The organism is Rossellomorea marisflavi (assembly GCF_009806575.1).
Taxonomy (GTDB): domain Bacteria; phylum Bacillota; class Bacilli; order Bacillales; family Bacillaceae_B; genus Rossellomorea; species Rossellomorea marisflavi_A.
The window spans coordinates 4253081-4368423 of the sequence record NZ_CP047095.1; the positions used below are offsets into that span (position 1 = coordinate 4253081).

Sequence of the window (115343 nt, forward strand, 5' to 3'; positions counted from 1 at the left end):
CTTTTAACTCTGACATCAAAACCCCTCCTGTATTGTCGACAATTTGTAATACTCTTTTATTGTACGCCTAAAAATGCAAATTGTCGACAATTTAACTCCGCCAAATTTACTATATTTTTGCAGGAAGCCTTTTTAACCACACTCTTCATCACAACACAAAGAAGCAGGCTACCTACCTGCTTCCCATTCCATATTGATTGTGCCCAGTCATCAGATCACTCCCTGATCAAGGGTCACCTTCACTGCTTTCTTCGCATCATCGAACTTCCCTTCAACCAAGGATGACGTAAACACGTTCAGCTCCCGATTGAAGTTCTTCATCGTCTCCCGGGTCCACTTAACCTGGGCAAAGACCATCAGGATATGGTTGGCTTCTTTGTAAAAGCGCATCAACGCTTTATTATCTGAAACAATGAACACGTGGGTAATCAGCTGTTCCACTCTCGATTGATACAACTGCACGTCTTCCAGCCTGCAAGCCTCGTCGGCCTCGTCTCCTAAAACCTGAAGCCTGTGGCGGTTGGTGTCATCCCATTTGGGCTGTGACTGTTCGATGGCCGATTGAAGCAGTCCGATCACGGCGTCGTTGTATTCGATGATTTCCTTATCACTGAAATCCTTTACGATCGTCCCGATCCTGGGGATACGCTCGGCGATGCCGTCTACCTTCAATAGGTAAAGCGCCTCCCTGACAGGAGCCCTGCTCGTACCAAGATCCCTGGCGACATCCTCTTCTATGATTTTCTCGCCTGCTTTGATGACGCCGTTCAAAATTTGTTGAAGCAGATGATGATACACCTTCTCAGGCAATGATTCTTTCCCGTGATTGACTCTATTCATGCTACACCCCTGATAATTATGCTATTGGGAAAATGCTATCCTACCTTTGTGGGAAAAACAAGGTGGACGATTCCCACAATACCACTAAAAGTAGTAAAAATGATTGTTTTCTGTTTCATCTCTTCATGGCAAAATAAAAGATGTAGATATTTCCAAAACCGGCAGCCTCACTGTTCAACACCAAGAATCCCGGAATAGTACATACCCATAGGAGGACAATCATGATCATCAGACAAGCAACAGAATCAGATGCAGAGGCAATCATCGCCATCCGCCGCAACACGATTTCAGAGCAGGAATATTTTCTGACCACAGATGAGGAGTTCAGCCTCGATCACGCGGGACAGGTAAAGGAGATGGCCGACCGGGCCGAAGCTGGCGGAATGACCTTCGTAGCGGAAGCCGAAGGGAAGGTCGTGGCCTTTCTGTTCTTCAACCGCAGCCGGATGAAGCGCATGAGGCATAACGGGTCATTCGGTATCGGCATCCTGCCCGATTACCGCGACCGGGGACTCGGTTCACGCATGCTTCAGCATCTTATCAGTTGGGCGAGGGATCAGGAGGAGATCGAAAAGATCTGTCTCGGTGTCTTCGCTACCAATGAACGGGCCATCGCCTCCTACAAAAAAGCCGGATTTGTGGAAGAAGGCCGGGAAATCAGACAGTATAAGTTCGACGACGGCCGGTATGTGGATAATGTACTAATGGGCATCCAGCTTTAAACGTAAAAAACAACACGCACCGGATGAGTGCGTGTTGCTTCGTTTACTCTTCTGTTTCTCCCAAGTGATCGATCTTCACATTTTCAAACGTGGCGCTTCCACCTTCGACAAATAAGGAAATCCCTTGATCATCGGGGCGTGGGAATACTAGATTCGTATGCACGGTCCTGCCATTGTCCATGAAGAGTTCGACACTCGTCTTATCCACAAGGATCGTCATATGGACTTTTTGGTCAAAGGGCTTGTAGGGCGCCTTGCTCTCAAGGAAATCCCCTTCTTCATCCGGTTGATCGGTCTTTGAGCGGTTGACGAATGAATAGCCATCCCGAGGGGAGAAGCCGACGTCGACATGGCGTTCATCGTCCTCCGATTCTCTGACACGCATTCCGATACGCTCCGCTTCTTCCCAGGAAATATCGGCTTCAAGACGGTACGTATCGCCGAGTGCGTCAAGCGATTCTCTTCCGTCCTCCACTGTCACATCCCCGACTTCGTCTGTAGATGTGACCAGATCATCCAGAGCCGGAACAGGGTTGGACACAAGGGTATAACCCTCTTCTTCATCTCCTTCAAGGCGAATTTCCCTGACGATGGAGTCCGTTCCGTTGAAATCATCATGCTCAATGGTAGGAGTGTTGTTCGCGTACGACCATTTGTTCATCCACGCAAGTGCGTATCGCTTCTCCATCTTGTCCTCTGCTTCACCGTCTTCGAATGTCACGGCCCCATACCAATCGAATCCGTAATCAAGCCACTTCGGTTCTTCCTCGTCGGCTTCGAATGTATCACCATTGAATTCACCGGACCAGTAAGCGTATGTGTTCGGTTTACCGACGGACTCCCCGTTAGCACTGACTCCGAGGACCCATTTCTCCGTTCCATCTTCCGTACGCATACGGAAGAGATCGGGACACTCAAGGACGCCTAGGTCGTCTGTTTGGAAATCACCGGTGAATGACCAGTCCTTCAGGTTTTCGGATTCATAGAATCCTACCTTTGCTCCTTCCGCCATGAGCATCACCCATTTATCCCGCTCATCATCCCATACGACCTTCGGATCGCGAAAATCCTCTACGCCCGGGTTCTCAAGGACGGGGTCTTCACTGTGATTCTTGAACGTTTTCCCTCCGTCCGTGCTGTACCAGAGATACTGCTCCTGCGCTCCGGTTTCTTTGGACGGCTGGGTCACGATGGCGATGAAGGCATCTTTCCCGAAACCAGCTTTATTCTCACGGTCTATGACTACAGAACCGGACCAAGGATCACCGTTGTCGTTGGTATATTTCGGTATCGCTACCCCTTCATCCTTCCAATGGACCAGGTCCTTGGAGACGGCATGACGCCATTCGGTGCCGTTGCCATCAGGGTAGTCTTTGTTATAGAGATAGTAATAGTGGTATTCACCCTTATAATAAATCGGTTTTTGAGGATCGTTTTTCCATTTGTCAGGGGTGGTGAAATGATAGGAAGAACGGTAGGAGACCTCATTTCCGTCTTTTCCCGTCTCTTTCTTTTCCACGTCTTCCTTTGCATTTACCCACAGGACGACGCCGCCGATGACAAGGATCAGTATGGCAGCCATCACCCATATCCCCTTCTTTCCTATAGATTTCATCTTATTCTTCACCACCTGTTTGTAGTTGTTGTATCACTGTATACGCGATTTCGAGCGAACATCTCCGCCTCGCTGCGGGGCCTCACTCACTGCACAGGCTCCTTCGTGTACATAAGGAGAGGGGAAGCCTACACCTGTTAGGAGATACGGGCGTAAGACGTTCAACTAGGTGCTGTGTAGTAACTCACTGTTGTTGATGGAAGGAATTTGACCTGTGCATGACCTTGAGGCCCCCAGCGCAGCGGGGAAGCGCTGCGTGCTAATAGAAAAAAGAAATGCCACTAGCTGACATTTCTTTTTTCTTTTTCAAAGGTTATTGCCCATCATACGTGATTTGACCTTGCTCAAGCGTTCCATCTTTCACGACAGAAGATTTCTTGTTCTTGATATCAAGCAAGAAGGATGGAGCAAAGGTTGATTTGTGATCGGCAAAGTATCCGCGGTTCGTCATGTAGCTGGTCACAACGAATTTGTCAGACTCTTCCTGAGGGATCACGTAGTGTGCGTACGTCCAAGTGATGTCGTTAGGGTCAAGATCCTGGTGAAGGACGATTCCCGTTTTGTTCATAGGTTTGAACGGACCATCCAGGGAATTTGACACATATCCAAGCATGTAGATGTCTTCATCATCGATTCCATCAATGGTCATTTTTGATCCACGTGTGCTTGTGAATAAGTAGAACTTGCCGTCTTTCTTGAAGATGTTCGGGCGCTCGATTTCATCCGTTACGGTATTTGACACAAGAAGAGGCTTCTTCTCTTTTTTGAATGTGTAGTCATCGTTGATCTCGATGATTCCCATTGCACCGTTCGCAAGTTCAGCTGTTTCTTTCTTAGGGCTGTTTTGAAGGTTCTTAAGCTCGTCGCGGAAGAACTTCATGCTTTTGCCGTAGTATGCACGGTTGTAAAGATTATCTTCACCTGAGTATCCGTATTCTGTACCGGTGTTGGCTTCGAATACAAGGTACTTGCGGCCTTTGTCTTCAATGTAGTGCGGGTCACGGAAGGTATGATTATTGTTGAAGTTGCGATCTTCGAAGGCTTTCTCTACGTTTTCGTAGGTTTTGCCGTCTCCGCCGTTGAAGATGGACTTGTGATCTTCGATTCCATCAACCTGCAAATCTTTGTCTCCTTTTTCAGAAACGTTGACTTGGGCAGTTGTCAATGTTTGGCGTCCGAAGAGCTCCTTGCTCTCATCGAAATCTCCACGGTTTGTGTAGAACAAGCGGATTTCACCGTCATCTGTGAACAGGGCAGAACCTGACCATTCTTCCACTTGACCTTTAAGATATTTGTCGTTTGCTTTGTTTTTGTCTTCGTCATCGAAGACACGTCCAGCGTTTTTCCATGCGTCGATGGAGTCATCGCCTGCTTTTTTATAGAACATATAGATGAATGTGTCGTTAGGGTTTTTCGGGTCACCTGCAAGACCGAAGACGATATGGTAGCCTTTGTATTCAGCTACAGTACCATCAGCGTTTTGCAGTGGCCATGTATCCCATACATCCATTTTGATTTTATTGCCATTCTCATCGGTTTTCGTTGCGGATTCTACATTCTTGATTGTGGAAGCATCAAAGGATGGGACAGTGAACTTGTCATCACCGTGCTGGTTGATCATATCCTTCATATCCTGACGTGTGATCTGTGACGTGCCGTATGTTTCTTTGTATCCCTTTTCGTCAGCCCCGCCCTTGGCAGATGCAGATGTGAAGCTGCCTCCGAACAAGATGGCTGCACTTAAAGAAACTGCTGCAAATTGACGAACGTTCATTAAGTACTCCTCCTAAGTGTTGATTATGATATGAATTCGGTAAGGGCGGGGCGAATGCTCCGATGCCTTACAACTGAATTATAGGAGGACGGGGAGCCGGTGGATATGGCATGGATTGATATAGATTTCGTCTTAAATTGATATGTGGGTCTATAGTAGCCTGAAAGATGGGGGCATTCTTTACGAAGGGGGATTTAATAGGTAGTCCGTTCCTTTCCACTGCAGGGATTTGCTTTCCGCGGGGAGCATGTCGAGCCTGCTGATGCCTGTAGGATGTTGATTATCTTGATCCTAATTATAGTTGATGGCTAAATAGTTCTAAGTGAAGTGCCAGTTGTAAAATGAGTCCGTTTCTTTCCGCTTCAGGGATTTGCTTTCCGTGGGGAGCATGTCGAGCCTCCTCGTTCCTGCGGGGTCTCGATCATCCCCCTTTTCCGCAGGAGTCAAATCCCTTCCGCTCCAATCCACTCAGTGGTATTGGACTAGGGGAGGTAATCGTTTGTTAATAAGGATAGAAAGTCATGCTAAAAACGAAACAAGGATGGGGATGTCCTGTTTCTCCTGCGCACAAAGTACAATGAACGGAAAAAGCTCGCCTTCAGCACATAATCATTGCAAAAAACAGGATGGCGATATCATGTTTCCAATCAGCACATCCCCTCTCATATCCACAGAGTGAAGTGCAGCGAAGGCATCCCGACTCCTATGGGAATAGCGGGCTGGGGGAGACCCTGCAGGCGCGCCGAAGCGGCTCACCGCACGCCCCATGGAAAGCGGGTGGCCGCAGCGGAACGAAACGGTCTCCTCTCCACCACATATTTATTACAAAACAGGATGGCGATACCCATGTTTCCAATCATCACATCCCCTCTCCTACGCACAGAGTGCAGTGTAACGGAGGCCTCCCGACTCCTATGGGAATAGCGGGCTGGGTGAGACCTTGCAGGCGTGTGCACTGGACCCAAATTATTGGACACCCACTTTTTGATTCATTCGTTGTGTGTACAGTCGGTATTCTACCGGGCTCTTTTTACCGAGCGTAGACTTAATTCGCAAGTGGTTGTAGTAATCCATGTATTCTTCTAATTTTCGGTTGAACTCCTTGAGGTTCCGAAAAGTTTCTCTGTAGAGAAACTCTGATTTCATGATGCCGAAGAAATTCTCCATCACGGCGTTGTCATAACAGTTTCCCTTCCGAGACATACTCTGAGTGATGTGATGGTCCTTGAGTATCCTTCGGTACTTAGGCATGCGATAGTGCCAGCCCTGATCAGAGTGAAGAAGAAGGTCATCGCCTTCACGTAGACGTTCGACTCCTTGAAGTAACATCGTTTCTACTAAATCAAAGCTAGGTTTCGTGTGAAGCGTGTACGTAATGATTTCTCGATTAAACAGGTCTAACATCGCGGACAAGTACAGTTTCTGTCCGGCAATCTTGAATTCCGTCACATCGGTTACCCATTTTTGGTTCGGTTTCGATGCCATGAATTTTCGGTCGAGGGTGTTGGGCGCCGCTTTTCCAACTTCCCCTTCATAAGACCGGTATTTCTTCTTTCTTACCAGGCACTGGAGCCCTAGGGCTTTCATAATGCGAAGGACTTTCTTTTTATTGATGTCATACCCTTTTGCCTGGAGTACATCCGTAATCCGACGGTAACCATAACGGCCTGAATGACGGCGGAAGATCAAGGTAATTCTTCTTTTCCACTTCCGATCAGGATCGGGTTGGTCCCACTGTTTTTTGATGAAGTAATAGGTGCTTCTAGGGAGGTTCGCTACTTTGATGAGCTGAATCACCGGGAACGCATTCCTTAGTTCAAATACTACTTTCGCTTTGATCTGTTTGGTGATGATTCCTCCTGAACTAAGGCTCTCAGCTTTTTTAAATAAGCATTCTCCATCTCTAAATAGGCGGCGTGTGCTCGTAGCTCTTCGGGAGTCATGTCTTCTAATTTCTTATGTTGATTGGGTGGTTTAGGAGTCATCGTCAAGGCCCTCATTTCCTTTGAATCGAAGGCATCTCGTCCCCTTTTCTCCCACTTTCTCAACCACCTGCGCACAATACAGGGATCGGGAAGGTGGAAATAGGCAGATGCCTCTCGAATGGAGTAATTCTTGTCCGTAATATAGTGAAGTACCTTTAGTTTAAAGGCAGGAGAATACGTTGTATAGGGAAAAGAAAAGGCTTGATCACCATGATGGCGAACCAACTTGACCCAATAGCCCAGCGCAGCAGCATCCACGCCTTCTTGTGAAGCTAAATCTCGAAAACTAACCGTTTCATCCTCCAAGTAACGTTTGGCCAGTTGAAGTTTAAACGTACGGGTGTGCTTGTTCATTTATAACCCCTCCTTTTAGGATTGGGGTGTCTAGTAATAAGGGGGCAGCACAACGCCGAAGCGGCTCACCGCACGCCCCATGGAAAGCGGGTGGCCGCAGCGGAACGGAACGGTCCACTCTCAACCTCAGGATGGCAACCCTCTAGCCAATTCCTCTCCCAAGCCTGTAATGCATGGTAGTAGAACGATCCATCTATCCTCGCAAAAAAAAAGCACGGCTGGAATGCCATGCTATCAAGGGGAAGGAGCCGCACAAGCCCCTTCAGTCCAGGCTTCATCAAAGCCTTTGAGTGCCTGCTGCCTCGTACTCTCTTTATTGATATATGCTTTCATGATTTCACCGAATCGCTTCTTGATGCAAGGAGAGAAGGAAGACCAATTGAACGTCCTGTTTTCACTGATCAATGAAGACGTCTCTTTTCCCAGGGAACCGAGATCGTTCACAGGCACATTCTTGAACGCCGGAATGAACCGGAAACGCTCCGTCATATACTCCTGCCCCTTTTCAGAAGACACCATCCACCGGAGGAAGCGTTTTGCTTCTCTCTTTTTCGGTTCCGACGATTGTTTATTGATCACCCAGTAGCTCGGGACTCCGGCAATCATCTTGGCGTCTCCCCGGTCATTGAGGGGTAGGGGGAAGATTCCCGTGGGTGCCTCACCCAACAACGGCTCCACCCAGTTTCCTTGAAGGATCATCGCAGCCTTTCCTTCTTTGAAAAGGTCGACCTCCGTGTAGTAATCCGTCGTCGCAGGGGCCGTATTTCCGTATCGGACCGTCAAATCGATAAGTGAAAATAGACGGTTGAATTCTTCACTGTCGGTAAAATGGATGTCCTTTTCATGAAGGGCTTTCACAAACCCGGGACCTTCTTCGGCGAAGGCCACGCTCGTCAAGTGATGGCCGAGCTTCCAATCTTCATAATACCCGTTGGCAAAGGGCGTGATTCCTTTAGATGACAGCCTGCGGGCAACTGCTTCCAGTTCCGAGAACGTTTGCGGAGGTTCGGTGATGCCCGCTTTCTTGAAGAGGTCGCGGTTATAGACGACCCCAAAGCCTTCAATGCTCATGGGCTCCCCGTATACTTTCCCGTCAAGGGTGATTCCATCCAGCGTATGAGGGGAGGCATCGGCCACCCAAGGTTCATCCGATAAGTCTTCTAGATATCGAATCCATTCCTTCATCGCTTCATTGCCTATATTCGTGAAAATATCGGGTCCTTTTCCCGCAGTCAGCTTAGCGGTAATATCCGAGTAATCATCCGAAGCACCACCCACGGTCTCGACTTTGATCCTGACCCCTGGATGGGCTTCTTCATATTCTTTGGCCATCTGTTCGAATTCATTCGCTATCTCCACCTTCGGATTCCGGACCGTGAGGGTGACAGGTTTCTTCTCCCTTTGTGCCTCCTGTTGTTCATCACGCCCCTCGCATGCAGACAGGGCGATGGAGCTTACAATCAGTGTCGATAGCAGGACCAATATCGGTTTTTTCATTCTGTCACCCCGCTGTTCCCGGAGCGGAACTCATATGGAGTAAAACCGGTCATTTTTTTAAACAGCTTTGAGAAATACTTCTCATCCTGATAGCCGAGCATGGTCGCAATCGAATAGATCGTCTCCTCTGAATCGGTCAGCCAGACTTTCGCCTGTTCGATCCGGAGTTTTGCCACGAATTTGGAAAGAGGAAGCCCCGTTTCTTTCTTGAACGTCCTTGAGATATGTTCCCTTGTGAGGAAGAACATTTTCGAGAGGCGGTCAAGGGAGATATCCTCCATATAGTAGGTTTCCACATATGATACGATCTCTTGGATCCGTCTTGCAGACTCGAGTTCATCTAGGCTGCGGATGCTCCGGTAGTGGTTCTGTTGGAGCTCATCCTGCAGTTTGCTAAATGCAGATGGCAACTCAACCAGATCGGGTAGTTCCCCCTGGACAAGACGGATGGGCAGATCGATATGACTGCTCACCCATTCTTCTACGTAGACCCATTGACCCTTCACCGTCAGGACTGCGTACAGGTTTTCTTCTTCGAGAAAGGCAAACACATTCCCGATACCCTTCTCCTGAAGCTCACCCCTCAGTGCATCCATATGCGGTTCGGGCAGATGGGTGTGGTAGAAGGAGAGAAGGGACACCTCCAGCTCCTCATCCACAGGAAGGAAAGCTGCCAGCTCTTCTGTTCCTCCGCCGCTGCACGCAGATGTAAAGATCTGATTGCTGCGGAGACGCCTCGCTTCTTCAACAATCTCCCCGTCTTCCAACGCTTCCTCCCCGATTGCCGTCACGACCCTGTTCAAAACCGCATCGAACGCATCGGCATCAATGGGTTTCAGCAGATAGTCAAAACTGTTGAGCTGGATCGCCTTTCTCATGAATGTATAATCGTCATAGCCCGTGATCAGGATGATCTTCCCGGTGTACCCGAGCTTATTCAGCTCTTCAATGAGCTCCAGTCCTGTCATCCTCGGCATTTTGATGTCTGTAAAAATGATATCGGGGTTTTCAGTGCGGACGATGTCGAGGGCCTCGTGGCCATTTGACGCTTCCAGCAGCATGGTGATGCCGGACACATCCCAGTCCCCAAGCTGGCGGATGACGTTCCGTACATTGCGTTCATCATCGACGATCAGTGCTTTCATCGCTGTTTCCCCCTTCTTGCTTATCTTCCATGAAAGGCAGCTTCATGATAATCCTGAAGCCCCTACCTTCCAATGTATCCAGCTGAAAAGATGCGTTCTCTTTAAAATTCAATCGCAGGCGGTCATAGATATTTTTCAAGCCGATTCCGCCGTCCTGCCCCGATGGGCCCCCGTAGACGGCGGACCGTATCCGCCCGAGGTCTTCTTCTGTTATGGATGCCCCGGTATTCTGCACGGTAAAGAGGATGGATCCTCCAACCCTTTCACCCGTTATCGAGAGTGTCGCTTCGTCATACCCTTCTTCATAGCTATGCTTGAAGTAGTTCTCGACCAGAGGCTGAAGCAGCATGCTCGGAATGGAAGCAGCACGAACCTCTTCATCCACCTGGATATCAGCCTGCACTCCTGCACCGAATCGCTCACGCTGCAGGGAGAGATACGTCTCGATATAGTCGAGCTCCTCCTGTACGATCACCCATTGATCGGCATGGAGGGAGTACCTCATCATCTTAGAAAGGGACGTGATGAGTTTGTATACATCCTTCGCCCCCGACCTCAAGGCCACAGCACCGATCGTTTGCAGGGCATTGAATAAAAAGTGCGGGTTCACCTGGGATCTGAGAGCGCGGAATTGATTCTTCCTGCTCTCGATCTCAAGTTTGTATTCACGGTCGATATGTTGGTTAATGCGGTCCATCATCTCGTCCATATGATCTTCAAGATGACCAAGCTCGTCCTTCCGGGAGGTGGTAAAGTCCACATCCATATTCTCCCCACCGATGCTCCTGACCTTCTCACTTAAGTTCTCTATGGGCTTGGTGATGATATGGGATATGACCACTACCATGATGATGCCCAGAAGCACAACGCCGATTCCCAATAAGATATTCGTCGTGGCCGCTTGATTTACGTCTCTAAAGAGAACATCGCGGTCGATCACCTTGACGAGCCTCCACCCTTCGAGATTGCCTTTCAGCTTCTCTTCGAGGACCAGCTTATCCCCCTCATCCCCGGATTCGCCGTCATTGATGCGCTGACTCGAATACATGATGCGATCCTCCCCATCGAGAAGAGTCAAGCGGCTCTCACCACCGTCAGAGAGGTTGAGGATCAGGGATGAATAGGCATTGACGTCGATATCCATGGAAATGAAGCCAAGGAATTCACCTGACAAAACATTGGAGACTTTATGATGGATCGTCAACACCCGGGTGCGGTCGGACTCAGGCAGGATCGCCGCATTGTTCGCATTTTCTATCACATGCGGCCTCTCGATGAAGAAATTGTCATCGGACTCATACAGGGTTCGAAAGGGAGCCTGGTTCACATAGTCCTCCTGCTTTTTCGGCGCACTGAACTTCGACTGATACACACTCAAAGCAGAAGAATCCTTTTCAAAATAGATCCTCATCTGCCTGACTTCAGGACGGCTGATCGAGAAGATTTTCATGCTCCGTTCAAACGGTTTTCTCTGCTCATCATTCAGTCCGTTTTCAAACACACTGAGCACATCCGGGTCATTATAGAGGGAGTAGGAGAGCTCGATCATCTCGTCAAAGTACCGCTGAAGAGCACGGCTGCCTTCTTCCAGCTCTTCCCGGCTCTTCTCGATCTCATGCTCCTCGACCGATGATCTCGTATTGTCATAAATAATAAAAACAGATAGGAAATAGGGCAAAATAATAAAGATCACCAGCATCCCGAATAACCTGGACCGTACACTCCGCATCACGTCACCTCCCTTTCCACAACCATACCAATTATTCAGCAAACCTAAACTATAACAGAGAACTGTATGGGGTCAATGCATCAGAAGTAGTATGACCGCACATACTGTCATGGATATTATGTGATAGGACCATTGGTATTATCATGATTGAAGTGATGACTTTCAAACGACGAACTCATCTATCTTACCCTTCCTATCAACCGCCTCATCAACAGGCAATGAAGAAAGCCCCTTGCTGATCCGCAAGGGGCTTTCTGTTTATCACGTTATGAACGTGCTTTTTCTTTTTCCTTATGAGGTTTAAACGGCCACCACACGCCCTTGCCGAATGACACGGTCATGGCTGGGATGAGAAGCGGCAGGACGATCAGTCCATACAGGAGGAGACCGGTGATGACGATGGTCGCAATCTGTACGAGGCTGAGGACGCCGGATGGCATCATGGCAGCGAAGGTTCCGGCCAGGATGATGGCGGCGGTGATGATGACGGTCCCCATCTTGGACATGGAGATCTTGATGGCATCTGTCACGGTCATTCCTCCGGCTGCTTCTTCGCGGAAGCGGTCGAGGAGGAAGATGGAATAATCGACCCCGAGGGCTACGAGCATGACGAATCCGAAGAATGGAACGGCCCAGCTGATGCCGTCGTATCCGAATCCGTTCATGAAGATCAGTTCAGCCACGGCAACAGACGTAAAGTACGTCAGAAGCAGGGAACCGATCATATAGAGCGGCATGATGAATGAGCGGAAAAGGATCGCCAGTACGACGAACAGACTGATGAGCATGATTGTCACCGTCTGGGTGAAGTCGCTCGTCGAGATATCATTCAGATCGCGGTTGATGCTGGACACACCGCCGAAGGCGACTTCTGCCTTTTCAAGGGGTGTATCTTTGATGACGCGCTGCGTTGCCTCATCGATTTTTTCAACGGTATCGATCGCTTCCGGAGAATACGGATTGTCCTCCAGGATGACTTCAAGCTGCGTACCCTTTTTGTCATCGAAGGCATAGCGGTCGAGCACTTGTTTGAACTCATCCTGCTCCAAGGTTCCTTCAGGGACGAAGGTGCCTGTATCACGGATCGCCTTGCTGTCAGCCATTTGATTCAGCTGATTGCTTGCCTGGTCGAGGCCGTCTTTGATTTGATCAAGTCCTTCAACCGGATTTGGCTGTTGACCAGACTGGGCAGCCTGCGCCTGTACTTCTGGTGGGAGTGACATGGACTGCTTGATGCCGTCTGCTGTCTGGCCGACACCATCAGAAGCCTGATCGATCCCTTCTGCAATCTTGCCAAGCTGGTAATCTGCATAGAACTCATTGATGACTTCTCCCGTCGGACGTGTCACGGAGCGGACGCTCTTCACGCCATCGACTTTTTCGAGTTCGCTGCTCAGCTTCTCTACATAAGGGACGATGTCTTCGGTGACCAATTCCTTATCGCTTGAGAGGAGCACTTGCACCGGCAGGGAATCCCCTTGCCCAAAACCATCTTCAATGGCATGCAAACCTTTGACAGAGTCATAGTTATCCCCGATTTCATCTACTGTATTGAATGAAAGGGCATCGTCATAGGTCAACAAAAGCGGGACCGTGATGACAGCCACGACAAGCATGGAAAGAATCGGACGGTTGACGGACAGCTTGCTCATCCAACCCCACAGCTTACTATCGTTATGGGATACGGATTTTTTTGACGGCCAGAACAGTTTCTCTTTCAGGGTAGCCATGAAGAACGGCATGACCGTGCTCAGAACGAGTAGGAGAACCGCAATCCCGACTGCGACGGCCACGGCCGATTTGAAGATCGGGAAGTCGGCAAACCCGATGGCAAAGAATCCGATGAATACGGCAAGTCCGCTGATATAAAGGGTACGGCCCGCCGTCTTATACGTACGGATGATGGCATCCTTGACAGGCTTCCCTGCACCGAGTTCTTCCTTGAAGCGGCTGAGGAGCAGGATGCAGTAATCCGTCCCGATCCCGAACAGGATCGCCACAAGGAAGATCTGCGTATAGTTTGATACCGGGAATCCGAACCAGTCGATGAAGAACGCCACGATCGACTGACTGAGAAGATAGGTGATCCCCACGGAAATCAGCGGAATGAATGGGGTGACGATGGAACGGAAAACAGCGAGCAGGAGGGCGAAGATCAAGACGACGGTGATGATCTCCGTTTTCTTCAACCCTTCCTGGGCGCTCAGGTTCACATCATTATTGATCAATGCCTCCCCGGTCAGGTAGACATCTTTCTTCCCATCGATGATATCCGATTGAATGGAATCGGCGAGATCGACGACTTCTTCCTGGGAGCCATCTACGGTGATGGGAACAAGAACGGTCTTCCCATCCTCCGATACAAGCTGTGATTCTGTATCTTTGCTTTCAAACGGATCGAGGATCGATTTCAAGGGATCCCCTAGATCCTTCAACTGATCGACATCTGCCTGGATGTCTTTCCTCGCGGCATCATCCAATTTGCCGTCTAGTGCATACACGAGGGAAATCGTTTCGTCTCCAGCTCCCGCGTCTTCAAGGATTTCAGCGGCACGCTGGGATCCTGCATCCTTTGGAAGCTGGAATGTTCCCGCTTCTTCTGCCTGTTTCGTCAGGTTTGGTGCCAGTACGAATAGCAATACGGTCAGTGCGATCATGCCGATGGTGATCGGCCACTTGAATTTGATGATATTCTTCACTTACGCTCACCCTCCAATTTCAGTATATGTTTTATCTTTTTGAACATCTGGAGGAACTGATCCAACTCTTCATCCTCCACCTGATCGGCAAACAATGCTTCAATATAATCGTACACCGCCTGGTCGGATTCCTTTACAACAGCACGCCCATGCTGAGTCAGGCTGACAAGCTTCGAGCGATGATCACCCTCAGCTTTGACGATCTCGATCAATCCTTTTTCTTCAAGTTTTTTCAGCCGGTTGGAGATTGCACTTCGATGCACACATTGAAGTTCTGCAATGGCACCGGCAGGCAACGGGCCGTTCTTATTCAACAGCTTCAAGACCTGGATTTGTTCCCGGGAATATTCCTGCCATACTTCGGCCTCGACATCCCTGAGCACGCGCTCGGTCCCGAACACCATGACATCCTCGAACAGCTCCACGGCCTCGATCAGACGCTTATCCAAATAGTTGACCCCCTAAACTAAAATGATTACTCCATTAGTTTAGGGGGTCAACTATTTAATGTCAAGAAAGAAGATGCTACACTAGGGAGGAGGGGTTTGTCCCCAACCGACTTCAAATAAAGCAGGTGTTTCCCATTAAAATCGATAAACCAAAACTGCCCCGCCAGCTCACGCAAGGGAACTTCCAAATGATTTTCATGGAGGAGGACCCGTATTTAAGCAACCTTGAGATCGATGGATCCATCTTTGACGAAGAGGAGATCGACCGGGTGCATCTTTCCGGCATGGTGATCAGGAATTCCTCCTTCCAAGGGACCTCATTCCGAAATATTGATCTGACCGATGTCGAGTTCATCAACTGTGACTTTTCCAACGTGGATATGACAGGGGCGAGCATTCACCGCGTCACGTTCCAGGAGTGCAAGCTTATGGGCGTCCAGCTGCCTGAAAGCCGCTTCGGGAATGTCGCCTTCGAAAACTGTCTCATGACCATGTGTAATTTCAGTGATTCCAAATTCGAAAAAGTGATCTTCCAAGAATCCAATATGAAGCGATCCGACTTCTTCAACTGCAAGCTGGCAAAGGTCATCTATGATGTATGCGACCTGGATGACGTGAGCTTTGATGGAACGAAACTGAAGGGGATCGATCTCAGCACCTCGTATTTCGAGTCCATCCTTGTGTCAATGGAAGATTTGAAGGGCTGCATCGTGTCCGAAAAGCAGGCTCTATCCTTTGCTGCGCTTCTTGGCTTGGATATCCGCTGAATGAAAAGACCCCTGAAACCGATTCAGGGGCCCTTCTCATTGATTCAAGCGATGCTGGACTTCCGCTGGCACTTCAAATACCATCTCTACACCACCATACATCAAGAGAACGTATGGTTCCTCCTTGTATGCGGTAATGCGCGCCACTTCCTTCATATCCGTTTGGTCTGCTTGTTCCTCCCCGAACTTCACCGTGTCCGTCCTGTAAAACAGGTAGGTGCTTCCCGCAACCAGATCATCCTTCTGTTTTCCTGTGAGCTTCCATTTTCCCACTTCAAGAGCCTTGCTGAAAGAGTTGATTTCATCGGCATCGCTTACAGTTTGAATGATTTCCCCGCCCTCCGTACGATCGATTTTTTGGACATTCTGGAGGCTGTCGAGGCCTTCCTTTTCGCTTTTCCCAGAAGAGCATCCTGTCAAAATCAGGGTACTCCCTACAGCCAGCAACACGATGCATATCATCAATCGTCTCATCTATCATCCACCCGTTTCCTTTGTTTAACACCAGCATACCAGTACCACCTGGTGATCGGGAACGAGCTTCAGGTCGATTTCCGCTAAGACTTGGGACCGATTGATTTTTCCTTCTTGAACTTTCCCATCAACCGGTATAATATATCAGTTAGATATATCAAAAAGATAGGTGTGAAACAAAATGAAGACGTACAATCATACAACCTACGCCATCTTAGGCATCCTGACAACGAACTGCCGGTCGGGCTATGCAATCAAACAGCTCATCGACCGGAGCCTGAATCACTTCTGGAAAATCAGCTACGGACAGATCTACCCAACATTGAAGCGTATTGTGGATGAAGGACTGGCAGAAGTCAGGGACTCCTCAGGAGAGGGAAAGAGGGATAAGCAGGAATACACCCTCACCTCCAAAGGCATGGAGGTACTCGGGAATTGGCTTTCAGAGCCTGTGGACCAGCCCCCACTTGAGAAGAATGAAATCCTTTTGAAGCTGTTCTTTGGTCGACATCAATCCACCGACCATACCATCAAGCTTTTAACCGACTACAAAGGAAAACTCCAAGAACGACTTGCCACCTATGTGACCATTGAAGAAGGAATCTTGAATCAGGAAGAGCGCTCTGAAGATGTCGACTACTGGCTGTTCACATTGGATTATGGGAAGAGGGGTGCACTGGCTTCAATCGATTGGTGCGACGCGACTCTCGAAAAATTGTACTCTAAGGAGGAGCATGATGGGCAATCAAGTGTTTAACGGCAGATACACGACGGAGAATTCGGAAGAGGTCGTGGTCTTCATCATCGGCATGAGGATCAATAAACGCCTGGCAGTGCACAAATGGTTCCCGGTGTTCAAGGCGATGCCGGGTATGATCAAGGAGTTGTACACGCATAAAGAGGAGCTCGGCTTCCTGTCCATGGAAAGCTACTTCGGCCTCCGGACTACGGTGATGATTCAATATTGGAGATCGACAGATGACCTCATTGCCTATGCACGGAACGAGAAGCACCTGAAAGCTTGGAAGGCATTCAACCAGAAAATCGGTGCAAGCGGCGTGGTGGGAATCTATCACGAAACGTACAGGCTTACCCCCGGGGAATACGAGACGGTTTACGGGAACATGCCTCTTTATGGACTGGGTAAAGCACTGAAGCATGTCCCGATCACCAAAAATAAGGACAGGGCCTCCCAGCGATTGAATGCGTGATGCGTTTTACAGGGAATCGAGGCGTGCGATAAAATGGCATTATCTATTGTGAGGGGGATTCCGCTATGATCATCCGTGAAACGAATAATTCCTTCATCATGATCAAACAGCATGACCATGCCTTCCTGTCAGGAGAGATCGTGAAGCACTTCGACGCCTCCATAGTAAGATCCAACGCTTATTGGGACGAACTTCTGCATGCCTCTTATCAGCATGACAGGAGCTGGATCGGACTGGACACCACACCGGTCTGGAACGATGCCGTGCACCGTCCTTTCACTTTTTCCGATTACCCGCTCATTCCAAAGCTGGTATTCTATACGCGCGGGATCGATGAGATTTCAGAAGTGCATCCATACGCAGGACTTCTATGCAGCCTTCACTTCTCCTCCTTCTTTACCAACACATCAGATCCCGACTGCCTGCGGTTCCTGGAGAAGGAGGCCCTGCGCCAAACAGAACTGCGGAAAAGGCTGCCTCCTCTGGATGAAGATCTCCTTCAAGAGCATTTCACCCTTCTCCAATTCTCAGACGATTTCTCTCTTTATATGTGCCTGAATCGCCCCGGTGTATCGAAGGACGAAGAGCACCCTTGGTTCAAAAATGGATTCAAGCATACGGAAGGCTTTAATCACACCGATGACCCGTTGAAAGGACAGTGGACGGGCCTTCATGACATCGTAATGGCCGGGGCTCCTTTCAAGCATCCCTTCACCGTGGAACTGCTCTATAAAGAAGTGGGCAAATCTTCCATTCTCCATGACGGGATTGTCAAAGCCTATGCCTCTTCAGGGATGTTCTCCCACAGCATCACAATCAGTAGAGCCGGCACTGACCGACTCGTGTGAGAGAATAACAGACAAAAAAAGAGGTTGGGACAAAACTAAAAAGGAACCATTTAATGAACAACAATATGAGTGCAGGTTCCTTATACCGCTCATGATTTCCGTGCAAGACTCCGCTTTCCGCGGGTAGCCCGTGGGCCTCCTAGGCATGCCTGCGGGGTCTCACATCAGCTACTCTTCCCACAAGAGTCTTCGTCTTGCACTCCAATCAGGAGCTTGAAACAATGAAATCGTAATGGTCATGAAACAAAGTAAAAACCCGAATGCATTAGCCTGATCGCAGGCACATGAAGTCGGGTCTTACTTTGACTAAAACACGTTTGTCCCAGCCTCTTCCTTCATTCCAATTCATCTTCCTGCAGCGGCATCATCAGATCCTGGTGATCTTCATACCGGAGATAAGAAGACTGCCCCTGTCCTTCTATGAAGACATCTTCTCCGGAAGAATCGAGGGACCTCCATCCGAATTCAACACGCGCCTCGGACTCATCCACTTCCCCGCGGATAATAGTTCGCCACTCCTCTGGGACCTTGATGGACCCGTATGGATGCTCGGCAAAGGGAAGCTCCCTTTCCATCTGGATCCGGGGTTGATACGCTTCGTTTTGAAAAGACCGCTTCTGGATCAGGTAGAATACCAGACGGTCCACTTTCTCAGCAGGATCGAGACTCCAGACCACGCGGTAGCTTGAAGGGTCTCCGGGACGCACCTTCCAGATCACCGGGTCGCCGTCTGTCGTGGCTGACGATGCTTTCCACTGATGATCCTTCCATACCCAAAGGCTGAAGCCGCGAACACCGGCATCCGTTTCAAAGGGTATGAAGGCATGGCGATCATCGGCTTGCACCGTTTCCAGTATTGATTCCACCTGTAACCCTTCATCCGTCCCCATTTTGTTCAGTAGCCCGTTGATTTCCTTCGCCGCCGCCTTATCATCGGGCAGAGGACCCGCCGGAGCTAGCTTGAACCAATAGACGAAGCCAAAGGCAATCAAGGAGACGGCAAGTACGATGACGATCATCCGTTTCACATTCTTCATTCCGCCCCGCCCCCTTTTATGATTGATTCAGAGAGTTGATAATAGTATTGGGTATCGCCCGATAAAATCAGCAAGCCCTTCCCGTTCCCTTCAACATAGATCAGCGGTGAAAGACCACTTCCCCACTTCGGCTCGACGCCATTGAGGAGATACGGGAAGCGCTCCGGTGCTTTGGACTGATTTTCATCTTCCACCATTGATTCCATGTACCACATCTCCCCGTCAGGCTGTGCCTGCTTCATTCCCTTCAGCTGTTCATGCAGCTTCTGGTGATCGAGCCTCACATCTGATCCTGCGGGATGACTTTGAACAAGGGAGACCTTCTCTGGATTTGATAGATACGTAGCCGGATCATCTGATGGATAAACAATGGAACTGAGCGGAATGGCCGCCAGTGCCATGATCGCCAGAAGAATATTCCCGGCAAACCCGAACCAGGCGAAACGGCGATACCTCTCCCATCTCCCATTTTTCCGCCTCAAGGTCAAATAGAGGATCAAAACGCCCAGTGGAAGGATCGGGATCCTGACCATGATCCCCCTCGGCTCAAATGTGTATGAAATGGTAAATACCCCTACCATGAAAACTAGGAATGCCTTCCAGAATGGAGCTTGGTGCTTCTGTCGTCTTATCATAAAAACCGCACCTATGATCAGTATGCCCCATGCAATTGCGGTCATCAGCCACGTTAGGGACCCCCCATTAACGTAAGTCGCCATGTCCATTCCCCCTATATTTCTCTAAGTTACACATATGTAGAATCTTCATCACAAACCCAATGGTTCCATATTTTATCATATAATAATTTTTCCTTCAGCATGAATACATGGTTTTTTGATTGAATTCTGCGTATTGTTGGTATACTGGTTAAAAAAATGACAGGGGGGCGGGAGCATGTGCGGCCGTTTTTCATTGATTGAGAGTGTACATGAACTTCAACAGCAGTTCGAATTCGACTTATCCGCCGACCTTCAGCCGCGGTTCAATATTGCTCCGAGCCAAGAGGTGTTTTCCATCATTTCGGACGGGAAGAAGCGCCGGGGCGGCATGTTGAGATGGGGGCTAGTTCCCCACTGGGCAAAGGAAGCGAAGATCGGCTATAAGATGATCAACGCCCGTGCTGAAGGGATCAATGAGAAGCCAAGCTTCAGGGAGCCTTTCAGGAAGAAGCGCTGCCTGATCATCGCTGATGGCTTCTACGAATGGAAAAAGGTCGATGACCGCAAGCAACCATACCGCTTCGTCATGAAGGACGGAAAGCCCTTTGCCTTCGCGGGATTGTGGGAAACGTGGAAAAAAGGAGATGCTCCCCTTCATACGTGCACCATCATCACGACGACTCCGAATGCCCTGACAGAAGACGTCCATGACCGCATGCCCGTCATTTTGAAACGTACGGATTACGCCAGGTGGCTGGACCCTTCCAATCAAGCGGTTGACGAGCTGAAATCGCTTCTGGTCCCTTATCCGGCTGAAGAAATGGAGCTCTATGCCGTGAGCGAGCTTGTCAACTCACCGAAGAATGATGTGGCCGACGTCCTGTCTCCGCTGAATAGCTTGTAAATGCGAAGAAGCACGGGAATCCCCGTGCTTCGTTTGCATTATTCGAGTTTCCCCTTACTTGCACCGATCCCGACAAAGAGTTGGATCAGGGTCAGGAGCATGAGCAGGATGAATGGAATCGTCCAATTGGCGAACAGATCATGTAAGTAACCGAAGAACACGGGACCCACTGCCGCCAATAAGTAACCCATGGATTGGGCCATACCAGACAATCCGGCCGCCTGGGCGCTGTCTGTTGTCCTCAGGACGAAGAACATCATGGCGAGGCCGAACATCGTTCCGATGCCGACCCCGATCAGGAGGACAGATAACACGGTCAGGAAGCCTGTGATTAAACCGATTAATCCAAGGAACAGAAGGATGACGGACCCGATCGTCAACCACCTTTGATCACTCATCTTCTCTGCGACGACGGGGATGATGAACGTCATGGGGATGATCGCCATCTGAAGCGTCGACACGACCCAACCTGCCTCATTGAGGGTATACCCTTGGTCATGAAGGATGGCCGGTAGCCAGGTAAGAAGGGTGTAGAACATGAAGGACTGGATACCCATGAAGATCGTGACATGCCAAGCCTTCAGGGAATTCCACATCCGCACCTTCACCGCCGGAGGCTCGATCACCTTTTCTTTTTTGACCGATTTTAATAAGAAGCTCCATAGGATGACCGAGAGCACGGCAAGGAAGGCCCATACCCCGAGTGAAGCGCGCCAGCCAAGGGAGCTTGACTGGGCAAGTGGGACACTGACGCCTGATGCCAGGCTCCCAAAGACGTTCATGGAAATCCCGTAGACTCCCGTGATCAATCCGACCTTCATGGGGAACGACTTTTTCACCAGGGCCGGCATGAGTACGTTACAGATGGCAATGGCGATCCCGACAAGACCGGTCCCGACGAAAAGCCAGCTGCCGTGGGGGAAGACGCGCAGGACCATGCCGGCAAGTAATACGACAAGAGCCGTATAAATGACCGGTTCGAGCCCGAACTTCAGTGAAAGTCTTGGCGCAAACGGTGAAAAAAGGGCAAAGGCGATGAGTGGGATGGTCATGATGCTCCCCGCCACAGCGTTAGAAAAATGGAAGTCCCCTTGGATCAATGGGATGAGCGGTCCGACTGAGGTGATTGGCGCCCTCAGATTCATGGCAATGAAGATCACCCCGATGACGGCTATCCAGCCCGCTTGCTGTTGTTTTGCTTCTTGCATACAATTCACTTCTTTCTGTTATGTTCAATGGCATTGATTTGATCAATAAGCGTCCCAAGGTACTTTTTGACGCATTCGGAAGCTTGGACAGGGTCTTTTGCCTCTATGGCTGAAAGGAGTTCTGTGTGCATCCTGATATCTTCGTGATTCAGATCGTTCAGATCAATAAGGTTATAGACTGATTGATGGACAGAGTCGATGATTGAGTCGTACATCTCCATGAACATGGCATTCCCCGACGCACGAATGACCGATTGATGGAAGGCGATATCCTGCCGGACGAATGCCCCGGAATCGATCTCTTCAGCAGCTTCCTGCCACAAAGCCAGGAGGCTGCGCATTTCCCCAAGCTGTTCGTCCGTCCTTCTCAGGGCTGCCTTTTCAGCTGCCTCCCGTTCGAGGGCCAGCCTCAGCTCAAGGACCTCCACCAAATCGCCTGCTCTCATCCGTTTACGAAGGGCACGGTCAAGGCCGCTGTGACTCTTTACGGTGGTTCCGATTCCCTGTCTCGTTTCCAGATATCCGGCGTGAACAAGGGACCTGATCGCTTCCCGAAGGGTATTGCGGCTGATCCCCAGGGTGTCCATCAGGACCGGTTCCGGCGGAATCTTCTCACCAATCGGCCACTCCCCGCTCTCAAGAAGTTGTTCAAGCTGATTCAGGGCCTGCTCGGTCAATGTTTTTGATTGCACCTTTTCCATAATGATCTGACTCCTTTTAAAGGTAGGATGATTGGTTCATTGGATGAGTATAACATAAAAAGAAGCGCAGGAGCGGTTGAAGAACCGTTCCTGCGCTTCTTTTTGTTATTCTCCTGTACGGGCGAAACGCTCGATGCGTTCACCGATTTCATCCCGCACTCGCTGGAAGAATGCCCATTTTTCTTCTTCAGATCCTGTTGCCTTGGCCGGGTCCTCAAAGCCCCAGTGCTCGCGTTTTACGCCAGGCGGTGTCACAGGACACTTGTCTGCCGCATCACCGCATAGGGTCACGACAAGATCTGCTGAATTCAAGATGGCCGGATCAATGATATCAGATGTTTGATTCGAGATATCGATATCCGCTTCCTTCATCGCCTTTACAGCATTGGGATTCAAGCCATGGGCTTCGATTCCCGCACTGTAGACGTTCCACTCGTCTCCCAGGTGTTTTTTTGCCCAGCCTTCAGCCATCTGGCTGCGGCATGAATTTCCTGTACATAAAAAGTAGATGGTTTTCTTTGACATGGTGCGTCTCTCCTTACAATGAGTAGTGTGATTTTATAGGATCAGTAACCAGAGATACAGTCCGACCAGTGTAATGAACAGGGTCGGGATCGTCAGGATGATACCTGTTTTGAAATACGTTCCCCAAGAGATCTTCACGCCCTTAAGGGACAATACATGAAGCCATAGCAACGTGGCCAGGGAACCGATCGGGGTGATCTTCGGCCCCAGGTCGGAGCCGATGACATTCGCATAAATCAAGGCTTCCCGGATGACCCCCGTCGTATTCGTATCCGATATGGCAATCGCGTCGATCATCACCGTCGGCATATTATTCATGACTGAGGAAAGGATGGCCGCAATGAAGCCCATTCCGATCGTTGCCGCAAACAGCCCTTGGTCCGCCGTAGCCTGGATGGCATCGGATAGGATATCAGTGAGACCTGCGTTGCGAAGTCCATATACCACCACATACATCCCGATCGAGAAGAACACGATGGCCCATGGCGCACCCTTGATGACCGTCTTCGTGTTCACCACGGGACTTCGTTTCGCCATGATCAGGAAAAAGATTGCGACGATCCCCGCTACGATGGAGACCGGGATCCCGATGAATTCGCTGACGAAATAGCCCGCAAGCAAAACAGCTAGGACCACCCACGACAGCTTGAACATTTTCTCATCTTTGATGGCGTCCACCGGTTTTTTCAGCTGGGACACATCATATTTCCCCGGGATGCTCTTTCGGAAGAAGAGATAGAGCACCAGGATGCTTGCTCCAAGGGAGAAGAAGTTCGGGATGATCATGCGTGAAGCATATTCCACGAACCCGATGTTGAAGTAATCTGCCGATACAATGTTGACCAGATTGCTCACCACGAGGGGAAGCGATGTGGTATCCGCAATGAATCCACTCGCCATGATGAAAGGAAATACGAGCTTCTCATTAAAGTTTAGATTCCTTACCATCGCCAAGACGATGGGCGTCAGAATCAATGCCGCTCCGTCATTTGCAAACAGGGCTGCCACCACGGCCCCTAAAAGCGAAACGTAGATGAACATGCGGACCCCGCTACCCTTGGCCGCTTTGGCCATATGAAGGGCTGCCCATTCAAAGAACCCGATTTCATCGAGAATGAGTGATATCAGGATGATGGCAATGAAGGTCAGGGTCGCGTTCCACACGATCGATGTAACATCGATGACGTCACTGAATGTGACCACTCCGACGAGCAGAGCCAGGATTGCTCCGCCGCAGGCTGACCAGCCGATCGACAGGCCCTTCGGCTGCCATATGACCAGCACCAGTGTGATCAGGAAGATCACCGATGCCAATATAACTTCTGTCAACATAATTCCCCCTCTAGCAAGTTGCGTTCTCGCCCCTGCATCTCAATTGTTGAAGTACCTCATCGCTGTCGGAAATTTGTTGAAGGATCAGCTTGATCAATTCATGCTCCGGACACGAGGCATTTAATGAAAAATAGCGCCACTGACCCCTTCGTTCTTCCTTCACATAGTCGGCAATCTTCAGCTTTTTCAAATGCTGGCTGATGGACGGCTGACTCATTTCAAACATATCCACGAACTGACAGACACAATAATCAGCCGAGCTCAACAGCTTCATCATCATCAGGCGCGTCGGGTCACCAAGCGTCTTCATACAAGCCGAAACCCTCTTTGCATCCATAACTGCTATCGTTGTCAACACCAATCCCCTCCCTGCACATTCATTTGTATGTACGGATTATATAACGAATCACTTATATAATCAATAACTTATATAAAAAATAACGCATAGGGGCGGTTCCGATGCGCCATTTTTGTCGCATCGGAACCGCCCCCGTGTTTTAGTGTTCCATCACTCAGCTACAGGAGGTTGATGCACTGCAGGAGGAAGATGTTGTGGTCGGTTTTGAAAAGGTCACACTGCATACGCCGGTTTCAGGCAGTTCCAGCTCCACTTTCGAGGCGGCCTCTTCGTCTTGGCTTATGTGTGCCACCACAGACCGTACTTGCTCATACCCGGTTGCCATGAGGAATGTAGGGGCCCGGCCATAGCTCTTGGCTCCGACAATGTAGAAGTTTTTTTCCGGCTGACTGAGTTCCTTCTCACCATGCGGTCTTACCGTCCCGCAGCTGTGGACGTTCGGATCAATGAGAGGAGCGAGGGCTTTCACACTTTCTGTCGCTTCATCGATCGCCGTCCGCAGTTCGCTGAAAATGGTGCGGTCCGGACGATTGCCCGTATTGACGATCATTTCATCCACTCCTTTGATTTCAGTTGTGGCATTCTTGATGATCAACGTTCCATTTTCAGCAGACATCACTTGCTCGATCTTGAATCCTTCATATACTTGGACGATGCCGGAATCGACGAGGCGATGGATGCGGCTCCCGAGTTCTCCCCTGGCAGCAAGAGCGTCTTTCTCCTCACCACCGTAAGCCTCACTGACGCTTTTCTTACGGATGATCCAGACAATTCCCGTTTCAGGGTATGCTTCTTTCAGTGTTGCCAGTTCAAGGAGGGCATTAATGGCGGAGTGCCCGCTCCCGACAACAGCCACATTTTTTCCGGAATAACGTTCACGATGTTTCCCCGTCACATCCGGCATGCCATAGAATGATCGTTCGTTGGCATGTCGCTCACCGGAAAGCCAGACACCATCTGAATTGGCCGGGTTCGGGTTCCCCCAAGTCCCCGTAGCATCGATGACGGCCTGCGCTTCAACCTTGGAGACTTCCCCGTCACGCTCGACGTAGAGGACAAACGGGACTTCGTCACGGCCTGCCGTCTTCATCTTATCGCGATCTTTCTTGCTGATCGACAAGACCTTTGCATTCAGTTCAAGATGAGGCTTTATTTCAACGGTCTCAGAAAGGGGAATGAGGTAGTCATCGACCAGCTCCCGGCCTGTCGGAAGCGCTTCCAGATCCGGCTCTTGCCATCCTTGGCGTTTCAACAACTCCACTGATTTTTTATCCATGTTATACCTCCAAGGTGAGAAGAGGCGGATATGTTCCCACGTCTTGATATTCGCTCCGACCGCTTCTCCTGCTTCAAATAGGACAAACGGTTGACCGTAACTGATAAGATGAGCGGCAGCTGCCAATCCGACTGGTCCCGCTCCGATGATGGCAATTGGTAATTGAGGTGATTGGTTCATGATTCTCTCTCCTTTTGGTTAGTTGGTAGAATTTTTTCCATGATCATGACATCGACATATGTTCCATCCAGTATTCCTTGATCCTTAAAGATTCCCACTTCCCGGTATCCACGTTTCCTGTAGAGCCCTTGCCCAAGGGTATTAAACGGGAAGGTGAAGAGGACGAGTTTGTGAAACTGATTTTTGGCCGCTTCCTCCTCCAGGTTCCTCAGAAGCTGCCCGCCGATCCCTTGCCCTCTTGCTCCTCGCCTGATATAAACCGACAACTCGCCCACCCCGGCGTAGGCCGCCCGCGGGCTGTACGGTTGAATACTTGCATATCCGTTGATTCCACCCATATCTTCAGAAACCAGTACGATGTATCGCCCCTTATGACTTTGAAACCATTGGTTTATGTAAACTGCGTCTTTTTGATCCGTTTCCAGCGTGGCAATCCGGTCTTCAATCCCCTCGTTGTATATAGACAGGATCGCTGGTAGGTCCTTTTCTGTAGCATGACGAATCACTCCACCACCTCCATTTGAATTGACCATTTATTGACTTTATCAACTATTAGCCCGAAAGCAACACCACTCCCATCAAGTGGCGCAGCTTCCATTTCCTCCGTTCTGGCGCATAGCCGAGAGGAGGAGACTCATACTTTCCATGACCTGATCATGTTTCGCCGGCTCTATGAACTGAAAGATATTCCCGATGTATTGGAGCATCTGACCAGCAATTTCGTCCGCTTTCTCTTCACCTGTATCTGTCAGGGCAAGGAGCACGTAGCGCCGGTCTTTTGGATCGGCTGTCCGGGAGAGGAGCTCCATTTCTACAAGCTTGTTTACTTGTTTGCTTAGCATACCCGTATCCATCACCAGCTTTTGAGCCAGCATTTGAAGGGAGATAGCAGGACTTTTTTGAAGCTCATACACAATATGACTTTGCGTTACCGTGATCCCGCAGCAGTCTGATCCATCTCGCTGCAATAATCCGAAATCCCTGACAAGCTGCTGAAGCATTTCGCGCATCTCACTCTGCTTTTCTTTATTCATAGAATCACTTCCTTATTTACATGATAATACCAATAGTTGATTAAGTCAACTATATTTCTTGTTCTTTTTCTTTTTTTGAAAATAGTCTACTATTTAAGTGAGAAACAATCATATTTCCTAGAAAAGACGGCGGCAATGTCATCACTAACGATTCTTACCAAAGAGAAACTGACTGATTGGATCCACCTGTACATCAACGTATTCAATTCTCCGCCCTGGAACGAAACTTGGACCGTGGAGTCAGCAGAGGAACGGCTGTCCGACCTCCTGAGCACACCAAAGTCCCGCGGTTATACCCTGCACATTGATGGAAAGCCCGCCGGCTTCATTGCAGGTAGTGCCAAAAGGACATCAAAAGGGATGACCTTCTATATCGCAGAGCTTTGCGTCGACCCATCCATACAGGGAAAAGGAATTGGATCCACACTCCTCTCTCACTTGGAAAAGGAACTGAACCGTGAAGGAATTCAGTCGATCTATCTTCTCACCTCGCCGGGATCTCCTGCGGAAGGTTTTTATGAACGGCACTCCTTCACAAAGAATGACAACAGGATTATCATGCATAAATGAAAGCGTTTCACGTGAAACAATAAAGCCTGGGAATGCTTATATTCAAGCATTCCCAGGCAATTTATCAATTCAGCACGTTACCCGTGATATACATCGTGATCAGACCGCCGAAAATAAAGAACAATAAGATCATACCCAAAATGATCCAGAATTTCTTCATGTATAACCAACCCTTCATGGATATTGATACGCCCATTGTAACACAACAGGCTTAAAAACAACCCTCTCCGGATGCGTCCAAATGTGACAGAATCAGGGCTTATTCGTTCAATTCTTCTGTCAGCTTCCGTCCCCCGATGCGGTAGGCAAGTGGGGTGAATAGTAAGATCGTCAGTAACAGCATAGCAGAGACGATTCCCCCTATGATGGTGTAGTTAATAGCCAGAGGCCCTGGATCAATGATATTAATGATGAAGGACACGAAGATCCCGATCATGATTCCTAGGCTCAATCCGATCAAGATGTATAGCAACACCTGAGTGAGAATCACGCTGATGATCCCCTTTCTTGTCAGGGAAAGGGTGCGAAGGACGGCAAACTCCTTCCGCTTGGCATGGATATTGTTCAAAAGGGTGTTGAAGACTCCGACCGCAACGCTCAGGAGCATGACAGCGAGGAAGATGATAAAGATGGACCAGCGCTGTTGGAACATTTCATCCGATTCGTTCACGGACTGCTCATACGAGTGGACCTGCAGTTCCGGAAACTCTGCCTTCAATGATTCCAGTTGCCCGGGGTCCCCTTCACTGACGAACATCCTCGCAAATCCTGCATCACTGAAAGTTTCGTCCTTCCAATCCACCAGGATATCTGTATCAAATAATTCACCTTCGATTGCGGTTACCTTTAGAGGCTTCAACGGGACATAGTCCTCCAAATCATTCGAGAATGTTTCCAATTGAAGACGGTCCCCCGCTTTCAAATTATGCTTCTTAGCAAAAGGTTCAGAGACAATCACACCATTCTCTTCACCGGATGATTCATCGATGAATCCCTGCTTCATCATTCCATCCAAGTCGCCTCTCAGAACCGTCACGTCCAGGGTGGAATCCCCTTCCATAAGGGCGGCCCCTGTATAGGTGCTGATGAAGCTTGCTTCAGAACCAGGCATTTTTTCTTCGACTGATTCCTTCAATTTGAACGGATCAAGGGAGGTCGACTCCAGTCTTGACTGCAACACAACTTCCGTCGGAAACTGGCTCTTCAGATACAGTGCTTCATTGTTCTGGATCGTCTTCAGCATGACGGATCCGAATACGGCAATGATCATCATCATGCTCACCGTCAGGATCACGAATGTATTTTTCTTCACCTGGGGAATGACATTCCGGATTGCGACATAGGAGGCATTTCCGGCTACTCTCCGTATGAAGGGCGCACCCTTCTTCAGGATTGGTGAGAGGTAGAGTGGGAACAGGACGAAAATAGAAAGGGTGAAGATTGTCGCGGCAGCAAGCACACTCAACACCTGATTCCCCTCATCTACCGCTACGAGTTTCCCGAAGACCAGTACGACGATGCTTATGATGAGCAGTCCTCTTCCCAGGAATCTCCTGCCTCTGATGGAGAACGACAGCTCCTCATTCTCCTGCATGACCTTCAACGGAAGGGTCTTCCCGTTCTTCACAGCCGGGATCAGAAGGAACAACTGGATCAGGGCGGCGCATGCCGCGGTCATCCACAGTGCCATACCCATGTGGAAGTCCCCCCGTGCGACAGAGATGCCCATCCAGTCCTGCAAGAACCCCTGGACATAGTGCTGGCTGATATAAGCGAGTCCGACACCAATGAAAGCACCCGTTGCCGTAATGACACTGCTTTGGACGAGGATGATCCCGAAGAGTTGCCTTGCTGTGGCCCCGATCGACCTCATGATGGCAAACTGCTGCTTGTATTTGTACAAGAATGTCTCAAAGTTTGAGATGATCAGGAGTGAGGTCACGATCAGGACAAAGAAGCTAAGAACGTAAATAAAGATTGAAAGAGAGGAGAGATTCGCTGTCAGATACGGATTCTCTTCTGCGAGTTCGACGCGGAGCCCCTCATCGAATCCCTTGATCTGCGTCGCAAGCCCGAGATTGTCTGTTCCTGCTGCCGTCTTCACCAGCACATAGGTGGCTTCGATGTCCCCACCCATGAAGCGCTTCACGTCGTCATGAGAAAGAATCAAGATATCAGGCACCACCCCCGTACCCGTATTGTCCTTGAACGTCTCGATCAGGGAAAAGGTCTTCCCTTCAACCGTCAAATCATCCCCTACTCCCACTCCCAGGGCGTTGGCAAGGGACTCATTGATGATGATCTCGCCTTCCCCCACTTCTTTCTTGAAATGATAGCGGCTCTTGACCAGCTCATCGGTACCGACCCCGAGACTGTACGTGGGGGCTTCCCCTCCGAATGAAGAAAGGGCGAGCTGGGTGATGAGGACATTGGAAGTCTCCTTTACGCCTTCCATCGCGGTCAGCCGGTCAAGGAAATCCTGATCGATGACCCCGTTATCGGCGGTATCATACCCGACAGACAGATCCATCGTCCCGAACATCTCCGTCACTTCATCCTTCACCGACTGCTTGGCATTCATGGCGAACAGCATCATGGTGAGAACGAGGGAGATGGAGAGGCAGACGCTCAGGATCGAAGACAGGGTGATGAACGGATTTGCCCTCAGGAAGCGCATGGAGGTGGCGAAGATCGTCTTCATGCCCCTCATTGATTGCGTAGCTCCATGATTGTCTGAAACTTATTCAGAATTTGTGACAAGTCGCCCTCGCCCGTACATCGATGTTCATCCACGATCAGTCCGTCATGGAAGAAGAGGACCCGGTCCCCATAGGTCGCAACATTCGGATCATGGGTGACAACGATGACACTTTTTTGGAATGTTTCTTTCAGTTCGACTAGCATATGTAGGATATCCCTGCTTGTATTGAAGTCCAGGTTACCCGTCAGTTCATCTGCAAGGATGATGGGTGGTGACGTGATCAGGGCACGGCCGATGGCCACACGCTGCTGTTGCCCACCGGATAGCTCAACCGGCCTGTGCTTACGCCAATCCGTGAGCTGCACGAGACCCAGCATCTCATCTACCTTTTGCTTCACTTCGCTCTTCCCCACGCCTTTCAACACCAAGGGAAGTCCGATGTTTTCTTCGACCGTCAGATCCTTCAGAAGATTGAAGGATTGGAAGATGAATCCGATGTGGTCGCGGCGGTAGATGGTGGCATCCGGTTCCTTGAAGAACCGGGTGGTCTCTTCTCCGTTCAGCATGATGGAACCTCCACTCGGCTCATCCAGTGCCCCGAGGATGTTCAGAAGCGTGCTCTTTCCAGAACCGCTCGTTCCCATGATGGTCAGCATCTCCCCCTCCTCCAGGGAAAATGATACCCCCCTCAGGGCGTTCACCTCGTGTCCCGCACCTTGGTACTGCTTATGTAAATTGCTGATTTCCAATACCGACTGACTCATGAGCCACCTCATTCAACATAATCTATCCATTATTGTTGTAATTTTACAACCAGTGGTCACTTCCTGCAAATTTTAAATAAAAAAAGTCCAGTGGCATCTAAAAGCCACTGGACCTTAAGGGTCATCATTCGATATGCTTTTTCTTTATGATGGTCTCCTGAGCGAGCTGAAATCCATAAATCAGGAGAGACTTCAGAAAGAAAACGGCATACACTTGGTACTCATTCAATCTGACATATGAAAATATCCCCTGTTTCTTCAAGAATTTAGAGAATGGATAAATGAAGAAAAGGTCGGTCACAAAGTTCGTAAGCAGATACTTAATGAAATTGCCGTAAGAGAACTTAAGGATCCAGATCGTCCCGATAAGGAACTGCCCCCATATGAGGGGTGTCTCTCCATTTGCTTTAGGAAATAACCTCTCATAGAACCACCACCATTTCCTCTTCTCGGCCAGGACCCCTTCCAGCCGGATGAACAGGCAGATGAACAGACTCGCCAGTCCGTATCGTTTAACGGTTTCCTTCCCAAGGAATGGAGCCGACAGCCACGGGACCAATAAGATCAACCACAACAAGAGTCTTGGATGCTTCGTCATCAATACACCCTCCTTAATGGATCTTCAAGCGTATTGTCTCCATGGAGCAGGATTAATATGAGAGGCTGCGATTAAAATACTTTTTTCTCATAAATGCGGATCGACAGGACCCACGAGAGCGCGAAGATCGCCAGGACCGCCACACAGACAATCAGATAGGGGCGGTACTTTCCAGGGAGACCAGCGTCCCGACAGATTCCCTTATGATGTCATTCAAATTGGGGATGAACACATTCACGACGGCAAAGTAAGCCGCGAACAGGACAAGTGAGGCAATCATCAGATACTTGGATGCAAACCGGTAAGCAAACGGGAGCATGAAGGAAAGGGACAGGAGGGACAACATCGTCATGAAGACGATCCCTTGCCATTCCATGATCCTGCCGTGAATGAGCAGACTCCCTAAAAATAGCAGGATGGTGATGGCAACCGTATAGATCAGGACGCTGAGATACTTGGAACTGACGATTTCCTTACGGGTGAACGGAAGGGAATTCAAGAAGAGATTGATCGTCGTTTTCTCATCATTCCCAAAGGTCGACATCGACAGGACCAGGATGAAGACAAGCCCTACCCAGATCGGCGGAGCCCCCAGGACGAGATAGATGATCAAGACGCCCAATAGGATGACGAGGATATTCCGGTGGAGCATGAAGTCCTTACGAATCAACTGAAGCATGGAACCGGTCCCCTTTCTTCGTGTAATACATGATATCCTCCAACGTCGGTGCCTCGATAAGGGCGTGGCCACCGAAGAGGTCCTCGGCCTTCACCCGGTCTGCCGTCAGGGCTTCGAAGCCGAATTTCGTCTTCTTGAAGCTGACAAACTCCTTCTCCGTGTCTGCATCCAGCAGTTCAAGCCCGCCCTTGACCAATGCATAATCTTCTTCAATCTTGTAATAAGGCTTCGTGAAAATATGCCGGCCACCATGGATGAACGTGATATAATCGGCCGCGCTTTCCAGATCCGTCGTGATGTGGGTGGAATAAAGGATCGTCTTCTCTCCCTCCTCCATCACGCTGTGCAGGATATCGAGGAGCTCCCTGCGGAAGATAGGGTCAAGACCTGCCGTCGGTTCATCCATCAGGATGAGTTCTGCGTGATGGGAAAATGCGATAGCCAGTGAAGCCTTCATGAGCATTCCTTTCGAGAAGGTCTTAAGCTTTTTCTTCAAGGGGAGGTGGAACATCGTGACATACTGTTCGAACACATCATCATCCCATCTAGAATAGGACCACTTCGCAATTTTCTTCATTTCATGGAGTGTCAGCTGCTCGTAGAAGACATTCTCATCAAATACGAAGCCGATCCGTTCCTTTATTTCCTTTTCATGATTCCTGTAGTCCATACCGAGCACCTTCAGCTCTCCACGGTCCGGCTTCAACAGGTTCAGGATCATCTTGAGCGTTGTGGATTTTCCGACCCCGTTCCCCCCGATCAGTCCTGTAATGAACCCTTTCTTCACTTCGAGTGAAAAATCATTGATCTCAAAGCCGTTGAATCGTTTCTCCACATTCCTCAATTCAATTGCATTCTCCATCAGTCTTCCTCCCTATATAACATATCGAGCAACTCTTGAAGTTCCGAGAGGGGGATCCCCATTTCCTTCCCGCTCCGGATGGCTGAAGAGAGCTGCTCTTCGATCCCCTTCATCTTCTCCTCCTTGATCAGCTCGCTGTTTTGATCCGCAACGAACGATCCCTTCCCTACAACAGAGTAGATGTATCCGTTCTTCTCAAGCTCTTCGTACGCACGCTTCGTCGTAATCAGGCTGACGCTTAGTTCCTTTGCCAGCTGCCTCATGGATGGCAGGCTTTTTCCGGCTGGAAGATGCCCCGACATGATCTGCTCCTTTACCTGTTCGTTGATCTGTTCATAAATCGGTTGCTTGGAGCGATTTGAAATTAGGATTTTCATACCTGAACCTCTCAATTTTTACTTTATATGTAACAATATATACAATATACACAATATATACAATAGGGATTCTCAAAAAAATTGTGATTGACCGATACTCCCTAATGTTTTAATATGTTTAATAGTTTAACTACATAAACTATTAGAGGTGAATAAACTTGAATCAAGCTGCTTATATCAAAGAAGCCGTATCCATCTTCAACTCCATCAACAGCTATCTTCTGAAACATCATTTCGCGAAATTGAACCACGATATCCCTCCTAAGCAGTTCATGATCATGAAATACGTGTACGAAGTGAAGAAGACAAAAATCCAGGACGTAGCGGACCAATTCGACCTTTCCATGAGCTCCGTCAGCCAACTCGTTAAAAAACTTGAATCAGACGGATTTGTGACTCGCTCCATAAATCCAGACAATCGAAGGGAAACATTTTTGACCCTGGGAGATAAGGGAGAAGACTATTTCAAAGAATATGAACGCGTCGATCAATACATCATTGATCACTATTACGCACAATTAAGCATCGAAGAAACGAAGCAGATGCGCGACATCGCGCAGAAGCTCCAGGGAATCGTCATGGATCGTCAAGGGGACGACGAGTGAATTGGCAGCAGCAGACGATCGACCTCTTCATTGCATATGAGTCGATAGCCGTCGTCATCAGCATTGCATTGAACATTGTCATCAGCGTTCTTGGCGTCGTTCCTAGCGTCTTTTTGACTGCTGCAAACCTCGCTGTATTCGGCCTCTGGGGTGGAATCGGCGTGTCCTTCATCGGAGAGGTATTCGGGGCCATCATCGCCTTTTTCCCGTATCGTAAAGGATTCAGGCAGTTGAAGGATCGGAAGGGGTTCACCCATCCTAAAGTTCAGAAGCTGTTAGGTGCCTCAGGGAAAGAATCGTTCATCCTGATCCTTTCCCTGAGGATCATGCCCTTTATCCCATCGGGTTTAGTGACGTTCATCGCAGCCATCGGCAAAACGCCGTGGACGGTATTTGTTGCGGCAAGCTCCCTTGGCAAGATCCCTGCCATTTTAATAGAAGGATTCTCGGTTTATCATGTCATTCAATGGACAGGAACGGGGAAATGGATCCTTGCCGCCCTTGCAGGAATCTCCCTCTTCATCATCATCCAAAGGCTTTATTCACGGCCATCCAGTTGAAACTCCTGCACTATGAATAATGGAAATCATGACTGCCCAGCGGCAGATACTCGAACACTATTTCATGATAGTATGCATATTTATCAGGAAAGCTCTGTTAAAGGTAAATGTTGATACTTGTCCGGATTCTTGACGTATTCCGATGAACAATGAGGACACTGTTCGGTTCGGAAAATATAAGGGTCGGCAACGGCATCAATGTAAATGTTGCGGGCGTCTGTCCAAATTTAACAAATAGGTTTTTCGTTACGTTCGACTAATTTGAAACGAGATGGGAAGTGCAAAATGGAAGATATTTATACGAATGTCTTGAAAAACGACAGATTAGATAAATACCCTTTATTCAAAAAGTTTTGTGTCCTCAAAGAAAAAGGGCTACGGAAGGAATCCTTTAAAGCATTATCCTCATTTATAGATGAAGCAAAGGAATGGGATAATGATAAACAACAGAATTTCGCTTGTTGGCTATTTACTTTATTTGAAGTATCAGACAATATTCACCACTTACTTGTTCATCCTTTAGAAGAAAATTTATTAAAGCCTTTACTTGAGGAATGGATTAAAAAAAATCCTAAAGAACCAAGACCATATAGGTGGTATGGTTTGTTTTTACAAACCGAAAAACAGATTGAATACTTAAACAATGCAATTGAACTTGGTGGCAAAGGCGAACAATTATCATTGTTAAAACTAATTGATATTAATTTTTACTTTCTTTGGTATTCGTTTCACCATATATCTGAAGATTTATATCTGGGCAATATTGAAGAAGATTCTATTCTTATTACCAAGTTACAGGAGTTAAATGATAAGGTAAAATGCCAACAAACCAGGAAGAACAATGATAACAAAATGAATTATTATAGAGAACTTTTGAATGATTGGATGATGTTTAAAAAAGAACAAAAAAAGGACTTTGTTAAATGGTGCAAAAGCAAAGGTAAAAATTACTATTGGACAAATGCTTATTATTACGAATAATAAAGGGCTTTTTATAGCCCTTTTAAAATTGTGATAAATCAACATTAAACTTTAACAAAGCCATCAGGAAAATAAAGTATTTACATTATTTTCTTCCTCTGGTATAGTTGGTAACAATTTAATCAATCGACTCGGCCATGACGAGGATACGAGGCTGGATGAACGGTTTACAGAGAAGGGAGACACGGCTGAAAGCTCCCCAATGCAGCATCCGGTTTTACTCCCTTTGAGCCGCGCTTGGAAACTTGCGCCGTTTTATGCGATGTTACAGCATATTCAATGAGCCACCGCTTGCGGTGGGAATTTGGGTGGAACCACGGGTAATCAACACATGCTCGTCCCTTCTTGGGACGTCATGTGTTTTTTTATTTTTATAGAAAAGGAGACAAAGAAGATGTCAAATCAACACGTTAGGATTCAATTTCCAGATGGTCAACAACAAGAATTCCCACAAGGTGTCACACTGACCGATATCGCTCAGTCGATCAGCCCGGGCTTACGCAAAAAAGCCGTAGCAGGGAGTGTGAATGGAACGACGGTTGATTTGACACGACCGATTCTGGAGGATGCTGACATTTCCATTTACGATGCCGTGTCTCAGGAGGGAATCGGTGTCATACGCCATTCGGCCGCCCATATCCTTGCTCAGGCGATCAGACGACTGTATCCGGACGCCTCTTTCGGAGTGGGGCCGGTGATCGAAAACGGATTCTATTATGATATTGATATAGAAAAAGCTTTAGTCCCGGAGGATCTGGTGGAGATTGAGGACATGATGGGACAGATAGTCCAAGAGGATCTTCTTGTCCTCCGAAAAGAAGTGACAAACGATGAGGCGGAGCACCTCTTCTCTCATGATCCATTGAAACTGGAACTGCTTGAAGATATTCCTGCCGGTGAACCCATAACGGTATACGAACAAGGGGATTTCTATGATCTATGCCGCGGCCCCCATGCGCCATCCACTGGTAAGGTGAAGCACTTCAAGCTTATGAGCGTCTCAGGGGCATACTGGCGCGGGGACAGCGACAATCGTATGCTCCAACGGATCTACGGGGTTGCCTTTGCGTCGAATAAGGAATTGGAAGATCACTTCCTTTTCCTCAAAGAGGCGGAAAAGCGGAATCACCGGAAGCTCGGGAAGGAGCTCGACCTGTTCATGTTCTCTGAAGAAGCTCCGGGGATGCCCTTTTACTTGGCGAACGGACAGTTGATCCGGAATGAGCTGGAATCCTTCCTAAGAGACCTCCAGACATCATACGATTATCAGGAAGTACGCACTCCCCTGATGATGAACCAGCGCCTTTGGGAGCAGTCCGGACACTGGGATCATTATAAAGAGAATATGTACTTTACTCAGGTGGACGATCAATCGTTTGCCCTTAAGCCCATGAATTGTCCGGGACATATGCTGATCTTCAAGAATGGTCTACGCTCCTACAGGGACCTGCCGATCCGCATGGCAGAGTTTGGACAAGTACACCGGCACGAGTTCAGCGGCGCCCTCAATGGCTTGTTGCGCGTCCGCAGCTTCTGTCAGGATGATGCCCATATCTTTGTAACGCCAGAGCAGATCGAGGCAGAAGTGTCCCTTGCCTTGAAGATCATCGACCATGTATACCAGGTATTCGGATTCAGCTACGAAATCGAACTTTCCACCCGTCCGGATGACTACATGGGGGATCCGGATCTGTGGGACCAAGCGGAATCTGCTCTGGAGAACGTATTGAAGAAGATTGGTTTTCCATACAAAATCAATGAAGGAGACGGCGCTTTCTATGGACCGAAGATCGATATCCACATCAGGGATGCCATCAAGCGCAGCCATCAGTGCGCGACCGTCCAGCTCGACTTCCAGCTTCCAGAGAAGTTCGATCTGACATACGTGAATGAAGAAAACGAGAAAGTGCGCCCGGTTGTCATCCATCGTGCCGTCTTCGGTTCCATTGACCGCTTCCTCGGCATCCTGATCGAGCACTTTGGTGGAGCGTTCCCCCTTTGGCTCGCACCTAAGCAGGTCGAGGTCATCCACGTCTCAGACGCGCACACTCCATATGCCGAAAGCGTTCTGCTGAAACTTCGCCAGGCAGGGATACGCGCCTCTTTGAATAATAGGAATGAAAAGCTTGGGAAGAAGATTCGCGAAGGACAAATGCGAAAAGTTCCATATATTCTTGTGCTTGGAGATAAAGAGAAAGAGAGTGGCTCCGTGACCGTCCGGTGCTACGGAAGCGAGAAGCTGGAGGAATACCCCGTAAATGATTTCGTGGAAAAGGTAAGAGATCAAATCTGCGACAAGCAGTGATGGGAATGTCGCCTTGTTGAATGCCAAAAAGTAGCGTATCCTAAAAAGATAAAGCTGCCTCAATCCAACAAGGAAGGTGTCAACATGACCGTTTCTCTTATCATGTTCGGCTTGATCGGGATCCTGATCGGGATCCTCTCAAGTATGTTCGGTTTCGGTGGAGGCTTCGTCGTGGTACCGGTGCTGTATGCATTCCTGCCCGACACGATCCCTCATGAATACCTCATGCACACAGCCATCGGATCATCCCTTGCCGTCATGATCATCAACTCATTCAACTCAACCTATAATCACTCCCGTAAAGGGAACATCAAGTGGTCTGTCTTCAAAAAGCTTGCCGGGTTCATTGCGGCAGGATCACTCATCGGCGGAATCGTGGCCATCTTCATCGATAGCGAGGTTCTGAGGATCCTCTTCATCGCCCTGCTCGGCTATATCCTGATCAGCAATCTCCTGAAGAAGACGTTTACCTCGGATCGGGAGGATGATGACTTCCAGCTTCCGGGGAAGAAGGCTTCGGCTTTCTTCGGGACGGGGATCGGATTCATCTCTACCCTCCTCGGTATCGGTGGGAGCGTCATGACCATCCCGTTCCTCCGGAAGCAAGGGATGCGGATGCTGAATGCCGTCGCATTGGCTACACCCCTCGGTCTGCCCATCGCCATTGTAGGGGCATTCAGCTACTTGGTTTCAGGTTTACAGGTAGACCATATGCCTGCATCCACAATCGGATTCATTTATCTCCCTGCCCTGGTCGGTTTCACGGTAGGGGGGTTCATCGGGGTCCCATTCGGAAGAAAATGGGCACAGAAGCTGCCTGACGGAATCTTTTCAAAAGCCTATCTTGCCATCTTGGCCGTCGTGATCATCATGATGATCGTGGCGTAAATAAAACGGGGACGAATCCAGTGCTGACCTGCACCGGATTCGTCCCCGCTTTTTTATCCTTTATTCAGTTGGAAAAGGCCTGCTTCCTTGGCAGAGCGGATGGCGATATACACAAATGGTCCAAGGATCAGCCCCATGACCCCGAAGAAGACGAACCCGAAGTACATGGTCAAGACGGTCGGCAAGGCAGCAAGGCCGATCGAGTCCCCAAGGATTTTCGGCTCGATGGCACGGCGGACGATGGTGATCACAGCCGCGAGAACAATCAAAGCCAGACCGCCGTTCACGTCTCCGAGTATCATGGCGAGAAGGCCCCATGGCGCAAGCACAAGTGCCGGCCCCACATAAAGGGGAATGATATCGACCAGCCAGATAATGATGCTCATGATGAGAGCAACCTTAGGAGAAATGAACAATAATGAGATATAGGTGATCAGGAATACCCCGATACTCAGGATGAATTGAGCCTTCCAGTACCCCATGAACACTTTGCTCATCTTCTGGAATACGAAGCGGAGTTTACCCGATGTTTCCGGCTTGAAGAAATTGAAGAACATATTCAGAAGCTTCGGGAGATCCAGACTGAAGAGGAAAAAGGTGATGAGATAGATCAATGTGACGAATACCATATTTGGAATCGACTGAAGCGCCGAACCGATGGCATTGATCAGCTGTGAGGTCAGATGCACAGCTGTATCGGTAAGTCCTTGGGACTGTTTCTCGATTTCCTTGACAATCCGATCACCCTGCGGGACTTCATCGATGAATTCATTGAAACGGATCACCTGATCATTGACGAACACCTGAATATCCTTTGCGTAGACCGGAATATTCAATGACCATTCATACAGGGAATTGAACACCCTCGTCACCGTGAAATACAGTCCCCACGCACAAACAAGCATAAACGTGGTGAAGACGATGATGACAGGCAGGAGACGTTTTTCCGACTTGAGGAGTTTCTTCACCCACTTGACGAGCGGTTCCATGACCATGGCTGTCAAAAGGGCAAGGAATATGGGGAGGAACACTGAAAAGTAAATATACACAAACACACAAGCAGCTAGGAGAAGCACAAACATTATAACGCGTTTAACCAGAACTCGATTCAACTATCATTAACCTTCCTTCTAAGAGCCCATTAGCCACGAGCAACCTTCACTATAATATCTCAATTCTAAAGTGAATAGGAAGGAAAGTAAATCTTTAGTAAAAATAGAAATCTCGCGATGAAACTTTTTTGTTGATCCATACGTAAATAAGAGGAAAAGGAGTTGATCAGCATGGCTGCTTGTACAAGCTGTCAGAATAAATGGAGGGGACGAGATATTTGGAAGCTTGGTTTCTCCAAAGAAGGAAAAAGCTGTCCCCACTGTGGTACCACCCAATACATTTCTGCCGAAACGCAGAGGATGATGAGCCTCGGCTTCATCAGTGTGGTGGCCATTCTTCTATTCCCTTTTATCATCAAACTGAGCGGAGAGAAAGAGCCCCTATGGTAAACCTGAAAAGCATCCCGCTCTATAATTCTTCGATGATGGACGAAACAATATGCTTGGAATCCCATTCTCCTCTGGAAAATGACATGATCGGATACTTATTCGGGAAAATGGTCTGTTGAATCTCATTGACCCCAAGACCTTCATGATGAAGGGACGTCACCTTTTCCTTTATTTTTGTTAAGTACTCAAGCTTCAGCTTCATGGCTTTTTTCCCATTCTTTACATACCCTGCATGGCAACAGAACATCTCGTCGAAGTCATACGTAAGAATGTCCCTGATCGACCGGATGATGGCAGGTATGCTCTCTTCCCGCAGTACAATTTTCGTTTTAGGAGAAACGTAGAGATCCCCGAGAATAGTTGCCCGGTTGACTCATTCAGGAATGAAACGTGATCGGCGGCATGTCCCGGAGTGGAGATGACCTTAAACACATCCCGTCCGGAATGGATGACTTCAGGCAGTGTCCCTGATTGGAATGCAGGACGTTTACCCCAGAACATCCGTCTATAAAAGGGGTAGTTTGCTTTTTCCGTACATTCCTTACGAAAAAGAGGGTTCATCAGAACCGGGATTCCTTTGCTGTTGCAATAGGAAGCGTTTCCCGTATGGTCTTCATGATGATGCGTGATCATGACCAATTCCGGATTCACCTCATCGATAAACGGTCGGAAATGGCGACGCAAGGAGTGCGAGCCGGTATCGATCAAGACATCCCCAGCCGCAAACGCATAGCAATTCAACTGAACCCCGAATGCTTCTTGTCTACACTCGAACAATCGAACGCCTGATTGTTCACTCGGGCATGAATTTTGTTTAAAAAGCACGTAGAACCCTCCCCATCATCTCTCTTTTCTCTACTGTACCACATGAATGAATAATCACTCACTTTTTTCAGTGAAAAAGAAGCAGGAATCTTCCCACTTCTTACAGGACCGTCTTACTTGAAATAAAAATGATGAAGGATAAGAGCCACCATTGCCTCGTGATCACGGTTCCTGACTTCCATGGCCGAAACATTACTCACGATATGATTCCGCTTCAATGTGCCGATCGCAGCCTCCCCGAGGTCACCGTTATCGTCGAGGTGACCGTGTTGGCGGCCGTCTGGAGCGTCCGATTTCCAATGTGGAACTCGATCACTTCCTTCAGTTTGGCTATGCGTCTAAGATCCACCAGCGTCCTCGCCTGGCCGATCAACTCACCGTTCCGTACGATTTCCCAGTGTTCCTGCCTCGAAAACCAGCGTTCCCGATACCATTTTACCTGATAGAGGTCCCCATCAACCTTGATCTCCATAGATACGTACCAGTTGGAACTGACCATCTCTCCGATGATAAAACGGCCTTTGCTTTCGTAATATCTCTTAAGATACCCTCTTTTTTGATCGCCTTCGAATAGTGGCTTCGGGACGGCAAAGGACCGTTGAAGGTGATAAAAGCTCCACCCCTTCACATCCTTCGGAACATACGCCTGCTCCTTTTTTTGGAAGTGCTTGGTCAGCACATATAGAACAAGGGCTCCCACGGGAAATAGGAGGGCAGCTCCCAACAGCTCAGGATCAACAGCATCGAACAAAAGATAGCGGAACAAGGCCACGATCATGACCATGACAAAATAAAATAGTAATTGGATCAACGTTTTCCCTACTTTCAGCTTTCATTTCTCAGGAGTTCGGCCAGGACCTCAAGTGCCTTGGCATCGGTGATGATGTACCGGGTCCCTTCTTTCCTGATGTATCCTTTTTTTGTAAAGGATGAGAGCACATGAAGGAGATGTCTGTACGATACGCCAAGGAAATCGCAGACCGTCACATGCTTCTCTTTATAGATGGTGCCGTCCGCTGTCTGGAGGATGAAATCGGCCAATCGATTCTCAAGTGGAAAAGACAGGGTTTGAGAATACTTGGCCGACATGGCCGTCGCCTTCAGCGTAAGGAACCTGGTCAACTCCCTCAAGAACGTGGCATCCTCCAATAGCTGATCTCGGAATGACTCGAGTGGAACAGCATAGCAAACCGTTCTTGTAAGCGCCTGGATCCCTTTGGAATAGTATACTTCGTTCACAAGCTCCATCTCACCGATGAAGTCATGGGCATTCACAAAATTGATCAGGGAGACTTTTCCGTTGGAATACGTCACATAGATTTTCGCCTTTCCCTCAATCACATAATAAAAATAGTCTGGCCTTGTCCCTTCCCTGATCACCCATTCATCCCGCTCGAACAAATGGACCTCCAGATGCCGGTCCATGGGAAAGGAAAAGAAGGACGCTATGGAATTCCGTTTCATGATGTCTTGTCTTTGCGCACCTGTGATTTTCTTCATGGCACTTACCTTCCTTTTCTCCACAATGTATAAAGGAGGAAGGTGATCAGGATCAAAAATACGAGTCCAACTCCCACTAACGTATCAAGTATGAAATCGATTCTTCTCACCTCCAATGATAATATCTAAAATCTACCATAGTCGTATGGGGGTGGAAAGAAGTGTTTTTCTCAGAATGTGAGATTTCTCATATTTTTTTGCCACTCACCTTGGTATGATGCAATCAAATGGAGGAATCGACATGAACACACAACGATGGATGAGTAGACAATTTTTCACTTTTTATCTAACATGGGGAATCTTCCTGCCGTACTGGACGGGGTGGATGATCAACTCGAAGGGGGTATCGGTCGCAGAGGCCAGCTTGATCATGAGTCTCGGGCTCGTCATTCGCGGGCTCTCCACCCTGTTCGCCTTTCCCTATCTTTCTTCTAAATTCAGCAGCAAGATGCTCTTGAACGGCATGGGAATCGGGACCTTCCTGGCCATCCTTCTTTGCATCCCGGCAAGTTCCTACTGGACTCTCATGGCCGTTGTCCTGCTGCTGCACTTCTTCTATCCTACGCTCATGCCCGCACTCGACACAGCGGCCGGTGTCCTTGTGCAGAACAGACAGTTGAAGCATTACGGAAAAAGCCGCTCCTGGGGGTCCCTCGGCTTCGTCATCGGTGGACTGATCCTCACACTTTTCACAAGTAAGCTTGGAGATGGTGTCATCATATGGGCTTTATTGATCGGGTTGTTCCTGTTGATCGCACTCGGGATGCTGAAGGCTCCAGACGTTCTGTCGAATAAACCCAAGCCGTTGCCGGCCGCCCGTGGGGCCATGCTCAAGCTGTTCAAGGTGAAACACTTCGGCCTTGTCCTTGTCATCGTCATCCTGCTGCAAGCGGCCCATGCGTCTTACTACAACTACGGCTACATCTTCCTTCAGGAAATCGATGCACCCAAGTCCTGGATCGGGGCCATCATGAACATCGGAGTCATCGCTGAGATCCTGTTCTTCCTCGTGGCAGACCGCTTATTCCGGAACGTGTCTGTCGGGACGATGCTTGCAACGGCTGCGCTCGGCTCGACCATCCGCTGGCTCCTTGTCTTCGCCTTCCCGAGCGTCGCCGTGTTCTCGGTTTCGCAGCTTCTGCACGCCTGCTCATTTGCCATGGGCCATTATGCGTTCATGCAGTATCTGATCAAGAACATCGCACCGAAGGACGTCCCGAAGGCGCAGGGCATCTATTCCGCCCTCGCCCTCAGCTGGAGCACCGCAGTCTTCACCCTTTTTGGAGGGTTTCTGTATGAGATCGACCCACGCTACGCGTTTTTGGGGATGATCGTCTGCACGATCCCTTCGTTCATCGTCGCACTCGTTTACCGGAAGATACAGAAAAACGACCGGAGTGCCCAGTCGTCCCTGGCAAGTTGACGGAGAGCATTACAAAAAGGAATCCCTGGCCTGAGGAGGCGGGATTCCTTTTTATGTGTGTAATTAACAGCCTAATGGGCCACCGGATGCAGAAGCAGGTACACGGCCGTGACCATGCTCCCGATTCCGATCAATCCTAACAGGGCAATCGTTAGCATCCTGTTGATGCGATGCAACGCAAGCAGGCCATAATAGAGCACGGCTCCTGTAATCAGAAAGAGAAGGAATCCCATCATCTCATGCGAGCCCAATGGATGAAGAAGCAGATTCAAGGCAATTCCCCCGAAGATGAATGCCCCGACTGAAGCCACTATCTTGCGGGGACTGACAAACTGTTCCATGATTTCACCTCCGTCTTAGCCTTCCGTTTGATCAAGTATAACGGATTGATGTTATCCCCATCCACTCGTCTGTACCAGAATCATGTTTGAGATGATCAAAGACGATTCAGAATCATAGAAACCAGTCCATAGAGCATACCGAAGGCAGGAAAGATCACCCACCAGGGCCACATGCTCCTTACACTCCCCGCTTCCCTGATGATGATCCGCTCCTGAAAGCTTTTATCCCCTTTGATCAATTCATCAAGTGATATCTTATACAGATCGCTCAAAAGGATCAGATTATCCAGATCGGGGTAGCATTTGCCCGTTTCCCACTTGGAAATCGATTGCCTTGAGATACTCAACTGCGTAGCCACGTCATCCTGGGACAGCCTGCACTCTTCACGCTTTCGTTTTAAATTCCCGGCCAGTTCCATTCCCATCAACCACCTGTTCATTAGTATGGATTCAGTATAATCCCACGGTCATTCTCTTGGGAGAAGACAGTGGTTGAACGTCCGCAACCTGTGGTTGCATACGAAGCTGCCTTCCTTATCGCTTTATTCTTGTTTCCTCCTCCATATTCCTTCTATTGCGGGATTTTGGGGTAGAATGGAAGAAACGATTTCTATGTAAAGGTGAGGGAATATGAGAAAACGATTGAGGATCGGAGAAATATCCAATCTCTTCAAATTATCAAAACCGACGCTTCGCTATTATGACGAGATTGGTTTATTCAGCCCTAAATATACAGACGAACAAAATCAATACCGCTACTATGGCATCGAACAGTTTGCCACGCTGGATGCCATCATCTTCCTGAGGAAGAACGGGTTTGCCATCAAGGATATCAAGGAACAGCTGGAGAAGCGGTCGCCCGAGGGGACCCTCGACCTCCTTCAACGGAAACTGGAGGAGACCAGGCAGGAGATCCGGGACCTGGAGATCATTTCCCGCAAGATCCAGAACAAGATCACCACCATCGAAGAAGGACTGTCCCTGCTGACGGAGACGGCTGTCACCATCAAGGAGTTCAGTGCCCGGTCCATCACGTATTACTACAATGAAGGACCGGTCGATATGATTGCGAAGATGGATGAGATCCATTTGAGCGATATGGAGAGGATTTCCCAGATGTCCCACGTCTACGATGGATTTTTCACGGGAGACCTCGGTTTTGTCGTCGATTATCCGAGCTTACAGGAAGAGGGACCGGTGAAATACAGCCGCATCTTCGACTTGAATGAAGACCATGCCTCCCCCCACTTCCTGAGAGGAGGTCTATACGCCTGCTATCCCTATAAGGGGCCTTATGAAGACATAAAAGAAGCCCATCTGCACGTACTCGACCATATCCATACTCACGGCTACCTTGTCGACGGGGAGGCAATCGAGCTCTATATCCTCGATGAATCTGTCGTCAAGGATGAGAACGATTACCTGACCATGATCCAGGTTCCCGTGAAAAGAAGGTGATTGACCTTCAAGCTGCTTGAACGTTTACAATGACTTCTATCACCATCAATGGAGGTCAATTCATCATGGAAACGACAGACAGTCTATTTCTAAAGCAACCGGTGAAGAACGTATTCCTGCGGTACTTCTTCCCGTCCATACTCGGCCTGATGGTCATGGCCGTCAATATCCTGATCGACGGTATCTTCATCGGCCACGGCGTCGGTGAGATTGCGCTTGCGGGCGTCAATGTGGCCCTTCCTGTATTCTCCCTCATATTCGCCATCGCACTCTGGATCGGGATGGGGGGCGGGACGCTTTACTCCATGCACCTGGGGCGCTCTGATCATTATGCAGCAAGAAGTTTCTTCAGTCTTTCCGTCACCGCCGTCATCACCCTGCTCGTTCTTCTCGGGTTCATCGGCTATGTGAATATGGAGGCTGTGGGGAGCTTGCTTGGAGCGAATTCGGATACAGCCCCTTTCGCCCATGAATACTTAAGCGTCATGTTCCTTTTCGGTTGGATCATTGCCCTCGAACAGGTGCTGAGCATCTTTGTACGGAATGACGGAAGCCCGGTTCTTTCCATGATCTCACTGGTCGCCATGGCGCTGGTCAATATCGGCATGAACTACCTCACGATTTTCGTCTGGGGACTTGGGGTGACGGGTGCTGCAGTATCCACGGTCACAGGGGGAGCAGTGGGTGTCCTAATCCTCCTGACCCATTTTATGAAAAAAGAAAGCTCTCTGCGGAAGCCGGCATTTGCATGGAGCCTCCAGCGACTTCTTCACATCTTCTCCATCGGGTTTCCGAGCCTGCTGGCTGAGATGGGGATGTTCGTTTTTGTGGCAGGCTACAATGTGACGATCGTCCATCTCCTCGGAACGGAAGGGGTAGCCGCATTCTCCGTCATCAATTATCTTCACAGCTTCATGTTCATCACCTTCTTCGGGATCGAAGCCGCCCTGCAGCCGATGATCAGCTTCTATCACGGAGCCAGGGAAACAGGGCGCATCAAGGACAGCGTGAGGATAGGGGAAAAAGCCGCACTGATTCTTGGAATCGGATTGACTACTATCGGATTAGTGGCAGCGCCACTCCTTGTATCCCTATTCGGCATCGAATCGGAGGAAGTCCGTACCATGGCCACCCAAGGCCTTCGCCTCTTCTTCCTGGGGTACCTCTTCCTCGGATTCAACTTTGTCTATATGACCTACTTCCAGGCAACGGGGCAGATCGGGGCGTCTTCCCTGATCATCCTCTTGAGGGGATTCATTTTCCTTGTCACATTCCTTCTGGTCCTGCCTGCCCTGATGGGATCAACCGGAGTTTGGCTCGCCTTGCCATTTGCAGAACTGACGATGTCTGCCTTGCTTTTCTTCTTCGTCAGAAGGAGAACCCTCTCGGCAACGCATCTGACTGGGAAATTTCCCATCCACGGATGAACCACCACAACAGCCCAAGTCGGAAAGCGACTTGGGCTGTTTTTCATAAAGCGGAAAGGAAGATGTTTGTAATCGGGAAGGTTGTGAAAAAATAAATCCATCTTTCTTTCATTAAAGGCAAGGTTTCATGGTTTACAATTTCAGGTTGCAGGAATATAATGACGTTAAGTTTTACCTAAGGAAACTTTTTAACCTTTAACTAACTATCATGAAGCAGGTGAACATAAATGAAGCAGTCAACAAAAACCACGTCTGCAGCAGAAGCCGTCCTGAGAGGGGATGTAAAAGGGTGGAAGAGGATTCTGCCATTCCTCGGACCCGCCTTCATCGCAGCCGTGGCCTATATCGATCCAGGTAACTTTGCGACCAACATCGCAGCAGGATCCACTTACGGCTATCAGCTGTTGTGGGTCATCGCCTTTTCCAATTTAATGGCCGTACTCATTCAATCTTTATCAGCAAAGCTCGGCATCGCTACAGGACGGAATCTTCCTGAAGTTGCGAGGGACCGGTTCTCCAAGAAAACATCGATCTTCCTCTGGGTCCAGAGCGAACTCGTCATCATCGCCACCGACCTTGCCGAATTCATCGGTGCCGCCCTGGGTCTCCATCTCATCTTTGGGATCGGCATGGTGCCATCGGCCATCATTACGGCCATCGCCTCTTTTGCCATCCTGGAAATGCAACGCAGAGGATACCGGGCGTTCGAGACGACGATCTCCGCCATGGTCATCATGGTCGTCCTTGCATTCGCCCTGCAGACATTTTTCGCCCAGCCGGACTGGGCAGCTGTCGGTATGGGGATCGTCACGCCATCCTTTGAGGGAACAGAGAGCATCATCCTCTCTGCAGGAATCCTTGGGGCTACCGTCATGCCCCACGCGATCTACCTTCATTCCGCTCTGACGAACAAGCGGATCGTCGGACGTTCGGAAAAGGAAAAGAAACAGATCTTCCGCTTTGAATTCATTGATATCGTCATTGCCATGATCGTAGCCGGTGCCATCAATATGAGCATGCTCATCATTGCAGCAGCCCTTTTCTTCGAGAAAGGCATGCGGATCGAGGATCTGACGGTCATGTTCAACGAACTCGGGTCGAACCTTGGTTCATTCGCCGCCATCCTGTTCGGTCTCGGTCTCCTGATTGCCGGACTTTCCAGCTCCTCCGTAGGAACGATGACAGGTGATGTCGTCATGCAGGGCTTCATCCGCAGGCACATCAATCTGTATCTCCGCCGGGCGATCACCATGCTTCCGCCGCTGATCATCATCATCTCCGGCGTCAATGCAACCAAGGCGCTCGTCGTCAGTCAGGTGATCCTGTCATTCGGTATCGCCTTCGCCCTTGTCCCCCTCATCATGTTCACAAGCAACAAGGAGCTCATGGGCGAACTGCGGAATCACAAGGTGACCACCGCCATTGCCTGGATCATTTGCGGAATCGTCATCCTCCTGAACGGGTACTTGATCATCGATACATTCCTTTGACCACGAAAAAAGAGCATTCCACCCGGGATGCTCTTTTTCCTTGATTAAATTGTTCACAAATCTGTCACTTACGAAAGAAGAACCTTCCTTGGTATCCTTAGCTTCATTACAAATGAAGGAATGATCAATATGCCAAGCTCTAAAAAAGAAGGTCTCATATTCGGGGTGATGATGTGCTTCGGAATGGTCATCGTCATGTCACTCTATAACGCTGTCATTAACGGAACCATCCATGACTTCTCGATGTTCTCCGTAGTCGAAATCGCCATAGGACTCGTCATAGCCCTAGTACTTGATATTGCCGTTGTCGGACCCCTGGCCAGGAAGATTGCGTTCAGCCTCCCCATCGACCGTTCGAAAAAAATCAACATGATCCTCGCCATGTCATCCTGCATGGTCATTGGAATGGTTCTCTTCATGTCGCTCTTCGGACTTGTGACAGCCGTCTTCGCTCACGGGTTGGAGGTAGAAAACCTCTTCACAGCCTACCTCATGATTGCCGGGAAGAATGTCATCATGGCCTTGCCGCTACAGCTACTCATCATGGGGCCACTTGTACGGGGATTATTCACAAAAGTAGTGAAACCACGCCTTACATCACCTGCCTGATCCACCGTGATTCCCGCCCTGCAAAGAAATGGGCGGGGACACCTATTAAACAACCTCGAACAATACCGCCAAACCAATTCCTCCCCCGCTTCCGATGGCCGCTAACACGAAGCGGACACCCTTCCGTCTTTGCACCTCATAAAAAAGCCTCGTCACCATGATGCTTCCAGAGGCCCCATATGGATGGCCGATCGTCAAAGCACCGCCCGACACATTCAATTTTTCATAGGGGATGGAGAGCTCCGTGGCACATGCGACAATCTTGGAGGCGAACGCTTCATTGATTTCGACCAAATCGATGTCTTCCATTGTAAGCTGATTCCGCTCGAGGATCCCTTTGATCGCCGGGATCGGCCCTGCACCTGGAAAGTGGGGGTGAACCCCGACGACTTCACTGTCCACAAAACGTAATACGGGTTCTAAGCCCTTCTTTCTCGCAAGAGACTCTTCCATCACAAGGACAGCCGCAGCCCCGTCATGGATTCCGCAGCTATTCGCGACCGTGACGGTGCCTCCCGGTTTGACGAGGGGCCTGGCCCTCTTCAACAACGCAGGAAGATTCCTCTTTTTATTGAGCCCTTCGTCTGTATCCACATCGGGAAGGGGGAGGATTTCCTTATGATTCATGCCATTCTCATGGGCACTCCAGCTCCGCTCAAAACTGAGGAGGGCATACTCATCCTGGGCTTCCTTCGTAATGAAGAATCGCTCGGCCACCAGCTCGGCTGCTTCCGGCATCTCCGGGTCCCCAAGTTCATCCGGTGAAAACCGGGCGCGTCTTGGAAACGGTGAGGTGCTGACGCTTTCGGCCCCGCCCGCTACATACGCATCCCCCGCCCCTCCCTGGATAAGGTGACAAGCATGGCGGATCGACTCCAATCCTGCACTGCACTGGCGGTCAATGGTCATTCCCGGTACAGCAAGGGGGATACCCGCTTCAAGACTTGCCAGCCGCGCCACATTGCCTCCTGGACCAACCACGTTTCCGAGGATGACATCACGAATGGGGACCTTGGCACCTCCGGCGAGATGACGGATAAGGGGAGCCGCCAATTCATGTACCTCCAGCCCCTTCAAGATTCCTCCGGCTTTTCCAATCGGGGTGCGCTTCGCATGAACGATCACTGCCCTTTTCATACGGGAGACTCCAGCTGTCTTCGGAGCTCAGCCCTGGCTACTTTCCCGCTCGTCGTATAAGGGAGGGAAGGGACGAAGAGCCACCGCCTGGGTACTTTGTATCCAGCAAGATGATCCTTGCAGAAACGCTTCAGTTCAAGTTTCTCCGCATGTCCAACTACCACCGCGACGGCGATCTGCCCCCAGTAAGTGTCGGGCATCCCGATGACGGCGACTTCTTCCACCCCCGGATGGCGGGCAAGGACCGTTTCAATCTCTTCCGGAAATAGATTGATGCCCCCGTACATGATCATGTTTTTCTCCCGTCCTTCAATGGTCAGGAACCCGTCCTTATCAATCTTGCCCATATCATGAACCGTTGCCCATCCGTCTTTATCCCTTATCCCTTCAATCGTCCCATCTTCCTCTTCATAGTAGCCATCGATCAGGAATGGACTCCGGACATGAATCTTCCCGACCTCATCAGGAGAGGTGATGACCCCTCCGCTGCGATCACGGATTTCGATTTCCACATGCTGGCACGGCTGTCCGACAGTCGAGGTCTTGGATTGTCCGTCTCGACCAGTTAGAAAGGAGACAAAACTCAGCTCACCTGCTCCATAGAATTCGATCATTTCCATATCGGGGAACATCATCCCGATTTTCGCCTTTGATTCCTCCGTCCATTTTGCCCCTGAGGAAAGAAGCTTGAATGTCCTCTCCACACTCTGCCCTTCTTTCAGGAAGGCTTCGACCATTGTCGGGACTACATAGAGGGCTGTGATGGGACAGGAACCAAGCCACTCCATCGTCTGACTTGGAGAGAATTTATCCAATAGATACACCGTTCCGCCAAGATGAAGCGTACTGATGGCTCCGTAGAGAAAATGGGAGTGGAAAAGGGACCCCGGTATGAGGGCATGGACCGTTTCATCCAGTCCGAAGTCATGGACACTGCACTCGAAGCTCTTCACCCATGAATCATGGGAGCGTACGAAGGCCTTTGGGCTGCCTGTCGTTCCAGAGGTGAAGCCTGTATAGAAGGGAGGATTGTCTCCAGGTGGTGTGATGGTTGTGAAATGCGTATCCGCTATTTCTTGAAGGCAATCACCAACCTTTCTCATCTCCGGGAATACCTCGTTCAAATGATTGAAGGATTTCTCAGTCGCGACAATAATGGAAGGTTTGGAGAGTGCCACCCGCTTCTGCAGTTCAGGCGTCTTCCATTTCATATCATAAGGAACGGCATTCCATCCTGCCATGGCTGCCCCTGCAAAAAACTGCAGGAAGTCGATCCCGTTCGGCAGGAGGATACCGATCGTCCGATTGCCTGAATGCCTGGACTGAAGCCACGCTGCTGTTCGCTCGACTGCTTCTGCCCACTCCCGATAAGTAACCTCTTTATCTTCTGTATGGATGGCTGTCTTTTCAGCTCTGATTTTTGCGTGCTGTGAATACGCCTTGGTGATGGTCGTCATCGTTTCTCTCCTTTTCTATGGTCTGTTTTGACCCTTTCGTGGAATAGATGGCTGATTCCTTCTTTATAAAGCAAAAAAGGACACAAGTGTGTCCTTTCGATTAAGCCGTTTTCGATAGATTGCCTGTCCGTTTCAAGGAGCCCAGTGAGCGCATGATGACAGGATGGGTGCGGAGCTTGTAGACGAGGATCGACCCGACCACTGCCTTGATGATATCACCCGGAATGTAGGCAAGGCTGACCTTGACCGTATCCATCACCGAAATGCCCATGACCATTGCCTGCACCGGGATCCCGATCAAGTAGATAAGGAAGATGCCGACAGTAAGATTGACGAGCAGCACATGGTGGAACCTGACTTTTTTGAAAAGGGACAGGACATAGCCGATGACAAACGCCGTGACAGCCCATGAAATGATGTAGCCTCCGCTCGGACCGACGAAAACGCCTAGTCCGCCACGTCCACCAGATAGGAGTGGTACACCTGCGGCGACAAGTAGGAGGAAGACCGCCTGACTCATAAAGCCCAGTCTAGCCCCCAGGACACCTCCCGACAGGAGCACACCCATCGTCTGAAGAGTAAGGGGAACCGGGGTGAAGCTAAGGGCGATGGACGGGATCAACCCGAATGAGCCCATTACGGCCGCGAAGACCGCCACTAATGTCATTTCTCTGATTTTCATATGATGATCACCTGTTTTATGTCATTTGATAGTTTTATCATAGACACTGGGGTGATTTATGTCAACTTTATTTTATAATAGGTTTACATATAAATAATTTCATCTGATCAGAGAAGCTGCTAAACGAAAAACCACCGGACAGCTCCTGATCAGAAACTGTCCGGTGGCGCACAAACAATCAATTATTTTAATACATCCTCTTTGTAGTCGGACTCGACTTCTCCTACGAGATAATCTCCGTCCACTTTTTCCATGACCCAAATCATGACTTCTTTGCCCTCATCCTCGGATTTCCGACTTACCATGACGACTTCCCAAGGGTTCTCGTATTGTTCATCAAGATCTTCCTCAATCTCTTTAAGCAGATTCTTTTTTTTGATGGTTTCGAAGTTCAACTTCTCGACCCCGCCCATATCACGGACCATTTCTGCAACCATATCGATTGAACCAACAAGATCGCTGTTACCCCCGACAATTTTATTATAGGTTTCTTCGTCGTTTTTAAGTGCGGCCTTATAAAGCACTTCGACTGCCTTATCAGGTGAACTCCCAATGGAACAGGCACTTGTCAGTAAAACTAGACCGGCCATCAGTGCATATAGTAGTTTTTTCATGTTGAATCTCCCATTCTACTCTCTATTTTTAAACCATTGACTAGAATACGACAAAAAGGAATATTATTCAATCTTTTTAGGTATTTAATAGTAGGTATTTATATTCATATGAAATCCAAAAAAGAAGACGGCAGAGTCATCTGCCGTCCGGTAAACATTATAGCTCTTCACCATTCGTTTCAATCACTTTTTGATACCAGGCGAAGGAGTCTTTCTTGGAACGGTTCAGAGTACCATTTCCATCGTCATCTTGATCTACATAGATGAACCCGTAGCGCTTGGACATTTCTGAAGTGGACATGCTCACAAGGTCGATTGGTCCCCAAGCAGTATAGCCCATAAGGTCGACACCGTCCTTCACAGCTTCCTTCATCTGCTCGATATGCTGACGAAGGTAGTCGATGCGGTACGGATCGTGGATGGAACCATCCTCTTCAACCGTATCGTACGCTCCAAGACCATTTTCCACGACGAAGAGCGGTTTGCCGTAGCGGGTTTGGAAATCCTGAAGAGCCACGCGGAGGCCTTTTGGATCGATCTGCCAGCCCCAGTCGGATGATTCGAGGTATTGGTTCTTCACTGCACCCTCTACTAGGTTTCCAGCCGTTGCTTCGAATTCACCGTGGGTTGTCACGGAAATGGACATGTAATAACTGAACGAGATGAAATCTACCGGATACTGCTTCAAGATCTCGTCGTCTCCTCTTTCCTTGATGACTTCAATGCCGTTTTCAGCGAAGTATCGGTTCATGAAGGACGGGTACTCCCCTTTAGCGTGGACGTCGGTGAAGAACAGGTTGAGGTCGTTCATGCGCTGTGCCTTAAGGACATCATCCGGATGATTCGTGACAGGATATGTCTGCATGCGGGCAAGCATACAGCCCACCTGTGAACCCGGGATGATCTCATGGGCAAGCTTCGTCACCAATGCACTCGCCACAAATTGATGGTGGGCAGCCTGGTAAGCAATCTGATCGCTTGTTTTCTCAGGGAGGCGATCGATGAGGACCCCTCCACCGGTGTACGGGCTGTGCGTGATCACGTTGATTTCATTGAACGTCAGCCAGTATTTCACGTAGTCCTTATAGCGGGTGAACACCGTTTCGGCGTAGCGGACGTAGAAGTCGATGACTTCGCGGCTGTACCAGCCGTTGTATTTGCGCGTAAGTTCTAGTGGTGTCTCATAGTGGGACAGGGTCACGAGCGGCTCGATATCATATTTCTTCAGTTCCTTAAAGACGTTCTCATAGAATTGAAGGCCTGCTTCATTCGGCTCGGCATCGTTGCCGTTCGGGAAGATCCTCGCCCAGTTGATGGAGAGGCGGAATACTTTGAAGCCAAGCTCGGCAAACAACGCGATATCTTCTTTATAGCGGTGATAAAAGTCGATTCCGTCACGTTTCGGGAAGCGATCGTCGATTTTGCCCGCAAGGACATCCTCGATGTATTGGGAAGTCACGTCCATTTTCACGTTGAGTCCGCGCTTTTCCTTCGGGATATGAGGGACCATATCAGCTGTCGAAAGACCTTTACCATCAAGATTGTAGGCTCCTTCCACCTGATTCGCAGCTGTCGCTCCGCCCCATAGGAAGTCTGGTTTGAATCCTGTTATTGTTTTCGTCATGTTTCATCGTCCCTTTCTATAATGGAATGCTTTGGAGACTGCTGCTCTGCAGCCTCCAAGCGATACTTACTTCACTAATGTCAGCAGTTGTTCCCCTTCAAAGATCGGGCCGGATTCGTTCAGGGGCAGCACATCGAGATAATCGGCGGTATTGGTGATGATCACCATGGTGACCGCCTCCAGGCCCGCTTCCTTGATGGCATCACGATCAAACTCGACGAGTACCTGTCCGGCTTCGATCCGATCATTCGTAGCGATATGGGCCTTGAAGTGCTCACCCTTCAAGGAAACCGTATCGATCCCGATGTGGATGAGGATTTCTTCCCCGTTGTCCCCCTTGATCCCGATGGCATGCTTGGAGTCGGCAAGGACCATGATCGTCCCGCTGATCGGCGCCACGACACGGTTGGCAGATGGTTCAATCGCAATCCCTTTTCCCATGATTTCTTCAGCAAAGGTTGGATCGGATACGTCCTTCAGTGGAACAATGGTCCCTTCAAGAGGAGACTGGATGCTTCCTTGTTTACCAGTAGCAACCGGTTGTTTCGGCTCACTATCTGCTTTCACAGCCGCACCGTCTTCCGGGATATCCTCAAACCCAAGGATCAGGACAAGGATGAACGGAAGGAGGATCGAGAGGACGAACAGGATGATGGCAATGATGATCGCAGCCGATGCACCGCTCGGATCTGCGAAGACCGGGAGGGAGAATACCCCCACAAGTCCGCCGAGTGCGAAGGCTTTAAAGCCATACCAGCCGGCAAATGCCCCGAGGACGGCACTGGAACCCAGCGCGTACGCAAATGGCTTTTTGAGCTTCATATTGACCCCGTACATGGCAGGCTCGGTGATCCCGATGGTTGCGGATATCCCCGCTGAGATTGCCATCTGCCTGAGTGCCTTATTCTTCGTACGCACGGCCACACCGAACGCGGAGCCGGCCTGTCCAAGGTTGCTGATGAACATCATTGGCTGCAGGACAGCATCATTGCCGTATATGGTCAGGTTTTGGATGGCAATCGGAACGAATGCATAGTGCATACCAGTCATGATGATCAATGGCATCAATCCGGCCATTAACGCACCTGCGACAGGACCTGCATGCGTGAAGAGCCATAGGAAGATATCAGATAAGCCGTTTCCTAGGTTGGTTCCAAGTGGGCCGATCACCCAGAGGGTAAGAGGCATGACAATCAACAAAGTGATCATTGATGAGAACATGAGTGAAATGACAGATGGGATCACTTTTTTCACTAAGTTGTACACGTACTTCAGCAAAATGACGCCGAGGATGATCGGTACGACGCTTGATGCATAGCTCAGTACGGGAATCGAGATGAAATCTGCACCGAACAAGGTAAAGCTTTTCGCGTCGGTAAAACCGTTGGCCGCATTCATAAATGTTGGATACATGAGCGTTCCGGCCACGGCAAGAGCCAGGTATTCATTGGTCTTCAGCTTGCGGGCTGCAGACACGGCCAGGAAGAACGGCATGAAATAAAACACGCTGTCTCCTATGGCATTAAGGACTGCATACGTATCTCCGGTATCCTTCAGCCATCCGACTGTAACAAACAGGGCCAGGAACCCTTTCAGTAACCCCGCACCGGCAAGGGCCGGCAGGATCGGAGTGAAGATACCGGAAATGAAGTCCATGACTGCAGACAACGCACCTTGTTTCTGTCCTTTGCGTTCCGGAGCACCCCCGGATCCGCCCACAAGCGGCTCGACCTCCTCGAAAACATCCGAGACCGTATTCCCGATGATCACCTGGAACTGATCACCTGAGAATTGGGCGCCAAGCACCCCGTCGATTGATTTGATCGTATCGATATTGACCTTTTCTTTGTCATGAAGATTGAAGCGGAGCCGGGTGACACAGTGCCACGCCTGATCGACGTTCCCTCCGCCTCCGATGTTTTCAACTACTTGTTCGGCTAATTCTCTATACTTCTTTGCCATCATTCGTTCCCCCTTTTTGTCCAAAAAAAATACCCAAACGGAATCGGCTCTTTGGCCAAATCCATTTGGGTAATGCCTGATCGAATCAGTAACAATCCACCATGAAACTATTTAGCTGATTGGTTGGTGACGCGCCACACGTGAAGCGTGAGATACAGGATCTCATTCGAGGACAGCGTCCAGCCGTACTGCTTGAGGAGCAGATGGGAGATTTTCTCCACTGCCCTGTAGGCTTTCTCATATTTGTTCTTCACGACCTCAAGTAAGGTGACATCGACTTCTTCGGGGTCGCCCTGTTCCTGTTTGAACTGCCGGATGAAGAAGTAGCGCAGATGGGTGATGAAGCGGGTGTAATTGAGGGAATCCTCATCAAGCTTCACCTGGAAGTGATACTGGACGATCTCGATGATCCGGTTGATCACTTCTGTCATCTTGAGTGTTTCTTCGATATCGGTTTTGCGTTCCTGCTGCCCGTTGACAAAATGATAGGTGATGAAGGTTTCTTCACTCTTCGGAAGCAGCACATCCAGCCTGTCGAACACCTGCCGGATGGCATTTTTCGCCGCTGCGTATTCCTTCGGATAAAGATTCTTCACTTCCCACCGGTTCGTATCGGGATAGTCCACCCGTTCATTCGCCCGTTTGACAGCGAAATTCAGGTGATCGGCGAGGGTGAGGTAAATATTATTATTGAATGTGACCCCAAGCTCCGCCTCTGCATTCTTGATGATTTCCACTGAAACATCGAGGACCTCGGAATCAATTTCATCCAACACCTGCATCAATGGTCTGCGGGTCGATGACTGCTCGGCGACGAATTTGCGCCGGATATTCTCTTCGGGAATGGGATCCCCTTTTTTCCGCTGGAATCCTACGCCCGTCCCCATCACAATCCACTCAGTCCCTGATGGATCTTCTACCAATGCTACGTTGTTATTGAATGCCTTTGAAAATTTCATGGAACGTCCTCCATATCCCCTAAAACAACAAAATCCTATCTTAAAAACACACAGTGAACCTTTGTGCTTTTAACATAGGTAATGCCTGATCGAGTCAGTAACAATCCTGATATGACTTTGTACTCATACTATACTGCTTTGTGAAAACGATGTCAATAGTTTTGAACTGCTATAACAACCTCCATAATCTACCACCCTCACAAAAGCTTGACTTGGAGTCAACTCCAGATTATAGGATGGTTCCCGTGCCACTGAGGTGGCTGACACTGTAAAGGAGTTGTTTCTAAATGAAAAACATAAAAGTCATCAGCATGATTGGAGTCATCAGCATCATTTGGGGGTATTTATGGGTAAGCATGAAGGTGGGACTTCAAGACATCCCTCCGTTCTTCTTTACGACCCTGAGACTGTTCATCGGTGCATTGGTCCTCATCACGGTGTTAATCATAAGAAGGAAACCGATCCTTCCAAAAGGAAATGAGTGGCGCAGATTCTTCGCCCTCGGCATGCTCATGTGCGTAGGCTATTACGCCCTATGCACCTACGGGATCCAATTTGTCGATTCGGGCATTTCTTCCGTCCTCGTCTATACGATGCCGATCATCGTCAGCATACTCGCCCACTTCTTCCTGAATGAGCGCCTGAACTGGCTCAAGGGATTCGGGCTGATCGTCGGTGCAGCAGGACTGGCAACCATCATCGGGCCAAAGCTTCTCCATCTGTCTTGGAATCTTGCCCTGTTTGGCGAGATCGTCATCGTCGTGTCGGTCTTCTTCTGGTCTTCAGCCAATGTGTATACGAAGAAAATCGGGCGTGATCACGATAAGATCAAAATGACCCTATGGCAGCTGATTGACGGGGGAATCATTCTCCTTATCATCTCCCTGCTGAAAGAACACCATGAAATTGCCCATCTGAGTATCCATATGCCTTCCATGCTGGCCCTTTTATATAGCAGCATACTAGGTACGGCCGTCGCATTCGTCGGATGGAACTGGGTTCTTGGGAATATCGAGGCTTCGATCGCCTCCATCTCCCTGATGTCGGTGCCGATCCTCGGACTGATATTCGGATCCATTCAGCTTCATGAAGCGATTACCCGGAATGTCATCATCGGGGCGCTATTCGTCTGCCTCGGTATCCTGTTCACATCCTTGCCCAAAAAGAAACCATTGAAAGGGTGATAGCTATGTATACAATCGGACAAACCTCTGAGAAAACGGGATTCTCCCGGGATACACTGCGCTACTACGAAAAAGTCGGGCTCATCCCGCCGCCGTCAAGACTTGAAAACGGCAGAAGGGTATATACCGACGAAGACATCGAAACGCTTCTCCTCCTCTCAAGCCTGAAGTCCACGGGTCTATCCATAGAGGAGATGACCGATATCGTGAAGGCGAGAAAGATTGCCCTTCCCAATAGGGAGAAAAAAAACGATGAATACCGTAAGTCCGTACAGAAGAAAATTGCGATCCTTCATAGACACATCCATCTCATGGAGTTGCAGAAGCAGGAAATCGAGAAGATCATCCAGGCTAGCGAGGAAAAGATCAGGCACTATGAAGGATTGATAAAATAGTTTCTCTCCCAGATCCGCCACGATCGTTCAGACCACATTCTTAGGTTAATAATGGAAAATGAGCAAAATAGCCTGATAGGATTAGAAGGAATCATGGAAGAAGTGGTAGAATGAATGAAGATAGACCATCCCGCACTCGAAACCAGAGTGAGGACATGGAGAGGAGAGACTGAACCTGTGACGAAGAAAAAAAGTGAATCCCTGGAGTGGATCAAGGCACTGGCCATCGCCATCATCCTGGTGGTCATCGCCCGTTCCTTCCTTATCACCCCGATCGTGGTTGAAGGGGCATCCATGAATACGACCCTTCAGGATAAAGACCGGATGATCGTAACCAAGATCGGGGATCCGAAGCGATTCGATATCGTAGTGTTCCATGCCAATGAGCAGCAGGATTACATCAAGCGCGTCATCGGGCTGCCCGGTGATACGATCGAATTTAAAAATGACACACTTTACGTCAATGGCAAGGCCTATGATGAACCCTACCTCGACGATCAAAAAATGGCCAGGGCAGGCGACCTGACCGAACCGTTCAAGCTTGAAGATACGGCAGTCGGCCAAAAGACCGTCCCGGAAGGCACCGTCTTCGTCATGGGGGACAACCGCCAGAACAGCGAAGACAGCCGCATGATCGGAGCCATCCCGATGGATCAGATCGTGGGGAAAACGAACTTGATCTACTATCCGTTTAAGGATTTTAAGATTATTCATAACTGATGATCGTAGGAACCCTGAAAATCCCCCATGGGACATTCAGGGTTTTTTCTCATTTATCTTTGTGACATTCATACCAATAGCTTAATGGAGGAGATCAACTTGAGTAACCACTATATGATCTTTGATGTCCTATAAGTCGTCCATTTTGAAGTACTAAGATCCCTATAACCAGTGTTTAACTCATTACTATTTATGTTAACCTTATATATAATAATTGACATTACATACATAATGAGGAAACATGAACAGAGTTATACTCCCCCTCTTTTTGTATAGCTCCCATGTCACAAACGGAAGTTGTTAAAGTAGAAGAAATCATGAACCACTTATTTAGTACATATCCCCACATAAAAATAGATACCAAAGAGGAAAAATAGTTCAGGGATCACATTCTACTAAATGGGAGGGCCTAAGAATTGAGAAAAACCTTTGAAAATCCCATTACAAAAAAGAGATTATCCAATCTACAAAAATATGATCCTATTTACAAAACAATCGTTTTCATTGTTGTCCTTCTCGTTATTCCAATTTGTAGTGTAGTGTTTTTTTTAAATGACGATTTCACTGGGAAATTAAGAGCTTTCCTTATTATAGAAGGGATATTCATTCTCTTTATACCAATAATACCCAAGATAGATGGATTTGCTAAATTAAGAGCTTTGAAAAAGAGAGGCGTCACAACGTACCATGTTGAATTAGATTTTAAAAACGACAGAATATTTATCGGAGAAGGCCAAGTGGTATTGGACCCGCGTAATCGAATGCACATTGTCTCGACTGAAGACGAATATTATTTTTATTATGCGCTCGGAACAAACCATTATAAAAAATTTTCTCTTGCTAAGGACACTGAATCAATCGGGGAACTATTATCATTCTTTGACGTTCATTTCAAGCGGCTATCCATAAAGTATAAATGATCCTAACTCATTCGCTTCATACCTCACCGCCCTTCGCTAATGAAATGCTTCTCGACTTGGCAAACGAAAAAAACCGCCTTCCCATTAACGGAAAGGCGGTTTTTCGTATTCATCCATTCTTCAACGTTCGCTTCAAAAACTCCCTCGTACGCTCCTGCTTCGGATGGTTGAAGATCTGTTCCGGCGGGCCTTCTTCGGCGATGACGCCTTTGTCCATGAAGACGACGCGGTCTGATACTTCCTTGGCGAATTCCATTTCGTGCGTCACGATGAGCATGGTGAGGCCGGATCCGGCTAGCTCCTTCATGACCCTTAATACTTCGCCGACCATCTCAGGATCGAGTGCGGATGTCGGCTCATCGAAGAGCATGACATCGGGCTCCATGGAAAGGGCGCGCGCGATGGCGACACGCTGCTTCTGTCCCCCCGAGAGCTGTTTCGGGCTGGCGTTGACATATTGGCTCATGCCAACGACGTCCAAGTATTTCAAAGCAACTTTCTCCGCTTCCTCTTTGGAGCGCTTCAGCACCTTGACTTGGCCAACGACGCAGTTCTTCAAGACGTTGTGGTTGTTGAACAGGTTGAACTGCTGGAATACCATGCCCAGGTTTTGGCGGTATGAGAAGATATCATGCTTGCTGTCGAGGATGTTCTCCCCGTTGTAAATGATCTGGCCGCCGCTCGGCTTTTCCAACAGATTGATGCAGCGGAGAAGGGTGGATTTACCGGAACCGGAGGAACCGATGATGCTCACCACTTCCCCTTTTTTCACTGAAAAGTCGATGTCCTTGAGCACTTCATGGGTGCCGAAGGATTTGTTCAAATGCTGGATGTCTATGACGTTTTCCACAGGGATTCCTCCTTCTCCTTATTTGGCTTTCGCATCTACCATTGTATAGCTCTCCGGTCCGTCGAGCTTCTTCTCGAAGTGACGGAGGATCTTGGTCACGGCGAATGTCATGACGAAGTAAATCATACATGCGACGAAGAATGATTCGAAGTAACGGAAGTTGTTCCCTGCCACGGATTTGGTCAGGAAGTACAGCTCCGATACAGAGATGACATTCAGGACGGATGTATCTTTGATGTTGATGATAAAATGATTCCCCGTTGCCGGCAGGATATTACGGATGACCTGAGGCATGACGACATTCCACATCGTCTGCACATGGTTCATCCCGATGGCCTGGGCAGCCTCGAATTGCCCCTTGTCGATGGAGATGATCCCACCGCGGACGATTTCGGCCATATAGGCACCCGTATTGATGGAGACGACGATGAAAGCCGCCACCATGACGTTCATATCGAATCCGAAGGCCATGGCCGAACCGTAATAGATGACCATTGCCTGTACAATCATCGGCGTGCCCCGGAAGAATTCGATGTAGATGGATAATACGATGTTCACGACTTTGAGGATGACCTTCTTCGGTCCGCGTTCAGGGACAGGGATGGTCCGGATGACGCCTGCCAACAGGCCGATGGCGGCACCGATCACGGTACCGACAAAGGCGATCAACAAGGTCACACCCGCTCCTCGCAAGAACATGGCCCAGTTGTCTGTAATAATTCTGATGATCCACTCTAAGCTCATTGTTCTCCTCCTTCTTCATATTGCCTGACCGGCAACATGATTACTGTTCTGCAGGCTGGTTCTTGATGGCCTGATCCATGATCTCTGTACGTTCATCTTCTGAAATATCCTTCAATGCTTTATTGATTTCTTCCGTGAGGTCGCTTCCTTTTTCCACTCCTACAGCTACGGCCGTATCATCTTCTGATGTTTTGAACCCATCATTGAATTCAACCATGGCGAAATCGTCATTTGCTGTTGAAGCACTCACTGCTTCCGGACGTTCCGATACATATCCATCGATAATGCCTGATTGAAGGGCAACCCTCATGGCAGGGAAGTTATCCATGGCTGTTTCTTTGGAAACCCCTTTGATCTGATCGATCACAGAGTAGTGGAACGTGTTCAGCTGAGCTGTCACTTTTGCCCCTTTGAAGTCCTGGATCGACTTGGCTCCTTCAAATTTTCCGCCTTTTTTCACGACCATCACAAGATCGGATTTGTAGTAGTTATCAGAGAAGTCGATGGCTTTTTTACGCTCAGCTGTTGGGGACATCCCTGCGACAATGGCGTCGATCTTACCTGAGTTCAGGGCAGGAACGAGTCCGTCCCACTCTGTTTTCACAACAACGAGTTCTTTGCCCATTTTATCTGCAAGCTTTTTCGCCATTTCCACGTCATACCCGCCGGCATATTCCTTGCTTCCTTTGATTTTAACCGCTCCATTGGTGTCTGATTTCTGTGACCAGTTGAATGGTGCGTATCCTGCTTCAAGACCTACAGTGAATGTGTCTTTGTCTTCCGAACCTGAAGCCCCGCTTTTCCCGCAGCCTGCCAACATAACCAGTGCCGAAACCAACAATAATGCAAAGATCGTTGCTCTTTTTTTCATTCTTTTCGTCCCCCTATTTTTTGTAAATGCTTTTGGACAAACAAAAAACGGCCTGAGATCAACTCAGGCCGTAGTATACGAAGTCACCCATAAGTCCTCTCTATTCCCCAATGAGATAGCACAACTCAATAAACCGGGACGTTTATTGAGACAGTCCTGCAGCTCTTAACTGCAGACCCAGCAGGTCATACCGAGACATATGAACCCACTTCGGCGACATTTCCTTCTCCCTGACATCGACGCTTCTCGAGCTCCGCCAAGGACTGTTAAATATCGCACCTCTACCTCACTATTCATAGCGAGGTCTTATTAAATTTTCTCTAACAGTCTACAACTAAACCAGGAAACTGTCAATCCATTGAACTAGTTATTTTCCCGATTTCCAAAGATTACACCCGTTACCAAATCGACATCCACTCAGAAAGTCCCAGGTTTGATATACTATACTCAGACCATTTTTCAGTAAGGAGAGTGCCGGATTGGAGATCTATGTCGATTCCACCATCATTACAGCCCTGCTGTTCATCGGCTTCTTATTCACCCTAATCATGATCGGATCTTACGGATTTACCCACAAGCGGGATATGACCCTGAATATGTTCTTCCTGGCCAAATGTTGCCAGATCCTGGCGGTATCCTTAATGGTGTTCCGGGGCGATATTTCCGATGTGCTATCGATATGGTTGGCCAACATCGTTCTTTATACGGGGACATCTTTGGAAGTTGCAGCGCTAGTGAATCTTCAGGGCTATTTACGTCCTAAGATGAGGCTCATCTATATATATGTGACGATCGTCGGGATTATGGGCTTTTCCATCTTATTTATCTTTTACAATACAGAGTCTGTCCGCATCGCCTACTATTCGTTCCTGACGGCCATCCTCCTTTCACCGGTTTGTCTGGTCGGTTTCAGGAGTTCATCCCTTCTGATGAAGGTTGTGAGCCTGCTTTATGGAGTTGGCGTCATCTTCTCCATCGTCCGGGGATTCAGTTCATTTTTCATCCCAATCCAATCCTTTACCCTTTATAATCCCGGGGTCCTTCAATTGATTGTCCTGCTTTCTTTTTATGTTTTATCGAATTTGATGAATCTTGCCTTCCTTCTTCTGATGAAGGAAAAGGTCGACCAGGAACTCGTCATCTTGGCAAACCAGGATGATCTGACAGGAGTACTGAATAGACGGGCATTCACCAGAAGCGCAGAAGATCTTGTTCGTCACAACAAAAAAGGGTTGCAACACTCGTTCCTTCTCTTTGATGTCGATCATTTTAAACAGATCAACGATACATATGGTCACTTGGCAGGGGATCAAGTCCTTCAAGATATGACCACAACGATACAGGGTCAATTAACGGATAAGGACCTGTTTGGACGATATGGTGGAGATGAATTCGCCATCTTGCTTGTTGATAAAGGGATAGAGGCCTCAAATCGTTTTACTGAACAATTGATTTCTTCTCTCCACTCAACCAAGAGCATCGTCCCATATCAAGTCAGTATAGGCATCACCACCTTCGAGACCTCAACCTTGGAAGAGCTTTATGCCTGTTGTGATGAAGCCTTGTATGAAGCAAAAAAAGCGGGCCGTAATCAATTCAAGAGATGGTGACGGGCGGATACCTCCTCGTGACATCAGTCCCCAGGTGTGACATAATAGTGTTTAAATATGCAACAGATTAGGAGTATGTCGGACATGAAAGCTCTCTTAATAGCACCTTATAGCGGAATGGCTGAAGTCAGCAAGCAGCTTGACCTCCCTCCAGACGTGAAGATGGACGTCACTGTCGCCAACCTCGAGGAGGGAGCTGACTTTGCACGTCAAACGATGCTGGAGGAGTACGATATCATCATCAGCCGCGGGGGTACGGCACTTGCAATCGAACAGGTTGCTTCCCTACCGGTGATCCATATTCAAATATCAGGCTACGATATGCTACGCGTCTTTACGCTGATTAAAAACATCGGAAAGAAAGTCGCGCTAGTCGGATTTGCGTCTGTTACACAAGGGGCCGCAACTCTTTGCAATATCCTTGAATACGACATTGAAGTAAAGACCATTGCCAACAGGACGGAAGTGAAGCCACTCCTCGAATCCCTCAAGGAAGCCGGTTATGAATCCATCATAGGGGATGTGGTAACCGTGCAAGCAGCCGAATCCATGGGCCTTCATGGAGTGCTTATCACTTCAGGAAAAGAGGCATTGATCCAAGCAGTTGAGGAAGGAAGACGTACTTTCCAGCTTTCCAAAAAGGTAAGGCATAATTACGATATCTTCCATCAGCTTTTTCATGAATTCCCTTACCCAACTGCCGTAATCGGAAAAGACCTCCTGATTCATGAGCGAAATGCGGCTTACCGTGCGTATCTTGATGACAATGCCTTAACCCAATCAACCATTAAACTCCCACTGGAAGATGTGTTGAGTACAGGAAAGAACCAGTGGTTGAAACTTGAACACGGGAACCATTTTTTAGTGGTTCAACTTTTCAAACTCACGGATACGAAAGCCGGAATGATGTGCTTTGTCAGAGGAAACCCATCCGACAGGAAGCCGATATCGATCGATATTGGACCGAATGCCTCTCCAATAATAGGAGAAAGCCTCTATTCACGGGATCTGGCTAGACAATTGAAACGACTGAGCTCAATGCCACTCTCCATCATCGGTGATAAAGGAACAGGCAAATCGACGGTGGCAGAAAACATTCACCACCAACGATTTGGGCACGCCGCTCCTCTAATCAGCATCGACGCCGCTTTGCTCGATGAACATGCTTTGAGCGAATTGAAACAAATCCTTTTGCCTATCCAGGCAGGGAGCATTGTGGTTCTAAACCAGGATAAAAGCCAGCACGTGGAAGAATTCACGAGTTTGTTGACATCCTATTCTCATCGTGTGCAGGTCATATTTATCCAGGAAGATGCCGGGCAGGATGTAACGATCGAAACGCAAAGTATCCACTTAGCCCCATTATCAAGACGAAAAGAGGACATTCCGGTCTTCGCCCATTATTTCTTAACGGCCTTACATGCTCAAAACGGAAGTGAAACCGTAGGGATAAAGCCTGAAGCCATGACCTTGTTGAAGGAATATGGTTGGCCCGGGAATCTCCATGAACTGAAGCAAGCAATCCATGAATTGGCACAGAAAGCCGACGGATATTATATAGAAAAAGCACAAACAGAAATGTTGCTATCATGCAAAAAAGCATCGATTCATTCCACATCAGTCGACGGGACACTCAGACAAATCGAAAAAAGGATTATAGAAACGGTTTTAGCTGAGGAAAACGGGAATCAATCCCGCGCTTCGAAGCGTCTGGGTATTAATCGATCTACATTGTGGAGAAAACTGAATGAAGAGAATTGAAGAGCCATCGGGGCTCTTCTTTTTTGTTTCACTTTGCAACAATAATGATTAAATAAAAATAAATATATTATTAGTGTTGCAAAATTAGATACAAAGTTCTATTATGTAAATTGTAAGCGGTTTATCGAGAGATTATTCACGACATACACATAAGGGGATGTTAAAATGAAGATCAAATCAACCTTAAACCGAATCCCAGGTGGGTTGATGGTTGTACCTTTGTTGCTTTCTGCAACAATCAACACCATCGCTCCAGATCTGCTGAGGATCGGGAACTTCACACAAGCATTGTTCGTAGACGGTGCCGGTACGCTTATCGCTTTATTTCTATTATGTACCGGCGCACAGATCAACGTCAGGAATGTAGGGGTCAGTCTTGGAAAAGGAGCAGTGCTGTTATCCGTAAAATGGCTAGTAGGGGCGGCAGTTGGATTGCTAGCCTATATGTTTGCTGGTGAGAATGGACTTTGGCTGGGGTTGGCACCTATTGCCGTCATTGCCTCCATGACGAATAGTAACGGTGGACTTTATATGGCGCTTGTTGGCCAATACGGAGATAAGACGGACAGGGCGGCATACTCATTGCTTGCGTTGAATGACGGACCCTTCCTTACAATGGTAGCGCTCTCTATCTTCGGAGCCATGGGCTTTGTGGACGGATTATTCTCTGTCACTGCATTCATTTCGGTCCTGCTTCCCATCATCATCGGAATGATCTTGGGTAATCTCGATGGAGAAATGAGAGATTTCCTTAATACCGGTAGCTCTATGCTGATTCCGTTCTTCGCCTTTGCATTAGGGATGGGAATCAACTTCAAGGCTATTGTCGAAGGCGGATTATCAGGGGTTGCACTCGGGCTCATGACGGTATTCATAACAGGGACTGCAGGGTACTTGGTGTTCAAAGCACTGAAATGGAATCCGATTGCAGGAGCTGCTGAAGGGTCTACTGCGGGTAACGCCGTTGCAACGCCGGCGGCAATAGCAGCCGCCAGTGCAGGATTTGCAGCCAATGTGGAAATCGCGACCGTGCAAGTTGCAGCTTCCGTCGTGACGACAGCTGTCCTCCTGCCACTTTATATAGCGTTCCTAGTGAAACGCCTGGAGAAAAAAGGGGTACGGTTACCGGAGGACTACTCAACAGATGAAAAAGCAGCATCGTAGAAAATGAGATTCAAATGAGGGATTACACTATGGAAAAATGGATCGCAATCGTAGCAGATGATCTGACGGGGGCAAACGACAGCGGGGTTCAGTTGACGGAAAAAGGGGTACCTACCTCCGTCCTGTTTGACCTTCCGGATCATTCTCAAACGCTTGACCAAGGTATTGTCATTGACACGAACGGACGCGCACTTCTTAGAGAAGAAGCCTATAAAAAAACAAAAGAGGCAGCGCAGTTTATTAAAGAAGCAGGTTATCGGACGATCTATAAAAAAATGGATTCTACTTTACGCGGACATATCGGCACCGAATTAAAGGCCATGAAAGACGTCTTTCAACCGGAATTCGTATTCATATCCCCGGCTTTCCCGGCCCTTCACCGTACAACAAAGGATGGAATCCATTACATCAAAGATCAGCGAGTATCAGACACTGAAATCTCACGGGACCCTAAGCATCCCGTGAAAGAATCTTCCATTCCGACATTGATTGAAAACGAGATTGGAGAAAAAGTCGGCCTACTAAAGAAAACAGCGCTAATAAATAGAGAAACGTTTGAACAAATCGTCAGGTCCTTTCAATCTCAAGGGATATGCTACTTGGTTTGTGATGCGGAAACGGAAGAAGACCTCAAACTGTTCTCCAAATGGATGCTGCAGCTATCATCAAAGGTGATCTGGGCAGGTTCAGCAGGACTGGCAGAGGTATTACCAGACGTACTTCAATTACATTCTATACCGGCAGAACGGACGATCACTCCTTCTGAACAAGTGGTCATCGTATGCGGAAGCCTATCGCTCACCACGCAAAAACAGGTGCGGACAGCTGCTGCCAAAGATGATGTGATCGGGGTAGAAGTAGATACACTGAAAATCTTCTCACCTCTTTGGGTGGAGGCTCAACAAGTCTATCTCTATCAGTGCAAGTCGGCCATTGAAGAGGGTAAGCACGTTGCAATCTTTGTGCCTTCGAACGTTGAAATCAGGGAGAAGGTTAAGCAGGCTGGAGAGTCCCTCGGATTTTCGTCCTATCAAATAGGAGAAGAAATCTCCACCGCACTGGCCGAAATCGTCCGGGCCCTTGCAAACGCCTATCACCACCTAAACAGCTTTGTGTTAACTGGAGGGGATACGGCGAAAGAAACTGCTAAACAATTGGGCGGCAATGGAATAAGGCTGATCAAGCAGCTTGAACCCGGAATCCCGGTGGGTCAGTTAATCGGGGCGTCTAGGCCCTTGACTGTCGTAACAAAAGCAGGGGCATTCGGAGATGATGATTCAATCTACCGAGCTGCCTGTGAATTGAAGGGAGATATCGTATATGAGTAAGAAACCAATCGTCGGCATCACAATGGGGGATGGGGCTGGTGTGGGCCCGGAAATCATCATTAAGAGCCTCCAGCACCAACATCTATATGAACAGGCTCACCCCATCGTCATCGGGGATGCTTCAAGACTGGATAAAGCGAATGAAATCCTTGGCAATAAAGTAAAAATCGTACGCTTGGAGGATACAGACGCATTCGATACAACCGAGCACGGAACCGTTCATTGCCTGGATCTGCACCTGCTGCCTGAGGACCTTCCATTCGGAAAAGTGTCGGCTGAAGCCGGAAACGCAGCTTTTCATTATCTTAAGAAAGCAATCGAATTAGCCAATCAGCAGAAAATCAGTGCGATCTGCACGGCACCATTAAATAAAGAAGCTCTCCATAAAGGAGGGCATCAGTATCCTGGCCATACAGAGATTCTGGCAGAGTTGACAGGTACAGCCGATTTCTCCATGATGCTATCGTCACCTAAATTGAAAGTGATCCATGTGACCACTCATGTCGGCCTGTTGGATGCAATCAATATGATCGAACCGGATCGGGTACTGAGGGTTATCAAACTGGCGCACGACACCCTTTCCAAATCAGGAGTGGCAGCTCCGAAGATCGGTGTGTGCGGAATCAACCCTCATGCTGGCGAAAATGGACTATTCGGTTATGGAGAAGAAGAAGAGAAAATCATTCCCGCAATCGAACGTGCCCAAGGAGACGGGATTAACGTAGAAGGCCCTCTCCCAGCGGACACACTTTTCTTCCGTGCCCAAAGGGGCGACTTCGACATCGTCGTCGCCATGTATCATGACCAGGGCCACGGACCGATCAAAGTTCTCGGATTAGAATCAGGTGTCAACATCACCGTCGGACTCCCGATCATCCGGACAAGCGTTGATCACGGAACGGCGTTTGATATTGCCGGCAAAGGAATCGCCGACGAAGGCAGCATGCTGGAAGCCCTTCATCAGGCAATTGAACTTGCACCTAAGTAAACACCATTGTTGGACCTCGACATTCTCGAGGTCCATTTTATTTACAGAGCAGACAGTTTATTCGCTTCATCACCTGAAGTTCGATACAATAAAAAAATCTGAACCAAAGGAGTGGTACCATGCAATCGATTAAAGGAAAAGTAGCGTTGATCACAGGAGCAGGTCGCGGTATCGGCCGCGCGACGGCGGAAGCCTTCGCCAAAGAAGGGGTCCACGTAGGACTTGTGGGACGCACTATTGAGAACCTCGAGAAAGCAGCAGACGAATTGAAGCAGTATGATGTCAATGTGTCCTTTGCGGCTGCTGACGTAGCAGATCTAGATGGCATCACAAAAGCAGTGGAATCGATCCGAGCTGAACTCGGTCCCATTGATATCCTCGTAAACAATGCAGGAATCTCTAAATTCGGCGGCTTCATGGAGCTCACACCGGATGAATGGACGAACATCATCGATGTCAACGTCAAAGGCGTATACTATACGACACGCGCCGTGCTTCCGGAAATGATCGAGCGCAACACCGGAGATATTATCAATATCTCCTCTACAGCAGGTCAAAAAGGGGCACCGGTCACAAGCGCATACTCTGCTTCCAAAGCGGCCGTCATCGGGTTGAGCGAATCCCTCATGATGGAAGTACGCAAAAAGAATATCCGCGTGACGACCCTGACACCTAGCACCGTGGCGACCGATATGGCCGTGGACTTGAAGCTGACTGACGGAAACCCGGATAAGGTCATGCAGGCAGAAGACATGGCGGACCTCATGGTGGCACAGCTCAAACTCCACCCCCGCGTGGTACTGAAGCATGCCGGACTGTGGTCGAATAATCCATAATCGCATTCCCATAGACAAGCAGGACCCGCCGAGCAAAATGGCGGGTCCTTTTTCTATATAACTCCTCAACAACCTTCGATCACCCAACGCTTCCAATAAGAGGATCACCCGTCACAGAAATGTCCCACATCCTTTACAATTGCACAAAAACCCTTAAAACCCCCTCAACATTCCGGTGGTTAAATGAAGCTAAGCTTACATTGGGAGGTAGTCAACCATGAAAAAACGCGTGTCCATCGGCCTATCCATCACACTTCTTGCTTCTGGAGCAACCTCTGCGTTCGCTTCCGAGCATCATGCTCATCCACATCAGAAACAGATCAAGAACGTCGAGTTCCAATCAATGAACGCACCGACCACCATTGAAGACATGGTCAAAACCTATACGGAAGCTTCCGTTAAAGTAACGTATAAAGATGGCAGCGTGGAAGAAACGCCGCTCAATTATAATCAGCTATTCCTATCTAAAGATAAGATCGTGGATAACAAAGGGGAGATGATTGCCGCCGGCACCCCGATCGATGCAAATGGTAACCCGATCATCGACCGGAGCGTACCCGATCAACCGTCACCTTACGTTTCAGACGCACCGGACTCAAATAGTTTCATCACCATCAATGGCAAATCCTATATCATTTCTCACTATGAATATGATTCCGTAGACAATGCAGGGGAAGAGATCTCCGGCTTACCAGCATCGATGACCTTGACCCAAGTGGAGAAAGACGAGAAAACAGGTGAATTGACCGTCAATCATGCAAAGAAAATCGATTTTGCCAACGTGAACGGTCTATGGACACCATGTAATGGCTCCACAACCGAATGGGGAACCCACCTTGGTTCCGAAGAGTATGAGCCTGACGCAAGGGCATTTGAAGAAGATCCTTCATCGGATGCACATAAAGACGTGACAAGCTTCGCTGAGCGCTACTTCGGTGATGCATCGAAAGCCAATCCGTATTTCTATGGATGGATTCCAGAAATTTCCGTGGACGATAACGGTGAAGCCTCGGTCGTGAAGCATTACAGCACGGGTCGCTTCTCTCATGAAATGATGCAGGTCCTTCCTGATAACAAGACCGCCCTCTTCGGAGATGACGGAAACAACACGATGATGTTCATGTATGTCGCAGACAAAGAGAAGGATTTCTCTGCCGGAACGCTGTATGCGGCCAAGTTCAAACAAAAAAGCGGTGAAAATGGCGGCAAGGGCGATCTTCAATGGATCAAGCTCGGCCACTCCACGGATGATGAGGTCAAATCCATCATCGACAAAGGTGTGACGTTCAGCGACATCTTTGAAACATCTGAAGAGCCTAGAGAAGGATTCACAGCCGTGAAGACTGCGGCAAGCAAGAAAGTCGAATACCTGAAAGTGAAACCAGGCATGGAAAAAGCAGCGGCATTCCTTGAGTCCCGCCGTTACGGGGCCATCCTCGGTGCCACCAGCGAGTTCAATAAGATGGAAGGCCTGAGCGTGAACAAGAAGGACAAGAAAGCCTATATGGCCATCTCTTACCAAAACAGTGCCATGCTGAAACAACCGGATGCCGTCCAGGATGACATCCAGCTGCCTCACCTCGAGTCCGGAGTCACGTACCAGCTCAACATGGCTGCCGGTCAAAAAGACCAGTCCAAAGGGAAGATCGACAGTCGCTATGTGCCTGCCAGCATGGAAGGTCTCGTCATCGGTAAAGACCTTGAAAAGGCCGATGCATACGGAAATACGGCGGATTCCGATAAAATCGCCAATCCGGACAACCTGACGTACTCAGAAGATATGAATACCCTCTTCATCGGTGAAGATAGTGACATGCATACGAATAACTTCGTCTGGGCTTACAACGTGAAGACGAAGAAGCTCTCCCGCATCCTATCTGTTCCGGTGGGAGCTGAAGCAACAGGACTGCGTGCCGTCGAAAACATCGAGAACTCCCGCTATTTGCTGAGCAACTACCAGCATCCAGGGGAAAAACTCGGTAAGAAAGACATCACAGCCGTTGATAAAGAAGCACTGGAAAAAGCCATGCGCGACAGCATCGGAATCCAGGAAACAGGTGGCGTCGGCTATGTATCCGGCCTTCCTTCCAATGAAGGACCACAGCATAAGAAACAGTAAACAGAAGAAAATCCGAACGATGATTCAAATCGTTCGGATTTTTTCTCTCTATTACCAATGATAAGCATGACTCTATCCCGTTACCGACAGCGGTAATGATTCAAGGGTTTGTTGCAAGCAAGCATTCTCAATCATCCCTTGCTAATTTTCAAATTGGCCCGGGACCCTTTCGTTTTGCAGATAAGCGGATTCCCAGATTATACAATCGTATCATTAGAAATCCCATGCCGTGTAATGCTAAAATATAAAGGGTCATCCCGTATAAAACCCTTCGATTTAGGCAAAATCAGAAGATGGGGAGATTTTTTCACCGGAAGTGCCACTTTTCCTTTGACAAATAACCCAATGTATATAATAATGAGTATTGAATTAGAATTATTACAATTAACCAAGGAGGAATTTCGATATGTCATTAATCGGAACTGAAGTTCTACCATTTACTGCACAAGCTTATCACAAAGGTGATTTCGTAGAGGTCACTGAAGAAAACTTCAAAGGTAAATGGAGCGTAGTCTGCTTCTACCCTGCAGATTTCACATTCGTATGCCCTACTGAACTTGGCGACCTACAAGATCAATATGCTACGCTTAAAGATTTAGGCGTTGAAGTATACTCCGTTTCTACAGATACACATTTCACTCATAAAGCATGGCATGACCATTCAGATACAATCAACAAAATCGAGTACGTGATGATTGGTGACCCTTCACAAAAAATCTCACGCAACTTCGACGTATTGGACGAAGAAGAAGGACTTGCTGACCGCGGTACATTCATCATCGATCCAGACGGCGTGATTCAAACAGTTGAAATCAATGCCGGCGGTATCGGACGTGACGCAAGCTCACTCGTAAACAAAATCAAAGCAGCACAATATGTGCGTAAAAACCCAGGTGAAGTTTGCCCGGCTAAATGGGAAGAAGGAAGCGAAACCCTTACACCAGGACTTGACCTAGTAGGTAAAATCTAAGGAGTTCGATTACATGTTGGATGCAAATATCAAAGCACAGCTAGAACAGTATCTTCAAATGTTAGAGAGCGATATTTTGCTCAAGGTGAGTGCTGGAGAAGACAAGGTATCGCAAGACATGCTCTCATTGGTGGATCAGCTTGCGACCATGTCTCCCCGCATCAAAGTGGAGAACACTGAACTGGAACGCACACCAAGCTTCAGCGTCAATCGCATAGGCGAAGATACCGGCATCACATTTGCCGGCGTCCCGCTGGGGCACGAGTTCACTTCATTGGTCCTTGCTTTGCTGCAAGTGAGCGGCAGGGCACCGAAAGTCGATCAAACCGTGATCGACCAGATCAAAAATGTGAAGGGTGAATACCACTTCGAGTCGTATATCAGCCTCACATGCCACAACTGCCCTGATGTCGTACAGGCCCTAAACATCATGAGTCTCCTCAATGACGGAATCTCTCATACGATGATTGACGGCGCTGCGTTCAAAGATGAAGTCGAAAGCAAAGAAATCATGGCGGTCCCGACTGTATTCCTGAATGGTGAAGAGTTCGGAAGCGGTCGTATGACCCTTGAAGAAATGCTGAACAAAATGGGTAGCGGCCCTGATGCAGCTGAATTCGCCGATAAAGATCCATATGATGTCCTCGTAGTCGGTGGCGGTCCCGCTGGTGCAAGTGCTGCGATCTACGCGGCGCGTAAAGGTATTCGCACCGGACTTGTAGCCGAGCGCTTTGGTGGACAGGTGATGGACACCCTCGGCATCGAGAACTTCATCAGCATGACCAAGACGGAAGGTCCGAAACTTGTCGCAAGCCTCGAAGAACACGTGAAGGATTACAACATCGACGTGATGAACCTTCAGCGTGCCAAGGGCCTCGAGAAGAAAGACCTCGTCGAATTGGAACTTGAAAACGGTGCGGTCCTCAGGAGTAAGACCGTCATCCTTTCAACAGGTGCCCGCTGGCGTAACGTCGGCGTCCCTGGCGAAGCAGAATTCAAGAACAAAGGGGTAGCTTACTGCCCTCACTGTGACGGACCATTGTTCGAAGGAAAAGATGTAGCGGTCATCGGCGGAGGAAACTCCGGCGTCGAAGCAGCCATCGATCTTGCAGGGATCGTCAAGCATGTGACCGTCCTTGAATTCATGCCTGAGCTGAAAGCCGATGCTGTACTGCAGGAACGCCTCAACAGCCTTCCAAACGTCACGGTCGTGAAAAACGCCCAGACGAAAGAGATCACGGGTACCGACAAGGTGAACGGGATCACGTACATCGATCGTGCGACAGAAGAAGAGCATCACGTGGAACTTGCCGGCGTATTCGTTCAGATCGGTCTTGTACCGAACACGGAATGGCTCGGTGACTCCCTTGAGAAAACACGCATGGGTGAGATCGTTGTCGATAAGCACGGTGCAACCAGCATGCCTGGTGTCTTCGCTGCCGGAGACTGCACGGACAGTGCCTACAAGCAGATCATCATCTCCATGGGATCAGGTGCCACCGCATCACTTGGTGCGTTTGATTACATGATCCGGAACTAACAATAAAAAGGTCACTTGCCTAAGAGCAAGTGACCTTTTTTGTGCGTGTTGAAAGGAATCTTATTTCGCTTCCTTCAACGCTTTGTCCGACACATAGAAGTCCTTTCCGTTATAAACCGTCACTCCATCGAGGGTCTTCGTTTTGGACTTTTTCTTATCCGTCACCGTGACGATATTTTTGTTCGCAGGCATTTCAATTTTCTTCTTATTCTTCTCGGCTACAAATACAGGATTGTTCTCATCCGTCACGTCAATACGGGTTTTGTAGCCTTTTTTCTCAAAGGATTCCCGTGCATTGACGAATAATTTGTCCGTTGTCTTCTCCAGGTTCACACCCATGAAATCAGCCATCTTCTTCGGCAGGTCGGTGTTCTCTACCATTCCGTATGGTCTGGACGGTCCGTAGGCGTACAGGAATACATCCTCACCCGTGTGCCCGCCTGTGGTGAAGCCAAGGTTCGCACGGCTTGCAAGCATTTTGGAAAGGTCTCCGTTCAGGTTCTTCGATGCCTTCAGGGCTTCAATCTCTTCCTTCGTGAGGTTATCCAGCCCATAGAGAGCGGCGACCTGCTTCATATTCGAGCGATCGGCTTTGAGCTTACCTGTCGCACCTTCAAGGGTCATGCTCGCCTTTTTCAACGGATCGATATAGGCTGAAACCGGTGTGCTCGGATAGCTTGCGTTCGTATTGACATTCCCCATCGTGATGCCGCTGTTCCCGTGATCGGATACGGCTATGACCATGGTGTTTCCGTCTTTTTTGGCAAATTCCAGCGCTTCATTGACCGCGTCATCGAATGCAAGCACATCCCCGATCATGCCGATTGGATCATTGGCGTGGGCCGCCCAGTCGACTTTGCTTCCCTCTACGAAGAGGAAGAACCCTTCTTTATTCTTGGACAGGGTATCGATCCCTTTCTTCGTCATCTCGGCAAGTGTTGGTTCGTTTTTGCGCGTCTTCTCACGGTCGATATCATACGCCATGGCAGAAGGGGCAAACGCTCCCCAAAGCTTCTCAGAGTTGGACTTCATGAGGTCTTTGCGTGTTTCTACAACGTCATAACCCCTCGAATCAATCACCTTCAGCAGATCTTCGCCATCCTCTCGGCCCTGCGGTGTCAGGGATTCCTTCCCGCCGCCAAGAACGACATCGATTCCTTGATACACCTGCTGTTCGGCAATGTCATTATAGTTGCTGCGATGTGGGGCGTGGGAGGAGAAGCCGGCCGGAGTCGCATGCTGAATTTCGGAGGTAGAGATGATCCCGGTGGACTTCCCATCAAGTTTGGCTGCTTCGAGTACGTTGGCAACAGGCCGTAATTGGTCTTCCTCTTTGATCTGTTCCACTCCCGGAGAACTGACCACTTTAGGCAGAAGGCCCACGACCTTATCATTGCTTTTATTCCCTGTTGCAAGAGCGGTGGCTGCGGGTGCTGAATCCGTAATCGCCGACTCTGCTGAATAGGTACGGACGCCGCCTATGGCAATCTCATCCATAGCCAAGTCCTCACCCTTGTACCAACGGGCGAGTGATGTTGCCCCGGCACTTGTCCCATCCATGACCATCATGATCACGTTGGTCGGTTCCTTTTTCTTGTCCTTAGCTTCCACCTCTGTTTTCACTGACCCTGCAAAGCCCAGTGATGAAAAGGCCAGAGCTGCGGCCAATGATAGGCCGGTCACCTTTTTCGATCCCATTCGTCCCATTCCAATCTCCTCCTCTATGATCCATCTTCACATTTATACTAGAAGGCATATGTAAAATGGGACAAGTGATAATGTAATTATTTTGTAAATGTGTTTGGTTGCCCAATTGGTCCGCTTATTACCTATGGCACAGATGCAGGCACTTCATTTCATAAAACAGCCCCGCACGCACGTGTACGGGGCTGTTTTTATGATGAAAGTGAAGCTTTCTGCCTGATCCGATAGACTGCAAACAGGATGACGAACCATATCGGTGTCAACAAGAGAGCAGGCCTTGTCTCATCGGCAAACAACATGATGACGAGTATCGCAGCGAATAGTGCCAACACAAGATAATTCACCAGCGGGGTGAACGGTGCTTTGAAGCTCGACTTCTCATGGAGATCAGGACGCTTCCTTCGGTACAAAATATGACAAACGAGAATGATGCCCCACACCCAGATGAAGCAGATGGCACTGATCGTCGTGACGATCCCAAAGGCCTGATCCGGGATGAGCTTGCTGAGCAACGCACCTACCGATACCACCACAGTGGAGACCAATAGCGCATGACTGGGGACATGGTTCCGGTTTAATCTTCCCAATCGGGCCGGCGCCTGTTTTCCCTTACTAAGATTGAAAAGGATCCGGCTCGTAGAGAACATCCCGCTGTTGCAGGCGGAAGCCGCCGATGTGAGAACCACGAAGTTGATGATCCCGGCGGCCAAGGGAACCCCGATCAGACCGAATGTCTTCACAAACGGGCTCTCTGTCGCCGTCAGCTCCATCCAGGGATTGATGCACAGCAGGATGATGATGGCACCTACGTAAAAGAAGAGGATCCTCAGGGGAATCTTATTGATGGCAGACGGAATATTCTTCTGCGGATTGGACGTTTCCGCCGCCGATACCCCGATAAGTTCCACACCGACATAGGCAAAGATCACCATCTGAAGGGAGAGAAGGAAACCACTCATCCCATTGGGGAAGAAACCGCCATTCTCCCATAAGTTCGTCACGGTCACCGGTCCAGCATCCGTATTGAACCCGATGACAAGCAGGACCACGCCCACTGCAATGAGGGCAAGGATCGTAATGACCTTGATCAGGGCGAACCAAAATTCCAGTTCACCGAACAGCTTGACCGTCAGAAGATTGAACCCAAGGAGAATAACAAGACAGATAAGGGCCGGGATCCACTGGGGGATGTCAAACCAATAGTTTACGTATACGCCGACGGCGATCACATCGGCCATTGCCGTCATGATCCAGCAAAACCAATACGTCCAGCCCGTGACAAACGAAGCCCAGGACCCAAGATAGTCCTCCGCTATATCGGTGATGGATTGATACCCTGCTTTCGAAAGCAATAGCTCACCGAGTGCCCTCATGACGAAAAACAGGGCAATCCCAACGAGTAAATACGCAAAGATGATGGAAGGACCCGCCGACTGAATCGCCTTACCGGAACCCAGGAAAAGCCCGGTTCCTATCGTACCCCCGATCGCGATCAGCTGTACATGGCGATTGGAAAGATCCCTCTTTAACTCTTGTTGTGCCAAAACAAACTCCTCCTCAACATGTTCCACGTGAAACGAAAATAAAAAAAGAGATTGGAAGCATCCAATCTCTCAGTCGAAAAGAATATCAAATATAGATTTCCCCTCGTTCGGAAAATCCATACCCGGTACCCTTCTGTCCTTTTGCCTGAGATTGTGAACCCTTCGGCGCCGCTTGAATAGCGGTCTCTCCAGAAGCTGCTCCTGCTGTAGTGTGACCCACAGCGATCGTAGCTTGATATTATTATGTTTGAATAGTTATATATTGTAGACCCGTTGAATGGATTTGTCAAAGGAAGTTCCTCCTTGTGCAGAAGCCACGCAGCTGTTTCCTCCAGATGCTGTCGGTCACTTGGTTGAGCTCTCCAGATCGACCAAATCTTTTTTTATTTATAGTATTGACAGTGATAATCATTCTCATTATTATAAAGCTTAGAAATGCACTCATACCATACGGGGGAATACATATGTTGGATTCGCTTTTTCTTTCATTTCGTGAAGGCCTGGAAGCGGCCTTGATCATCGGCATTATTTTGGCAACGCTCTCACAGCTGAACCGGAAGCATCTTGCCAAGGTTGTCGGATTCGGTACCATTGCAGGCGTGATCGGCAGTTTGATCCTGGGCTGGGGTCTATTCACGTTTGCACAAAGCATCTCCCATGAAGCAGAAGAAATCATGGAGGCCGTCATGCGGATCGCGGCAGCAGGCTTGATTGCCTACTTCATCCTTTGGCTCCACCGCAATCAGCAGGTTGCAGGCAAAATCAAAGGGCAAACGGAGAAGTCTTCTACTTCCAAAATCGGTTTATTCTTATTGGCCTTCCTTTCCGTCATCCGCGAAGGCATGGAGCTCATGGTATTCAACATGACCAAGATCTCAGAAAGCGCCGGTACCGTGGCTCTCGGTAGCATCATCGGAATCGTAGCGGCTGCACTCGTTGCATTCGTGATCTTCAAGACGACAATCAAGCTTAACCTCTCCCTGATCTTCAAAGCATTGGGGCTCATCCTCGTCTTCCTTGGCGGAGAAATGTTTGCAGAAGGCATCGTGGAGCTCTTGGAGACTCACTCTGAAGCAATGGAGATTCTATTCTTGGCCGTCTTCATCGTTCCGGCATTGTTTATCCTCCTGAAGGATGATGTGGCGAGATTCAGACGAACGGCATAACAAAAAGAATCCCATCTCAATCGAGATGGGATCTTTTTATTACTAGACGATCAGTATTCCAACAGAGATCAAGATGGAGCAAGCCCCCATGATGAATGTACCCTGGGTGATCCACGTGGAAAGATTGGATTTGAATGCCTGGAAATCATGATCTTTCTGGATCAGGTCATCAGCCCGCTCCATGGATCGCGACCGCCTGATCATCCGCTCGCCGATGATCTTAAATCCCTCCACGATAGGCGAGAGAAACCCTGTCTTCATGATCATCGCACTGACACCCAGGATCAAAAGGCAGAGACCGATCAGAAAGGCAGAGTCGGCTAAATCAGCCCTGGATCCCAGCTTTAATCCGATAGCAGCCACCCATCCTGAAACGGTGACCATCGCAAGCCCCATCTTCCATTTCATCAAGAATCTCCCCTTCTCATCCTTACGCTCTCCATCCACATCAGGATCAGAGAACAGGCGTTGTTATTCTGATACTTTCTCCGCCCACTTCAAGTACGGATAACGGTTGACCGGATACACGATGTCCTTGAAGTTCTGTGCGGTCATATAGTTATTCGTATAGTGATAGATCGGGTTGAAAGGCAGGTCTTCCATGAGTACTTCTTCTGCCTGATGAAGGAGATCGTAGCGTTTCGCTGTATCCTGCTCCACTTTTGCGTCTGCCATCAGCTTGTCGTACTTGTCATTGACCCAGTTGGTACGGTTGTTCGGGCTGTCCCCGAGGTAGTAGTCAAGGATGACGACCGGATCCACCAGGACCCCGATCCACCCCATGCGGGCCATCTGGAAGTTCTTCTGCTGGGTCGTATCTAGATAGGTCTTCCATTCCTGATTGGAAAGCTTGATATCGACGCCAAGATTCTTCTTGTACATGGACTGGACGGCTTCTGCGATCTTCTTGTGATTCTCGGATGTGTTATACGTGAGGGTCACAGCCGGCAGCTCGCTCCAGCCTTCCTCTTTCATGCCTTCTTCCAAGAGCTTTTTCGCTTCTTCGACATTCGATTCGAAATAGGCTCCTCCCTGCTCACGGAAGTCGCCATCGCCTGTATCAACGCCGCCCGGTACAAAGGCATAAGCAGGTGTTTCACCAGCTTTTGTGACGTTTTTCGTGAGGGACTCGCGGTCGACGGCAAGGGTGAAAGCACGACGGATCTTTTCATTGGTGAACGGTTCCTTGTCCACATTGAACATATACATATACGTTCCGAAGTATGGTACTTCACTATATTCCTTGGAATCCTTCTCCTGGGCTACCACATCAGACGGAAGGGTCTGGATCAAATCCAATTCCTTTGTTTTGAACATCTGATAGTAGGTGGTAGCATCATTGACCATCTTGTAGGTGACTTTATCAAGATTGACGACTTTGTTATCCCAGTATTCCTTATTCTTCTCAATGACCACTTCACTATCATGCATCCAGTTCGTGAGCTTGAACGGCCCGTTGCTCACATATGTGTCTGCGCCTGCCGCCCAGTTTTTATTTTCTTCGACGGTATCCTTCTTCACAGGATAGAACGTCCACATGGTCAATAGTTCATCGAAGTAGCTGAGGGGAGCTTCGAGATCCACAACAAGCGTTTTTTCATCTTTCGCTGTTACGCCTACATCTTCCACTTTCCCTTTACCCTTGTTATAATCCTCGGCACCTTTTAGGTAATAAAGGTAAAATGCGAACGAACTTCCCGTATCAGGGTTCAGCACGCGTTTCCATGCATATTCGAAATCTTCTGCCGTGACATTGCTGCCGTCGGACCATTTGGCATCGTCACGGATCGTGAAGGTATAGGTTTTCCCGTCTTCTGATACATCGGCTTTACTGGCCGTTCCAAGGACCGGCTTCCCTTCTTTGTCCTTCGTATACAGTCCTTCGAATACATGGTCCATCACCCATCCGGATGTAGTGTCGGTGGCAAGGGCCGGGTCGAGATCAGGCGGCTCACTCATGGCATTGACTGTGATTTCCTGTGCGACTTTTCCATCGGCTCCGCTTCCTGACTCCTTGCTGCTGCAACCCGCGGCCACTAGGGCGAGGGATGTGACCAAAAGCAAACTCTGTGTCCATTTTTTCATCGGGGTTCCTCCTTCAACATTTTAATATAGATGACACGCTGTCCAGTGATTCTCTTCAACTTCCTTCCACTCCGGTACCTGCTGCGCGCAAATCTCTGTCGCATGGGGGCAACGGGTCCTGAACCGGCAGCCGCTCGGCGGGTTCACCGGGCTCGGGGGATCCCCTTCAATGACAATCTTTTCTCTTTTCGCTGCAGTTGGATTCGCAACGGGGATGGCTGAAAGCAGAGCCTTTGTATAGGGATGAAGAGGATTGCGAAACAGTTCATCACTGTCTGCAAGCTCCATCATACGGCCGAGATACATGACCCCGATACGGTCGCTGATATGCTTCACCATGCCAAGATCATGGGCAATGAAGAGATAGGTGAGCTCCTCTTCCTGCTTCAGATCCTCCAAGAGGTTGATCACCTGAGCCTGGATGGAGACATCGAGGGCGGAAATCGGTTCATCTGCGACGATGAATTTTGGTTCTACGGCCAGGGCGCGGGCAATGCCGATCCGCTGACGCTGTCCACCACTGAATTCATGAGGGTATCTCTTGGCGTGCTCTGGCTTCAGGCCGACCTTTTCAAGGAGCTCATACACCCTTTCCTGACGGGCTTTTCCCCTTGCCAACCGATGGGCATCAATCCCCTCGGCAATGATATCCCCTACCCTCATGCGGGGATTAAGGGAGGCGTGGGGATCCTGAAAGATCACCTGGATCTCCCGGTTGGCCCGCTTCTTCTCTTTCTTATCGAGCTTGGTCATATCACGACCGTTATAATGAATCGTTCCTGACGTCGGCCCCTCAAGACCTACGATCGTCTTCCCGAGGGTGGACTTCCCGCTTCCACTTTCCCCGACGAGTCCAAACGTTTCACCTTTCTTGATCTGGATGGAGATATCATCGACCGATTTGACGACGGCTCCCTTTCCGATTGGATAATGCTTCTTCAGCTTGTCTACTTCTATGATGTGGGTCATCACTCTTCCCTCCCTGCGCTGACAAGTTCCGTGAGTGCCGGGGTCCTTGGATCGTTCAGCCAGCACTTCGCTTCATGGCCTTCCCCGATGGCAAAAGCCGGGGGCATCTCCTCGACACACACTTCCATGGCATACTTGCAGCGGGGAGCAAACGGACATCCCTTCGGCGGAGAGAATAGGTCAGGCGGTGTACCTTCAATCGGGACAAGCCGCTCCTTTTCTACTGCCTCAATATCCGGGATCGACTCCAGCAGCCCCCATGTGTATGGATGCTTCGGACGATGGAACAGCTCTTCGACAGTGGCCGTCTCCACGATCAGCCCACCGTACATGACGGCTACACGCTCAGCCGTTTCGGCCACGACGCCAAGGTCATGTGTGATGAGGATGATCGATGTACCCATGTCTTCCTTCAATCCTTTCATAAGATCAAGGACCTGGGCCTGGATGGTCACATCAAGGGCCGTGGTCGGTTCATCGGCAATCAGGATTTCAGGATGACAGGCAAGGGCGATGGCAATCATGATCCGCTGCCTCATCCCACCGCTGAATTCGTGGGGATACTGTTCATAGCGTTCTGCAGGGTTCGGAATGCCGACCTTCCTGATCATCTCGACAGCCCGCTTCTTCGCTTCATCCCGTTTGACGCTCTGATGGGTGATGATGCTTTCCTCGATCTGCTTCCCGACCTTCATCGTCGGATTCAGGGACGTCATGGGATCCTGGAAGACCATGCTGATCCGGGATCCTTTGACCTTCTGCATCTCCCGTTTGGAAAGCTTCAGGAGGTCCCTCCCGTCAAACAACACTTCCCCTTGCTTGATCCGTCCCGGGGGAGTGGGGATGAGCCCCATGACGGCCTGCACCGTCACACTCTTCCCGCTTCCACTCTCCCCGACGATGGCGAGGATCTCTCCTTTATTCACATGGAAGGATACGTCCCGCACGGCCTGGACCTCGCCTCCGTATGTTTTAAAACCGACTTCCAGATGGTTGACTTCAAGTAGACGTTCCATCCTGTTCACCTCCTTATTTATTCGATTTAGGGTCAAGTGCGTCCTGAAGACCGTCGCCAAATGCATTGAATGCGAACATGGTGAGGGAAATCATCAAGCCAGGGAAGAATAGACGCCACCACTGACCGCTGAGGATGACACCAAGTGAATCGTTTGCCATTGTCCCCCAGCTTGCGAAAGGAGCCTGGACACCGAGTCCGAGGAAGCTCAGGAACGATTCGGCAAAGATGGCCTGCGGGATCGTGAACGTCAAGTTGACAATGATGATACCGGCTGTGTTCGGGATCAGATGCCGCCAGATGATCTTCGAATGGGAGGTGCCCAGCTTTTCAGCGGCGAGGACATACTCCTGCGACTTCAGCTGGAGGATCTGTCCCCGGATGATCCTCGCCATCCCCACCCAGCCTGTGACGGAAAGGGCGATGATGATGGACGTGATGCCCGGTTCCATGATGACCATGAGGAGGATGACAATGAGCAGGTAAGGTATTCCGTATAAAATCTCCACGATCCGCATCAGGATGCTGTCGATGCGGTCACCGACCTTGCCGCGTCCTGCCATGTAACCGGAGATCCCTCCGATGGTCACCCCGAGGATGATATCGATCGCAGCGGCAATCAGCCCGATCGTAAGGGAGACACGTGCCCCGTACCAGGTTCGAGACCACACATCCCGTCCAAGGTCGTCCGTACCGAACCAGTGATCACCGTTCGGAGCGATATTCGTTTTCTCAAGATCCTGTCCTGCTGGGTCATACGGTACAAGATGGGGCCCGAAGATACCTAATAGAATGATGACGAATAGAAGCGATAGCCCCAATATGGACATCTTGTTCTTGATCACATTCAGGAGCATTTCCTTCCACACGCTCATGCTCGGGCGTTCGGCTGCTTCCTGTTCTGTTTTGTTGGATAATGGACGGAATAGGGAGTCGTCGACTCGTTTGGCTTCCATGTTACTCCCCTCCACTCGTAAGTTTTATTCTCGGATCAATGAAACGGTAAGAAATGTCGATCAAGAACAGGGTGACCACCAAAAGGGTGCTGAAGAAGATCGTCGTCCCCATGATGACGGGATAATCCCTGTTGAAGATGCTGTCAACGAAGTAGCGGCCGATCCCCGGTATGGCAAAGATCTTCTCGATGACGAAGGTACCGGTGATCAAGGCGACAAATAGCGGTCCAATGAAGGAAATCACGGGAAGGATGGCATTCCGGATCCCGTGCCGGACGACAAGCTTGGTCGTCGATAACCCTTTGGCATCGGCGGTCCGGATGTAGTTCTGGTTCAGGACCTCGAGCATGCTCGATCTCATGAAGCGTGCGATGACGGCGAGTGGCGTCGCAGCCAGGGCCAGTGACGGAAGGATGGAGTGCTGCCATGTTCCCCAGGAAGCGACGGGGAAAATGCCCCATTCTACTGCGAAATACTTGATCAGGAGCGGCGCCAGGATGAAGCTCGGAACCGATATCCCGATGATGGCGATGAACATGGACAGATAATCCAGGGCCCGGTTATGGTGGAGCGCCGCAACGATCCCGAGCAGCAGACCGAACGCCAAGGCGATGACAAGCGCCTGCAGTCCTAAGAGGGCCGATGCCGGTGCTCCTTCAGCAATGATCGTATTGACCGAACGCGTCTCCGACTGGATGGAGATGCCGAGGTCAAAGGTGGCCAAGTCCTTCATATATAGAAGATACTGGACGGCAATCGGTTCATCGAGATTGTATTTCGCCCTGATATTCTGCAGCACTTCAGGCGGCAGGACATCGGCATCCGAAGCAAACGGATCCCCCGGGATCATCTTCATGATCAGGAACGTCAGGCTGGCAATGACCCAGATGGTCATCAGCATGGTGAACAATCGTTTAACTATGTACATCCACTCACCTCCAAGGTTTTTTTGTTCTGTGTCAGGCGTTCACACTGCCGAGTACACCATTGGTCGCCGACATGGCGATGATCACGCAGCCCCACATATGCTTGTAGGCCGTGACCATGTCATCACAGGTGAAGCGGATGCTCCGCGGCCCGGTCAGTTCCACTGTCGGAAGCGTCGTGGTCATCATTGCCTGCTGTGATCCCTTCAGCTCAAGCTCAAAGGTGACGGGACCTTCCACTTGAAGTGGTGCGGCCTGTTTGGCTTCTTTCACGGCTTCTTCCGCTTTTTCCCGGATTTCCTTCCGTGCCACTTCAGGATGGAGAAGCTCGGCTGCGAAACGATCAACCGCTCGCTTCGTGACGGCTGCTTTCACCGAAGGCAATGTCTCCTGCACTTCTGCGACGTACGCATCGTCCCCCGAGATGAAGATGGCCGGTACGCCGAAGCTTCCTGCCACGAGAGAATTCATCTCTGTTTCCCCCACAACCTGTCCATTGATCTTCATTTCGTTTACACAAATGCCGGCCAGGGTGTGGCTGATCACGGCCCGTTCCGATCCCGCTTCACGACCGTGATGGCCGACGAACATGATCCCGTCGAAGCTTTCATCCAGTCCCTCGAGCTGACACATGACCCGGTTGTTGCCGGATACGAGGGTGGCGCGGGGATCCAGTTCTTCAATCAATAGATTCGACATATTCCCGTGCCCATCGGCGACGACAACGGCCGTTGCCCCGCCGTTATATGCTCCTTCAATGGCCGCGTTCACATCGGCGGTCATCAAGTGCCGGAAGCGCTGATATTCGGAAGGTGTTTTCAGCTGTTGATTGGTTGCCACCCCGGATATCCCTTCCATGTCTGCAGAGATAAAGATTTTCATAGGAGACCCTCTTTTCGTTTTTTATAAGTATTCAAACGTATTCTTGTAGTTTTCGAGCTGGATGATGGTATTATAGGAAATCACCCCTTCGATCTTATCCATCTTGAAGATGAAGTCCCTGATGTCTTCCTGATTCTGGACGTTGATCTGGATCAGGAGGGGATACTCCCCGGAAGTGATCGTGATATAGCGTACCTCCCTGATCTGGCTGAGGGAGGTTTTCACCTTCTCGATCATCCCTTGTCCCACCTTCAGCTGTATAATCGCGCCCGCCTTTAACCCCAAGGCAATCGGATTGACGACACCAACGACTTCAATGATTTCGTTTTGCACAAGATTTTTATACCTGAGCCGGATGGTCTTTTCCGTTACTTCCAGTTCATTTGCTATTTCAGAAAAGGGAATTCTCCCATCCCTCGATAGCATTTTGATAATCCCACGGTCTAATTCATCGATCTGATAGTCCACTTGCTTCCCTACTCCCCGAACGTATTTCTCAAACTTTTTACCCATATCAGTACATATTGTGTAGTTGACGAACATTTACAATACTAATTTTTTGAATTAATATCGTTATAAGGAAATTTTGAGTATAGAGGGTATTATATAAAATAAATTTTCAGAAAGCAATGATAATTCTGGATAATAGGAGGGAATTTATTTCATGATAGCTTTAACGAATGTAACAGGGGTAGACGGGACAGGAAGGGAACTGAAGGATTCCATCATTCTGATTAAAGAGGGGAAGTTCGTATCGGTGGATGCGGATTCCGTACCGGCAGGATATGAAGTGATTGATGCCGCGGGCAAGTATTTCACACCGGGGCTGATTGACGTGCACACCCACCTCGGGGTCCATGAAGAGGGCCTTGGGAAAGAAGGGCAGGATTTCAACGAAACGAGCTCCGCTACCACCCCGGGCGTCAGGGCGATTGACGGGATCAATCCTAAGGACCGCGGATTTGAAGATGCAAGACGGGCAGGCGTCACGACGGTTCAGGTTATGCCGGGAAGCGCCAATGTAATCGGCGGGGAAATGTGCGTACTGAAGACCGTGGGGGACATCGTCGATGAGATGGTGATCCGGAATCCATCCGGTCTGAAAGCAGCCACTGGAGAAAACCCGAAGCGATTCCACGGGGAAAAGGGGCGGATGCCCACGACGCGAATGGGCGTGGCAGGCCTCCTACGGAAGAAATTCATTGAGGCAGAAAACTATAAGAGGAAATTATCATCAGGGGAAACCGGCCGCGATGCCGAGCTCGAACCCATCGTCAAGGTGCTGGATAAAGAGATCCCACTGCGCGTCCACGCACATCGCGCCGATGATATCGTGACGGTGCTGCGCCTGAAAAGGGAGTTCGGCTTCGATGTAACAATCGAGCACTGTACGGAAGGTCACCAGATCGCTCCGTTCATCGCGAAGCACGATGTTCGCGTGTCCGTCGGACCAACCATGACGCCTCGTTCAAAAGTAGAGCTCTCCGATAAGGGATGGAACACCCTCCTTGCCCTTGCCGAAGCGGATGTACCGTTCTCGATTACGACCGATCACCCTGTGATTGCCATCGAGCACCTCATGACGAGCGTGATCCTGGCGGTGAAATACGGACTGACAGAAGCACAGGCCATGAAGGCCATCACATCCGATGCCGCCAAGCATCTCGGCGTAGATGACCGGGTAGGGACCGTGGAAGCCGGCAAGGATGCGGATTTTGTCCTTTGGAACGGGACGCCTTTCGACCTCAGGAACCCAGTGGAATACACCTATATCAACGGAGTACGGGTTTTCGGTGAATGACCGTACCCATCATTAAAAGGAGGACACCAAGATGACCAAAGGACTTTCATCCAGGGAGCTACTCGACTTTTCATTCATTTCAGACCCACAGATTTCACCCGATGGGAAACGGGCCCTATTTGTCAAAAGGACCGTGCTCAATGACGAACGTTACCGGTCCAATCTGTATCATATCAACCTTGTGACCGGAGAGATTTCCCCCTTCACACACGGAGATGCTTCCGATACGCAGCCGAGATGGTCGCCCGATGGGAAAAGCATCGTATTCGTGTCGGACCGGTCAGGTAAACGCCAGCTTTGGCGCATCGCGGCGGACGGAGGGGAAGCAAGAGAGGTTACCTCATTCAAACATGGCGCCTCCCAGCCAGTCTGGTCGCCTGATGGAAAGAAGATCATCGTCACGGCCCCCTTACGAGAGGAAGAAGGATTAGAGAAAGCGGGAGAAAGCAAGGAAGAATCTACGCTCAAGCCTTTTATCACCACGAGCATGCAATATAAGTCCGATGCCGAAGGGTTTTCCGATGGCACCTATCGCCAGCTTGTCCTTTTAGACCTTGAAACGGGGACGGAAACCGTGCTGACGAGCGGACCGTATGACCATGGAATTCCGGCCTTCTCACCCGACGGATCCACTGTAGCCTATTGTGCCAACCGCTCTGCCGATCCTGAGAGGACTTTCTTCTCTGATGTCCACGAGCTCGACTTGGAAACCCTGAAGGCGGATATCCTCACCAGCGGAAATCTTCGTTTGCGCTTGCCGAACTATTCCCCGGACGGCGAAACCCTGTCCGTCCTCGGAGATAACATGGCATATGCAGGTTCAACGCTCACAAGGGTTTGGACGCTTGATCGAAAGACAAGGGAATTGATCTGTCTCACTGAGGACTCGGACGTGGAATGCAGCGACGTGGCCATCAATGATATGGGGACGGGAACGGCCGGCGGCGCGGTATGGTCAAAGGATGGCCAATCGCTGTACTTCGCTGCGAGCGACCGCGGTGCCACCAACCTTTACCGCATCACATTGGAGCGTGAAATCACCACGATCATCGATGGGAAGCGGCAGGTGTACGGCTACAGCATGGACTCCGCTCAGGACAATATCCTGTTTGCCGTCAGCCAATATGATATTCCGGGAGATCTATTTATCTTGGATTCTAGTGGTGAGAAGAGGCTCTCGTGGGAAAACGAGGATGCCTTGAAGGAGATCGAACTCTCCGTTCCTCAAGAATTCCCGATTCAGGCAGAGGACGGAACGGTTCTTCAAGGATGGATCATGAAGCCTGTTGGCAGCAATGAAACATCCCACCCCCTTGTCGTTGAAATCCACGGTGGTCCCCATGCCATGTACAGCTACGGATTCATGCACGAGTTTCAGGTGCTTGCATCCAAGGGATACGGCGTCCTTTATACAAATCCGAGGGGGAGCCACGGGTACGGTCAGACCTTCGTGGATGCCGTCCGGGGCCGGTACGGGGGAATCGATTATGAAGACATCATGACGACACTGGACCAGGCGCTCGAGACGTTCGACTGGATCGACCCGGATCGCCTCGGTGTCACCGGCGGAAGCTACGGCGGGTTCATGACAAACTGGATCGTAGGTCAGACCGACCGCTTCAAGGCAGCCGCCACCCAGCGCTCGATCAGCAACTGGATCTCCTTCTTCGGCGTCAGCGATATCGGTTATTACTTCACGGAATGGGAGCATAAGACGACCATCCTCGAGGATCCCGATGAGCTGTGGCGCATCTCCCCCTTGCGCTATGTGAAGAACGTAGACACACCGCTCCTGATCCTTCACAGCGAGAACGACCTTCGCTGTCCAATCGAGCAGGCGGAACAGCTGTATATCGCACTGAAGCAACTGAAGAAGGAAACGCGTTTCGTCCGGTTCCCGGAATCCAATCACGAGCTGTCACGAAGCGGCAAACCGGGTCTGAGGCTCATCCGCCTCGATGAAATCACCGATTGGTTCGATCAGTATTTAAGATAAAGGAGAGATGCGAGATGAACGTCTTACTCACTGGATTCGAAGCCTTCCTCGGCATGGAATCCAACCCGACTGAAATCATCGTCCGTGAGCTCGACGGATCGGTCGTGGCCGGGAATACCATCATCGGCAAAGTACTTCCCGTCGACTTCACCCAGTCGGCGGGCATCCTCCTCGAAGCCATCCATGAGCATGAACCTGACGTCGTCCTGTCCCTTGGACTTGCTGCAGGAAGGAACCGCATCACCCCAGAGAGGATTGCCATCAATTGCATGGACGGGGAACCCGACAACGCAGGAAACCGCTATGATGGGCAAAAAATCATCGAAGATGCTCCCGATGCGTATTTCTCGACCCTGCCCATCAAGGAATTTGAAATGGAGCTCCGCAGGCAATCACTGCCCGCCGGCATCTCCAATACGGCCGGGACCTATCTGTGCAACCAGATCATGTACGCCGCCAGGCATCATATCGAAACACATCAGCTGAAGATCCGCTCAGGATTCGTCCATATTCCGGCGCATCACGGACTTGCTTTGGATAATAAAAAGCTTCCATCTTGGTCTGTAGGGGATTTAGTAGAGAGTGTGCGGGTGATGGTCGGTATTTTGTAAAATTCGTTAAACGGAAAGAGCGGGATGCTTATATGCTCCCGCCCTTTTTTATCTCATTCGTTCTTTTTTCGGCCGGCCAAAACCTGAATACATACTCTTCAATTGTTCCGGATTTTGGAGGATATACATGTATCGGTGCAGGTATGTAGCTATGTACGCCATGATCAAGATCAGTACAGAGTAAGCGCCAACCAATACCATCATCTTAAAGGATTTCGACACGGTTAAAGAGAGCAGGAATTGAGCCGCGATGTATCCCATACTTGACGCAGTAATGATCGGGGACAGATTGAAGCTTGAAGGATCCTCATCCAGCCTGTCATAGGTCCCGGAATACAACATCCGGTAATTAAAGATTTGAAAAAATACGAGGGCAGCAACCAGAAGGACGGCACTGATCACAGCATAAAGCGGCCCCTCCACTCCTACATGCACATACATTAATTTTTGGGAAACGATGAAATATAAGTAAGCTACGGCGACACCCAACACACCCATGTATAAGAAATAGGATCTTTCAAACTTAAAGGGTGCCACGAGGTAGACGATCCCCCACATGTTCATGAGTATGACTGGGATCATGCCCGCCCAGAAGAATCCTCTATGAAAAGGGTCACTAAGGAGAGGGATACCCCCGAGAAAGTCCATGAATATTAGTAAGAATACTACTACATTCTGCCGATTTTCCGTAGGGAATTGCATATGAGTCAGGTAAAAGTCGGGTAAATCTTTCTCTTGTTTTTTCGGTTTATTCACTCTAGGGTCACCTCTTATTTTGATAATCTTGTATTATATAAATGCGAATTTCCAATTTTTTAACACCTTTATCATGATTGTATCGTTTTTGGTTTCTTTTTACCAAATATCATTCCTCCCACTTCGCTACTCTCAAATCTCTTCCAAACCTCATAATCTACTCATAAAAAAGAAGCATAGAATCCTATGCTCCTCACTTCAACCCCTGCGGAAACGTAAACACATTGAACGGGTCATATTTTCGATTGATCCGGTTGAGCGCCGGGGCGTTCCCTCCAAAATACTCCCTCTCATAGTTCGGTAGATTGCTAATGGGAAAATTAACAAACGATCCCTTCGTAATGAGTTTGATGGATTGGAAACGTTCCTGGACCCATTCGCGGTTGACCTTGGCAGCACAGTCGTCCGTCCAGACGGATTGTATGCCGAGGATATAGCGGGCGTCACGGAAGAAGAAAGCGGTCTCGCGTTTTCCTACGCTTTCAATGGCACCGCCCATGGCATAGAACGAAACGGCGGCGTAGACGGACCCCTCTGCGGGATGCTGGACAAGGCCAGCGATTTTTGAGAGTTCCTTCCCTGAGTAGGTCCTCTGTACGAATCGACCCGTGGATTTGAATTTCTCTGATGGAGGATAGGTCGCCTCCACCTTCTTCACCGCTTCCAGGAAAGAGGATTCTTCCAGCTCTTCACAGTATCCTTCCACCGCGCTGAACGGCTGGAGGAGTGCACTGGCTTCTGCCGGTGTCCCGTAAAAGAATCCCCGCGCAAATATGCCGAGTCCTTCCCCTTCGGCATTGTAGAAGCTTGCTACGACAGTCATGCGGGGATCGAGGTCTGGCAGCCACTTCTGCCAGATATCCATGACGTTTGCCTGTTTGTCCCTCGTGGTGCCGTCATAGAAAAACTGAACCAATGTAACGGTTGGATTGTTCGGTTCCGGCAGCTGAAACGTCATGCCCACCACGACACCGAAGTTCCCGCTCCCTGCCCCACGGCAAGCCCAGAACAGGTCGGCATTCGTGTCCTTATTCGCCTTGATCAGCTTCCCCTGATCGTTAACCAGTTCCAATTCAAGTAAGCTATCGCAACCCAGTCCGAGAAGCCTGCTCGAGTATCCCCAGCCTCCCCCGAGGGTGAATCCCGACACCCCCACCGTCGGGCATGTCCCACCGGGAAACGCATAACCGTTGGACCCGACAAAATCATACACCGCTGTGTTTTTTGCACCGGCCTCCATCCTGAGGAGATTCTTCTCACGATCAAGCTCGAGCCTGTTCAGACGGCTGATATCGATGACGAGGAGGCAGTTCCCAGTGGAATATCCCTCATAGTGATGCCCGCCCGACCGGATACGGATCGGCACACACCGCTTCCTTGCCCAGCGCACCGCGTTCGCTACATCCTGCTTGTCCCCGCAGTAGACGATGACAAGGGGAAATTTATTGATTGCCCGGTTCCACTCCTGGCGGGATTCTTCATATTCCGGCGTTTTCGGGGTCACGATCTCACCCGTCAGTCCTTCAAAAAACCACGATTCTAACTTCATACCTTTCACCTCTATGAATACTTATATCTACTAGTATCGTATTCATGGCTGGTAGAAAGGTGCGCAGGAGAACAATTCGATTTCCTATTTTTACCTTTATTCACTTTGCATTTGATATACTGAAGAAAACCGAAAAGAGGAATTGGCCTATGACCGATGCAGAAGGAAAAGAACGCCTCATTCTAAAGAGCGAAGAAGCATTTCAGACCCTCATGAACCTCATCACCTCCATTCCACCTAGGAAGAGGAAAGAATCCATCATCACCGATGAAAGAGACAAGAACTTCCGCGATGTCCTCATGCATCTGTACGAATGGCACAGCATGCTTGAGCGCTGGTACCGCGAAGGGATGGACGGGGACGAGCCTTCCATGCCCGCACCCGGATACCAGTGGCGGGATATCGGTGCCCTGAATCAGAAGATCTGGGATGACTATCAGGAGGTTCCCTTGAATAAGGCCATTAAAAAGGTCACGAAAAGCCACACGCGGGTGATGGACCTCATCAACAGGCACTCAACGGAGGAAATCATGACGAAGAAATACGTTAAGTGGACGAAAACGAGTCATCTCTATAGTTATTTTGCAGCGAATACATATAAGCATTATGAGTGGGCGCTCAGGAAGTGTGCAGAAATAAAAGGTGGGTTAATGTCCGATACAATGAGGTGAAAATTACCTTCTTGTCAAGACGGGAACCCTGTGCTATAGTACCTGTAAGCGTTTTAAACAAATACTATTAATTGGCGTGTTACTGGTAAAGCAGGCAAGACCAAAATAATTTGCTCCATTCCATCCGTGGAATCGGTGCACATTGTTTTGGTCTTTTTTTATTGTCCTATCAGGCCGCTTCAAGGGGATGAAAGCATGAATTATTCTAAATTGGGGAAAGAGATCCTGGCATTATCCGGAGGGAAGGATAATGTATCCATGGTCACACACTGTGCTACTAGATTGAGATTCGAATTCTATGATTCTTCAAAGGTGAAAAGAAAAGAAATCGAGGGCCTTCAGGGCGTCATCTCCGTCGTCGATAAAGGCGGACAGTACCAGGTGATCATCGGCAATGAAGTACAGCAGGCCTACCGTGCTATCAAGGAAGAGCTCGGTGAGGGCGTAAACCCTTCAAAAGAGCCTCGCGAAGGGGAAAAAGAAGAGAAAAAAGGATATATCACCCGTCTCATCAGTGTCATCTCGACTACTTTCACTCCATTTATCCCTGCCATCATCGGTGCTGGTATGATCAAGGCCGTTTTGGCTGTACTCGTCTTGACCGGGGTATTGACCGAAGAAAGTCAAACGTACTTTATATTGAATACGGTTGCAGATGCTGCCTTCTTCTTCATGCCGATGCTCCTTGCATACGGGGCATCCATCAAGTTCAAGACCAACCCGGTGCTGTCCATGACCATCGCCGGTGTGCTTCTTCATCCGAATTGGGGAACCTTCCTGACTTCAGGGGATGATTTATTCTTCATGGGCATCCCGGTGCGTCTGACTGATTACGCTGGTTCTGTCCTGCCAATCATCATCACGGTCTGGATTATGTCTTATATAGAGCGATTCGCTGAATGGGTGTCCCCATCGGTCATTAAATTCTTTTTAAAGCCACTGCTTATCCTGATTATCACGGCTCCACTTGCCGTGGTCATCATCGGGCCAATCGGAACATATTTGAACGACCTGGTAGCAGCAGGTGCAGACGGTATCAACAACCACGCAAGCTGGCTGATCCCGATGCTGATGGGTGGATTGCAGCCATTCCTCCTGATCACCGGGACGGCTTGGGCCATGACACCGATTGCCACGACCCAGCTTTCCAATAACGGATCGGAGATGATCAACGGGCCGGGAATGCTGGCATCAAACATTGCACAAGGTGCCGCCACTCTTGCCGTCGCAGTTAAGTCGAAGAACAAGGAATTGAAGCAGCTCGCAGGTTCCGCAGGGTTTACAGCCCTTGTGGGAATTACAGAACCATCTCTATATGGAGTCACACTTAAACTGAAGAAACCTCTCATCGCCGCCATGATTGGAGGCGCCTGCGGGGGGATTTACGCAGGATTATCTGGACTAGTCCGTTATGCATTTGTATCACCGGGACTTGCAGCCATTCCCGCTTTTATCGGGGAGAATCCAATGAATATCGTCCATGCATTCATTACGATCGTGATCGCCTTCACCGTTGCGTTTGCAACTACATGGATCCTCGGCTTTGAAGATCCTGTTGATGGATCCCCTCAAAAAGAAGAGGCGGTCAGCACTCAGGACCATGTAATCAAGAGCCCGCTGGAGGGACAAGCGCTACCCCTGAACGAAGTCAATGATCATGTGTTTTCCAACGAGCTCATCGGCAAAGGGCTGGCCATCCTGCCTTCCAAAGGAGAAGTACGTGCACCCTTCACTGGAGAAATCGTCACACTGATGGCTTCCAAGCATGCCGTTGGACTACGTAGCACCACCGGTATTGAGGTGTTGATCCATGTGGGTATCGACACGGTGAATCTTCAAGGGGAATTCTATGAAACTCATATTCAACAAGGCGACCGCGTTCAAGAAGGGGACCTGCTTATCACATTTGATATCGATGCCATTCAGGCAAAAGGGTATGAAACGGTGACACCTGTCATCATTACCAATCACGCCGACTTCGGTCCGCTCATGACCGATGAAACGACAGCCGTATCCATAGGGGACACACTAATGGAGCTTTCAAAGAAGGAGGAAGAATAATGCATTATAAAACACCAAAAGACTTTCCAGGGAACTTCCTGTGGGGAGCTTCTACATCTGCCTATCAAATAGAAGGGGCGTGGAATGAGGGCGGTAAAGGAATGTCGGTCATTGATGCGATGGATCATCCCGAAGGAACAGCGGGATTCACCGTTGCCAGTGATCATTATCACCGCTATCAAGAGGATATCCGGCTCTTCAGCGAACTCGGTCTCAAGGCTTACCGCTTCTCCATTGCATGGACAAGAATTTTCCCCAATGGAACGGGAGAGGCAAACGAAGAGGGGCTCGCCTTCTATGACCGCCTCATCGATGAATTGATAGCAAACGGCATCGAACCACTGGTGACCATGTACCACTTTGATCTCCCTTATGCTCTTGAGGAACAAGGAGGATGGCTGAACCGTCAAACCGTCGATGCCTTTACCCATTATGCTAAAACCCTGTTTCAACGATACGGGCACAAAGTAAACTATTGGATCACGATCAACGAGCAGAATACGTTGATCCTTCACCCCGGAGCCGTTGGTATTCCCAAAGGGGGAACACTACCGACCAAGAAGGAACTTTACCAGCAAAATCACAACATGATGGTGGCACAAGGCAGGGTCATGGCCCTATGCAAAGAACTCTCCCCTCATGCTCAGATCGGGCCGGCCTTGAATATGACGTCCATGTACCAGGCCACAAGTAAACCTGAGGATGCCATCGCTGCCCACAACTGGGAAACCCTGCGAGGGTACAGCTTCCTTGACCTGGCCGTACACGGACGCTATAACCCATTGTTATGGAGTTACCTCGAAGAACGGGATTGGCTTCCTCGCATAGAGGCAGATGACTTCGAGATAATGCAAATGGGAAGACCCGATTTCATCGCCATGAATTATTACTCTACTGCCACCATTGCAGAGAGTACAGGATCTGCCCAAGATGTCAGCCCCCGTGCAGGTGATCAGCAGATCATGCTTGGAGAAATAGGGGTATACCGTCCGGAAGAAAACCCGTATGTCGATAAAACGAAGTATGGATGGGTGATTGATCCCGTCGGTTTACGCCTGACCTTACGAAAGATCTATGAACGATACGCCCTTCCCATCGTAATCACGGAGAATGGAATCGGTGCTCGAGATGAGTTGACCGAAGACGGAAAAGTCCATGATGACTACCGTGTTCAATTCCTACGCTCTCATATCGAGCAGATCCAATTGGCCATAACCGACGGCGTCAATGTCTTCGGATACTGTCCATGGGCTGCCATGGATGTCGTCAGCACCCACCAGGGATACGGGAAGAGATATGGTTTCATCTATGTGGACCGGGGCGAATTTGATTTAAAAGGAATGGACCGCATCAAAAAAGACAGCTATTATTGGTATCAACGACTCATTTCCACGAATGGGAAAGACATCTAAAGACTGTGACAGAAGATGGTGATGAAAGTGAAAGTAGTGAAAATCTTGAATAACAGCCTCGTTCTTTCAAAAGATGACAACGGACAGGAAATCATCGTGATGGGCAAGGGACTAGGGTTTAAGAGCAAAGAAGGCGATACGATTCCGGAGGCAGCCATCGAAAAGGTCTTCGTCCCCAATGATCGTCATTCGAGACAGGAATATATCCACTTACTCCAAAGCATACCGAAAGAACATCTGGAGGCTATCAATGACTCACTAGAACGCATGAAGGCATACTGGACATACGAACTCGATCAACATGCCACGCTCATGCTTTTCGACCATCTCGCCTTTGCCATCGAGCGTACTGAAAAGGGAATCATCTTACAAAATAAATTACTGAACGAGATTCGCTTGCACTACCCGGAAGAGTTCACCGCCGCAATGGTGCTCCTCTCCGATCTAAATAAGCTGCTACCTTTGGAGCTTCCTGAAGAAGAAGCGGGTAATATCGCCTTTCACCTTGTCAATGCAAGAAATGAAGAGGCTCATTTCGAGAATACGATATTAGCGGTCTCCATGCTCAAGGACATCCAAAATATCGTACGCTATCAGCTGAATATCACGCTGGATCCAACTTCCACACGGTACAACCGGTTCATCACGCACTTGCAGTACTATATCAGGCGGTTGATGGAAGACCAGCAGCTCAATTCAAAGGATGTTCTATTATTCGATCGATATCGAAGCGAATATCCCGATGAATATCAATGTGCCCAGTCCATATCAACGTACGGAGAAAAGATGACCGGGAAACCCAGCACGGATGAAGAAGTCTTTTATCTCCTCATCCACCTCATCCGCTTCACGAATTACCAGGATCAATAGAAGAAAGACCAGCGGTTATCGCTGGTCTTTTTCCATGAAAAAGCCGGCACTCCAATGAGTACCGACTTCCCATCAATCCCGGTCCCTTGCCTGCTGGGTGTCCCGGATATTCTTCTGGATGGTGATGGCTGAAAACAGGCTCAGGACGAAGGCCATGGCATAGAAGCCTTTTTCGCTGAGGATAATGCTTCCCGCGTTGTAAAGGCCGATTCCGACGAGGGCAATGGCGATGATCATCGCTACCCAGCTGAGGCCGTAGTAGATGCCAGAGACGGGAATGTCTTCTTCTTTATCTCGTACCGCTTTTTGCAGGGATACTGCAGAGTACAGGCCGAAGATGAGGACAGCGAAGTAGTATCCTTTCTCATTGAGCTCCATACCGGCGTTGAAAAGCCCGATCAGGTAAGCGCCCAGTCCGATGATGAGGGCTGCCCAGCTCGCGCCTTTAAACGCAGCAGTAGGTTCCCCTTCCTTGCGTTCAACTTTTGGCTTCGGCTTCTTCTCCTCGTTCTGTACAAACGGGTTATCATTCAAGTCTGCCATTCGTTTCTCTCCTTTTATAAAAGCATGATAAATGCGTATTCCAGAACATATTATAGCAAGTATTTTACATAAATTGTTTAAACAGGGGACAATTCGTGACTTTTGATGTGCCCTTATTTAGGATATTCTCTTGCTTCCTTGTTCTAGTACCTTATTTTAGCAATTGGTAAACCTTTACTTGATTCAAAAGTCCCCCTGATTCCGCAATGGGAGTCAGGGGGACTTTTGTGAGAACCTTATAAAATGGTATACAGCGTCGTATTGGCCACCGTGATCAAGGTGATGAGCACGGTATTGAGGAACGCCCCGACATAGACGTTACCGGTCTTGCGGTAGAAGTAGCGATTGAAGATCGATGCCACAAGCAGGACGGGTACGAGTCCGATCACGATGATGGAGGACAGTGATTCAGACGGGTATCCGGCTGTTCCTGTGGTGAACAACAATCCGTATTGATACACAAGGTACAGGATCAAGCCACCGATGAAGTGGAGGGCAGAGATCACATATCCCTTGAATCCATCGTACTTGGTGGTTGCCGTATTCATATTCACCGACAAACCGACGATGAAGTAGTAAATGAAGAAGAGCGGCGCATATTTGAGAAGGGCGAAGAGGTGATGCCCTTCAAACGTCTTCACGGCCACCGTCCAGATACGGAAGTCGACCTTGAAGATCCCATCGATAAGGTAAAGGATCCCGTAGCCGATCCCGACAGCGATGAGGACGGTGACAAGGGAAGCCACGACCGATTTCACACTTGCTCTCACGCCATAGCTTGCGATGGTAGCACCCTCAGGTTTTTTCGAGATATAGTGATACCCGATCATCATCATAAGGGTGATCAGTGCCACATTGATGGCCCAGTAGAGGATCGGATTCACAGTCGGTGCACCGAAGAACTGCGTCGTTTCCGTCAGCTTACCTTGGTAGCGTAGGAAGACGTATTGGATGATGCTCAACACCAGCATGATCGGTGCAAGCACGCCCATGTTGCGATCGGTCTTTTTCATGGCTGAGGCAATGCCCCCGATAGCAGACAGGGCGATGAGGACCATACTGATCTGCCTTAACAGCCTCATACCGGATACATCACCGCTATAGAGCGCCGAGAAGAAGAGGGCCGGGAATAAACCGCCGATCACGACCAGGATCAATCCGGCGATCTTTGCCCCGTTCGCCGTTGGACCAGGCACTGGTTCCGGGAATTTCGTCCTCACATTCTTCAGGAACGGAAGTCGTGAAAGAAGCGAAATGAGCGGCACGAACAATAGGAAGAAACCGACCAGGGCGGTGAAAGAGAACCACTCTTTGTACATCCAGCTTTGCCCTGACGTGTCGTTCAGCGTATCGCTATAGTCTGCGAATGCCTCGCTGTAGAAATCGATGGCATATCCCGTTGAGGTCTTGGAGAAGTGATTCCACGGATGGGTCTCATTCGGTTCATAGATGACCCGTTTCCCACCGTTCACATCGTAGATCTTCCCTGCCTGTGGAGCACTAGGATCACCGACGAAGCTTTTTCCTTCCTCGGTGTTGATATAATCCTTCTTCACTACGGATGCCCCGGCAGCAGTTGCATCGGCATCGAAGAAGAACTCATCATACTTTCCGGCAATCTTCCCTGAGAATCTCGGTCCATATGACTGATTGATGGCCTCAAGGCTGTACTCCATCGTTTTCAGCCACTGATAATCAGACCCCATTGTAAGGGAGCTGAAGATTTTCCTGACTCCTGTCTTCTGGAAGTCGGCTTCATCGAGCATCACGGCATGCGTCGAGGAGAATCCACCCATGGAGTGCCCCGACACGGCGATGATCCCATTGCCTTCATCGTCCTTCAGCACGAAATCCTGATCATACATATATTGCACGGCATCATACATGGAAAACGGCCAGAACGAGAAGAACGGAACCGGCTTTTCCATCGTACCCGTCGAATGCCCGTGATCATATTGATCGAGGGCAAGGACCACATAGCCCCGCTTCGACATTTCAATGGCCTGGGCATCCTGCATCTCGGCAGAGTTCAGGTACCCATGGGTCGCGACGATGGCAGGCCTCGGATTTTCATCCGCCCCGTCAGGCTTATACAGCAGCCCTGACAGTTCTCCCCTTGGCGTGTCAAAGTAGATGCGCGATACATCGACCTTGCCGTTTGAGTTATTGAAGCGGGATGCTCCCACGCTTCCAACGAGAATCAATACCAGTGACACGAGCAACAGAACGACGGTTTTCTTTGATTTTCCCATCTTATCCCCCTGTGAAGTTTTATTTCTATATTTATTCCGATATACGAAATATTAGCCCATACCCAGCGAAAAAAAGACACACCAAGCCCCCTTGAATACGGAATTCAAGGTCCTGAATGTGTCTCACGGTCTCCTCACGGCGTATCAACTTGAAATTAATTCTATACCCGAAAGAAAACGCTGTCAATTAAAATGGTAACTTTTAACCCATTACGTTTTACCTGTAAACCTGTTAAAATGCACACTAACTGGATCCAAATGGAGTCACACAACGGGTCAGAGCGCCCGGTTCCCTTGCACTTTTCCTGTAGAACCATTAAAGTATATACTGGTTGGATTTTGACCATTAGCATGTTACTTTTTAATTTTGGGAAACGCGATTTCCCTCAAGGAAAGGGTTTAACGATACAATGAAAGATAATTTTTGGCATGAGTTACCTCGGCCGTTTTTTATACTGGCACCAATGGAAGCCGTGACAGATGTGGTATTCCGCCACGTCGTAAGTGAAGCGGCACGACCTGATGTATTTTTCACAGAGTTTACGAATACAGAAAGCTACTGCCACCCGAAAGGCAAGGACAGCGTTCGCGGCCGCCTCACGTTCACCGATGACGAGCAGCCGATTGTCGCCCATATCTGGGGAGACAAGCCTGAATACTTCCGTCAGATGAGCATCGGCATGGCGGAAATGGGCTTCCGTGGGATCGACATCAACATGGGATGCCCCGTGCAGAATGTAGCCGCCAATGGAAAAGGCTCCGGCCTCATCCGCCGTCCTGACACGGCTGCCGAGCTGATCCAGGCAGCAAAAGCCGGTGGACTTCCCGTCAGCGTGAAGACCCGCCTCGGCTACACCGAAGTGGACGAATGGTATGACTGGCTCAAGCATCTCCTTGAGCAGGATATCGTCAACCTATCCATCCACCTCAGGACGAAAAAAGAAATGAGCAACGTGGACGCCCACTGGGAACTGATCCCGGAGATCAAGAAGCTGCGCGACGAAATCGCACCAAACACGCTTCTTACAATCAACGGAGACATCCCGGACCGTCAAAAAGGGCTTGAGCTCGCCGAAAAATACGGAGTCGACGGCATCATGATCGGACGAGGAATCTTCCAAAACCCGTTCGCCTTCGAAACTGAGAAGAAAGAGCACAGCAGCCAGGAGCTCCTTGAACTCCTCCGTCTGCAGCTCGACCTTCACGACAAATACAACGACGAACTCGAACCACGCCCATTCAAACCGCTCCGCCGCTTCTTCAAAATCTACGTCCGCGGCTTCAAAGGCGCAAGCGAACTCCGCAACCGCCTCATGGAAACCGAATCGACAGATGAAGTACGTGCGCTGTTGGATGAATATGCAGAGAAAATCGGGATCCAGGAAGAGAAGGGATTCTCGGTTACCTGATTCGATGAAGAAGAGCCCATAGGCTCTTCTTTTTTTGATTGACTTTATCCCCTTTTTTCACTACTATTCCAAATAGTTACATAGATTTGTATGACTTCATTCGGTCATTTAAGGAGGCGGAACAATGGAACTGATCAACCACTTCATCAAAGGATTACACGAGCACCTGCTGCCAGAAGAATTGGAAGAACTCAAAAAGTCTCACGGTGCCAGCCCGGAAGACCTTGAACAGCTTAGACGACTCTACCCAGACTGCCCGGAATCACTCCTGTCCCTGCTTGAAAACATCGACGGGACGTTCTGGAGACAATACGGCGAAGAAAAGATCGCCGTCTGCATCCTCGGTTCCGATGTCGAAGACGGTAGATATCCCTATTACCTCTTGTCCACCCAGCAGATGATCGGCAGCTCAAAAGAAGAAGTAGACACCTCTTATCTTTCTGAGTATGAAGAAGACGACGTCGATCCCAGGATCAATCAAGACGGCCTGTATCCCGGCACGTACATCCACTTCTCCGACTGTATGAATAACGGGGGAACCTCCAATCTATTCATCGATTTCAACCCGACCGACCAAGGCGTTTCCGGACAGATTGTCCGCTTTTTGCATGATCCGGATGAGTTTAAGGTGATCGCCGACAGTTTTAATGAGTATGTGCAGGGGTTGATCGATGGCGGGTTTGTGTTTTTGGAAGAAGAAGAGTGATTCAAATGGTACGCCCTTCAAATCCCTACACCAGTAAAAGGAGACAACAACCATGAGTGATATCCAACAATTAATGAACAAGATCGACCAGTTCCGGGACGACCGAAACTGGAGACCGAACCACAACCCAAAGGATCTCGCCATCTCCATTTCCATTGAAGCCGCCGAGCTGCTCGAGGACTTTCAGTGGGTCACAAGTGAAGAAGCACTGGAGGAAAATACTGAAAATATCCGCGAAGAGATTGCCGATATCCTGATTTATTCCTTTACCCTGTGCTCAGAGCTCGGGTTCGATGTGAAGGAGATCGTGGAAGAGAAGATTGTGAAGAACGGGTTGAAGTACCCCGTGAAATGAATAGAGAACCATATGAAATACCCCTCCTCATAGCGAGAAGGGGTATTTCCGTTATTTTATCCCATTAATCAACGATTCTCGTACCGTGAGCCTCTGTGACGCCTAACGAAGATGTGATGTCCTCCAGATTTCGTGAGGTCACCCCTCCGCCAGGGAGAATCGCAATCCTACCATTTGCATGTTCAACATACGCTTTCAACCGGTCCACATTATCTTCAATCTTCGTATCCGACGAACCGCCATGGGTCAGAATACGATGAACACCATGCTCCACCAGCCAATCGATGGCCTTCAGCTGGGACTCAGCCGTAATCGCATCGAACGCCATATGAAAGACAACTTCAAGACCACTGGCTACTTCAAGTAGCGTGACCATGGCTTCCTCATCAATCCAACCGTCCTGAGTCAGGCAGCCGAAGACGACGCCATCGGTTCCGATCTCTTTCAGATGGATGATATCCCGCTTCATGATCTCGATTTCATCGACAGTGTAGACGAAATCGCCGCCTCTTGGGCGGATCATGCTCATGACCTTCACGTTCCGACTGCGGCAGTAGTCCAGCGTGACCTGTGCCACACCGGGACTGACCGTCGTTCCGCCAACGGCGAGGTTATCGCATAGCTCCACCCGCCGGGCACCTTTTTCGATCGCTTCAGGGACCTTCGTGAAATTCTCGACACAGACTTCCTTCAACATGCTAGTTCTCCTTACTTCTTATTGATAGTTTACAAAAGCCGGTGCAGGGTCCAGTTCCAGGACGTCTTCAGGCGTCATGACCGGTTCATCCTTCTTGTAGAATACTTTGAACCCGCCGTACTGGATCGGCTGATTATGGACGAGCTGATGGTAACCTGCCCGCTTCAATCCAGCAATTCCGTGACCGTCATTATTCAGCACCACTTCCACATTCTCTGTAGGCTGGATCGCGTCTTTATTGTTCAGGATGATATCGGCAAATTGGTGCACAACCACCATTTTGTCTGGCAGGTCGTTCTCCTCAGTCAGTTTGGAAATATACTCAATCGCCTCTTGCACTTCCTCACCATCTACATGCCCCAGATCTTCACCGGGAACCTGTCCGTCTGTCACATGGAATTCAGTATCGATGGCCAAGTGAACATTCGGACGCTTCAAATACTTCTCTACCAGTTTCACTTGATGCATGATCGTGTCTTTCCCCAATTGAATATCCAGGATCAACAGTGCATCATTCTCCTCTGCGAGCTTCGCATACGTCTCGATATCCTCTTCAGATGTCGGAACCATATACAGACCATCATCCCCAGGACTACGCTGCGCCACGGTTGCGATCAATTCAATCGCAGGGATGGCCGGACGATCCGGATCCAGTTCAGAATAGGCCTTCGTCTGTTCCTTCAATTTGGTCATCAACTCATCCGGACTGTACTCACCTAGGATCCCCATGTTCTCAGAACGGGGGGTTCCATAGTAGGAAACAATCCTATTCTCTTTTAAGGGACCATCCGTCTGGTCTTCCTTATCCTTAGCAAGCGTCTGCCCAAGTGGCACACTTCTCGTCGTGTCATCACCATGCGCCTCAGAAGTCGGCATATTCGACTGCTGCTCACTCGTATAATGACTCTCAATCGGCTCGGCACCCTCAGATGGCTTGATCGCTTCATAGCTCGCCACAGGTTCCTTCTTCGCAGGCTCCTCTTTCTTCTTCTCATTCTCTTTCTTTGAGGTCTGCTCCGTCTTCGGCTCTTTCTTCTCAGTACTTGCTTCCTCAGAGCAGCCCGCCAACAGCAAACCCGGGACCACACCAAAGAAAGCTCCTGCCATCACTAGTTTTTTCACATTATCCCACCTGTTTCAACACGTATTTCATATGTATGATGATCCGTCCACACCACAAATGATTTCTTTACCATTTTTACTATAATTCTATCAGAATATCAAATGTATCTAGTTTGTAGAGACCTTACCATTTACCATACCACGTGAAAACAGGAATAATCGTATATTTAAAATGTTTTAACAATTTCAGGTGATCTTCTTGTAATATAGTAAAAAGGGCTTGTGAAATAAGAAAGAGGTGCAAAAGTATGTTTGGCGTCATTCATTTTGAAGTATTTCTTCTAACGGGAATCCTACTGAACCTGATTCCCGGAGCAGACACGATGTATATTGTCGGTCGAAGCATATCACAAGGTCGGACAGCAGGTATTTACTCGGTGCTGGGGATCATTAGCGGTTCCCTAGTCCATACGTTATTCGTGGCGTTTGGTCTATCCTTGATCTTGGTAAAATCCGTTCTCTTATTCAATGTCATCAAGGTCATCGGAGTCGTGTACCTCGTATACCTGGGTATTCGCATGATTCTAGATAAATCGAATCTTGCCTTCCAACAAGCGACAGGCACCACAATGAACAAACGAAAAATCTACATCCAGGGCTTACTGACCAGTCTCACCAATCCCAAAGTATCGCTATTCTTTATCGCATTCATGCCTCAGTTCATAGACCCCAATGTCACAAGTCCCGTCCCATTCTTGATACTAGGACTAACCTTTTTCATAACGGGGTTGCTCTGGTGCCTGTTCGTAGCCTACTTCTCCTCCTACGTCACCAAAACGCTCAGGGGAAACCAAAAGGTTGGACAGGTCTTGAATAAAGTAACCGGAGTGATCTTTATCGGGATGGGGATCAAACTCCTTCAAACAAAAGCTCCGAGCTAAAGTAGATAAAAATCTCCAGATTGCAAACAAGCCGATCAGATTTCGTCTGATCGGCTTTCTTTAGAATTACAATATATTCCCGTTACCTAAAAACATTTTGTGATTCCTTAAAAATATATTAGTATGGAAGATAACAATCGGATTAAAAGAGGTGCTACCATGCGTATTAACAAATATATAAGCGAAGCCGGAAAAGCGTCCAGGCGCGGTGCGGACAGACTCATCGAAGACGGTAGGGTCACCATCAACGGAAAACGCGCCACAATCGGCGACCAGGTGAACCCCGGAGATGACGTCGTCGTAGACGGGAACCCAATCCGGGTCGCACGAAACAACGTATACATTGCCTTGAACAAACCAGTAGGCATCACCAGCACAACAGAAAAAGGCGTAAAAGGAAACATCGTCGACCTCGTCAACCATCCCTTGAGAATCTTCAACATTGGACGACTCGATAAGGACTCCGAGGGACTCATCCTCATGACCAACGACGGTGACATCGTAAACGAAATCCTGCGCTCAGAAAACCAACACGAAAAAGAATACATCGTCTCAGTCGACAAGCCCATTACACCTGAATTCGTCAAGAAAATGTCAGAAGGCGTCAAAATCCTAGGGACCACAACGCTCCCATGTAAAGTCGAGCAACTATCAAAATTCGACTTCCAAATTACACTGACACAGGGATTGAACCGCCAGATCCGCCGTATGTGTGAGGTATTGGGGTATAATGTGTACCGATTGCAGCGGACGCGGATCATGAATATCCAGTTGGGGAAACTGCCTCCTGGCCAGTGGAGGGATCTGTCTAAGAAAGAGAAGACTCAGTTGTTTAGGGAGTTGGATTATGAGGCTCGGGAGTGGTGAGTGGGGGACTAATTTCTTACTCTTGAAAAAGAAGAGCAACGTTCGTTTTATCTTGGAACGTTGCTCTTTTATTTTTTGTTTTTTATTTATGATACGGTTCACAGTGGTTATTTGAGAGGCAAAAAACATATAAAGACGAGAGACAAATCTCTCGTCTATTTTCAATTGCAAATTCTTAAATGTCTATTTATAAGATTAAGTATCCGAAACTTCTTGTCACTTGGTTAATAAACTTATTACTACTAAATATAGCTTCTATTGAGAGTAGGGGCTTAGAAATACCAAGGGTTTTAAGTTATCACCTTGAGTTAGAATACTCCCATAAAGGAATTGTTAATTTAATATTCCTGGATAGTTACTTATTAAATTGATTTATAATTGGTTACAACTTGTATATTGCTTCCAAATTTCCTTTTGACTCTGCATTCAATTTCCGCTCCCATAATATCCATTTGAAATGAAAGTATCTTAGCTAGTCCCCTTGGAACAAAACCAAGTTGCTTATCTTGGTGAAAAATTTGAATTGCAAATGAATCAAATTCATTCTCCTGCTGTCTCTTTAACAATAATTTCTCTCCCACTTTAATAAGTTTCGCTACCTCAATTCTTTCTGCTTCATACGGTATTCCTTTCACATTGAAGGAATAATTAGTCTTATTAAAATTACTTGTGGTTTTGTCATTTAGATTAATTTTTGATATTAAATTAAAGATATTACGTATTCCGTAAGTTGATTTTATCCCACACTTATTAATTTCTTCCACTTGAAGATTCACAAACCAATTTATAAAGGAACGTAAATCTATAGGGCCGTCATAAGACTCTGATAAGAGCAAACAATCTTTTCTAGATATCAAACCCATATCCTTCAACCACAAAGCATAAGTATCGTTCAATCCACTTTTTATTTTTGCTGGGAGACTTAAAATACTCTTACTAAGACTAGTCCAATCGCGCTGTAATATATACGATGCAATGAAGATTACAGATGTAATTCCCCAAGGATATCTATAAGCTAGGCAATCTTCTATGTAAACATTCATTAAATCTGCGTTTTCTTCTCCAACAGAATCTGACCACAACCTTCTAAGCGTTTCTAAATCATCCCCATTTATCCACGAAAGTATAAAAGGTTCGAGCTTGGTATTACCCACGATTGAAACGTTTTTTAAAGTTTCTTTGGGTTGCATTTCTTCACATAATATTAAGCATTTTAGTGCTAGCTTTAAAAATTCCACTTCATTTTCTTCCTCAAATGCCTTACTAAGATTTTGAGTACTTAGTAAAGTTTCTTCAATTTTAATGCATGAATCAAGAGTTAAACCCGTTCTCGCAAATACAACTTTTCTTTCACGTGGTTCAATACTCCAAAAACGATTAGCAGTTTCAAGTAAGATGCTTTTAACATATTGTGAATCTTCATCTATGGATTGTATTTTAAATAAGGTATCTCCTACAAAAGACTCCATTAGTTGTTGATCTGGAGTATCAACTACTTCTTCCACAAGAAAATTCATAAGTGCAGGTTCAGAGTATTCTGCGATAATGTCTTGTAAAGCTTGTTTAGAAATCCTTCCTTCACGATGTAATTCCATTGCAACAGTAAATATACTTCTAACGCGCTCAGAATTCAGTGGATTGGAGTATTCATTATATAAAGCTCTATCCCTTGCAGAATTAATAACAAAAACAACCTGACCTTCTGTCTCTCGCCCTGCTCTACCAGATCTACCAACTATATTCCAAAAATCCCTAACTTTAACTGATAACCGTTCAGAAGGGTTTGGGATAATATCCAAGGAGTAGACCAGTAAAGTTTTTATTGGTAAATTTACTCCTTGACCTAGCGTATGTGTTGCAACAAGTATTTTTAACTTTTTTTGCGCGTATTCTCTTTCGACAGCTTTTCTTACTTCATCTGCTAAATCTCCAAAATGAGGTGCTACTCCCCTGCTTATACATTGTGTTATTATGCTATCCTCTCCATACCACCTAATTGCAGCTTCCAGTGCTTCACTATCATCTACCTTCGGAAAATGTGTTTCAGCATCATAATAATTATCTAAGATATCGATTAATTTCAAGAATGCTTTTAATACGCTATAGACACCTCCCCCACCACCTCGGCCAACTGTAGCACAATATATAAGTACTGATCCTTCCCGGAGATACCGGTACGCTAAAATTGCTGTTGATTCGGACTTGTTGGTAAAATTAGGGAAAATCTTTTCGATAACCCTTTTCTTCTTCTTCCCCTTGGTGATTTTCCATTGTAAAGGGTTTATAAAATTCGGAATGAAAATCTTTTTAGATCTACTACCTATGTCTTGAACATAATTATTAAATTCAACTTGGCCATTAGTTCCAATCCATGAAAAGTAACCTATTAACCTTCTTGTAGGCTGCCATGCGTGACCATCGTATTGTTTAGGTGAATCTATTTTTGATTGTTCATTATTTATTAGCCATTTTGCAAACTCATCACTATCAGCATCAGGCATAACTGCTGAAATAAATAAAAATCTGCTGTGTTTTGGTGTAAACCATCTTTTAAGGCGTGTGAGAAGTAATTCGAATTGTGCTGATCTACTATCTAAATTACCTAAGACATGTCCCTCATCGAATACAAAAAGAGAAATATCATCAAATAACTCAGGCTTTACTCTGATTAAGAAGTCAACCTTTTCAGGCGTAGCAACTAATACATCAGCTTCTCTTAACCAAAATTGATCAAGTTCATTCAACTCATAACTTCCGGATAGGCTAGAAACTACATAGCCTAATTTCGATAAACGACTACTTAAGTTATTTTCCACCTCATTGACAAGTGAACGAAAAGGAGCAATATAAAGGCACTTTTTGTTACTTCCGATCTGTTGTAAAATGGATAATTCAGCAATTAAGGTCTTTCCTGCGCTAGTCGGCATTTGAATAATAAAACCTCTGTTATCTTCTAATACACCTTTATTTATTGCATTAATTTGGGATTTCCAGAACTCTGATTGAGATAATCTCTCTTCAGGAGGTAGCAGTTTATTATCTGAATAAGGACTTGTAGCAAGCAACCTTAAATATGGTTCCCAAATCTCAGATGACTCTTCAATGAATTCCGATAATACTGTCCAAGTTGTACGATGATAAGAAATATGCATTTTAAATTCTAATAATGTTAATATAGTTGTGAGAGTCGCATCTCTTAGATTTAGGGCTAAATCCTTTGCTTCCGCTAAATCTTTGTAAAAATCGCCATTAACTCCAGTTAACTGAAACTTGCTAAATTCACTAATTGCTTTTCTCCAAAAATATTCAATTTCATTATCAGAATCCCCTATAAGTTGCATGTCAGCTGGTTTAATAGCCTGTAGCTGCTTCCTTAATAGCAAAGTCACTAATGAGAATAAATTATTTACACTTATGTCCAATGATTCATTTTCTTCAATTTTATATTCAAGCGAGTTTAATATACACGAAGAATTAGCTTGAAAACCTGATAAGTCATAGCAAAGTGCAGATAAAACCTTAGCATAATCTTTGTCATATTCTTCAGACATTAAAGAAAAAGTTTCAAATAGTTCGGCAGAAACTTTAAGTCCTTGCATACATACTGGACTTTCTTTGTGAGTCAAAACTTTGGCACTTGCTGAACTTAGAAATAATGCATAACCCCATATTGTTGATTCATTATAGGTTGCTTTGAAATTTGCCCCCATTTTTTTTGCGAAAATCTGACCATACTGGTTCCTAAAAAACGAAGAATCTATCAATTCTTCTACTTGTTTTTCTTTTTTATTAATATATTCAAGGAGTTCCATAAACAATTTCCTCCCCAACATCAGGTACTAGTGAAAAACAATGATTTGCTAATTCGTCAAGTTCGTCAATGAGTAAAACATTAAAATTTAGTCCGTGATTTAGTCCTTTGAATTTATCTAGTTCTATTATTATATCTTCATTCCATAAACTCTTTTCATGTACCAAAAAGATATGATGGTCAGTTGGGAAATTGGCCTTTTGTAGCACTATTTCATCAAATTGATCAGAAAGATCATAATTACCTTCATTAAAATAGAGAGTAGACATAAAATCTGCAATTGTAATAATAGAAGATGTATCATTTATATAAAGTGAGTCATGAGCTTTTACACCAATTTGTTTATCGTATGTAATTTTTGTCTTTGTTTCGCATATACAGAGGCTACGGACCTTTCCAGCGCCATCAAGTTGAACACCAAATACATCTATACCAAAAGAGGATTTTTTCCTATTAAGCTTATACCTTAGTTTTATTAATGCAGTTTCTAAATTCATAACATCTCGTAAAAATAAACTTGAAACAATTTCTCCCCAGTCGCCACGTCGAACATTTTTATCTATTACCGTAGATAAGTCAGGGAATACTTCATTCTTCAAATATTCACGTAATTCATCTTTTTTCCTTTTAAGATACCTTCTTTTTAAGTGTTCTGGATTTTTATATGCTATAAGCAGTTCCCCAGCAAGCCATGATGGAAATAACTTTTCTTCTCTCACTTCTGTTTCGGAAACATCTATTATATTAAATTTATATCCATGATTACTTCGCTTCGAATGGTTAAGCCAGTCTCGTATCATATAGAGTCCCCCGTTTTAAAGTAATTCTAATTCAATTTTACCCTAACTAACAAATATATCCAACGTTTAAACTTTTTGGCTCATCACCACAACTTGTGGTTGACTCCCATTTAAAGAATAAATTTACATTTAAGGGTACAAAGAAAGCGAAAACTCCTGTATCGTAATTGTTGACGAGACAAACCACGAGAGGAGTTTTCGCTTTGTGTATCTATCGTAACAAATTTCACCTTTTACTTCCAACCCCTTTTTCTATTTTTTCCACTGAGTATCCAAATACGGTTCGTGTCGTAACGCCAAGGCAATGCATTTTGTGTCCGGTTTGTCATGGCAAAACGGCGTGTCACCAGCGCACCAACCCCTATGTCCGCCACAGCTATTCTTGGCATACAGGAGTCATATGGCTGGAAATGGAGAGTGTTCGCCAACGGTGTGTTTCATGTGATCTAACGTTCACATACGATTTTGAGCTTGGTCTACAACGAGGATCGACGGCTTATTTTCGTGAACAAATCGTAAAGCGTTGCCACGGTCGTCCCCTCACACAGGTCTCAGACGAATATGGCATTCCTTATACTACGCTTGAGCGCTGGTTTTATGACCATACTTCAACCGAAATGGATCATCAAACTCAAACAGCGAAGCACATCTGTATCGACGAGTTTGCCCTCCGAAAAGGACACGATTATGCCATGGCCGCACTCGATGCGGACACCGGTCAGGTCCTTCACCTTGAACCTGGCCGGGACCAGACAGACGTAGAAAAGCTCCTCAGAGTGGTCGGTTCAAAAGCTCACACCATCATCAGTGATTTTGCGCCGGTTATGGCCAAGGCCATGGCATCCATCACACCCTTCGCTTATCATGTGTTGGATCGCTTTCACCTGATCCAGTTTTGTACGGAGGCCCTGAAGAGAAGGCGAAAGTATCTTCAGTCCGCCAAGAAGTCTTTCAAAGCTCGATTCATTGATCGGTGCTTGACGGTTATGCAACGCAGTTAACCAAAGAAGAACACTCCCATGTCGTCTCTTGGCTGGAGGAGGACTGGACGACACGGCAGCTTTACCACCTTCTTCAGCATGTGCGTTATGTCTTGAAATCTCAAGGGACCCACCAATCCAAACGCCGATTGGATGACCTGATCAAGCGTTTTGGCTTTCACGAGTGCGGAGTAGCTGCCTCTATTATGAAAACGATTCAGGCACGATATGAACCGATGATCCAAACCATTTTATCTCCTTATTCCAACGGAATCATGGAAGGGACGAATAACAAAATTAAGTTGATTAAACGTCGCGGATTTGGTTATCGAAATGAAAAGAACCTGTTTCTTCGCATTCGCTCAGAAACAGGTCATTGTTTTCAACCACGACTTTTGGTGAATAACCTTACTTTTGCCTAATTACCTACTATTTGAATAATTATACCAATTTTATCTAATTTTGGGAGTTTTTATTTTATTAAACTTTAGAAAAATACCCCTTCTCTAATATTTCTATACATTTATACCAATAATAATAAGCCTCTGGATCAAACTTCTTTATTCTATTAAAGTTTTTAAAATCTGGAGAATTTATCGTATATAAATTTAGATCGATATCCTTGTGGAATCTTTCTATTTCAATTTCATGTTTTAATAATAAGGAAAGGTAAGCAGCCTTTGATGCACTATTTACAGCCGATTCAATAATATAATTCATTGAAAATATGTAATCTTTAATTGATCGAACACCCTTTTCTAAATCTAAAAAAATATTTCGCTCTATCCCACCACGAGATCCTATTATTTTTGATGTATAAAATATATCATCAAGAACATCTAAATATGTATAGTCTTTCTCCAATCCCCTATATTGAAGTTCTTGTTGTGCCATTGATTTGAACGTCTCTCTTACAGTATCACTGTCACTCATTAAATCAAATAAATTTGCTACATCAAATAATTGCTTTACTATTTCTAATTCTTTATTCTTGCCGTATGGTATACCTGTTGTATTCGGTGCAAATGCTGTTAATTTATCACCCAATATACAATCTATACTAGGAATGTTAACAAACCTCGCAGGCTCTTTATAATTTATAAAATCACAATTAATGTCTTTATGCACTATCTGACTATAATGACTTTTTTCAAATAATATATCTAAAAGTATGTACTTTTCAATTCCATCCAACACTGAAATATAATATATTTTATAATGTGCTTTAGGGATATCTTTATCAGAGTATCTTTTATTTTCTTCATACCTCAGAAATACACCACTATTTTTTATTACTTCATCTAACGCAGAACCTATATTTGTATTTTCCTTAGTATTTTCAATAATTATATCGATATCAATTGAAAATCGATGGATTTGTTGAAATAACAGCAATAAAGATGTTCCACCTTTAAAAATGAAATCTAATCCTGTACACGTTAATGTTTCAAGTAGATGTAGTGCTTTTGTTACTTTTTCTATCAATTCTGGATCGGCCTTTTTTCTCCTATTTCCATATCTTTTGCTTGCTTCCTCAATCCAATCCTTTGTAAACGTAACCTCTCCCAGCAACTATTTCACCTCATATAAATATATATTTTTTATCTATAGATGTTTCCTCTAAAATAAAATCCATTAAACGTTCTTTTACATTCCTTTTTGTTGCGTACCTATTTAAAGTTGACTGATTAATATTAAATGTTTCAAAAATCAATTCATAAAT

At 48.3% G+C, this 115343-nt stretch carries 108 protein-coding genes, 2 pseudogenes and 2 riboswitches (2 of these 112 running past the window's edge); of the genes and pseudogenes, 46 read left to right on the top strand and 64 right to left on the bottom strand.

Annotation, left to right across the window (positions count from 1 at the left end; genetic code table 11):
* Nucleotides 1-16 carry the 5' portion of an SDR family NAD(P)-dependent oxidoreductase gene (locus D5E69_RS21825; protein WP_048004706.1) on the bottom strand. It extends 740 nt beyond the left edge of the window, so the window shows 16 of its 756 coding nt (coding positions 1-16); it begins with the start codon at nt 14-16; its stop codon lies off the left edge, out of view.
* 194 nt (nt 17-210) lie between these two features.
* Nucleotides 211-840 (bottom strand): GntR family transcriptional regulator, encoded by a 630-nt coding sequence (locus D5E69_RS21830; RefSeq protein WP_053072144.1) that lies wholly within the window; start codon nt 838-840, stop codon nt 211-213.
* A gap of 221 nt (nt 841-1061) precedes the next feature.
* On the opposite strand from D5E69_RS21830, the gene D5E69_RS21835 reads away from it, so the two are divergent.
* The gene (locus D5E69_RS21835; protein WP_053072143.1) at nt 1062-1562 is read left to right on the top strand and encodes a GNAT family N-acetyltransferase; all 501 of its coding nucleotides are present in this window, start codon (nt 1062-1064) and stop codon (nt 1560-1562) included.
* A 43-nt stretch (nt 1563-1605) separates the two neighbouring features.
* Here D5E69_RS21835 and D5E69_RS21840 read toward each other — a convergent pair whose 3' ends face one another.
* The 8 genes and pseudogenes from D5E69_RS21840 to D5E69_RS21875 all read right to left on the bottom strand — a co-directional run bounded on the left by D5E69_RS21840 (nt 1606) and on the right by D5E69_RS21875 (nt 14809).
* Nucleotides 1606-3177, bottom strand: coding sequence for a glycoside hydrolase family 32 protein (locus tag D5E69_RS21840; protein WP_414811597.1), 1572 nt, complete (start codon nt 3175-3177; stop codon nt 1606-1608).
* Between the two features lie 313 nt (nt 3178-3490).
* Nucleotides 3491-4951, bottom strand: coding sequence for a glycoside hydrolase family 68 protein (locus D5E69_RS21845; protein WP_048004704.1), 1461 nt, complete (start codon nt 4949-4951; stop codon nt 3491-3493).
* A 966-nt stretch (nt 4952-5917) separates the two neighbouring features.
* Nucleotides 5918-7290, bottom strand: a pseudogene (locus D5E69_RS21850) (IS3 family transposase).
* Nucleotides 7291-7524: 234 nt separating this feature from the next.
* Nucleotides 7525-8787 carry an ABC transporter substrate-binding protein gene (locus D5E69_RS21855; RefSeq protein WP_159130249.1) on the bottom strand — a complete coding sequence of 421 codons (1263 nt, stop codon included), beginning with the start codon at nt 8785-8787 and terminating at the stop codon, nt 7525-7527.
* A complete protein-coding gene (locus D5E69_RS21860) occupies nt 8784-9932 on the bottom strand; it encodes a response regulator transcription factor (protein ID WP_048012127.1) in 1149 nt (382 codons plus the stop codon). Before D5E69_RS21860 ends, D5E69_RS21855 begins: the two co-directional genes overlap by 4 nt.
* Nucleotides 9910-11661, bottom strand: coding sequence for a sensor histidine kinase (locus D5E69_RS21865; RefSeq protein WP_159130250.1), 1752 nt, complete (start codon nt 11659-11661; stop codon nt 9910-9912). Before D5E69_RS21865 ends, D5E69_RS21860 begins: the two co-directional genes overlap by 23 nt.
* Before the next feature lie 266 nt (nt 11662-11927).
* A complete protein-coding gene (locus D5E69_RS21870) occupies nt 11928-14360 on the bottom strand; it encodes an MMPL family transporter (protein WP_159130251.1) in 2433 nt (810 codons plus the stop codon).
* On the bottom strand, nt 14357-14809 hold the full coding sequence (locus D5E69_RS21875) for a MarR family winged helix-turn-helix transcriptional regulator (RefSeq protein ID WP_048004699.1): 453 nt from the start codon (nt 14807-14809) through the stop codon (nt 14357-14359). Before D5E69_RS21875 ends, D5E69_RS21870 begins: the two co-directional genes overlap by 4 nt.
* Nucleotides 14810-14934: 125 nt before the next feature.
* On the opposite strand from D5E69_RS21875, the gene D5E69_RS21880 reads away from it, so the two are divergent.
* Entirely contained in the window at nt 14935-15576 is a 642-nt protein-coding gene (locus D5E69_RS21880; RefSeq protein ID WP_231578988.1) for a pentapeptide repeat-containing protein, read from the top strand.
* Nucleotides 15577-15612: 36 nt separating this feature from the next.
* Here D5E69_RS21880 and D5E69_RS21885 read toward each other — a convergent pair whose 3' ends face one another.
* Nucleotides 15613-16050 (bottom strand): hypothetical protein, encoded by a 438-nt coding sequence (locus D5E69_RS21885; protein ID WP_048004698.1) that lies wholly within the window; start codon nt 16048-16050, stop codon nt 15613-15615.
* Nucleotides 16051-16231: 181 nt separating this feature from the next.
* On the opposite strand from D5E69_RS21885, the gene D5E69_RS21890 reads away from it, so the two are divergent.
* The 3 genes from D5E69_RS21890 (at nt 16232) to D5E69_RS21900 (ending at nt 18109) form a co-directional block, all read left to right on the top strand.
* Entirely contained in the window at nt 16232-16807 is a 576-nt protein-coding gene (locus D5E69_RS21890) for a PadR family transcriptional regulator (protein ID WP_063191878.1), read from the top strand.
* The gene (locus D5E69_RS21895) at nt 16788-17261 is read left to right on the top strand and encodes a DUF4188 domain-containing protein (RefSeq protein ID WP_063191877.1); all 474 of its coding nucleotides are present in this window, start codon (nt 16788-16790) and stop codon (nt 17259-17261) included. Before D5E69_RS21890 ends, D5E69_RS21895 begins: the two co-directional genes overlap by 20 nt.
* A 65-nt stretch (nt 17262-17326) precedes the next feature.
* Entirely contained in the window at nt 17327-18109 is a 783-nt protein-coding gene (locus D5E69_RS21900; protein ID WP_159130252.1) for a DUF3891 family protein, read from the top strand.
* Nucleotides 18110-18444: 335 nt separating this feature from the next.
* Here D5E69_RS21900 and D5E69_RS21905 read toward each other — a convergent pair whose 3' ends face one another.
* Nucleotides 18445-19146 (bottom strand): hypothetical protein, encoded by a 702-nt coding sequence (locus D5E69_RS21905; protein WP_048004694.1) that lies wholly within the window; start codon nt 19144-19146, stop codon nt 18445-18447.
* Nucleotides 19143-19781: a hypothetical protein gene (locus D5E69_RS21910; RefSeq protein ID WP_159130253.1), complete on the bottom strand. Its 639-nt coding sequence runs from the start codon at nt 19779-19781 to the stop codon at nt 19143-19145. Before D5E69_RS21910 ends, D5E69_RS21905 begins: the two co-directional genes overlap by 4 nt.
* A gap of 259 nt (nt 19782-20040) precedes the next feature.
* Between D5E69_RS21910 and D5E69_RS21915 the strand changes: the two genes are divergently transcribed.
* Nucleotides 20041-20709, top strand: coding sequence for an SOS response-associated peptidase (locus tag D5E69_RS21915; RefSeq protein ID WP_048004692.1), 669 nt, complete (start codon nt 20041-20043; stop codon nt 20707-20709).
* Between the two features lie 38 nt (nt 20710-20747).
* Here the strand turns inward: D5E69_RS21915 and D5E69_RS21920 are convergent, their stop codons facing one another.
* The 8 genes from D5E69_RS21920 to D5E69_RS21955 all read right to left on the bottom strand — a co-directional run bounded on the left by D5E69_RS21920 (nt 20748) and on the right by D5E69_RS21955 (nt 27323).
* On the bottom strand, nt 20748-21917 hold the full coding sequence (locus D5E69_RS21920; protein ID WP_048004691.1) for a CynX/NimT family MFS transporter: 1170 nt from the start codon (nt 21915-21917) through the stop codon (nt 20748-20750).
* A 5-nt stretch (nt 21918-21922) separates the two neighbouring features.
* Nucleotides 21923-22618 (bottom strand): FadR/GntR family transcriptional regulator, encoded by a 696-nt coding sequence (locus tag D5E69_RS21925; protein ID WP_053073075.1) that lies wholly within the window; start codon nt 22616-22618, stop codon nt 21923-21925.
* 105 nt (nt 22619-22723) lie between these two features.
* A complete protein-coding gene (gene arsC / locus D5E69_RS21930; RefSeq protein WP_159130254.1) occupies nt 22724-23143 on the bottom strand; it encodes an arsenate reductase (thioredoxin) in 420 nt (139 codons plus the stop codon).
* A 33-nt stretch (nt 23144-23176) separates the two neighbouring features.
* The gene (locus D5E69_RS21935; RefSeq protein WP_048004947.1) at nt 23177-24472 is read right to left on the bottom strand and encodes an arsenical efflux pump membrane protein ArsB; all 1296 of its coding nucleotides are present in this window, start codon (nt 24470-24472) and stop codon (nt 23177-23179) included.
* 13 nt (nt 24473-24485) lie between these two features.
* A complete protein-coding gene (locus tag D5E69_RS21940) occupies nt 24486-24812 on the bottom strand; it encodes an ArsR/SmtB family transcription factor (RefSeq protein ID WP_048013952.1) in 327 nt (108 codons plus the stop codon).
* A 175-nt stretch (nt 24813-24987) separates the two neighbouring features.
* Nucleotides 24988-26289 (bottom strand): NAD(P)-binding domain-containing protein, encoded by a 1302-nt coding sequence (locus D5E69_RS21945; protein WP_048013951.1) that lies wholly within the window; start codon nt 26287-26289, stop codon nt 24988-24990.
* Complete coding sequence (locus D5E69_RS21950) at nt 26286-26795, bottom strand: arsinothricin resistance N-acetyltransferase ArsN1 family A (RefSeq protein ID WP_231578987.1); 510 nt, start codon at nt 26793-26795, stop codon at nt 26286-26288. Before D5E69_RS21950 ends, D5E69_RS21945 begins: the two co-directional genes overlap by 4 nt.
* A gap of 72 nt (nt 26796-26867) precedes the next feature.
* Entirely contained in the window at nt 26868-27323 is a 456-nt protein-coding gene (locus D5E69_RS21955; RefSeq protein WP_159130256.1) for a MarR family winged helix-turn-helix transcriptional regulator, read from the bottom strand.
* A gap of 135 nt (nt 27324-27458) precedes the next feature.
* On the opposite strand from D5E69_RS21955, the gene D5E69_RS21960 reads away from it, so the two are divergent.
* Entirely contained in the window at nt 27459-27893 is a 435-nt protein-coding gene (locus D5E69_RS21960) for a GNAT family N-acetyltransferase (protein WP_159130257.1), read from the top strand.
* A 259-nt stretch (nt 27894-28152) separates the two neighbouring features.
* Here the strand turns inward: D5E69_RS21960 and D5E69_RS21965 are convergent, their stop codons facing one another.
* From D5E69_RS21965 to D5E69_RS21990, 6 genes are all read right to left on the bottom strand, one after another.
* Complete coding sequence (locus tag D5E69_RS21965) at nt 28153-30594, bottom strand: FtsX-like permease family protein (RefSeq protein ID WP_159130258.1); 2442 nt, start codon at nt 30592-30594, stop codon at nt 28153-28155.
* 5 nt (nt 30595-30599) lie between these two features.
* Nucleotides 30600-31358 carry an ABC transporter ATP-binding protein gene (locus tag D5E69_RS21970; protein WP_159130259.1) on the bottom strand — a complete coding sequence of 253 codons (759 nt, stop codon included), beginning with the start codon at nt 31356-31358 and terminating at the stop codon, nt 30600-30602.
* Between the two features lie 124 nt (nt 31359-31482).
* Nucleotides 31483-31956, bottom strand: coding sequence for a hypothetical protein (locus D5E69_RS21975; RefSeq protein ID WP_048004684.1), 474 nt, complete (start codon nt 31954-31956; stop codon nt 31483-31485).
* Nucleotides 31957-32107: 151 nt separating this feature from the next.
* Complete coding sequence (locus D5E69_RS21980) at nt 32108-32635, bottom strand: ABC-2 transporter permease (RefSeq protein WP_159130260.1); 528 nt, start codon at nt 32633-32635, stop codon at nt 32108-32110.
* Nucleotides 32616-33497, bottom strand: a complete 882-nt coding sequence (locus D5E69_RS21985; RefSeq protein WP_063191867.1) for an ABC transporter ATP-binding protein — start codon at nt 33495-33497, stop codon at nt 32616-32618. The genes D5E69_RS21980 and D5E69_RS21985 overlap by 20 nt, the downstream gene beginning before the upstream one ends.
* A complete protein-coding gene (locus D5E69_RS21990) occupies nt 33497-33874 on the bottom strand; it encodes a GntR family transcriptional regulator (RefSeq protein ID WP_048004681.1) in 378 nt (125 codons plus the stop codon). Before D5E69_RS21990 ends, D5E69_RS21985 begins: the two co-directional genes overlap by 1 nt.
* Before the next feature lie 158 nt (nt 33875-34032).
* Here D5E69_RS21990 and D5E69_RS21995 point away from each other — a divergent pair, with 158 nt between their 5' ends.
* From D5E69_RS21995 to D5E69_RS22015, 5 genes are all read left to right on the top strand, one after another.
* Entirely contained in the window at nt 34033-34479 is a 447-nt protein-coding gene (locus D5E69_RS21995; RefSeq protein WP_048004680.1) for a MarR family winged helix-turn-helix transcriptional regulator, read from the top strand.
* Nucleotides 34476-35039 (top strand): TVP38/TMEM64 family protein, encoded by a 564-nt coding sequence (locus tag D5E69_RS22000; protein ID WP_159130261.1) that lies wholly within the window; start codon nt 34476-34478, stop codon nt 35037-35039. Before D5E69_RS21995 ends, D5E69_RS22000 begins: the two co-directional genes overlap by 4 nt.
* A gap of 285 nt (nt 35040-35324) precedes the next feature.
* A complete protein-coding gene (locus tag D5E69_RS22005; RefSeq protein ID WP_159130262.1) occupies nt 35325-36020 on the top strand; it encodes a hypothetical protein in 696 nt (231 codons plus the stop codon).
* A gap of 394 nt (nt 36021-36414) precedes the next feature.
* Nucleotides 36415-38325, top strand: a complete 1911-nt coding sequence (thrS, locus tag D5E69_RS22010; RefSeq protein WP_048004677.1) for a threonine--tRNA ligase — start codon at nt 36415-36417, stop codon at nt 38323-38325.
* A gap of 84 nt (nt 38326-38409) precedes the next feature.
* Nucleotides 38410-39213, top strand: coding sequence for a sulfite exporter TauE/SafE family protein (locus D5E69_RS22015; RefSeq protein WP_159130263.1), 804 nt, complete (start codon nt 38410-38412; stop codon nt 39211-39213).
* Between the two features lie 53 nt (nt 39214-39266).
* On the opposite strand, the gene ytvI is transcribed toward D5E69_RS22015, so the two are convergent.
* Complete coding sequence (ytvI, locus tag D5E69_RS22020) at nt 39267-40295, bottom strand: sporulation integral membrane protein YtvI (RefSeq protein ID WP_053072158.1); 1029 nt, start codon at nt 40293-40295, stop codon at nt 39267-39269.
* A 201-nt stretch (nt 40296-40496) separates the two neighbouring features.
* Between ytvI and D5E69_RS22025 the strand changes: the two genes are divergently transcribed.
* Nucleotides 40497-40715 carry a hypothetical protein gene (locus D5E69_RS22025; RefSeq protein WP_048004674.1) on the top strand — a complete coding sequence of 73 codons (219 nt, stop codon included), beginning with the start codon at nt 40497-40499 and terminating at the stop codon, nt 40713-40715.
* 19 nt (nt 40716-40734) lie between these two features.
* On the opposite strand, the gene D5E69_RS23750 is transcribed toward D5E69_RS22025, so the two are convergent.
* The 4 genes from D5E69_RS23750 to yeiL form a co-directional block, all read right to left on the bottom strand.
* On the bottom strand, nt 40735-40917 hold the full coding sequence (locus tag D5E69_RS23750; RefSeq protein ID WP_249931534.1) for a hypothetical protein: 183 nt from the start codon (nt 40915-40917) through the stop codon (nt 40735-40737).
* Between the two features lie 17 nt (nt 40918-40934).
* On the bottom strand, nt 40935-41540 hold the full coding sequence (locus D5E69_RS22030; RefSeq protein ID WP_249931535.1) for an MBL fold metallo-hydrolase: 606 nt from the start codon (nt 41538-41540) through the stop codon (nt 40935-40937).
* 214 nt (nt 41541-41754) lie between these two features.
* Nucleotides 41755-42351, bottom strand: coding sequence for a hypothetical protein (locus D5E69_RS22035; RefSeq protein ID WP_159130264.1), 597 nt, complete (start codon nt 42349-42351; stop codon nt 41755-41757).
* Nucleotides 42352-42365: 14 nt separating this feature from the next.
* On the bottom strand, nt 42366-43040 hold the full coding sequence (gene yeiL / locus D5E69_RS22040) for a transcriptional regulator YeiL (RefSeq protein WP_063191861.1): 675 nt from the start codon (nt 43038-43040) through the stop codon (nt 42366-42368).
* Nucleotides 43041-43281: 241 nt separating this feature from the next.
* On the opposite strand from yeiL, the gene D5E69_RS22045 reads away from it, so the two are divergent.
* Nucleotides 43282-44463, top strand: a complete 1182-nt coding sequence (locus D5E69_RS22045; protein ID WP_063191860.1) for an MFS transporter — start codon at nt 43282-43284, stop codon at nt 44461-44463.
* Between the two features lie 71 nt (nt 44464-44534).
* Here the strand turns inward: D5E69_RS22045 and D5E69_RS22050 are convergent, their stop codons facing one another.
* Nucleotides 44535-44804 (bottom strand): hypothetical protein, encoded by a 270-nt coding sequence (locus D5E69_RS22050; RefSeq protein WP_063191859.1) that lies wholly within the window; start codon nt 44802-44804, stop codon nt 44535-44537.
* Between the two features lie 95 nt (nt 44805-44899).
* Complete coding sequence (locus D5E69_RS22055; protein ID WP_231579058.1) at nt 44900-45244, bottom strand: helix-turn-helix transcriptional regulator; 345 nt, start codon at nt 45242-45244, stop codon at nt 44900-44902.
* A gap of 190 nt (nt 45245-45434) precedes the next feature.
* On the opposite strand from D5E69_RS22055, the gene D5E69_RS22060 reads away from it, so the two are divergent.
* The 4 genes from D5E69_RS22060 to D5E69_RS22075 all read left to right on the top strand — a co-directional run bounded on the left by D5E69_RS22060 (nt 45435) and on the right by D5E69_RS22075 (nt 49788).
* Entirely contained in the window at nt 45435-46262 is an 828-nt protein-coding gene (locus tag D5E69_RS22060; protein WP_048013934.1) for a MerR family transcriptional regulator, read from the top strand.
* Between the two features lie 29 nt (nt 46263-46291).
* Nucleotides 46292-47689, top strand: coding sequence for an MATE family efflux transporter (locus D5E69_RS22065; protein WP_249931536.1), 1398 nt, complete (start codon nt 46292-46294; stop codon nt 47687-47689).
* 227 nt (nt 47690-47916) lie between these two features.
* Nucleotides 47917-49179 (top strand): Nramp family divalent metal transporter, encoded by a 1263-nt coding sequence (locus tag D5E69_RS22070; RefSeq protein ID WP_159130265.1) that lies wholly within the window; start codon nt 47917-47919, stop codon nt 49177-49179.
* Nucleotides 49180-49308: 129 nt separating this feature from the next.
* Entirely contained in the window at nt 49309-49788 is a 480-nt protein-coding gene (locus D5E69_RS22075) for a DUF2798 domain-containing protein (RefSeq protein WP_063191858.1), read from the top strand.
* A 45-nt stretch (nt 49789-49833) separates the two neighbouring features.
* Here D5E69_RS22075 and D5E69_RS22080 read toward each other — a convergent pair whose 3' ends face one another.
* From D5E69_RS22080 to D5E69_RS22110, 7 genes are all read right to left on the bottom strand, one after another.
* Nucleotides 49834-50925: an acetyl-CoA C-acyltransferase gene (locus D5E69_RS22080; RefSeq protein WP_159130266.1), complete on the bottom strand. Its 1092-nt coding sequence runs from the start codon at nt 50923-50925 to the stop codon at nt 49834-49836.
* Entirely contained in the window at nt 50922-52382 is a 1461-nt protein-coding gene (locus D5E69_RS22085) for an AMP-binding protein (protein ID WP_159130267.1), read from the bottom strand. The genes D5E69_RS22080 and D5E69_RS22085 overlap by 4 nt, the downstream gene beginning before the upstream one ends.
* A 100-nt stretch (nt 52383-52482) precedes the next feature.
* Complete coding sequence (locus tag D5E69_RS22090) at nt 52483-53064, bottom strand: biotin transporter BioY (protein ID WP_048004662.1); 582 nt, start codon at nt 53062-53064, stop codon at nt 52483-52485.
* 182 nt (nt 53065-53246) lie between these two features.
* Entirely contained in the window at nt 53247-53678 is a 432-nt protein-coding gene (locus tag D5E69_RS22095) for a hypothetical protein (RefSeq protein ID WP_048004661.1), read from the bottom strand.
* A gap of 157 nt (nt 53679-53835) precedes the next feature.
* Nucleotides 53836-55302, bottom strand: a complete 1467-nt coding sequence (locus tag D5E69_RS22100; protein ID WP_159130268.1) for a glycoside hydrolase family 1 protein — start codon at nt 55300-55302, stop codon at nt 53836-53838.
* Between the two features lie 66 nt (nt 55303-55368).
* A complete protein-coding gene (locus tag D5E69_RS22105) occupies nt 55369-57267 on the bottom strand; it encodes a beta-glucoside-specific PTS transporter subunit IIABC (RefSeq protein WP_159130269.1) in 1899 nt (632 codons plus the stop codon).
* A gap of 104 nt (nt 57268-57371) precedes the next feature.
* Nucleotides 57372-58223: a PRD domain-containing protein gene (locus D5E69_RS22110; protein WP_048013928.1), complete on the bottom strand. Its 852-nt coding sequence runs from the start codon at nt 58221-58223 to the stop codon at nt 57372-57374.
* Between the two features lie 287 nt (nt 58224-58510).
* Between D5E69_RS22110 and D5E69_RS22115 the strand changes: the two genes are divergently transcribed.
* From D5E69_RS22115 to D5E69_RS22130, 4 genes are all read left to right on the top strand, one after another.
* Nucleotides 58511-59407 carry a DMT family transporter gene (locus D5E69_RS22115; RefSeq protein WP_159130270.1) on the top strand — a complete coding sequence of 299 codons (897 nt, stop codon included), beginning with the start codon at nt 58511-58513 and terminating at the stop codon, nt 59405-59407.
* 5 nt (nt 59408-59412) lie between these two features.
* Nucleotides 59413-59802, top strand: a complete 390-nt coding sequence (locus D5E69_RS22120) for a MerR family transcriptional regulator (protein ID WP_053073072.1) — start codon at nt 59413-59415, stop codon at nt 59800-59802.
* A gap of 177 nt (nt 59803-59979) precedes the next feature.
* Complete coding sequence (lepB, locus tag D5E69_RS22125) at nt 59980-60522, top strand: signal peptidase I (RefSeq protein WP_048013926.1); 543 nt, start codon at nt 59980-59982, stop codon at nt 60520-60522.
* Nucleotides 60523-60938: 416 nt separating this feature from the next.
* Nucleotides 60939-61442, top strand: a complete 504-nt coding sequence (locus D5E69_RS22130; RefSeq protein WP_053429840.1) for a hypothetical protein — start codon at nt 60939-60941, stop codon at nt 61440-61442.
* A gap of 109 nt (nt 61443-61551) precedes the next feature.
* On the opposite strand, the gene D5E69_RS22135 is transcribed toward D5E69_RS22130, so the two are convergent.
* The 3 genes from D5E69_RS22135 to D5E69_RS22145 are packed head-to-tail and all read right to left on the bottom strand — an operon-like array spanning nt 61552 to nt 63907.
* Nucleotides 61552-62292 carry an amino acid ABC transporter ATP-binding protein gene (locus D5E69_RS22135; protein ID WP_159130271.1) on the bottom strand — a complete coding sequence of 247 codons (741 nt, stop codon included), beginning with the start codon at nt 62290-62292 and terminating at the stop codon, nt 61552-61554.
* Between the two features lie 18 nt (nt 62293-62310).
* Complete coding sequence (locus D5E69_RS22140) at nt 62311-63036, bottom strand: amino acid ABC transporter permease (protein WP_048013924.1); 726 nt, start codon at nt 63034-63036, stop codon at nt 62311-62313.
* 40 nt (nt 63037-63076) lie between these two features.
* On the bottom strand, nt 63077-63907 hold the full coding sequence (locus D5E69_RS22145) for a transporter substrate-binding domain-containing protein (RefSeq protein WP_048013923.1): 831 nt from the start codon (nt 63905-63907) through the stop codon (nt 63077-63079).
* Nucleotides 63908-64015: 108 nt separating this feature from the next.
* Nucleotides 64016-64199, bottom strand: a riboswitch (Lysine riboswitch).
* Nucleotides 64200-64386: 187 nt separating this feature from the next.
* On the opposite strand from D5E69_RS22145, the gene D5E69_RS22150 reads away from it, so the two are divergent.
* The 9 genes from D5E69_RS22150 (at nt 64387) to ahpF (ending at nt 76223) form a co-directional block, all read left to right on the top strand.
* The gene (locus D5E69_RS22150) at nt 64387-65517 is read left to right on the top strand and encodes a GGDEF domain-containing protein (RefSeq protein WP_048004651.1); all 1131 of its coding nucleotides are present in this window, start codon (nt 64387-64389) and stop codon (nt 65515-65517) included.
* A gap of 84 nt (nt 65518-65601) precedes the next feature.
* Complete coding sequence (locus tag D5E69_RS22155; RefSeq protein ID WP_159130272.1) at nt 65602-67278, top strand: sigma-54-dependent transcriptional regulator; 1677 nt, start codon at nt 65602-65604, stop codon at nt 67276-67278.
* A 165-nt stretch (nt 67279-67443) separates the two neighbouring features.
* Complete coding sequence (locus D5E69_RS22160; protein WP_159130273.1) at nt 67444-68442, top strand: 2-keto-3-deoxygluconate permease; 999 nt, start codon at nt 67444-67446, stop codon at nt 68440-68442.
* Between the two features lie 29 nt (nt 68443-68471).
* The gene (locus D5E69_RS22165; RefSeq protein ID WP_159130274.1) at nt 68472-69770 is read left to right on the top strand and encodes a four-carbon acid sugar kinase family protein; all 1299 of its coding nucleotides are present in this window, start codon (nt 68472-68474) and stop codon (nt 69768-69770) included.
* The gene (gene pdxA, locus D5E69_RS22170; RefSeq protein WP_048004647.1) at nt 69763-70758 is read left to right on the top strand and encodes a 4-hydroxythreonine-4-phosphate dehydrogenase PdxA; all 996 of its coding nucleotides are present in this window, start codon (nt 69763-69765) and stop codon (nt 70756-70758) included. The genes D5E69_RS22165 and pdxA overlap by 8 nt, the downstream gene beginning before the upstream one ends.
* A 119-nt stretch (nt 70759-70877) precedes the next feature.
* Complete coding sequence (locus D5E69_RS22175; protein ID WP_048015783.1) at nt 70878-71594, top strand: 3-ketoacyl-ACP reductase; 717 nt, start codon at nt 70878-70880, stop codon at nt 71592-71594.
* A 217-nt stretch (nt 71595-71811) separates the two neighbouring features.
* Entirely contained in the window at nt 71812-73713 is a 1902-nt protein-coding gene (locus D5E69_RS22180) for a PhoX family protein (protein ID WP_148794372.1), read from the top strand.
* Between the two features lie 406 nt (nt 73714-74119).
* Nucleotides 74120-74683 carry an alkyl hydroperoxide reductase subunit C gene (ahpC, locus tag D5E69_RS22185; RefSeq protein WP_048004644.1) on the top strand — a complete coding sequence of 188 codons (564 nt, stop codon included), beginning with the start codon at nt 74120-74122 and terminating at the stop codon, nt 74681-74683.
* 13 nt (nt 74684-74696) lie between these two features.
* Nucleotides 74697-76223, top strand: coding sequence for an alkyl hydroperoxide reductase subunit F (gene ahpF, locus D5E69_RS22190; protein WP_159130275.1), 1527 nt, complete (start codon nt 74697-74699; stop codon nt 76221-76223).
* Nucleotides 76224-76283: 60 nt separating this feature from the next.
* Here ahpF and D5E69_RS22195 read toward each other — a convergent pair whose 3' ends face one another.
* Both D5E69_RS22195 and D5E69_RS22200 read right to left on the bottom strand, forming a co-directional pair.
* On the bottom strand, nt 76284-77921 hold the full coding sequence (locus D5E69_RS22195) for an alkaline phosphatase (protein ID WP_159130397.1): 1638 nt from the start codon (nt 77919-77921) through the stop codon (nt 76284-76286).
* Nucleotides 77922-78118: 197 nt separating this feature from the next.
* Complete coding sequence (locus D5E69_RS22200) at nt 78119-79471, bottom strand: amino acid permease (RefSeq protein WP_159130276.1); 1353 nt, start codon at nt 79469-79471, stop codon at nt 78119-78121.
* Between the two features lie 123 nt (nt 79472-79594).
* Nucleotides 79595-79673: riboswitch (glycine riboswitch) on the bottom strand.
* A 262-nt stretch (nt 79674-79935) separates the two neighbouring features.
* Between D5E69_RS22200 and D5E69_RS22205 the strand changes: the two genes are divergently transcribed.
* The gene (locus tag D5E69_RS22205) at nt 79936-80637 is read left to right on the top strand and encodes an FTR1 family iron permease (protein WP_159130277.1); all 702 of its coding nucleotides are present in this window, start codon (nt 79936-79938) and stop codon (nt 80635-80637) included.
* A 42-nt stretch (nt 80638-80679) separates the two neighbouring features.
* On the opposite strand, the gene D5E69_RS22210 is transcribed toward D5E69_RS22205, so the two are convergent.
* From D5E69_RS22210 to D5E69_RS22245, 8 genes are all read right to left on the bottom strand, one after another.
* Nucleotides 80680-81045, bottom strand: coding sequence for a DUF3899 domain-containing protein (locus D5E69_RS22210; protein ID WP_048013918.1), 366 nt, complete (start codon nt 81043-81045; stop codon nt 80680-80682).
* 63 nt (nt 81046-81108) lie between these two features.
* Nucleotides 81109-82722 (bottom strand): peptide ABC transporter substrate-binding protein, encoded by a 1614-nt coding sequence (locus D5E69_RS22215; RefSeq protein WP_159130278.1) that lies wholly within the window; start codon nt 82720-82722, stop codon nt 81109-81111.
* A gap of 21 nt (nt 82723-82743) precedes the next feature.
* Complete coding sequence (locus tag D5E69_RS22220) at nt 82744-83691, bottom strand: ABC transporter ATP-binding protein (RefSeq protein ID WP_048013916.1); 948 nt, start codon at nt 83689-83691, stop codon at nt 82744-82746.
* Nucleotides 83691-84707 carry an ABC transporter ATP-binding protein gene (locus D5E69_RS22225; RefSeq protein ID WP_148794358.1) on the bottom strand — a complete coding sequence of 339 codons (1017 nt, stop codon included), beginning with the start codon at nt 84705-84707 and terminating at the stop codon, nt 83691-83693. Before D5E69_RS22225 ends, D5E69_RS22220 begins: the two co-directional genes overlap by 1 nt.
* Nucleotides 84708-84720: 13 nt before the next feature.
* A complete protein-coding gene (locus D5E69_RS22230; protein WP_048004636.1) occupies nt 84721-85662 on the bottom strand; it encodes an ABC transporter permease in 942 nt (313 codons plus the stop codon).
* Between the two features lies 1 nt (nt 85663).
* A complete protein-coding gene (locus tag D5E69_RS22235) occupies nt 85664-86590 on the bottom strand; it encodes an ABC transporter permease (protein WP_148794356.1) in 927 nt (308 codons plus the stop codon).
* A 31-nt stretch (nt 86591-86621) separates the two neighbouring features.
* Nucleotides 86622-87470 (bottom strand): M55 family metallopeptidase, encoded by an 849-nt coding sequence (locus tag D5E69_RS22240; protein ID WP_048004634.1) that lies wholly within the window; start codon nt 87468-87470, stop codon nt 86622-86624.
* A gap of 21 nt (nt 87471-87491) precedes the next feature.
* Nucleotides 87492-87938: an Lrp/AsnC family transcriptional regulator gene (locus D5E69_RS22245; protein WP_048004633.1), complete on the bottom strand. Its 447-nt coding sequence runs from the start codon at nt 87936-87938 to the stop codon at nt 87492-87494.
* Between the two features lie 196 nt (nt 87939-88134).
* On the opposite strand from D5E69_RS22245, the gene D5E69_RS22250 reads away from it, so the two are divergent.
* The 3 genes from D5E69_RS22250 to D5E69_RS22260 are packed head-to-tail and all read left to right on the top strand — an operon-like array spanning nt 88135 to nt 91878.
* Entirely contained in the window at nt 88135-89271 is a 1137-nt protein-coding gene (locus D5E69_RS22250; protein WP_148794354.1) for an amidohydrolase, read from the top strand.
* 31 nt (nt 89272-89302) lie between these two features.
* Nucleotides 89303-91267 (top strand): S9 family peptidase, encoded by a 1965-nt coding sequence (locus D5E69_RS22255; protein ID WP_159130279.1) that lies wholly within the window; start codon nt 89303-89305, stop codon nt 91265-91267.
* 14 nt (nt 91268-91281) lie between these two features.
* Nucleotides 91282-91878 (top strand): pyroglutamyl-peptidase I, encoded by a 597-nt coding sequence (locus D5E69_RS22260; RefSeq protein ID WP_159130280.1) that lies wholly within the window; start codon nt 91282-91284, stop codon nt 91876-91878.
* A 48-nt stretch (nt 91879-91926) separates the two neighbouring features.
* Here the strand turns inward: D5E69_RS22260 and D5E69_RS22265 are convergent, their stop codons facing one another.
* Together D5E69_RS22265 and D5E69_RS22270 are read right to left on the bottom strand one after the other, a co-directional pair.
* Nucleotides 91927-92460 carry a hypothetical protein gene (locus tag D5E69_RS22265; RefSeq protein ID WP_148794350.1) on the bottom strand — a complete coding sequence of 178 codons (534 nt, stop codon included), beginning with the start codon at nt 92458-92460 and terminating at the stop codon, nt 91927-91929.
* Nucleotides 92461-92827: 367 nt separating this feature from the next.
* Nucleotides 92828-94183: an FAD-binding oxidoreductase gene (locus D5E69_RS22270; RefSeq protein WP_159130282.1), complete on the bottom strand. Its 1356-nt coding sequence runs from the start codon at nt 94181-94183 to the stop codon at nt 92828-92830.
* Between the two features lie 149 nt (nt 94184-94332).
* Between D5E69_RS22270 and D5E69_RS22275 the strand changes: the two genes are divergently transcribed.
* From D5E69_RS22275 to D5E69_RS22290, 4 genes are all read left to right on the top strand, one after another.
* A complete protein-coding gene (locus tag D5E69_RS22275) occupies nt 94333-94854 on the top strand; it encodes a ClbS/DfsB family four-helix bundle protein (RefSeq protein ID WP_159130283.1) in 522 nt (173 codons plus the stop codon).
* Between the two features lie 195 nt (nt 94855-95049).
* On the top strand, nt 95050-96915 hold the full coding sequence (locus D5E69_RS22280; RefSeq protein ID WP_159130284.1) for a beta-glucoside-specific PTS transporter subunit IIABC: 1866 nt from the start codon (nt 95050-95052) through the stop codon (nt 96913-96915).
* Complete coding sequence (locus D5E69_RS22285; protein WP_159130285.1) at nt 96915-98327, top strand: glycoside hydrolase family 1 protein; 1413 nt, start codon at nt 96915-96917, stop codon at nt 98325-98327. The genes D5E69_RS22280 and D5E69_RS22285 overlap by 1 nt, the downstream gene beginning before the upstream one ends.
* Nucleotides 98328-98348: 21 nt before the next feature.
* Nucleotides 98349-99197: a PRD domain-containing protein gene (locus tag D5E69_RS22290; protein WP_159130286.1), complete on the top strand. Its 849-nt coding sequence runs from the start codon at nt 98349-98351 to the stop codon at nt 99195-99197.
* 72 nt (nt 99198-99269) lie between these two features.
* On the opposite strand, the gene yiaA is transcribed toward D5E69_RS22290, so the two are convergent.
* Both yiaA and D5E69_RS22300 read right to left on the bottom strand, forming a co-directional pair.
* Nucleotides 99270-99740 (bottom strand): inner membrane protein YiaA, encoded by a 471-nt coding sequence (gene yiaA, locus D5E69_RS22295; RefSeq protein WP_048004613.1) that lies wholly within the window; start codon nt 99738-99740, stop codon nt 99270-99272.
* A gap of 236 nt (nt 99741-99976) precedes the next feature.
* A complete protein-coding gene (locus tag D5E69_RS22300; protein WP_159130287.1) occupies nt 99977-101992 on the bottom strand; it encodes an alpha/beta fold hydrolase in 2016 nt (671 codons plus the stop codon).
* Nucleotides 101993-102402: 410 nt separating this feature from the next.
* On the opposite strand from D5E69_RS22300, the gene D5E69_RS22305 reads away from it, so the two are divergent.
* The 3 genes from D5E69_RS22305 (at nt 102403) to D5E69_RS22315 (ending at nt 104462) form a co-directional block, all read left to right on the top strand.
* On the top strand, nt 102403-103401 hold the full coding sequence (locus D5E69_RS22305) for a tRNA dihydrouridine synthase (protein ID WP_063191822.1): 999 nt from the start codon (nt 102403-102405) through the stop codon (nt 103399-103401).
* Nucleotides 103402-103525: 124 nt separating this feature from the next.
* Entirely contained in the window at nt 103526-104107 is a 582-nt protein-coding gene (locus D5E69_RS22310; protein WP_159130288.1) for an SMI1/KNR4 family protein, read from the top strand.
* Between the two features lie 52 nt (nt 104108-104159).
* Nucleotides 104160-104462 carry a nucleotide pyrophosphohydrolase gene (locus D5E69_RS22315; RefSeq protein ID WP_159130289.1) on the top strand — a complete coding sequence of 101 codons (303 nt, stop codon included), beginning with the start codon at nt 104160-104162 and terminating at the stop codon, nt 104460-104462.
* Nucleotides 104463-104526: 64 nt separating this feature from the next.
* On the opposite strand, the gene D5E69_RS22320 is transcribed toward D5E69_RS22315, so the two are convergent.
* Both D5E69_RS22320 and D5E69_RS22325 read right to left on the bottom strand, forming a co-directional pair.
* The gene (locus D5E69_RS22320; protein WP_159130290.1) at nt 104527-105159 is read right to left on the bottom strand and encodes a copper homeostasis protein CutC; all 633 of its coding nucleotides are present in this window, start codon (nt 105157-105159) and stop codon (nt 104527-104529) included.
* 18 nt (nt 105160-105177) lie between these two features.
* Entirely contained in the window at nt 105178-106281 is a 1104-nt protein-coding gene (locus D5E69_RS22325) for a hypothetical protein (protein WP_249931538.1), read from the bottom strand.
* A gap of 248 nt (nt 106282-106529) precedes the next feature.
* Between D5E69_RS22325 and D5E69_RS22330 the strand changes: the two genes are divergently transcribed.
* Nucleotides 106530-107162, top strand: a complete 633-nt coding sequence (locus tag D5E69_RS22330) for a LysE family translocator (RefSeq protein WP_159130291.1) — start codon at nt 106530-106532, stop codon at nt 107160-107162.
* Nucleotides 107163-107321: 159 nt separating this feature from the next.
* Nucleotides 107322-108029 carry a 23S rRNA pseudouridine(2604) synthase RluF gene (rluF, locus tag D5E69_RS22335; RefSeq protein ID WP_048004606.1) on the top strand — a complete coding sequence of 236 codons (708 nt, stop codon included), beginning with the start codon at nt 107322-107324 and terminating at the stop codon, nt 108027-108029.
* A gap of 362 nt (nt 108030-108391) precedes the next feature.
* On the opposite strand, the gene D5E69_RS22340 is transcribed toward rluF, so the two are convergent.
* On the bottom strand, nt 108392-111841 hold the full coding sequence (locus tag D5E69_RS22340; RefSeq protein ID WP_159130292.1) for a DEAD/DEAH box helicase: 3450 nt from the start codon (nt 111839-111841) through the stop codon (nt 108392-108394).
* Nucleotides 111828-112640: a Hachiman antiphage defense system protein HamA gene (locus tag D5E69_RS22345; protein ID WP_159130293.1), complete on the bottom strand. Its 813-nt coding sequence runs from the start codon at nt 112638-112640 to the stop codon at nt 111828-111830. The genes D5E69_RS22340 and D5E69_RS22345 overlap by 14 nt, the downstream gene beginning before the upstream one ends.
* A gap of 617 nt (nt 112641-113257) precedes the next feature.
* Between D5E69_RS22345 and D5E69_RS23925 the strand changes: the two genes are divergently transcribed.
* Together D5E69_RS23925 and D5E69_RS23930 are read left to right on the top strand one after the other, a co-directional pair.
* Nucleotides 113258-113641 (top strand): transposase, encoded by a 384-nt coding sequence (locus tag D5E69_RS23925; RefSeq protein ID WP_159130294.1) that lies wholly within the window; start codon nt 113258-113260, stop codon nt 113639-113641.
* A pseudogene (locus tag D5E69_RS23930) lies at nt 113614-113979 on the top strand (transposase); the annotation flags it as partial. The gene D5E69_RS23925 and the pseudogene D5E69_RS23930, both read left to right, overlap by 28 nt.
* 121 nt (nt 113980-114100) lie before the next feature.
* Here D5E69_RS23930 and D5E69_RS22360 read toward each other — a convergent pair.
* Together D5E69_RS22360 and D5E69_RS22365 are read right to left on the bottom strand one after the other, a co-directional pair.
* Complete coding sequence (locus D5E69_RS22360; protein ID WP_159130296.1) at nt 114101-115192, bottom strand: nucleotidyl transferase AbiEii/AbiGii toxin family protein; 1092 nt, start codon at nt 115190-115192, stop codon at nt 114101-114103.
* Nucleotides 115193-115202: 10 nt separating this feature from the next.
* Nucleotides 115203-115343, bottom strand: the final stretch of a protein-coding gene (locus D5E69_RS22365) for a DUF6577 family protein (protein WP_159130297.1). It continues 609 nt past the right edge of the window; only the last 141 of its 750 coding nucleotides appear in the window; the start codon falls outside the window, past its right edge; the stop codon is at nt 115203-115205.

Coding starts and splice junctions, on each gene's coding strand:
- D5E69_RS21830 (WP_053072144.1), bottom strand. CDS start 840: ATGAATAGAGTCAATCACGGGAAAGAATCATTGCCTGAGAAGGTGTAT.
- D5E69_RS21835 (WP_053072143.1), top strand. CDS start 1,062: ATGATCATCAGACAAGCAACAGAATCAGATGCAGAGGCAATCATCGCC.
- D5E69_RS21840 (WP_414811597.1), bottom strand. CDS start 3,177: ATGAAATCTATAGGAAAGAAGGGGATATGGGTGATGGCTGCCATACTG.
- D5E69_RS21845 (WP_048004704.1), bottom strand. CDS start 4,951: ATGAACGTTCGTCAATTTGCAGCAGTTTCTTTAAGTGCAGCCATCTTG.
- D5E69_RS21855 (WP_159130249.1), bottom strand. CDS start 8,787: ATGAAAAAACCGATATTGGTCCTGCTATCGACACTGATTGTAAGCTCC.
- D5E69_RS21860 (WP_048012127.1), bottom strand. CDS start 9,932: ATGAAAGCACTGATCGTCGATGATGAACGCAATGTACGGAACGTCATC.
- D5E69_RS21865 (WP_159130250.1), bottom strand. CDS start 11,661: ATGCGGAGTGTACGGTCCAGGTTATTCGGGATGCTGGTGATCTTTATT.
- D5E69_RS21885 (WP_048004698.1), bottom strand. CDS start 16,050: ATGAGACGATTGATGATATGCATCGTGTTGCTGGCTGTAGGGAGTACC.
- D5E69_RS21890 (WP_063191878.1), top strand. CDS start 16,232: ATGAAGACGTACAATCATACAACCTACGCCATCTTAGGCATCCTGACA.
- D5E69_RS21895 (WP_063191877.1), top strand. CDS start 16,788: ATGGGCAATCAAGTGTTTAACGGCAGATACACGACGGAGAATTCGGAA.
- D5E69_RS21900 (WP_159130252.1), top strand. CDS start 17,327: ATGATCATCCGTGAAACGAATAATTCCTTCATCATGATCAAACAGCAT.
- D5E69_RS21905 (WP_048004694.1), bottom strand. CDS start 19,146: ATGAAGAATGTGAAACGGATGATCGTCATCGTACTTGCCGTCTCCTTG.
- D5E69_RS21910 (WP_159130253.1), bottom strand. CDS start 19,781: ATGATAAGACGACAGAAGCACCAAGCTCCATTCTGGAAGGCATTCCTA.
- D5E69_RS21915 (WP_048004692.1), top strand. CDS start 20,041: ATGTGCGGCCGTTTTTCATTGATTGAGAGTGTACATGAACTTCAACAG.
- D5E69_RS21920 (WP_048004691.1), bottom strand. CDS start 21,917: ATGCAAGAAGCAAAACAACAGCAAGCGGGCTGGATAGCCGTCATCGGG.
- D5E69_RS21925 (WP_053073075.1), bottom strand. CDS start 22,618: ATGGAAAAGGTGCAATCAAAAACATTGACCGAGCAGGCCCTGAATCAG.
- arsC (WP_159130254.1), bottom strand. CDS start 23,143: ATGTCAAAGAAAACCATCTACTTTTTATGTACAGGAAATTCATGCCGC.
- D5E69_RS21940 (WP_048013952.1), bottom strand. CDS start 24,812: ATGGATGCAAAGAGGGTTTCGGCTTGTATGAAGACGCTTGGTGACCCG.
- D5E69_RS21945 (WP_048013951.1), bottom strand. CDS start 26,289: ATGAACCAATCACCTCAATTACCAATTGCCATCATCGGAGCGGGACCA.
- D5E69_RS21955 (WP_159130256.1), bottom strand. CDS start 27,323: ATGAATAAAGAAAAGCAGAGTGAGATGCGCGAAATGCTTCAGCAGCTT.
- D5E69_RS21960 (WP_159130257.1), top strand. CDS start 27,459: ATGTCATCACTAACGATTCTTACCAAAGAGAAACTGACTGATTGGATC.
- D5E69_RS21965 (WP_159130258.1), bottom strand. CDS start 30,594: ATGAAGACGATCTTCGCCACCTCCATGCGCTTCCTGAGGGCAAATCCG.
- D5E69_RS21970 (WP_159130259.1), bottom strand. CDS start 31,358: ATGAGTCAGTCGGTATTGGAAATCAGCAATTTACATAAGCAGTACCAA.
- D5E69_RS21975 (WP_048004684.1), bottom strand. CDS start 31,956: ATGACGAAGCATCCAAGACTCTTGTTGTGGTTGATCTTATTGGTCCCG.
- D5E69_RS21980 (WP_159130260.1), bottom strand. CDS start 32,635: ATGCTTCAGTTGATTCGTAAGGACTTCATGCTCCACCGGAATATCCTC.
- D5E69_RS21985 (WP_063191867.1), bottom strand. CDS start 33,497: ATGGAGAATGCAATTGAATTGAGGAATGTGGAGAAACGATTCAACGGC.
- D5E69_RS21990 (WP_048004681.1), bottom strand. CDS start 33,874: ATGAAAATCCTAATTTCAAATCGCTCCAAGCAACCGATTTATGAACAG.
- D5E69_RS22005 (WP_159130262.1), top strand. CDS start 35,325: ATGGAAGATATTTATACGAATGTCTTGAAAAACGACAGATTAGATAAA.
- thrS (WP_048004677.1), top strand. CDS start 36,415: ATGTCAAATCAACACGTTAGGATTCAATTTCCAGATGGTCAACAACAA.
- D5E69_RS22015 (WP_159130263.1), top strand. CDS start 38,410: ATGACCGTTTCTCTTATCATGTTCGGCTTGATCGGGATCCTGATCGGG.
- ytvI (WP_053072158.1), bottom strand. CDS start 40,295: ATGTTTGTGCTTCTCCTAGCTGCTTGTGTGTTTGTGTATATTTACTTT.
- D5E69_RS22025 (WP_048004674.1), top strand. CDS start 40,497: ATGGCTGCTTGTACAAGCTGTCAGAATAAATGGAGGGGACGAGATATT.
- D5E69_RS23750 (WP_249931534.1), bottom strand. CDS start 40,917: ATGAAGCTGAAGCTTGAGTACTTAACAAAAATAAAGGAAAAGGTGACG.
- yeiL (WP_063191861.1), bottom strand. CDS start 43,040: ATGAAGAAAATCACAGGTGCGCAAAGACAAGACATCATGAAACGGAAT.
- D5E69_RS22045 (WP_063191860.1), top strand. CDS start 43,282: ATGAACACACAACGATGGATGAGTAGACAATTTTTCACTTTTTATCTA.
- D5E69_RS22050 (WP_063191859.1), bottom strand. CDS start 44,804: ATGGAACAGTTTGTCAGTCCCCGCAAGATAGTGGCTTCAGTCGGGGCA.
- D5E69_RS22055 (WP_231579058.1), bottom strand. CDS start 45,244: ATGAACAGGTGGTTGATGGGAATGGAACTGGCCGGGAATTTAAAACGA.
- D5E69_RS22060 (WP_048013934.1), top strand. CDS start 45,435: ATGAGAAAACGATTGAGGATCGGAGAAATATCCAATCTCTTCAAATTA.
- D5E69_RS22065 (WP_249931536.1), top strand. CDS start 46,292: ATGACTTCTATCACCATCAATGGAGGTCAATTCATCATGGAAACGACA.
- D5E69_RS22070 (WP_159130265.1), top strand. CDS start 47,917: ATGAAGCAGTCAACAAAAACCACGTCTGCAGCAGAAGCCGTCCTGAGA.
- D5E69_RS22075 (WP_063191858.1), top strand. CDS start 49,309: ATGCCAAGCTCTAAAAAAGAAGGTCTCATATTCGGGGTGATGATGTGC.
- D5E69_RS22080 (WP_159130266.1), bottom strand. CDS start 50,925: ATGAAAAGGGCAGTGATCGTTCATGCGAAGCGCACCCCGATTGGAAAA.
- D5E69_RS22085 (WP_159130267.1), bottom strand. CDS start 52,382: ATGACGACCATCACCAAGGCGTATTCACAGCACGCAAAAATCAGAGCT.
- D5E69_RS22090 (WP_048004662.1), bottom strand. CDS start 53,064: ATGAAAATCAGAGAAATGACATTAGTGGCGGTCTTCGCGGCCGTAATG.
- D5E69_RS22095 (WP_048004661.1), bottom strand. CDS start 53,678: ATGAAAAAACTACTATATGCACTGATGGCCGGTCTAGTTTTACTGACA.
- D5E69_RS22100 (WP_159130268.1), bottom strand. CDS start 55,302: ATGACGAAAACAATAACAGGATTCAAACCAGACTTCCTATGGGGCGGA.
- D5E69_RS22105 (WP_159130269.1), bottom strand. CDS start 57,267: ATGATGGCAAAGAAGTATAGAGAATTAGCCGAACAAGTAGTTGAAAAC.
- D5E69_RS22110 (WP_048013928.1), bottom strand. CDS start 58,223: ATGAAATTTTCAAAGGCATTCAATAACAACGTAGCATTGGTAGAAGAT.
- D5E69_RS22115 (WP_159130270.1), top strand. CDS start 58,511: ATGAAAAACATAAAAGTCATCAGCATGATTGGAGTCATCAGCATCATT.
- D5E69_RS22120 (WP_053073072.1), top strand. CDS start 59,413: ATGTATACAATCGGACAAACCTCTGAGAAAACGGGATTCTCCCGGGAT.
- D5E69_RS22140 (WP_048013924.1), bottom strand. CDS start 63,036: ATGAGCTTAGAGTGGATCATCAGAATTATTACAGACAACTGGGCCATG.
- D5E69_RS22145 (WP_048013923.1), bottom strand. CDS start 63,907: ATGAAAAAAAGAGCAACGATCTTTGCATTATTGTTGGTTTCGGCACTG.
- D5E69_RS22155 (WP_159130272.1), top strand. CDS start 65,602: ATGAAAGCTCTCTTAATAGCACCTTATAGCGGAATGGCTGAAGTCAGC.
- D5E69_RS22160 (WP_159130273.1), top strand. CDS start 67,444: ATGAAGATCAAATCAACCTTAAACCGAATCCCAGGTGGGTTGATGGTT.
- D5E69_RS22165 (WP_159130274.1), top strand. CDS start 68,472: ATGGAAAAATGGATCGCAATCGTAGCAGATGATCTGACGGGGGCAAAC.
- pdxA (WP_048004647.1), top strand. CDS start 69,763: ATGAGTAAGAAACCAATCGTCGGCATCACAATGGGGGATGGGGCTGGT.
- D5E69_RS22175 (WP_048015783.1), top strand. CDS start 70,878: ATGCAATCGATTAAAGGAAAAGTAGCGTTGATCACAGGAGCAGGTCGC.
- D5E69_RS22180 (WP_148794372.1), top strand. CDS start 71,812: ATGAAAAAACGCGTGTCCATCGGCCTATCCATCACACTTCTTGCTTCT.
- ahpC (WP_048004644.1), top strand. CDS start 74,120: ATGTCATTAATCGGAACTGAAGTTCTACCATTTACTGCACAAGCTTAT.
- ahpF (WP_159130275.1), top strand. CDS start 74,697: ATGTTGGATGCAAATATCAAAGCACAGCTAGAACAGTATCTTCAAATG.
- D5E69_RS22195 (WP_159130397.1), bottom strand. CDS start 77,921: ATGGGATCGAAAAAGGTGACCGGCCTATCATTGGCCGCAGCTCTGGCC.
- D5E69_RS22205 (WP_159130277.1), top strand. CDS start 79,936: ATGTTGGATTCGCTTTTTCTTTCATTTCGTGAAGGCCTGGAAGCGGCC.
- D5E69_RS22210 (WP_048013918.1), bottom strand. CDS start 81,045: ATGAAATGGAAGATGGGGCTTGCGATGGTCACCGTTTCAGGATGGGTG.
- D5E69_RS22215 (WP_159130278.1), bottom strand. CDS start 82,722: ATGAAAAAATGGACACAGAGTTTGCTTTTGGTCACATCCCTCGCCCTA.
- D5E69_RS22220 (WP_048013916.1), bottom strand. CDS start 83,691: ATGACCCACATCATAGAAGTAGACAAGCTGAAGAAGCATTATCCAATC.
- D5E69_RS22225 (WP_148794358.1), bottom strand. CDS start 84,707: ATGGAACGTCTACTTGAAGTCAACCATCTGGAAGTCGGTTTTAAAACA.
- D5E69_RS22230 (WP_048004636.1), bottom strand. CDS start 85,662: ATGGAAGCCAAACGAGTCGACGACTCCCTATTCCGTCCATTATCCAAC.
- D5E69_RS22235 (WP_148794356.1), bottom strand. CDS start 86,590: ATGTACATAGTTAAACGATTGTTCACCATGCTGATGACCATCTGGGTC.
- D5E69_RS22240 (WP_048004634.1), bottom strand. CDS start 87,470: ATGAAAATCTTTATCTCTGCAGACATGGAAGGGATATCCGGGGTGGCA.
- D5E69_RS22250 (WP_148794354.1), top strand. CDS start 88,135: ATGATAGCTTTAACGAATGTAACAGGGGTAGACGGGACAGGAAGGGAA.
- D5E69_RS22255 (WP_159130279.1), top strand. CDS start 89,303: ATGACCAAAGGACTTTCATCCAGGGAGCTACTCGACTTTTCATTCATT.
- D5E69_RS22260 (WP_159130280.1), top strand. CDS start 91,282: ATGAACGTCTTACTCACTGGATTCGAAGCCTTCCTCGGCATGGAATCC.
- D5E69_RS22265 (WP_148794350.1), bottom strand. CDS start 92,460: ATGATCCCAGTCATACTCATGAACATGTGGGGGATCGTCTACCTCGTG.
- D5E69_RS22270 (WP_159130282.1), bottom strand. CDS start 94,183: ATGAAGTTAGAATCGTGGTTTTTTGAAGGACTGACGGGTGAGATCGTG.
- D5E69_RS22275 (WP_159130283.1), top strand. CDS start 94,333: ATGACCGATGCAGAAGGAAAAGAACGCCTCATTCTAAAGAGCGAAGAA.
- D5E69_RS22280 (WP_159130284.1), top strand. CDS start 95,050: ATGAATTATTCTAAATTGGGGAAAGAGATCCTGGCATTATCCGGAGGG.
- D5E69_RS22285 (WP_159130285.1), top strand. CDS start 96,915: ATGCATTATAAAACACCAAAAGACTTTCCAGGGAACTTCCTGTGGGGA.
- D5E69_RS22290 (WP_159130286.1), top strand. CDS start 98,349: ATGAAAGTGAAAGTAGTGAAAATCTTGAATAACAGCCTCGTTCTTTCA.
- yiaA (WP_048004613.1), bottom strand. CDS start 99,740: ATGGCAGACTTGAATGATAACCCGTTTGTACAGAACGAGGAGAAGAAG.
- D5E69_RS22300 (WP_159130287.1), bottom strand. CDS start 101,992: ATGGGAAAATCAAAGAAAACCGTCGTTCTGTTGCTCGTGTCACTGGTA.
- D5E69_RS22305 (WP_063191822.1), top strand. CDS start 102,403: ATGAAAGATAATTTTTGGCATGAGTTACCTCGGCCGTTTTTTATACTG.
- D5E69_RS22310 (WP_159130288.1), top strand. CDS start 103,526: ATGGAACTGATCAACCACTTCATCAAAGGATTACACGAGCACCTGCTG.
- D5E69_RS22315 (WP_159130289.1), top strand. CDS start 104,160: ATGAGTGATATCCAACAATTAATGAACAAGATCGACCAGTTCCGGGAC.
- D5E69_RS22320 (WP_159130290.1), bottom strand. CDS start 105,159: ATGTTGAAGGAAGTCTGTGTCGAGAATTTCACGAAGGTCCCTGAAGCG.
- D5E69_RS22330 (WP_159130291.1), top strand. CDS start 106,530: ATGTTTGGCGTCATTCATTTTGAAGTATTTCTTCTAACGGGAATCCTA.
- rluF (WP_048004606.1), top strand. CDS start 107,322: ATGCGTATTAACAAATATATAAGCGAAGCCGGAAAAGCGTCCAGGCGC.
- D5E69_RS22340 (WP_159130292.1), bottom strand. CDS start 111,841: ATGGAACTCCTTGAATATATTAATAAAAAAGAAAAACAAGTAGAAGAA.
- D5E69_RS22345 (WP_159130293.1), bottom strand. CDS start 112,640: ATGATACGAGACTGGCTTAACCATTCGAAGCGAAGTAATCATGGATAT.
- D5E69_RS23925 (WP_159130294.1), top strand. CDS start 113,258: ATGGATCATCAAACTCAAACAGCGAAGCACATCTGTATCGACGAGTTT.